At 64.4% G+C, this 115343-nt stretch carries 107 protein-coding genes and 3 tRNA genes (1 of these 110 running past the window's edge); 52 read left to right on the plus strand and 58 right to left on the minus strand.

The features are described from left to right. The 13 genes from VGN72_01070 to VGN72_01130 all read left to right on the plus strand — a co-directional run. Nucleotides 1–267, plus strand: a 267-nt coding sequence (locus VGN72_01070) for a hypothetical protein (protein HEV7297926.1), incomplete at its 5' end; no start/stop codon positions are given. Between the two features lie 92 nt (nt 268–359). Beyond that, on the plus strand, nt 360–2600 hold the full coding sequence (locus tag VGN72_01075) for an SGNH/GDSL hydrolase family protein (GenBank protein HEV7297927.1): 2241 nt from the start codon (nt 360–362) through the stop codon (nt 2598–2600). Beyond that, the gene (locus VGN72_01080; GenBank protein HEV7297928.1) at nt 2600–3160 is read left to right on the plus strand and encodes a hypothetical protein; all 561 of its coding nucleotides are present in this window, start codon (nt 2600–2602) and stop codon (nt 3158–3160) included. The genes VGN72_01075 and VGN72_01080 overlap by 1 nt, the downstream gene beginning before the upstream one ends. After that, nucleotides 3160–3702 (plus strand): hypothetical protein, encoded by a 543-nt coding sequence (locus tag VGN72_01085; GenBank protein HEV7297929.1) that lies wholly within the window; start codon nt 3160–3162, stop codon nt 3700–3702. The genes VGN72_01080 and VGN72_01085 overlap by 1 nt, the downstream gene beginning before the upstream one ends. A gap of 28 nt (nt 3703–3730) precedes the next feature. Further along, complete coding sequence (locus tag VGN72_01090; GenBank protein ID HEV7297930.1) at nt 3731–4084, plus strand: hypothetical protein; 354 nt, start codon at nt 3731–3733, stop codon at nt 4082–4084. 49 nt (nt 4085–4133) lie between these two features. After that, nucleotides 4134–4577 (plus strand): hypothetical protein, encoded by a 444-nt coding sequence (locus VGN72_01095; GenBank protein HEV7297931.1) that lies wholly within the window; start codon nt 4134–4136, stop codon nt 4575–4577. 61 nt (nt 4578–4638) lie between these two features. Next, a complete protein-coding gene (locus VGN72_01100; protein HEV7297932.1) occupies nt 4639–5190 on the plus strand; it encodes a hypothetical protein in 552 nt (183 codons plus the stop codon). A 20-nt stretch (nt 5191–5210) separates the two neighbouring features. Further along, complete coding sequence (locus VGN72_01105) at nt 5211–5387, plus strand: hypothetical protein (protein HEV7297933.1); 177 nt, start codon at nt 5211–5213, stop codon at nt 5385–5387. After that, complete coding sequence (locus VGN72_01110; GenBank protein ID HEV7297934.1) at nt 5380–5784, plus strand: hypothetical protein; 405 nt, start codon at nt 5380–5382, stop codon at nt 5782–5784. Before VGN72_01105 ends, VGN72_01110 begins: the two co-directional genes overlap by 8 nt. After that, entirely contained in the window at nt 5784–9254 is a 3471-nt protein-coding gene (locus VGN72_01115; GenBank protein ID HEV7297935.1) for a hypothetical protein, read from the plus strand. The genes VGN72_01110 and VGN72_01115 overlap by 1 nt, the downstream gene beginning before the upstream one ends. Nucleotides 9255–9257: 3 nt before the next feature. Beyond that, a complete protein-coding gene (locus VGN72_01120; protein HEV7297936.1) occupies nt 9258–10118 on the plus strand; it encodes a hypothetical protein in 861 nt (286 codons plus the stop codon). 2 nt (nt 10119–10120) lie between these two features. Beyond that, nucleotides 10121–10645: a hypothetical protein gene (locus VGN72_01125; protein ID HEV7297937.1), complete on the plus strand. Its 525-nt coding sequence runs from the start codon at nt 10121–10123 to the stop codon at nt 10643–10645. Continuing rightward, nucleotides 10645–12057, plus strand: coding sequence for a hypothetical protein (locus VGN72_01130; protein HEV7297938.1), 1413 nt, complete (start codon nt 10645–10647; stop codon nt 12055–12057). Before VGN72_01125 ends, VGN72_01130 begins: the two co-directional genes overlap by 1 nt. A 2-nt stretch (nt 12058–12059) precedes the next feature. Here VGN72_01130 and VGN72_01135 read toward each other — a convergent pair whose 3' ends face one another. The 21 genes from VGN72_01135 to VGN72_01235 form a co-directional block, all read right to left on the minus strand. Continuing rightward, a complete protein-coding gene (locus VGN72_01135; protein ID HEV7297939.1) occupies nt 12060–13100 on the minus strand; it encodes a prepilin-type N-terminal cleavage/methylation domain-containing protein in 1041 nt (346 codons plus the stop codon). Continuing rightward, nucleotides 13093–13383, minus strand: coding sequence for a hypothetical protein (locus VGN72_01140; GenBank protein HEV7297940.1), 291 nt, complete (start codon nt 13381–13383; stop codon nt 13093–13095). Before VGN72_01140 ends, VGN72_01135 begins: the two co-directional genes overlap by 8 nt. 135 nt (nt 13384–13518) lie before the next feature. After that, a complete protein-coding gene (locus VGN72_01145) occupies nt 13519–13833 on the minus strand; it encodes a hypothetical protein (protein ID HEV7297941.1) in 315 nt (104 codons plus the stop codon). A 91-nt stretch (nt 13834–13924) separates the two neighbouring features. Then, nucleotides 13925–14137 (minus strand): hypothetical protein, encoded by a 213-nt coding sequence (locus tag VGN72_01150; protein HEV7297942.1) that lies wholly within the window; start codon nt 14135–14137, stop codon nt 13925–13927. After that, entirely contained in the window at nt 14134–14805 is a 672-nt protein-coding gene (locus VGN72_01155; GenBank protein HEV7297943.1) for a hypothetical protein, read from the minus strand. Before VGN72_01155 ends, VGN72_01150 begins: the two co-directional genes overlap by 4 nt. A 136-nt stretch (nt 14806–14941) precedes the next feature. After that, on the minus strand, nt 14942–15169 hold the full coding sequence (locus tag VGN72_01160) for a hypothetical protein (GenBank protein ID HEV7297944.1): 228 nt from the start codon (nt 15167–15169) through the stop codon (nt 14942–14944). 475 nt (nt 15170–15644) lie between these two features. Beyond that, nucleotides 15645–16385 (minus strand): hypothetical protein, encoded by a 741-nt coding sequence (locus tag VGN72_01165; GenBank protein HEV7297945.1) that lies wholly within the window; start codon nt 16383–16385, stop codon nt 15645–15647. Nucleotides 16386–16688: 303 nt separating this feature from the next. Then, a complete protein-coding gene (locus tag VGN72_01170) occupies nt 16689–16904 on the minus strand; it encodes a hypothetical protein (GenBank protein HEV7297946.1) in 216 nt (71 codons plus the stop codon). 19 nt (nt 16905–16923) lie between these two features. Continuing rightward, nucleotides 16924–17418, minus strand: coding sequence for a hypothetical protein (locus VGN72_01175; protein ID HEV7297947.1), 495 nt, complete (start codon nt 17416–17418; stop codon nt 16924–16926). Then, complete coding sequence (locus VGN72_01180; GenBank protein HEV7297948.1) at nt 17405–17662, minus strand: hypothetical protein; 258 nt, start codon at nt 17660–17662, stop codon at nt 17405–17407. Before VGN72_01180 ends, VGN72_01175 begins: the two co-directional genes overlap by 14 nt. Next, nucleotides 17659–17949 carry a hypothetical protein gene (locus VGN72_01185; GenBank protein ID HEV7297949.1) on the minus strand — a complete coding sequence of 97 codons (291 nt, stop codon included), beginning with the start codon at nt 17947–17949 and terminating at the stop codon, nt 17659–17661. The genes VGN72_01180 and VGN72_01185 overlap by 4 nt, the downstream gene beginning before the upstream one ends. Before the next feature lie 215 nt (nt 17950–18164). Beyond that, the gene (locus VGN72_01190; GenBank protein ID HEV7297950.1) at nt 18165–18422 is read right to left on the minus strand and encodes a hypothetical protein; all 258 of its coding nucleotides are present in this window, start codon (nt 18420–18422) and stop codon (nt 18165–18167) included. A 71-nt stretch (nt 18423–18493) separates the two neighbouring features. Then, nucleotides 18494–18718: a hypothetical protein gene (locus VGN72_01195; protein HEV7297951.1), complete on the minus strand. Its 225-nt coding sequence runs from the start codon at nt 18716–18718 to the stop codon at nt 18494–18496. A 41-nt stretch (nt 18719–18759) separates the two neighbouring features. Further along, nucleotides 18760–18951: a hypothetical protein gene (locus tag VGN72_01200; protein ID HEV7297952.1), complete on the minus strand. Its 192-nt coding sequence runs from the start codon at nt 18949–18951 to the stop codon at nt 18760–18762. Further along, entirely contained in the window at nt 18948–19439 is a 492-nt protein-coding gene (locus VGN72_01205) for a hypothetical protein (protein ID HEV7297953.1), read from the minus strand. The genes VGN72_01200 and VGN72_01205 overlap by 4 nt, the downstream gene beginning before the upstream one ends. A gap of 604 nt (nt 19440–20043) precedes the next feature. After that, the gene (locus tag VGN72_01210) at nt 20044–20265 is read right to left on the minus strand and encodes a hypothetical protein (protein HEV7297954.1); all 222 of its coding nucleotides are present in this window, start codon (nt 20263–20265) and stop codon (nt 20044–20046) included. Then, the gene (locus tag VGN72_01215) at nt 20262–20540 is read right to left on the minus strand and encodes a hypothetical protein (GenBank protein ID HEV7297955.1); all 279 of its coding nucleotides are present in this window, start codon (nt 20538–20540) and stop codon (nt 20262–20264) included. The genes VGN72_01210 and VGN72_01215 overlap by 4 nt, the downstream gene beginning before the upstream one ends. Nucleotides 20541–20586: 46 nt before the next feature. Next, the gene (locus VGN72_01220) at nt 20587–20898 is read right to left on the minus strand and encodes a hypothetical protein (GenBank protein ID HEV7297956.1); all 312 of its coding nucleotides are present in this window, start codon (nt 20896–20898) and stop codon (nt 20587–20589) included. Between the two features lie 68 nt (nt 20899–20966). Beyond that, on the minus strand, nt 20967–21347 hold the full coding sequence (locus VGN72_01225; GenBank protein ID HEV7297957.1) for a hypothetical protein: 381 nt from the start codon (nt 21345–21347) through the stop codon (nt 20967–20969). 269 nt (nt 21348–21616) lie between these two features. Further along, on the minus strand, nt 21617–21805 hold the full coding sequence (locus tag VGN72_01230; GenBank protein ID HEV7297958.1) for a hypothetical protein: 189 nt from the start codon (nt 21803–21805) through the stop codon (nt 21617–21619). A gap of 64 nt (nt 21806–21869) precedes the next feature. Next, nucleotides 21870–22547, minus strand: coding sequence for an HNH endonuclease signature motif containing protein (locus VGN72_01235; protein ID HEV7297959.1), 678 nt, complete (start codon nt 22545–22547; stop codon nt 21870–21872). Nucleotides 22548–22607: 60 nt separating this feature from the next. Here VGN72_01235 and VGN72_01240 point away from each other — a divergent pair, with 60 nt between their 5' ends. Beyond that, nucleotides 22608–22847 carry a hypothetical protein gene (locus tag VGN72_01240; GenBank protein HEV7297960.1) on the plus strand — a complete coding sequence of 80 codons (240 nt, stop codon included), beginning with the start codon at nt 22608–22610 and terminating at the stop codon, nt 22845–22847. A 20-nt stretch (nt 22848–22867) separates the two neighbouring features. Here the strand turns inward: VGN72_01240 and VGN72_01245 are convergent, their stop codons facing one another. The 11 genes from VGN72_01245 to VGN72_01295 all read right to left on the minus strand — a co-directional run bounded on the left by VGN72_01245 (nt 22868) and on the right by VGN72_01295 (nt 27439). Next, nucleotides 22868–23074 (minus strand): hypothetical protein, encoded by a 207-nt coding sequence (locus VGN72_01245; protein ID HEV7297961.1) that lies wholly within the window; start codon nt 23072–23074, stop codon nt 22868–22870. Between the two features lie 40 nt (nt 23075–23114). Then, nucleotides 23115–23504, minus strand: coding sequence for a hypothetical protein (locus tag VGN72_01250; protein ID HEV7297962.1), 390 nt, complete (start codon nt 23502–23504; stop codon nt 23115–23117). Nucleotides 23505–23584: 80 nt separating this feature from the next. Beyond that, nucleotides 23585–24034, minus strand: coding sequence for a RusA family crossover junction endodeoxyribonuclease (locus VGN72_01255; protein HEV7297963.1), 450 nt, complete (start codon nt 24032–24034; stop codon nt 23585–23587). Continuing rightward, nucleotides 24035–24517, minus strand: a complete 483-nt coding sequence (locus tag VGN72_01260) for a hypothetical protein (protein HEV7297964.1) — start codon at nt 24515–24517, stop codon at nt 24035–24037. A 64-nt stretch (nt 24518–24581) separates the two neighbouring features. Then, nucleotides 24582–25478, minus strand: a complete 897-nt coding sequence (locus tag VGN72_01265) for a hypothetical protein (GenBank protein HEV7297965.1) — start codon at nt 25476–25478, stop codon at nt 24582–24584. Next, nucleotides 25471–25953 (minus strand): hypothetical protein, encoded by a 483-nt coding sequence (locus VGN72_01270; protein ID HEV7297966.1) that lies wholly within the window; start codon nt 25951–25953, stop codon nt 25471–25473. The genes VGN72_01265 and VGN72_01270 overlap by 8 nt, the downstream gene beginning before the upstream one ends. Before the next feature lie 34 nt (nt 25954–25987). Beyond that, complete coding sequence (locus tag VGN72_01275; GenBank protein HEV7297967.1) at nt 25988–26254, minus strand: hypothetical protein; 267 nt, start codon at nt 26252–26254, stop codon at nt 25988–25990. Beyond that, nucleotides 26251–26406, minus strand: coding sequence for a hypothetical protein (locus VGN72_01280; GenBank protein ID HEV7297968.1), 156 nt, complete (start codon nt 26404–26406; stop codon nt 26251–26253). The genes VGN72_01275 and VGN72_01280 overlap by 4 nt, the downstream gene beginning before the upstream one ends. A gap of 27 nt (nt 26407–26433) precedes the next feature. Beyond that, the gene (locus VGN72_01285; protein ID HEV7297969.1) at nt 26434–26703 is read right to left on the minus strand and encodes a hypothetical protein; all 270 of its coding nucleotides are present in this window, start codon (nt 26701–26703) and stop codon (nt 26434–26436) included. Between the two features lie 59 nt (nt 26704–26762). Continuing rightward, nucleotides 26763–27197, minus strand: a complete 435-nt coding sequence (locus tag VGN72_01290; GenBank protein HEV7297970.1) for a helix-turn-helix transcriptional regulator — start codon at nt 27195–27197, stop codon at nt 26763–26765. Between the two features lie 167 nt (nt 27198–27364). Beyond that, nucleotides 27365–27439: transfer RNA gene (locus VGN72_01295), tRNA-Ile, on the minus strand. 129 nt (nt 27440–27568) lie between these two features. On the opposite strand from VGN72_01295, the gene pgm reads away from it, so the two are divergent. Further along, the gene (gene pgm, locus VGN72_01300; GenBank protein HEV7297971.1) at nt 27569–29212 is read left to right on the plus strand and encodes a phosphoglucomutase (alpha-D-glucose-1,6-bisphosphate-dependent); all 1644 of its coding nucleotides are present in this window, start codon (nt 27569–27571) and stop codon (nt 29210–29212) included. A gap of 123 nt (nt 29213–29335) precedes the next feature. On the opposite strand, the gene VGN72_01305 is transcribed toward pgm, so the two are convergent. Further along, nucleotides 29336–30244 carry a TIM barrel protein gene (locus VGN72_01305; GenBank protein HEV7297972.1) on the minus strand — a complete coding sequence of 303 codons (909 nt, stop codon included), beginning with the start codon at nt 30242–30244 and terminating at the stop codon, nt 29336–29338. A 120-nt stretch (nt 30245–30364) separates the two neighbouring features. Here VGN72_01305 and VGN72_01310 point away from each other — a divergent pair. Then, a tRNA-Tyr gene (locus VGN72_01310) sits at nt 30365–30447 on the plus strand. 204 nt (nt 30448–30651) lie between these two features. Here the strand turns inward: VGN72_01310 and VGN72_01315 are convergent. The 5 genes from VGN72_01315 to gndA form a co-directional block, all read right to left on the minus strand. Continuing rightward, on the minus strand, nt 30652–31746 hold the full coding sequence (locus VGN72_01315) for an alpha/beta hydrolase (protein ID HEV7297973.1): 1095 nt from the start codon (nt 31744–31746) through the stop codon (nt 30652–30654). 493 nt (nt 31747–32239) lie between these two features. Continuing rightward, nucleotides 32240–35449, minus strand: coding sequence for an efflux RND transporter permease subunit (locus VGN72_01320; GenBank protein HEV7297974.1), 3210 nt, complete (start codon nt 35447–35449; stop codon nt 32240–32242). Between the two features lie 154 nt (nt 35450–35603). After that, nucleotides 35604–36902, minus strand: a complete 1299-nt coding sequence (locus VGN72_01325; GenBank protein ID HEV7297975.1) for an FGGY family carbohydrate kinase — start codon at nt 36900–36902, stop codon at nt 35604–35606. Between the two features lie 120 nt (nt 36903–37022). Next, nucleotides 37023–37337: a hypothetical protein gene (locus VGN72_01330; protein HEV7297976.1), complete on the minus strand. Its 315-nt coding sequence runs from the start codon at nt 37335–37337 to the stop codon at nt 37023–37025. 163 nt (nt 37338–37500) lie between these two features. Continuing rightward, the gene (gndA, locus tag VGN72_01335) at nt 37501–39012 is read right to left on the minus strand and encodes an NADP-dependent phosphogluconate dehydrogenase (protein HEV7297977.1); all 1512 of its coding nucleotides are present in this window, start codon (nt 39010–39012) and stop codon (nt 37501–37503) included. A gap of 112 nt (nt 39013–39124) precedes the next feature. Here gndA and VGN72_01340 point away from each other — a divergent pair, with 112 nt between their 5' ends. Further along, a complete protein-coding gene (locus VGN72_01340; GenBank protein HEV7297978.1) occupies nt 39125–39631 on the plus strand; it encodes a gamma carbonic anhydrase family protein in 507 nt (168 codons plus the stop codon). Nucleotides 39632–39822: 191 nt separating this feature from the next. Then, nucleotides 39823–40428 (plus strand): recombination mediator RecR, encoded by a 606-nt coding sequence (gene recR / locus VGN72_01345; GenBank protein HEV7297979.1) that lies wholly within the window; start codon nt 39823–39825, stop codon nt 40426–40428. A gap of 252 nt (nt 40429–40680) precedes the next feature. On the opposite strand, the gene VGN72_01350 is transcribed toward recR, so the two are convergent. Both VGN72_01350 and VGN72_01355 read right to left on the minus strand, forming a co-directional pair. Then, nucleotides 40681–41679, minus strand: coding sequence for a polysaccharide deacetylase family protein (locus tag VGN72_01350; GenBank protein ID HEV7297980.1), 999 nt, complete (start codon nt 41677–41679; stop codon nt 40681–40683). Further along, nucleotides 41676–42332: a methyltransferase domain-containing protein gene (locus VGN72_01355; protein ID HEV7297981.1), complete on the minus strand. Its 657-nt coding sequence runs from the start codon at nt 42330–42332 to the stop codon at nt 41676–41678. Before VGN72_01355 ends, VGN72_01350 begins: the two co-directional genes overlap by 4 nt. A 57-nt stretch (nt 42333–42389) precedes the next feature. Between VGN72_01355 and VGN72_01360 the strand changes: the two genes are divergently transcribed. From VGN72_01360 to VGN72_01370, 3 genes are read left to right on the plus strand one after another with little or no spacing between them, the layout of a single operon-like run. Further along, on the plus strand, nt 42390–44096 hold the full coding sequence (locus VGN72_01360) for a glycosyltransferase family 4 protein (protein HEV7297982.1): 1707 nt from the start codon (nt 42390–42392) through the stop codon (nt 44094–44096). Beyond that, nucleotides 44093–44872 (plus strand): glycosyltransferase, encoded by a 780-nt coding sequence (locus tag VGN72_01365; protein HEV7297983.1) that lies wholly within the window; start codon nt 44093–44095, stop codon nt 44870–44872. Before VGN72_01360 ends, VGN72_01365 begins: the two co-directional genes overlap by 4 nt. A 12-nt stretch (nt 44873–44884) precedes the next feature. Next, nucleotides 44885–46066, plus strand: coding sequence for a glycosyltransferase (locus VGN72_01370; GenBank protein HEV7297984.1), 1182 nt, complete (start codon nt 44885–44887; stop codon nt 46064–46066). Nucleotides 46067–46072: 6 nt separating this feature from the next. On the opposite strand, the gene VGN72_01375 is transcribed toward VGN72_01370, so the two are convergent. Both VGN72_01375 and VGN72_01380 read right to left on the minus strand, forming a co-directional pair. After that, complete coding sequence (locus VGN72_01375; protein ID HEV7297985.1) at nt 46073–47854, minus strand: PAS domain S-box protein; 1782 nt, start codon at nt 47852–47854, stop codon at nt 46073–46075. Between the two features lie 94 nt (nt 47855–47948). Further along, on the minus strand, nt 47949–48980 hold the full coding sequence (locus tag VGN72_01380; GenBank protein ID HEV7297986.1) for an acetyl-CoA carboxylase carboxyltransferase subunit alpha: 1032 nt from the start codon (nt 48978–48980) through the stop codon (nt 47949–47951). A gap of 270 nt (nt 48981–49250) precedes the next feature. On the opposite strand from VGN72_01380, the gene VGN72_01385 reads away from it, so the two are divergent. From VGN72_01385 to VGN72_01420, 8 genes are all read left to right on the plus strand, one after another. Next, a complete protein-coding gene (locus VGN72_01385; protein ID HEV7297987.1) occupies nt 49251–50102 on the plus strand; it encodes a prephenate dehydrogenase in 852 nt (283 codons plus the stop codon). Between the two features lie 280 nt (nt 50103–50382). Next, nucleotides 50383–51165 (plus strand): inositol monophosphatase family protein, encoded by a 783-nt coding sequence (locus VGN72_01390; GenBank protein ID HEV7297988.1) that lies wholly within the window; start codon nt 50383–50385, stop codon nt 51163–51165. A 346-nt stretch (nt 51166–51511) separates the two neighbouring features. Continuing rightward, entirely contained in the window at nt 51512–53488 is a 1977-nt protein-coding gene (locus tag VGN72_01395) for a hypothetical protein (GenBank protein ID HEV7297989.1), read from the plus strand. Nucleotides 53489–53631: 143 nt separating this feature from the next. Then, on the plus strand, nt 53632–54735 hold the full coding sequence (locus VGN72_01400) for a GntR family transcriptional regulator (protein HEV7297990.1): 1104 nt from the start codon (nt 53632–53634) through the stop codon (nt 54733–54735). 56 nt (nt 54736–54791) lie between these two features. Next, nucleotides 54792–55607, plus strand: coding sequence for a DUF1559 domain-containing protein (locus VGN72_01405; protein ID HEV7297991.1), 816 nt, complete (start codon nt 54792–54794; stop codon nt 55605–55607). A 35-nt stretch (nt 55608–55642) separates the two neighbouring features. Next, on the plus strand, nt 55643–57298 hold the full coding sequence (locus VGN72_01410) for a glycoside hydrolase family 5 protein (GenBank protein HEV7297992.1): 1656 nt from the start codon (nt 55643–55645) through the stop codon (nt 57296–57298). Between the two features lie 112 nt (nt 57299–57410). Beyond that, nucleotides 57411–60335 carry an autotransporter-associated beta strand repeat-containing protein gene (locus tag VGN72_01415; GenBank protein ID HEV7297993.1) on the plus strand — a complete coding sequence of 975 codons (2925 nt, stop codon included), beginning with the start codon at nt 57411–57413 and terminating at the stop codon, nt 60333–60335. Nucleotides 60336–60518: 183 nt separating this feature from the next. After that, nucleotides 60519–61391, plus strand: coding sequence for a DUF1559 domain-containing protein (locus VGN72_01420; GenBank protein ID HEV7297994.1), 873 nt, complete (start codon nt 60519–60521; stop codon nt 61389–61391). A gap of 92 nt (nt 61392–61483) precedes the next feature. On the opposite strand, the gene VGN72_01425 is transcribed toward VGN72_01420, so the two are convergent. Both VGN72_01425 and msrP read right to left on the minus strand, forming a co-directional pair. Then, the gene (locus tag VGN72_01425) at nt 61484–63235 is read right to left on the minus strand and encodes a ferric reductase-like transmembrane domain-containing protein (GenBank protein ID HEV7297995.1); all 1752 of its coding nucleotides are present in this window, start codon (nt 63233–63235) and stop codon (nt 61484–61486) included. A 134-nt stretch (nt 63236–63369) separates the two neighbouring features. Then, entirely contained in the window at nt 63370–64359 is a 990-nt protein-coding gene (gene msrP / locus VGN72_01430) for a protein-methionine-sulfoxide reductase catalytic subunit MsrP (GenBank protein ID HEV7297996.1), read from the minus strand. 558 nt (nt 64360–64917) lie between these two features. Here msrP and VGN72_01435 point away from each other — a divergent pair. Next, nucleotides 64918–69177, plus strand: a complete 4260-nt coding sequence (locus tag VGN72_01435; GenBank protein HEV7297997.1) for a chemotaxis protein CheB — start codon at nt 64918–64920, stop codon at nt 69175–69177. A gap of 304 nt (nt 69178–69481) precedes the next feature. Here the strand turns inward: VGN72_01435 and VGN72_01440 are convergent, their stop codons facing one another. Continuing rightward, entirely contained in the window at nt 69482–69736 is a 255-nt protein-coding gene (locus VGN72_01440; GenBank protein ID HEV7297998.1) for a hypothetical protein, read from the minus strand. 165 nt (nt 69737–69901) lie between these two features. Here VGN72_01440 and VGN72_01445 point away from each other — a divergent pair, with 165 nt between their 5' ends. The 3 genes from VGN72_01445 (at nt 69902) to glgB (ending at nt 77646) form a co-directional block, all read left to right on the plus strand. Beyond that, nucleotides 69902–71959: an alpha-1,4-glucan--maltose-1-phosphate maltosyltransferase gene (locus tag VGN72_01445; protein HEV7297999.1), complete on the plus strand. Its 2058-nt coding sequence runs from the start codon at nt 69902–69904 to the stop codon at nt 71957–71959. 54 nt (nt 71960–72013) lie between these two features. After that, on the plus strand, nt 72014–75487 hold the full coding sequence (gene treS / locus VGN72_01450) for a maltose alpha-D-glucosyltransferase (protein ID HEV7298000.1): 3474 nt from the start codon (nt 72014–72016) through the stop codon (nt 75485–75487). Between the two features lie 185 nt (nt 75488–75672). Next, entirely contained in the window at nt 75673–77646 is a 1974-nt protein-coding gene (gene glgB, locus VGN72_01455) for a 1,4-alpha-glucan branching protein GlgB (GenBank protein HEV7298001.1), read from the plus strand. A 90-nt stretch (nt 77647–77736) separates the two neighbouring features. On the opposite strand, the gene ilvD is transcribed toward glgB, so the two are convergent. Then, entirely contained in the window at nt 77737–79449 is a 1713-nt protein-coding gene (gene ilvD, locus VGN72_01460) for a dihydroxy-acid dehydratase (protein ID HEV7298002.1), read from the minus strand. A gap of 202 nt (nt 79450–79651) precedes the next feature. Between ilvD and VGN72_01465 the strand changes: the two genes are divergently transcribed. Beyond that, complete coding sequence (locus VGN72_01465) at nt 79652–80137, plus strand: hypothetical protein (protein HEV7298003.1); 486 nt, start codon at nt 79652–79654, stop codon at nt 80135–80137. Nucleotides 80138–80358: 221 nt separating this feature from the next. Here VGN72_01465 and VGN72_01470 read toward each other — a convergent pair whose 3' ends face one another. Next, entirely contained in the window at nt 80359–81171 is an 813-nt protein-coding gene (locus VGN72_01470) for a TIM barrel protein (GenBank protein ID HEV7298004.1), read from the minus strand. A gap of 130 nt (nt 81172–81301) precedes the next feature. On the opposite strand from VGN72_01470, the gene VGN72_01475 reads away from it, so the two are divergent. From VGN72_01475 to VGN72_01525, 11 genes are all read left to right on the plus strand, one after another. Further along, a complete protein-coding gene (locus tag VGN72_01475; GenBank protein HEV7298005.1) occupies nt 81302–83581 on the plus strand; it encodes a nitrite/sulfite reductase in 2280 nt (759 codons plus the stop codon). A gap of 225 nt (nt 83582–83806) precedes the next feature. Next, nucleotides 83807–84397 (plus strand): hypothetical protein, encoded by a 591-nt coding sequence (locus VGN72_01480; GenBank protein ID HEV7298006.1) that lies wholly within the window; start codon nt 83807–83809, stop codon nt 84395–84397. Between the two features lie 475 nt (nt 84398–84872). Then, the gene (gene ispH, locus VGN72_01485; GenBank protein HEV7298007.1) at nt 84873–85811 is read left to right on the plus strand and encodes a 4-hydroxy-3-methylbut-2-enyl diphosphate reductase; all 939 of its coding nucleotides are present in this window, start codon (nt 84873–84875) and stop codon (nt 85809–85811) included. 327 nt (nt 85812–86138) lie between these two features. After that, complete coding sequence (locus tag VGN72_01490) at nt 86139–86495, plus strand: VOC family protein (protein ID HEV7298008.1); 357 nt, start codon at nt 86139–86141, stop codon at nt 86493–86495. A 287-nt stretch (nt 86496–86782) separates the two neighbouring features. Then, nucleotides 86783–87190 carry a VOC family protein gene (locus VGN72_01495; GenBank protein HEV7298009.1) on the plus strand — a complete coding sequence of 136 codons (408 nt, stop codon included), beginning with the start codon at nt 86783–86785 and terminating at the stop codon, nt 87188–87190. 494 nt (nt 87191–87684) lie between these two features. Continuing rightward, nucleotides 87685–88566 (plus strand): tetratricopeptide repeat protein, encoded by an 882-nt coding sequence (locus VGN72_01500; protein ID HEV7298010.1) that lies wholly within the window; start codon nt 87685–87687, stop codon nt 88564–88566. A gap of 45 nt (nt 88567–88611) precedes the next feature. Continuing rightward, the gene (locus tag VGN72_01505; GenBank protein ID HEV7298011.1) at nt 88612–89430 is read left to right on the plus strand and encodes a hypothetical protein; all 819 of its coding nucleotides are present in this window, start codon (nt 88612–88614) and stop codon (nt 89428–89430) included. 23 nt (nt 89431–89453) lie between these two features. Further along, nucleotides 89454–89756, plus strand: a complete 303-nt coding sequence (locus VGN72_01510; GenBank protein HEV7298012.1) for a hypothetical protein — start codon at nt 89454–89456, stop codon at nt 89754–89756. A 67-nt stretch (nt 89757–89823) separates the two neighbouring features. After that, nucleotides 89824–92322, plus strand: coding sequence for a hypothetical protein (locus tag VGN72_01515; GenBank protein ID HEV7298013.1), 2499 nt, complete (start codon nt 89824–89826; stop codon nt 92320–92322). A 205-nt stretch (nt 92323–92527) separates the two neighbouring features. Then, nucleotides 92528–94159 (plus strand): hypothetical protein, encoded by a 1632-nt coding sequence (locus tag VGN72_01520; protein ID HEV7298014.1) that lies wholly within the window; start codon nt 92528–92530, stop codon nt 94157–94159. 291 nt (nt 94160–94450) lie between these two features. Further along, nucleotides 94451–95548 carry a DUF4056 domain-containing protein gene (locus tag VGN72_01525; protein ID HEV7298015.1) on the plus strand — a complete coding sequence of 366 codons (1098 nt, stop codon included), beginning with the start codon at nt 94451–94453 and terminating at the stop codon, nt 95546–95548. 16 nt (nt 95549–95564) lie between these two features. Here the strand turns inward: VGN72_01525 and VGN72_01530 are convergent, their stop codons facing one another. Next, nucleotides 95565–95990: a hypothetical protein gene (locus VGN72_01530; protein HEV7298016.1), complete on the minus strand. Its 426-nt coding sequence runs from the start codon at nt 95988–95990 to the stop codon at nt 95565–95567. 196 nt (nt 95991–96186) lie between these two features. Between VGN72_01530 and VGN72_01535 the strand changes: the two genes are divergently transcribed. After that, the gene (locus VGN72_01535; GenBank protein HEV7298017.1) at nt 96187–97494 is read left to right on the plus strand and encodes a hypothetical protein; all 1308 of its coding nucleotides are present in this window, start codon (nt 96187–96189) and stop codon (nt 97492–97494) included. A 309-nt stretch (nt 97495–97803) separates the two neighbouring features. Continuing rightward, nucleotides 97804–99582 (plus strand): NAD+ synthase, encoded by a 1779-nt coding sequence (locus tag VGN72_01540; protein HEV7298018.1) that lies wholly within the window; start codon nt 97804–97806, stop codon nt 99580–99582. 293 nt (nt 99583–99875) lie between these two features. On the opposite strand, the gene VGN72_01545 is transcribed toward VGN72_01540, so the two are convergent. The 8 genes from VGN72_01545 to VGN72_01580 all read right to left on the minus strand — a co-directional run bounded on the left by VGN72_01545 (nt 99876) and on the right by VGN72_01580 (nt 109677). Beyond that, nucleotides 99876–101519, minus strand: coding sequence for an ABC transporter permease/substrate-binding protein (locus tag VGN72_01545; GenBank protein ID HEV7298019.1), 1644 nt, complete (start codon nt 101517–101519; stop codon nt 99876–99878). Then, nucleotides 101516–103159 (minus strand): ATP-binding cassette domain-containing protein, encoded by a 1644-nt coding sequence (locus tag VGN72_01550; GenBank protein HEV7298020.1) that lies wholly within the window; start codon nt 103157–103159, stop codon nt 101516–101518. The genes VGN72_01545 and VGN72_01550 overlap by 4 nt, the downstream gene beginning before the upstream one ends. Nucleotides 103160–103612: 453 nt before the next feature. Beyond that, entirely contained in the window at nt 103613–105136 is a 1524-nt protein-coding gene (locus tag VGN72_01555) for a mercuric reductase (protein ID HEV7298021.1), read from the minus strand. Next, entirely contained in the window at nt 105133–105993 is an 861-nt protein-coding gene (locus tag VGN72_01560) for a sterol desaturase family protein (protein ID HEV7298022.1), read from the minus strand. Before VGN72_01560 ends, VGN72_01555 begins: the two co-directional genes overlap by 4 nt. Beyond that, on the minus strand, nt 105965–106723 hold the full coding sequence (locus VGN72_01565) for a TIGR04283 family arsenosugar biosynthesis glycosyltransferase (GenBank protein ID HEV7298023.1): 759 nt from the start codon (nt 106721–106723) through the stop codon (nt 105965–105967). Before VGN72_01565 ends, VGN72_01560 begins: the two co-directional genes overlap by 29 nt. Further along, on the minus strand, nt 106720–108396 hold the full coding sequence (locus tag VGN72_01570) for a TIGR04282 family arsenosugar biosynthesis glycosyltransferase (protein HEV7298024.1): 1677 nt from the start codon (nt 108394–108396) through the stop codon (nt 106720–106722). Before VGN72_01570 ends, VGN72_01565 begins: the two co-directional genes overlap by 4 nt. Continuing rightward, nucleotides 108393–109376, minus strand: coding sequence for an arsenosugar biosynthesis radical SAM (seleno)protein ArsS (gene arsS / locus VGN72_01575; GenBank protein HEV7298025.1), 984 nt, complete (start codon nt 109374–109376; stop codon nt 108393–108395). Before arsS ends, VGN72_01570 begins: the two co-directional genes overlap by 4 nt. A gap of 211 nt (nt 109377–109587) precedes the next feature. Next, a tRNA-Ser gene (locus VGN72_01580) sits at nt 109588–109677 on the minus strand. Nucleotides 109678–109800: 123 nt separating this feature from the next. On the opposite strand from VGN72_01580, the gene VGN72_01585 reads away from it, so the two are divergent. The 5 genes from VGN72_01585 to VGN72_01605 all read left to right on the plus strand — a co-directional run bounded on the left by VGN72_01585 (nt 109801) and on the right by VGN72_01605 (nt 113829). Continuing rightward, entirely contained in the window at nt 109801–111009 is a 1209-nt protein-coding gene (locus VGN72_01585) for a Gfo/Idh/MocA family oxidoreductase (GenBank protein HEV7298026.1), read from the plus strand. Nucleotides 111010–111123: 114 nt separating this feature from the next. Beyond that, on the plus strand, nt 111124–112137 hold the full coding sequence (locus VGN72_01590; GenBank protein ID HEV7298027.1) for a Gfo/Idh/MocA family oxidoreductase: 1014 nt from the start codon (nt 111124–111126) through the stop codon (nt 112135–112137). A gap of 234 nt (nt 112138–112371) precedes the next feature. Beyond that, the gene (locus VGN72_01595; protein ID HEV7298028.1) at nt 112372–112950 is read left to right on the plus strand and encodes a HEAT repeat domain-containing protein; all 579 of its coding nucleotides are present in this window, start codon (nt 112372–112374) and stop codon (nt 112948–112950) included. 49 nt (nt 112951–112999) lie between these two features. After that, nucleotides 113000–113194 carry a hypothetical protein gene (locus tag VGN72_01600; protein ID HEV7298029.1) on the plus strand — a complete coding sequence of 65 codons (195 nt, stop codon included), beginning with the start codon at nt 113000–113002 and terminating at the stop codon, nt 113192–113194. A 131-nt stretch (nt 113195–113325) separates the two neighbouring features. Beyond that, a complete protein-coding gene (locus VGN72_01605) occupies nt 113326–113829 on the plus strand; it encodes a hypothetical protein (protein HEV7298030.1) in 504 nt (167 codons plus the stop codon). Between the two features lie 588 nt (nt 113830–114417). On the opposite strand, the gene VGN72_01610 is transcribed toward VGN72_01605, so the two are convergent. Together VGN72_01610 and VGN72_01615 are read right to left on the minus strand one after the other, a co-directional pair. Beyond that, the gene (locus VGN72_01610; protein ID HEV7298031.1) at nt 114418–114939 is read right to left on the minus strand and encodes a hypothetical protein; all 522 of its coding nucleotides are present in this window, start codon (nt 114937–114939) and stop codon (nt 114418–114420) included. Nucleotides 114940–115206: 267 nt separating this feature from the next. After that, on the minus strand, nt 115207–115343 hold the 3' portion of the coding sequence (locus VGN72_01615; GenBank protein ID HEV7298032.1) for a hypothetical protein. Its footprint extends 466 nt past the window's final position; the window shows 137 of its 603 coding nt (coding positions 467–603); the start codon falls outside the window, past its right edge — the gene reads right to left on this strand; its stop codon occupies nt 115207–115209.

Below are 115343 nucleotides of genomic sequence, written 5' to 3' on the forward strand. Positions count from 1 at the left end.
ACGAACAATCACGAGACCGGCGTCACCTACCCGATCGACGTGCGGCGCATCACGATCCTGCGCAACAACATCATCGGCGGTCGCATCTACACGACGGGCCGCAACTGGGGCGAGCCCGGCGCGCAGGTCAGCCGGCAGATCGCCAGCGACTACAACCGGTTCAAGCCGGATGCCAGCGGCGTCTGCTGGCGGTTCTTCCGCACCGACATGCGGACGTTGCCGCAGATGCGGGCGTTCGGGTTCGAGGTCAACGGGGCGATCGTTTAGGGATCGACCCCAAGGCGACGGTCGTCAAGTGGGGGCGTCGGGACGGGGGAAGTGGGCGGCGTTTAAGCAGCACGACGGAGCAATGACGATCCATGCCAGCCATCCACAACAACGCAACCCGCCCTGCCTTCAACGCCATGCGCGCCAATCGCGTGGATGTCGTGATGCTATCCGACAGCAACGGGCTGTTCGGCGGGCACGGCTGGGACCACGGCTGGCAGCACGCGCTGAACCTGAAGTACAGCCTCTACGCCACCGGCTCCATGTACCAGAACGAAAACATGAGCAGCGGGTCGGGCGTGGGCTTCAACGCCCAAGTCATGCAGACCGGCAACTCGCTGCTCAGCCTGCCGTCGACCGCACTGACGGGCACCGGCTCAATCACGGCCAACGGCTTCACGCTGGCCGGCAGCGGCACGATGTTCACCACCGAACTGTCGGTCGGGCAGATCGTACGTGTCGGCAGTGGTTCGTTCGGTCGCATCGTCTCGATCACGAACGACACGACGGCAACGGTGGCACTGGCGTGGGGCGGGTCGCTCAGCGGTCAAGCGCTTTTGAAGTATGCCAAGCCGCCGGCCGAGCTGTATCAGTACATCGACTTGGGCAACGTGTCGGACGTTGGGCTGCACCCGATCAATTACTTCTACGTTGAGGCAGGAACGACCTTCAGCGCCGGCCAGAACGGCGTCATCCTCGCGTCCACCTCCCCCTTGGACGTGTCGGGGCCGCTCATCGCCCGCTGGCGCTACGGGACGTTCAACGGTGGTGCCGGATCGTTCCGGCCCGGCTTCCGCCTCGAATCGTCGCCGTTCACTGTGCTGGCGGTCCACGGCAGCGGGGCGATCTCGACCAACACCGGCGCCGTCGGCATGGCGACGGCCGAGGTGTCGCTCGCGGCGGCGAACCGAGAGGGCTTAAACCTCGGGGTGCGGTGGCGTCTCGACGGGCAGGCCCACGCGGTCGGCCCGTTCTTTGGCCTGTCCACGCGCGTCTACCGTTCCGACCGCACGGCGGGGGCCAGCCTCCATACGCTCGACTTCAAGGGCGGCAAGAGTACCCGCACGCTGGCGCTGGACGTCCAATCGGCGTCGGACGCGATGCTGACGGAGTACTTCGGCGAGGTGCGGGCGCTGCAGGCGTCGCAGTCCAAGCGACACGTCGTCATCGTCATCAACTCCGGCGTCAACGACCGCAACGAGACGGGTGCGAGCGTGGGGCCGACGCCGAACGCGACCGGCGACAGTCCCGCGGCCTACGCCGACAACCTCCAGGCGATCATCAACCGCGTGCGGGCGATCTGGACGCTGAACGGCTGGCCACTGTCGGAGCTTTACACCCTCGTGATGCCGTCGCACGCGATCAGTGCTCCCGACGATGCCGAGGTCATCACGTACCGCACCGCCGCGCAGGGCGTGGCCGACGCCAACCCGCAGACCGACGTGGTGGACCTGTCGCAACTGGCTGACTTCACCGTCATGCGAGCGAACGGCTGGTACGCGGGCACGGGCGACCGCAACCACCTGACGCAGATCGGCTACGAGGGGCTGAGCGTGCGGATCATCGACGCGCTGTCGGCGGACCTGACGTACGCTGATCTGGCGGTTCAGTCGGACCTGGACACGTTGCTGACCCGCATCCCTGGCGTCGTGCAGCCGCAGACCGGCGACGCCTACGCCAAGGCGGTAGAGGCCAAGGACAGCGCCGACGCGGCTGCACGACCCGGTGACGCGATGACGCTGACGGCCGCGGCATGGCATACGGGTGGCGAGATCATCGAAGGTCACCTGCTCGACGAGGGCGACGGCCAGATGCTGGTCAACATGCTCGTCGGCGCCATCGGCAACAGCAACGTGGACGAACTGTCGCTCGTCGCCGCCATCCGCGCCGACATCGAACGCACGGGCGGCACGCTGGCGCTGACGTACACGGCCGCGGAAGGTGCGCGAACCATCGCCTCCAACACGTTCGACGCGGTGGGGGAGATCGACCTTACCGGCCTCGCGATGGAAACGACCGCTGAGGCCGCGCGCGTCGCAGCGGTGGATGCGAAGGCGGCGGCGGATGGGATCGATGCTGCCCCCGACCTGCGCGGGCCTGGCGCATCGTTGGTGACCATTCCCCTGACCGTGGACGGCGCACCCCTGGCCGACGCCGACGTCTGGATTACGAGCGATGCGGCGGGCGCCAACGTCATCGCCGGCACGCTGCAGACCGACAGTGCGGGCGAGGCGACGTTCCTGCTGGACGCGGGGTTGACGTACTACGTTTGGGCGCAACGCGATGGCGTGAACGCGATTCGGGGTCACTCGTTTGTTGCGGTGGAGGACTAATGGCGATTGAACCGATCGACACGACGGCGGCGGAGGGGATTGAGGATACCGACTGGCACTACGGCACGCTCGCGAGCGTCGCCGACTTCGTGCGGCAGCAGAACCTGTCGATCATCAGCCCGAACGGCGATGGGACGATAGACGCGACCCGCGTGCGCCGTGACGGGCTCGACAGCGACGCCTACTTCAACGTGTCGATGCGCGGCGGCGTCTACGTGGTGCCGATCACGGTCGATGACGTGGCGCTGCCGGACCTTCCCGACACGCACGAGACGAAACGCTACTTCAACTCGTTATCCGATTGGGACGTGGCGGCTAGGCTCAACGATCATCGCATGGTGTTCGGCGGCGGCAACCCGGCGGATATCGACAAGATGATGGGCGTGCTACGCGAACGCGTGGGGGCGGAGCTGGCGTTGGTGAAGTCGGGTGCCCGCGTGCTGGTGGCCGACCGGGTGCCGGTGGTCGCGAGCACAGTGGGGGTGTTTCAGTTCCCCGAAATCGATCGGCGTGGCGGGTGCCGTTCTCGCGGTGGCGAATTCAGCAGCGGAGGTTGGTGATGCCCCGCACGTACCGTAGCGAACTTGTACAGGCCATTTACGCTGCCGTCGGCGATAGCGCGCCCCTCGTGGCGACGCTGGCCAGCGTGCTGCCTGGCGCGCAGGTCCGCGTGCTGAAGGACAATCGCACGTCGCGGATCATCCGCCTCACGCTCGGCCCGCCCGGCGGGTTCCCCGTCATTCAAGTGCGCACGGGCAACAGCGACAGCGGCGACATCTTCCCGACGCCGGAGACGTATCAGGCCGAGGCGGATGTCGAACTGACTGATGACGTGCGCCGCCAGGCCGAGGTCAACGTCGAACTGCTCTACGACGCCAACGCGCAGTCGCCGATCGACGACGCAATCCGCGACCAAATCGAGACGCACGCGATGGCCGCGGTCGCGGGCCTTGGCCCGAAGGTCATCGACGGCCTGGGCCGCATGACCTACCGTCGCACGCAACGAATCAAAGAGACGATGAACGGCGTCGCGGTCGAACTGACCCGCATCGTCATCACTGCCAACTTCATCATCGAAGGCAGCGCGACGCTGCCCGATTAACTGCCCCTCTCACAACCAGGAGTCCACTATGCCCCGGAATACCCGATGGGCCGCCATCGTCACGTTGCCAGCCGGCGGCCAACGCCGCGTCGGTTTCATGTACAGCAAGCCCGACGCCACCGAAGAGGAAGTGCGTCATCACACGACGTTCATCGCGCCGCTGCCGTTGTTCCGCGGCCAGACGGACGAGAACGTGAAGTTCTACGGCCCGTTCGCCAGCACGGCCGAAGAGGTTGCCGCGACGACCGCCGCCCTCAAGACGTCGTCCCTCAACGCCAAGGTCAAGACGCCCAAGGCTCGGAAGCTTGAGGGCGTCCCCGACATCGACCCCAACGCGCAGCCGGTGGCCGACGCGACCAAGGGCGACACAGCCGCCGAGTAGTCCACCATCCCCGTTCGACGACCCAGTAACAAATTAGAGGAGCATCACCATGGCACTTACCCCCATTCGCGCCACGACCGGCGAGGCCGACTTCACCTTGACCGAGGAGGGCGGCGGCGGCACGCCCGTGTCGTACGCCAACATCGTCCGCGGCGTCACATTCCGCCAGGAGGCGAGCGAGGAGAACGAGAACGTCTACGCGAACGAAGCATCGGGCGGCGATTTCTCGCTCGGTACGCCGATCACCCGCGCGACCGTCCGGTATCAGTTGAAGTACGGGGCGGCCGCCACTGCTCCGTTTTATCCGATCGAGGACTTCCAGAACCGCGGGTTCGTGAAGACCTTCGCCGTCGGGTGTTCGATCAGCGGGACGATCACCTTTACCAGTAGTCAGATCAGCGACGATTCCGGCGTCTCGCGCCGTGAGGGTAACGAGGCCACCGCCCGCCTCAACGGCGCGCAGGTGTTCGCGTGGGACGAAGGCACGCCGTAATCCGGTCTGACTTGATTCCCCCGCCTCACCTCCCCCTCCCTCCCCCTTCGGAGCTTCCCCTATGTACGACTTCACGTCCGGCGCTTCGGCGCCGGTGCCGGTCCGCGTTGATGGCGCGCGGACCTACCAGGTCCAACGGTTCCTGCTGCCCGAGTTCGAGGCGCGCGTCGCGTCGTCGCGCCAACGGCAGATCGACGAGTTCACCGAGGGCATGAGCAAGCACGAGCGTGCTCAGTTCCTCGCGTTGACCCCGCCCGTTCCGGTGGACATCTACGCCGTGTGGAAGGAACTCGTCACGCCCGAGGGCATCCGTCACGTCATCCAGACGTGCATGGCCAAGTCGGGCGTTCCACAGGCGGACATCGACATCGCCCTGCGGAACGACCCGATGATCCTCCGCCGGCTGGCTGACGACCTGTCGTCGGCCGACGCCACGATCGCCGAACTGGAAGGCCAAGCCGAACGGGGATTTGAACCGGAGGCGGGGGACAGCGCCCCAAAACCGCCTTCCGGCGGGCCTACTACCGCCGGCTCCACTCCCTCGCCCGAGACTGGGGCGCAGACCTCGACCGGTTCTACGCCGCCCAGTACGGCACAGATCCAAGCCGCCTGACCTTCCTTCAGTTCCTACGCATGGCCAGCGGTGCCGAACGGGTGCTGAGCCTGCGAGCGCTGTTGGCGACGGGAACCAAGCAACGGCTCGACAAGATGGACGATGAGGCGACGGCTAAACGCGACGAGGCGATCGCCGCCATCGAACGGGCGTGCGGTGAGATCCCACCGGAAGACGAGGACGACGACGATGAATGAGGATTTCGTCGAGAACATCATGGCGGACGTCAACGCGGCGGCGGAACGGGCAATCCGTCCCGCCGTCGCTGACGTTTATGAGGGCGTGCGCGAGGCCGTCTCGGTGCCGGTCGGATACGCGCAGGGACCGCGTGGTGGCGTGATGGTGGTAAGGAGTCTCCCCGGCGAGGCTCCAAGGAAGGAACGCGGGGTCTACCGGGATTCGTGGCAGCAAGAGGTGGCGGTCGACGGTGACCGCGTAGAGGGCACCGTGTTCACCGACGACATCCGGGGGCTCTGGTTCGCGGAAGGCACGAAGGTGGGCGGCGTGACGCGCATGGCCCCCCGTCCCCACGGCGAGCAGCAGTTCAATGAGGTCGCCCCGTCCCTCCCGGCCCGCGTGGCGGAGAACCTGTAATGGCAGAACAGCAACACGTCTACGAACTCAAGTTCGTCTCCGACTCCGCCGACGTCCGGTCGGACCTGGCGGAGCTGCGCGAGGATGCCGCCAAGGGCGTCAACGTGCCGCTGCGGACCGGTTCCGAGGCGGGCGAGAACGGCGGCCGTCGACCGCCCCGCGATGGCCGTAACACGCCAGCCACGCCCGACGATGGCCCGCCACCGCGGCGGTCGGACCCGCCCCGGCAGAACGCGCCCCAGCAGTTCAACGCCGACTTCGCGCAGCGGTTCGACCGTTCGCTGCGCGCCACGTTCAACACGTTCTCCGTGATGCTGGCGACCCTTGAGACGATCCAGCAGGGTACGGGTGGCGTCGACCTCAACACGTTGAAACAGCGGGTCGAGGTCGCCAAGGGCCGCGTCGCGGCACGGTTGGGCGGCGAGCCCATCACCCGTGCCAGCGTGGCCCGCGAGATCGTCGAACGCGTAGCCGAGGTGGTCGAACCCGTCCGGTCGCGCCGTACCCAGATGCCGGACGTGCGCCGGGCGGTCGAGTATGCCCGCCAGAGCGATGACCCGGCCCTCCGACGTTTGGCGACCCAGTACGACGACCCGCGCGAGTTGGGCATCGCCAATGCCGAGCGACGGAGGACTGCGACAGTTGAACCAACGGCAGTGCCGCGTCGGCGCCGTCGGCAGCCCGTGGTGGAGGCAGAGGCGTTGCCGGAAGACGTGCCCCCGGCCCCGTCCGCGCGCCCTGCGCGTCGCCGCCAGCGAGCTGCGATTGAACCGGACAGGGCCGACCGCCCACAGCGCGCCACCGAGGCGTTGCCCGAAGACGTGCCGCCTGCGCCACGCCCGGTGGCCGCACCGCCGCGCCGCGCAGAACGCGAGCCCGCCCGGCGCGATCCGGCCACCGGGCGATTCGTTGCCCGCCCGCAAAGGGCGCGTGACGCGCAGGGACGGTTCCTGCCGGTCGAACGGATGCTGGGCCCGGAGAATCGCCCACCCGAATGGAATCCGCCGTCCCCCCCGTGGGACGGCGACGCATGGCGACGGGAAACGGCCCAGCGCGCTGCACAGTTCGGCATGGACCCGGACACGCTGCGGGCCAGGGAGAGCATCGGCGGGCGGATGACGCCCGAATTGGCGTCGCGGTACATCCGTCCTGTGGATCCCCGGCAGTCCGAATGGTTGCGCGGCCCGCAGCGGCCGCAGGAGCCGGCGGAACTGGCTGACCCGCGGGGGCTACCCGCCTTCACCGGTCGACGCCGGGAGTTCGGACCGCAGCCGCGACCCATCCCCGTGGCGGTGGATGCCGGGCAGGCACGCGCCGAGTTGTCGAAGGTCGAGGCCCAGGTAACCCGCGTCCAGAACGCGCGACCGACGGTGAGAGTGGGGGCAGACGGTGCGCCCACGCGACGGAGCGCAGGTCCGGACCTGGCGGGCAACCCGGCTGCGTTGTTCGATCGCCGCGACATCCGGCGCAACGCGCAGTTCTTTGATGCCACGATTGCCGATCTATCCCCGCGCCAGCAGCTAAAGCGGGTGCGAGAGCGGTTAGAGCAGGTGGGCCCGGGCGGGCAGCCGCCGGCGCCGAACGATCCACTGTTGCCAGAGTTCACGCGGTTGAAGCGGCGGGAGGATGCGCTGCAGGCGCAGCGGGGATTCGGGCGTTTCCTGACGCAGGAGAACTTGGGCAGGGTCGCCGCCGTTGGGGCGGGTGCTCAGATCGCCGAGACGCTTTTCGCGTCTAGCAACGTCCTGTTTGACACCGGCCGCGGCGCCGATCGGTTTAGCATTCAAGGCCAGTTGGCGGCCCGCCGGTCTGGCGAGCAGGTGCTGCGCGGCATTCCGCTGATCGGTGGGGCGCTGGCGGAAGGTCGCGGGTTCCTCGACCGTCTGACGGGGCAGGCGACCGAGCAGCAGATTCAGGATCGACTCGCTTCGGCGCAGGCGGGGGATGAGTTGACGGCCCTGCGTCGTTCGCGTGGCGAGGCCGCCGAGCGTCGGGCCACGTTCGACCTCGGTGACACGGCACGCCGACGGCTCGAGATCGAACAACGACGCCGGGCCGTGGTGAACACGGCTGGCGACCAACTGTCGGAAGTCTCGATCCAACTGAATGAGATCACGCCACCGGGCCGGCAGGTGCTGCTGTCGCGCGAGCAGGCACAGAAGCGCGACGACCTGCTCGCGCGGCGGAGCGAACTTCAGCGACAGGCCGCCGAAGGCAATGACCAAGCCGCGTTTGAGATCCGACAGCTGGCCATCGAGCGGGGCGACCGTAACTTCGCTCTCGACGCATCGTCGCGCGGCCAATCCACGTACAGCGTGCAACGCGAACTGCTGGAACGCAGGCGGCCCCGTGGCGATCAAGACGCGCCGCTCGAGATGCAGGCGTTGGACCGTACCGAACGGCGATCCAACAATGCCATCGCCCGACGGTTCGACCAGGGCACCGACGCATCGGCCTTGCAACGGACCGGCTTCACGCGCCAGGCTGCAGAGGCTCGAGTTAATCAGCAGTTCGATGAACAGGTGCGCGAGGCGGCGAAGAACCGCACGGCGCCGGGCGGGGAGGGTGCGCTGGACGCAATCCGGAAGGCCCGCGAGGAGGCCATCAAGGTGGCAGTGGGGGAGGTGGATAGGGCGGCGATGCAATTCTACGGGCGGGTCGACGCCTCCCGACTGACCCGCCGGGGCTTTGGTGCCGCCGCGGCGCTGTTGGACGTCAGTACGCAGTTCCAAGCCACGACCCGCGGCATGGACCGCAACAGCGACGCCTATCGGCAGGCCGTGGCCGCGCGCAACGAAGGATTCTCCCTCGTCAACGAGCAGCAGCGCCGGCAGAACACGTTGGGCCGCGCCGACTACGAGGCGGGGGCGCTCCGGCTCAACCGCAACCCGCTGGCGGCCCAGCTACGTGAGAACCAGGGGCAGATCGACGCCGAGGTGGGTAATCGTCCGTGGTACTCGCCCGACGCCATGCGTGCCCGCATGTTCGGCGAGCAACGACGGCGGATGATCCTGCAGCAGGACGCCGACCAAACCCAATCGCTGGGGATTAACCTGACGGGGCGAGAACGCCAGCAGGCGGCGATACGCAACCGCGACCCGCTCGGGGCGCAGGCCGCGGGGATCGTGGCGTCGACGCGGGAAGAAGAATTGGGGTTGAGGCGCGCGGGAAGGGGGGCGGAGGCGGAGCGGGTGAGGGAGCTGGGCATCGGCCAACTCGACCAGACGCGCGACGACTACCTGCGCGGCTTCCGTGGCGAACAACGTGACCTGCGTCTGTTCGACACCAGCAACGCCCACGACGTGGAAGATCCGGCCAGCGTGCTGCGGACGATCGCCGACGCGAAGAACGAACTCGGCACGGCAGCCAAGCCTGCGGGCGATGCGGTCACCGTCCAACTTTCGGACGAGGCGATTTCCTCGCTGGTCACCGGCATCGGCAATTACCTCACCAACCTTGTGAAGAACTAAACCATGCCCACACTGAAGATAGACACGGTCCGAGGGTCCAGTCTGGAAGCGGTCGACGGCGTGGGCACGCGCCTGATTCGCACGGCCATCGTTGACGACATCGACCTTGCCAGCGGCAACGATCCCGAAGCCCTGATCAAGGTGCTCTCTGTGACCGGGATGCCGCAGTTGAAGGACGCGTTGCCCGGCCAGCCATCGATGTTCCTGCGCCGAACGATCGTGCGGCCGTCACTGACGCGATGGCGACGGGCATATGTGGACCTCGAGTACAGCAACGAGTTCGGGCTGATCCCCACGGCCTACATCGTCCGCGACGACGCCTTTCTTCAGCAGGTGGAAACGAACCTCATCCCCGGCACGTTCGTGCCGATCCGGGTCAACTGGCAGAACCCATCCGAGGCCACCGAAAAGGTACCGGCCGACAACATCACCTTCAGCTTCGGCATTCCCATTCGTGCCATTTCGATTTCCGGCCTCGCCTACGGTTCCCCCAACACGTACCAGGGGAGCGTCGGCATGGTGAACGCGGGGACGTGGGCGGGCAAGGCGGCGGGGCACTGGCGCCTGGACCGGTACGCCAGCGAAATCAACAAGCAAGAGGGCACCTATACGTACAACGCGATGGCCGTCTCGCGCGCGTACGGGGACTGGTCCGAGTGGGGCGTGCTCAGGAATCAACAGACCGGCCGTTACATCCCCATCGCATCTGCAGACCGGACGGCTGCCCTTGCGCTCGCCTACAGCTACGGCATCATCTACCCGACCGCGACCCCCGACACGAGCAACAAGGGATTCGTCCGCGTCGGCCCGTACCAGACGACGAACTTCGAGACGATCTTCGGGTTCACCGACCCCTACGCATAGCCATGTACAAACAAGCCAACATCGCCAAACGCGGCCCCGGGCTCGCGTCGACCCACATCACGAACGAACTGGCCGAACATGCCAACGGCAACGGGCCGCCGTTCCACGTCGGACAGGTGGCGGGGGACGATCCCTTTCCGCGGCGCGACATCGTGCTGGTGAAACTCACGTCTGCGGCAACCGGCGTGGGCCGCTACAACGGTCGCATGAGTGACATGGTCATCAACCTTGAGGCCACCGGCGCCCTTGCCGAAGCGAACCTCGGCACGTTCGCCACCGCCGACGATACGATCGTCTGGCTCATGAGCGACGCGGCGCAGTCGTCCAACAGCGTGACGACGTTCAGCCCCGCGCCGTACGTGCTCGGCTGGCTCGTCGACACGAACGATGCGGGGAAGAAGATCGTGATTGTTCCGAGGGGGGGCGGGGGCAGCCTGCCTTCCGGCACGGGCCGTTACAAGGTAGTTCAAGTCATCGACACTCTTAGCCCGGGCACGCTGGGCATCGACTACCTGAGGTTCCCGTAATGCCAATCCCCGACTGGAATCACGTTTGGACTGAGGATGACGCGCATCTCGCGGTACAGGATCAGCAGGTTGCGCAGATGTTCGCCGACGCCGCCGCCGAACGGATGCGGTACAGCGGTGGCAACAATAGCCCATACGAGCGCGCTCTTAGCCTCACCCCGTGGGCACCAGTTGACCCGCTCTACCCGGCGTCCGGCGCTGACACCATGGCATGGTGGAAGGCGCTACAGATTCGCATTAACAACATGAAGGCGTATTGGGTCATTGCCCACGACGACGAAGGGGAGGAAATCGACTACACCGGGCGCACCGGCATCGACACATGGGATAGCCAGATGGTCGACCCGTTTAACTGGGTTGGACCCCACGACGTCGGCCAGCCTCGTACCAGTTCGCTCCCCGGTGGCACGAGTAGACCGTTTCCGCCGACGCCAGGGGCGAGCAGTCCGATAGGCTGGCGGCGAGTCTATGCCCGCACGATTCAATCGCTTTCCGACACCGGCTCGGAAGGGTGGGTCGCACGATTTGAGGCGACCGGTTCAACACTGCTGGCGGAACGACCACTATCGGGGAAATACTACACCCGCATCGGCGGCGTGTGGGTTGAAACACCAGAGGCGATCGATCCGGACCACATCGAAGGATTCGGCCTCATCCAGACGGGCGACTACTGGGGCGCGCACATCCTTAACGATCTGCGTACCGCTCTAAATGTGATGGTGTGGACGTTCGGCGTAGTCGATTGGACGCTGCCGGTATCGCCGCCGTCGCGTAGCGGTCGCAGAGGATCGCCGCCGCTTGCCAGCGGGCCGACAGGCGACTTTGTCGACAGTGACTTTACGGCAGTGAGGTCGAGCGCTACGAGTCTCTTCAATAGTACGGCAGACTTCCCGAGCGACCGACCGATCAAAGTTGGGCGACTCACCTGCCTGCCTAAGACGTCATTCAACTCCGCGAGGGTAGGCGCAAGCACGATATCCACGTTCAAGTATCCGTTCATGAAGGCGTTGAAGCCGCCACACATCGCCGGGCATGGTTCATTTGAGGCGCAGATCTACTCCTCCAACTCTCGGATAGGAGAGATCGATTCAGTCGGTAACATCAGTAACACAGTTTACGATAACTACGGCATGTATGACGCGGAAGTGCTGCCTGGATTCTGGTTTGCTTTGGGCGACCATATCGATGAGGGCGACATAGTATCTAAGCCGTCAACGCTGAACTACAACGGATACCTAGGGCCCGTGTACGGCGACACGTCGATGACGCAGCCCGCGTGGCCGTCACCGCCGTTCCCGACACCCAACACGCTCAATGCTAACAATTACGACTACAGCTACGGTATCCAAGCTGGCGACCCGTTAGCGGTGATAAAGTTCAATGTGGCCGGCGGCTTCCTCTATCAAGAGTAATGCTACTCGCTGCGCGTCAGCGTGCCGTTGTAGCGGTTGACGAGCAGCAGCAGGCCGTTGTCGGATAGCCAGTTCTCCTCAGTCAGTTCATCGGCGGCGGGCGTGGCAGCGTATGGGCCGATCGGATAGCGCGTGTCTTCCTCTGTGCCGGGTGCGTTTAAGAACGGCTCACGCTCGTACATCATGACGGCCGTGTGACCTTGCAGCCGTGGGCTCTGGACGCCGGGGAACACGGGATCGGGATTGCGAGGAATGCGTTGTCCGGTAGACAAGCCGATCAGGTCGCCAAGGGGCGTACCGGCCTGGATCGCGTAGCTGTCCGTCGATAGCTGGCCGTTGGTGTTGAACAGGACGATTCCGGTTCTCAGGAACCGATCGTTGTTCGTCACCACGCCCTGCGGATCGTTGACCAGCTGAAGTCCGATGCCCGGCTGAAGGTACTCAATATCCGCGTCAAACAGTTCAAGCGTGAGGGGCGGGGCTTCCTCCCAAAACGTGTTCTGGACCGCCGGCGGGTTCGGCGGGGCGTTTCCTGTCGTGCTGCTGGGAATATCCACTCGCGCGATGTAGCGGCGCGTGACGAACTTGCGATCGACGGGGCGTGCCGCACCTGTCGCGGAGTCAGGCGCATTGCCCACGCTCGCCTCATCAGCATCATTGCCCATCGCGCCGCCCGCGTTGCCCGTGTCCCATCCTGCGTAGTAGACCATTTGCCCGGCGGCATAACTGACGGTCTGACCGGCCGCGGCAGTCGTCGTCCACTGGTGGTAGTCTGATTCGCCACTTGTCGCGTCACCTGAGACGATCGCCATTGCCGTGCGTTCGTTGTCGCGGTCGAAGTAGAACGCAACGCCCATCGTCCGTTGCTGGTTAATCGCCTCGCTGCGGGCGCGACCGAGCAAGGCGCCGACGATGTTCTGCCCGGCATCCACGCTGCGGTTGCCCGTGATGAAGTTGAACGCCGGCAGGGCCAGCGCGATCAGAATCACGATCAGGCTGATAACGACAAGCAACTCGGTGAGGGTGAAGCCGCGCCTACGCATCTTTGCCTTTCGTTTCGACCGCGAAGCCGTGGCTACGCCGCTCGGAAATGGATTGCCACAGGCGACGCTCGTTGATCCAGCTCAGGATGACAAGGGCGACGGCCCCGGCAACGAACACGTACATCATGTGCAGGCTGATGGCGAACTTATACCACGACACGAAGGCCGCAATTCCAATCCCGCCCGCCACCAGACACAGCAGCAGGTTTACCCGCCGCTGGCCCGCCACTTCCCGAATATTCTTGTCAACGTCCATCCGGGGGGAATAATACGCGATGTCCATCAACTAATGGTAGCACAACGCCAAGAGGCCAAGAGGCGACCCCTTATAAGGTCGCCTCTTTCGCGTAATAGGTGGCGTGGCAGTGACTTAACTCGCAATCCTCAGCAGCGGCTGCCCCTTCGGGCGTGGTAGGGGTTAAAGGGCAGCGTTCACTCTTGCTTCGTACGCCAGCAACACCTTCTTCAGCTTTGCGCCGCCGAGCGTGCCCGAGTACTCACAGGTAACCAGTTTCTCATTGGCGATCGGCAGGAACCACCGCGGGATCGCCGAGCAGGGCCGGGGCAATCCCGTTGAGCACTGCGGCTCAGTGGACCTGTTCGGCATCGGAACGCTATCGGCCTCGCGCGGGCCAGCCGTGGCAGAGCACGCGATGACGATCGAGGTTCCGTCCGCCTCAGGATCGGGATCGACGACGATGATCGGCCGGCGCTTGTCGGTGTCGCCGTCCAAGGGCGGACAATCGTCCCACCAGACAATTAGCCCATGCCTGGGTTTGATGGCGATTGGTTTGGGTGGTGTGTTCCCCCGCAACGCTGCTGGCTCAAATTTGGGCGCGGTTGATCAGCTTTGCGGCGTTGGCCTGGGCCTTGCGCATCGCGTCGGCACGGTTGGCCTTCAACCGGTCCTTCACCTGCCGCAGGGTCGGCTCTTTAGTCCGCTCTTGGCGGTGCGCAGTAAACTCGGTCTCAACGAGGATCACGGCATCCTCCGAGAAAGTTTCACACGCGGCGTTGTGTAGGAGCATTGTGTTCATGGCAGTTCCCCAACTTTAGGCCCTTTGATCACAATAGTCGTCTGGGCAAACGGCGATCCGCCGTGCTCGGCACTGAAAAGGTACCTTCCGGGGGTCGTGATTTCAAATGGGGGAATTCTGATGATCAGCGTGTGCGTCTCAAGCGGATCACTCTTGGCGGGTGATTTTGCCTCCATTCCAAAGATAACATCGTCATCCTCGTTGCGGAAGTTTAGCTTGATCTTTTGACCCCCGTACACATTCGACCACCGTATATACGCTACATACGGACCAATGATCGCTGGCAGCTGCAATAATTGTACGCCCCCGATGACGCCCTGAAGGATGTGCTTGCCCCGTATCGTGCTCCGCAACACGTCGTCACAGAGCAAGAGACAGCTGTTCATCGGTGCTTCAAGCGAACTCTTCCCCACCTTGCGCCGCTTAGCCATGGTGCGATTCTGCGCGAGGAAGTGGTTCTCGTCCAGCGTCCCCCGCAATCCCAGCCCCATCCGACCCGCCCGGAACCCCTTGAACCAGTAATCGCCCCGCGTCGTGCGAGCCACGGGCGCCGGGCGCCGTTTGTCATCCCACCTCAAATCCGTAACCGTTACGTTTTTGACGCCGGCGCCCTCAGCCTCCCCCTCTGCCTCCCCCTTACCGGCACCTCCACCGGGCACTCCCGACACCTGCGCCGCTTGTAGTGCCCGCCAGCCGGGTTGTACGGCCTCTCTAGCGGCCATGGCGCGTGATGCCCGCACGCCAGCACGTCGTAGGCGGTGCGGCCCTGGGGGACGGTGCGGAGGACGGCGCGGAGGGGGTGGGTCATGGGGCGACCAGCAATATCCGGCGTGGATAGGACGGGTGGAAAGTCGTACCTGGGAAGGTCACAAGTAGCCCGCCATCATAAAGCGGCGCGCCGGCGAGAAGGGATCGAAGGTAGGCATCGCGGGTTTCGTCCGACCCGAACTCCAGCCACAGCCGGGGCCGCATGTAGGTCTGTGTCGGTTCTTCCTCAACTAAGTCAAACGGCGCGGGATAGTCAATCGCCATAATCGTCATCCTACCCTTCCCGCCCGGCGATGCCCGGCCGCTTTACGCTACGCCGTAGGGTCAAGTACGCGATACACAAGTCACCAGTCGCACCACAGCACGTCCTCCACCCTTACCCCGTCCCGGTGCCACACGTAGCAACGGACGTAGCGCCACGGCTCGCGGCGGGGGCGGAAGAGGAAGAGGAGGCGGGCGATCATCGGTGCCCCATCAGGCTAGGCGTGACGACCTCGGACAGATACCATTTCCGCATACATGGCAGAACGCGGCTCAATGGCGGGAACCGGCCAGGCTCGCCCGTGTGAGCCGCCATTTCGACCGCGCCAGCATCTAGGCATTCTTGGCACCGATGCTCTAGCCGTTCGTCTACGGTGCCGCAGTCGCCACAGAATTCCGTGTTGCACCGTTCGCAGCAGATGAACTGTATCGCGCCATCCTCGCCGCATCGCTTGCAATAGCGTTCGCTAATCATGGTTCACGCTCCCTTCTCTTCCGTGGTGGGCGTGGCTGGGGCAAGGGCGGCGCGGGCGCGAGCGCCGGGCATTCCCGTTGCGTCGTACCCGTCCACACTGCACAGGTTAGCGTAGGAGTCGGTGGACGTGTCTGGCGCAGCAGGCAGGTAGTTGCGGGGCTCCGCGTACCATTCCACCGCCCCCCTCAACCTCTGCGCCACCATGTGCGCCGGTTCCGTCTGTTCCTCCGAGCGTCGGACGCCAAGGGCGAACTTCACGTTTTCCAACTGGTGCGCGGCCCCGGCCTGCGTCGTACGGATGCGCAGCAGTTCGGCGTCGCGGACTCGGACTGACTCCCTCAACCGTTCCACCTCTGCCCGTGCCACGTCCCGTTCGGCCTCGGCACGGGTGGCGCGGGCGTCCCGGTGCGCCAGTTCGGCGGCGATGTCGCCCTTGGCGTGTAGCCCTTCGCGCGTCATGGCATGGACGTGTGCCACGTACAGTTCGCCCAACTCTTCGATGTCGCGACGGGCGTAGAGGTTGCCCGCTGGCGAGGATGGAGCGGCATCGGCCTTCTGGTCGTAGAAGTGTTCTTCTTTGGACTTGCCGCACCTCGCACAGGTTCCGCGATCGCCGCGCGACGAACGCCTCTCTGCATAAAAGCTGTGTTCAATCGGGCAGTGAAGAACTTTCACCGGCGGCACGGACTCCCCCGCCGCCCCGTGCCGCACCTCGTGTCCGGTCGTATCGCGTTCGTCAGACACAACCGGCGTTGGTTCGGCTGGGGCAGACACAAGGGGTGCGGGCCGATGTTCTTCCGGCCCGTAGTCCGATCCCGCCTGCCCTGGTTCATTGCTCCCGGTGCAGGCCAGCCAGTGCGCCGTCGCGCGGGGACACCGCTTGTTGCCGCATGTGGGGCAGACCAACATCCGGGGCGGCATCGCGAGCGAGGCATTGCGTTCCACCTCTACGCAACGGGCACAGTCACAGCCCAGCACACGTTCGGCGGGCGTCGTCTCATCGGGCATCGGGGTTCTCCGGTAGGGGGCTGTCGGGCGCAGGGCGAACTACTCCGAGTTGTCCTGATCCATCACGTCGTCAATCTGTTCTCTCGCCAAGCTTTCGACGCCTTGGCGGGTGGCACCGTGGAACTCGCCACCGACGCTGACGTTTGCGACCCACCAGTTCGGGTCGTTCTGCCATAGGAGGTACTCGACACCGCGATAGTCGAACACTTCCGGCTCGGTCGGGTACACGTCGCTCTTGTTCTCATTCGCGGGCATCGGTGCCTCTGTTGGGTTGTTAGGGGATGTTCCCATTTTCAACCTCGCGTTCGTAGTAGGCGACGGTGTCGGCGTCGGGTTCGTGGCCGTCGGGTAGTCGCGGGGGCTTCGGCGCGTGGCTGGCAATGATCGACGCAATGCGGTCCCGGCTCTGTACCGGCGTTCTCGCCTTGCCCTTCCACGCCGCGTCGTACGCTGCGGAGATGCGGTCGCCCACAATCTCGTCTGCCGCCTCTACGGCCCACGCGGGCACGTCGTTAGGGTTGCTCGCCTCTTTCTTAGTCGCTCTTTGCAACCGCAGGTATTCATCGAACACGTTGCCGCCGTCCGGATCCGCGTGGAACTTGGCGAGGTTGTTGTCGTACGCGCCGCCCCTCTGCCCCGTGACGGCATCGCGGAACGTCCAGTGATTCGAGATGCAGCCGTTGTCGCCCTTGTATGATCCGCTCACGATGAACACGCGACGGCCGTCGTGGATCCAGAAATCGCCGATGCGGGGACTAGGGTTGCTCATGGTTCGCTCCGGGTTGGACGGTCTGGAACATCTCTTCGCATCCGCACCGACGACACCTGCGTCCCACGCGGTCACAGGTGGCGGTGTAGCCGATCTTGATCCAGTGCTCGTCATGGTTGATCGTGCTGCGCCGTTCGACCACGCGATAGTTATCGACCAGGCTAGTCCAACGGTGGCCGAACCAACGGCACCAGCGGTTGCCCACCTCCACGCCCGCCGGGTTGTCAGGGGTCGCGTTGCTCATCGGGGGGACTCCGTAGGGGTGGCAAGGTCGTGGGCAACAAGGGCGGCGGTGATGACAGAGTACGGGACGCGACCGATCATTTGCGAAGCGTGGTCATAACGCTCACGCGCATGATCGTTATCAATCACCCGCTGCACGTTTCCCCTTGTGGCGGCATCTTTAGCGGCTTGCTCTGCCTCGGTGGCTGCGTCATCCCAATGCGTCTTGATGGCACGTATAACAAGGGCAGCAAACCGTTCCTGTTCGCGCCTCGGCATCGCCCGGTACCTTTCGATCAGGTCTCGCATCACGTTCCTTTCGTGGGTCGCTTCGCACGCGGGGCGGGGAGCGAGTCACTGCGCCTCACGGGGCGCGACCGGCTAACGCCGTTAAGGATCAGGTCCATCCAGCCCCGCGTCTATGCTGCCACCCGCTCGCGTTCTCTCTGGCGGGCCACCTGTTTTGCCGTCGTCTGCTTTGCCATCGTCTTCGTCCTTCCTCTCCGGGGTCTGGCCGGGCGGGGTTAGCCTTGGGGCTTGGCGAGTGCCGACAGCATTTCAGGGCTTGGCACCATCACTTCGTCCGGCGTGCCGTGGTACTCCCCGGCGGTCCACCTGCGCGGGTTCATTGGTGGCCCATCACAGATTTGGCGGGCCTCTGCCAACCCGTATCGCCCGGCGTCGCGGACCTGCTGCGTGTAGCCCTTCCATTCCGGCCGCCACCACGCGTTATGTTCATTCGACCAGACCAGCCATGGGCCGTCGTTTGGGTTTACCGGCATTGCGTTCGTGTCCTCTGCCATCCTCGTTCCTCTCTCTGTCGCCCCGCCTGCTACGGCGGGGCGGTTGGGGGTCACCTAAAAAATCCAATGACCTTCACGTACCGGGACTCGATGTCGTCAATGCGGCTGATACACCACCGCAACTGCTGTGCATCCCCTTCGTTCATCTTGTCCCGCGTGCGCCGTGCCATCGCCTCCGCGTCATCCTCGCACTTCTGCCACACCTCTTCGGTGCAAGTCACGTCGGGTAGTTTGATGTGGCCGACGAACGCGATGCGGCTATCTGTCTGTCCCATCTCTCTCCTACTCCTCTCCCCGCGTCCGGGGGTGCCGGGGGTTAGCGGGGCTTGTTGGCGGCGATCAGCGACCGCGTGTGACGACAGCGGGGACAACGCAGCACCACACCCGCGTCTGCGTCGCCGCCGAAACATTGGGCCGCACTCCACTCCATCATTTCCCCGCCGCATGGGCAGCGGTGGATGCGGATAACTTCGATCGTCTCCGCCGCTTCGTTCGCGTCCTTCTTCATGGTTGCTCTGTAGGGGTAATGGCTGATCCCGGCAATGGCGAATAGGCCAGCTTCGTTGCCCGCTTCGCCCTGATCTTTTCCACCTTCGTCCAGATGCGAGCCAACTCGACCTCGCCACATTCGTGCATGTCCACGTCGTGCGCGAGACAGAGCGCCGCGAGCGTCACCATCACGCCGCCAACCTCCTGCCGCAGTTCGCCGATGGGTCGCCCGTAAACGTAATCCACCAGCAACAGCACTTCCTCGCGCGTCACACCACCGGCCTGTACCAGTTCCAACGCCTCTTCGATGAACCGATGGCCACGCTCCTGGCGGTTGCTGGATATCTCTGCGCCAAAGCAGGCGAGCATCCACGGCCAGACGCGAGGCTGTAGCGCCTCCCCATCAATCCTCCCCGCCAGCCACCGTTGCTCGGCGTCGGACAGGTGGCGCTTGTTGGCCGAAAAGTCGGCGGCGATACGCTCGCCGGGGGTCGGGGTGTGTGGCATGGTCGGGGGCTCCGTGCTTGGGCGCAGTTCAAATCGCGGAACGAATTTCTGCCCACCGTTCCGCATCTGTCAAAGATTCCCACCGGTCAAAGCGTGCGTTATGTAAGTCAAGTTCGTACTGTCGCGACTCAAGGCATTCGGGGCAGTACCCTTCACGCAGTTCCGGCGTCGGCTCGCCACATCCAGGGCAATCGAAATCGCATCGTGTCGTCGTCTCTGCCATCATCGTCTCCCTTGGTCATCGCCCGCGCGTGGGGGCGGGTGGGGCGATCGCTGCGCGCCCTTCGTTGGTGATTCGGTACTCGCCCCATTGCGTACAACCACGTGCGTCGCGAGGATGATTGATTAGGCCACGATCCTGCATCCGCGAGATGAAGTTCAAGGGCAACTTGGCTTCGTAGTCGGGGCTAAGAATCCACCAGCCGTCATCCATCCTGCCGACGCGCGCACGATCAGACGATTGCAGTACGCCCAGCACTGACTTCTCTCGCCTCGTCAGCCTCATCTCCATCTCCCTTCACGTCCCACCCCCACCGACGCCCGCCACGCAGCGGGGCAAAGTTAAACCGCCATCCGACGTTCTCCATCGAAAGGCGGGGCACGGTCACTTGCTGCCATCCAGAGCTGTTACCTGCGTGGCGTTTTTCACCTCCGCATAGCCCACCAATTCGTAAACGCCAACCTTCAGTGTTTCCCCGTTCTCCACTAGGCATTCGGGGCATTCGTCGGTACGCAGGAACTGGTCACTCGTGCCCTCTTCGTGCCAGTGACCGTAAATCTTCTGCGGCAATTTATTGGTCTGCCGCGACTTCTTGGACTTCTTCATTGCTGCTCCTTTTGAGTGATTGCCGGGATGATGGTGACGATCGTTTCTTCGGCCTTGTCCACGTTCATCGCGCGTAACGTCACGAAGCCTTCCGGCGTCAGCTTTGGTTGTATCTCCGAGATCATCTCCATGTGTTCGTCAAGCTGCCTCTGGACCTCCTCTAACCTCCTTTCCGTCTTGATAAGCCTGTCGACCAGCGCGATGACGAAATCGTCGGCCTTCAAAGCCTCGCCTCTCGCGCCCGTTGTTTTTGTGACCAGTTTTCTACGCATCATTTTTCTTCCTCTCTCGCACTCGTCCCAACGCCCCACGACCGGTGACCTAGCGGCCTTCCGCCTTGGCGTCGTCATCGAAGAACACGCTTGACGGGTAGAACTCTCGGTAAGCGTTTTCCGGCACCGGGCGAAAGCGAGTCGATGTAGCCTGCATTCTTCCGCCGGCGTTGTGCCCCGTCAGCACGCGGCCAACGATCAGGCATACGAGTGATGTGTCGGCTGCCCCGTTAGGGGTCAGGTGGAACGCCTCAACGCGGACCCGTCGCCCGTCTTCGTCCAAGACTTCATCGCCGACACCAATGCCGATTAGGCATGTGCTACTTGCGATCCTCGTTTTGCCATCGGCCATCTCGCTCATCCCATCCACCTTCCTCAGTTAATGCCCCAACGGCGGGGCGTGCGGTCAATGCAGGGGGATCGCGGGTGCTAACGAACCTGCCACGTCCGCAACACGACAGACCCAGCCAGCTGCTCGACACCGACGATTGCAGTTGTTGCCGCCTCATCGTGATTCGACACCCAGACCGCCGTATCGCGCCACATCGTGTACTCGCCGCCCTTGTAACCATCGAACACGCCACCGTCCGCTGCTCGCAGCACGGCGAGCAGTTCGCCCACAGTGACGATTTCGCGGCCGGGCTTGAGTTCACTGGTGTAGCCGATGGCCAGTTCGGAGTAGATGCCGCGCCAGCTGTGGACGCCATCGGGGCGGAAGTACGCGAAGTCAAAGTAGACACTATCGGTGCCATCCTCGCCCGCCAGCGCATCGATCAACTCGCCAAGGTTCATTTGCTTCATGCTGTCCATGTTCCATCCTCTCTGGCCCATCCCACGCCGCCGACGCGGGCTACTTCAATGCAGGGGTGGGAGTCGAACCCACACCGACTTGTGCGTGACGGGCGTCTATAGCCACCCCTTCACGAACCCGCTCTGCCGATTGAGCTACCGCTGCACACGACTTACGGCAGTCGTCGCCATCAATCCCGATCCACTCACAACAGCACTGTGGCTTCACAGGATTCCACGGGCCTTCCGGCCCATCCCACCCGCCGACGCGTCTGGCCAGTGGGCGGGGGTTAATCCTCGTCGTCGTAGTACGTCGGCTCATCCGGTTCACAGCCGCATTCGATGCCGTACTCGTCGCTGAAGGTCTTCCCGCACATCACGCATTTATCGAGCATGCTTTCGCCGGTCCGAATGCAGTCCCCACTGCCACGGCACAGGTCGTCAATGCACGGCTTGCAGTCCTTGGGGCATATTTGCATCCGCTCATCCTCGCTTTCCTTTTAAAGCCCGACGCCCGACCGGTGGGCCAAAAATAGCAGCGTGTTAGTGCAGAATTCGCAGCGTGTTTAGCGCAGTTCGGGCGCTCCGGATCATGGTGTACGTGACATCTGCCAGAGGCGCATTATCGTCCTCGCCATCTTTGGGTGGCGCAAACCGTTGCTCGCAAGCCGAAATCAGGGCGTCGATACAATCCATCGATAACGCCTTGTTCTCATCCCCGGTCCTCCGCGTGCAACCCTGATGAATTTTCCAAACCGTGTAAGTTGTGACGCAATACTTGGCGGCAATCGCCGAGACGGAACCGCCGTTGAGCATTTCCTTTCGAATTAAACCCACGGTCTCTTGGTCAAACTTCGTTCGCCGGTCCTGCCTGTGCCAACTAGTGCCATGCATTTCTCGGTGCAGTTGGTTTTCTGAAGGTGTCACCCATCTCAGGTTTTGCAAACGGTTGTCGCCTGGGCAACCGTTGAGATGCGCTACCTGCATATCTGGTCCGGCGTCCCCGAGAAACGTCAATGCCACAAGACGATGAACCACGTAGTTCTTGGGGCAAGCAAGTCCCTTTTGGACCGTGATGCGAGCGTACCCCTTTCTAGTTGTCCAGCTGCGCAGAACCCGATGGCTTTTTGCATCGCGAACCCGGCCCCCATCAGAAACCTCGTAGCAGGGCACCACCACACAGGTCTTCCATTGCTCTCGCGTAATCTGCAATGTTTCCATACGCCTAATATACGCCAATTATCGTTTGCGTCAAGGGGATAATTGGCGTATTGTTTACGCATGGATACGATCAACCGCATGGGACGACGGAAGCTGAATCGCGAGAAGGCCAACCTCACGCTGCCAAAGGAACTGAAGCGCAAGGCGGGCGAGTTGGCCGACGCTACGGGCAAAGACCTGTCTCGCATCGTGGAAGACCTATTGCAGCCGTACGTCGATAAGCATTGGACGCCCGACATGCACAAAGACGAAGACGCCAAAACCCCGAAGCCCTCCCCCGCCCCCCGCAAGCCCCGGTGAAGGGGCGTCAACGGGGGCGGTCATGACTTGGGAAGGTACTGTTTGAGTTCTTCCTTCAGCACTTGGCCGACTTTGTGACTGACCACCGCGGCGTCGAACCGATCAAAGTTCAGTTCGGGGTTCTTCACTAACTCGACCAGCGCTTCGAGGATGGCCGACTCGCCGCCTGAGTCCCACCGGAAGATGTAGTGATGCTCGCCCTTCACTAATGCCGCGTCGCGTGCCATCACCCACCATCCTTCCCGCCCGCGTGGGGCGTGCTGACCGTCACCGTGCGAACCCGTAGAACAGCGGATCGCCATAATGGTTGTTGCGCTTGGCCGAGAGCATCGGGCGGATTGGAAATTCGTCATCCTTCGGGACCGGCAAGGGCGCCAACAGGCGCAGCGTCTCCGCACCCCGCCTCATGCGGTCGACCGCCTCTCGATGCTTGGCCTCGCGCACGCGCTGCTCCCACCGCAACCGCCGTGGCGACTTCCGCCGCTCGAATCGTGGGAGCCATGGCGCAACGACGACGGTGAGGCCGGATAGGTCCCACGGCGCGACACTCTCGCGCGGGGATGGCGGTGGCAATCGCTTCAGCCGCTTCAGCCGCTCCAGCGCGTCGGCGGTCATGTAGCAGACGTTGCCGCGAACCTCGATGTCCACACGCTCCATGCGTAACTGATCGGCGCGACGGCATTGCTCCGCAGACCGTCGTGCGTCACCCGTAAGGATTGGCCTAAAACCGTGCTTCATCACTCGCTCGCTTTCCCGCCCGTAGGCGTGCTGACCGTTATCTCCACCCGTGGTCGATCCTTATCCTCGAACCGCCGCGCGTGAATCACCGACACCTGCGCGTCGTCGTCCCACGCCACGCCCTTCAATGAATCGAGCGTGCTCTTTAGCGCGTTGTCCAAATCCCCGGCGCGGCGCGGGCGGTACACGTCGATGCTCACTGTCACGTCCTGCCCCTTGGGGATGGGACGCAGGCCCGCCGCTCGTGCCATTGCTGCCGCCTGCGCCTTGAACTGGCGACCGTCTGCCGTCAATACGCGACGGCCCCGCACGGTGGCGTACAGGTTGTTTGTCGATGGCGGGTACGGCAGGACCACCGGACCCACCGGGCATCGCGGGGCCGCTGGCGTCACGTCCCGGCCCATGCGGGCCATGTGGGCGCGGTAGTCGGCGCTGGTGATGTTGCCCATTTAGGTGCCTGCCTTCCGGTAGTGGGCCTTGAGGGCGGCGCGGGCGATAGCAGTCGATTCCAGCGCGTGCCACGCCTCTACGCGGTCGCCGTTACTCCAATCGAACTTGGCGACCCATGTGTTCGTGTAGGGGTTCAGGTGGATCGCAAAGGAAGTCATGCCGCCCGCATGCGGGTTGCGCACGGTCGCGACAGTGTGCTTTGCAGCCTCCCACGCCGCCGCGATGCTGGTGGCGAACCGGGGCACCTTCGGCGTTCCATCCATCGCCATTGATACGCCCTCCGTTCCCGCAATGCGTTCGTGCGGTATCGTTACCGACCCATCGGAGTCGTAGGTCCAGTTTCGGCGCAGCACCTCCGGCGTCGGATAGTTCGGCGGAGCCAGACATTTCCACGCGTCATTCCAGACCCAGCCGAACACGTGCGCGGCTACGGCTACACTGAGTTCGTCATTCGTCAGCTTGTCGATTTCCTCATCCGTCATAACGTCTCCTCCCGTCCGTCCCCCTTGTCCAACCTCGTTACGCTCACCCCGGCGGATGGGGGCGTCAGGCGGCGGTCTTAGCCAGTGACGGTCCGTTAAGGATCAACACGTCAGCCGCCTCGTCGTTCGCCTGATCTCGCCCGCCCAATTCCAGCCAGGTCCATCGGCTCTGTGGGTACAGTTCCCGAATCAGCGGGTGGTCGCCGTAACGCACGACGACGCGCGATTGCTTAAATTGCGAAAGCCGTTCGACGATGCGCGCGTGGAACTTCCGGTCGTCCACCGCGTGCGTGTAGACCTTGCCCGCTTTCGGCCACGGCGGGTCGAGGTAGACGCCCAGCCGCGGGCTATCGTGCTGTCTGGCGAGGAAGTCGAAGGCGTCCTGCGTCGTGAACTCGCACCGTCGCAGCACGTTTCGCCATTGCGGGATCGACGCCACCCAATTCTGAAACCGCTGCGCTGATCCGCCACCGTTGGGGCTGTATCGAATGGGCAGCGCGCCGGTGAACTCGCTCCGCGTGCCGCTCTTGCCGCCACGGTTCATCCATGTGGCCACGGCGTAATCTTCGGCCCACTTCAGGCACGGGCCATCATCGTTTGCTGGCGGGGCTTCGTTGCCGCCAAACAGCATCGCGCCGGGCTCGCTCGCTCGCTCCATCGACTTGCACCCGACCTGCGCGGCATCCAGTTCGTCCTGCGTGAAAGCCTTGCGACGCAGCGCGCGGTACAACTGCGGCCCCAGCGTGCGATCGGCCATCACCCGCGCGAGGTTGATGACGTGCCGGTGCAGGTCGTTCACGAGGATCTTCGCCGCGCCGATGTGGGGCAGTTCGCTCATGCCACCGGCGAACGGGACGGCGACCAGCGCGCAGCCCGCCAATTCCTGCCCCACGCGGTGCGCCAGCATCCGATTGCCGCCAAACCAATTAGCGACGGCCGTTACCTTCATCTCGTTACTCATCCCCCACCTCCCGGCTCGCCCCGGCGGCGGGGTGGGACGCAGTTTCGGTGGTGCCGACTTTGCGCCACTTGCCGTCTTCCATCGCCACCCATCGCGGATCAGCAGCGCACGACAGCACGAGATCAGCAGCAACTGCCGCGACACCGGTGAGGTCAAAGCTCTCGTTGATCGCTTTCCGCACAGCGCGTTGCCACGCCCACAGTTCCGCCAGTTCCTTCACCAGGACGGGGGCACGGTTGCGGATGTAGACCAGCCCGTCGATGTTGGCTTGGTCCTCAGCCGACCATTTCTCTGGCTTGATGTCCGTAACACCGTCGCCGGGGATGATTCGCAGGAATCCGTGGATGCGGTTGGTGCCGATACAGCCGCACTTCCGACAGCCGCACCGCTGCCAGTCGCCGCCATCGTCTTTGCCAGAGGTGGGCGTCATCCGCGCCAGCACGTCCGCGTCTCGTTTCAGGTCGTCGTCGTTCATCGCGTTCCTCGTTGGGGGTGAAGGGGGCGGAAGGTCAGGCCGCTGGATCGCACACCGCGCACTTGTGGCCCGCGGCGATCATCTTCCGCAGGCACTTCTCCAATTGGTCTGCCGGGAATCCGGTCATCAGGTGCTCGCCGTCGTCATCCTTCCGGGTGACGGGGACGCAGCCGATCACCCGCACGGCAACGCCCGCGTCGTCGCCGTAGAGCTGGATGAAGTCGCCCACCCGGAAGAAATGAACGAACTCCGGGTGAGCGGCCTTCAACTTCTCGTGCTGTTTTTGGGCTGGCGACTTCACGCTGCCACCGCTTCGGCCCTCGGAGCTTCTTTGGGGTTGCCGGTCAGGTCGATCTCGTGCGACCGCAACGCCTGATAGGCACTGGTCGGATTCATCGACACGCCCGAACGCCGCATCCGCCGCGCCACGCTGGCGACCGTATCGAGGTTCAAGTCGATCTCGCCCTTGTGCTTATTGACCTAGCCCAAGGCGCGGTCCCACTTACGGCCGTTATGAGAGGTGGCGGTCGGGACGCGAGTGGCCCCCTTGTACTCCCGGCTGAAGTAGAATTGGCACGCCTCACGAGCCACGCGGCCAAGCGAGATGCCTTCCGGGTTGATGCCCGCCTCGGCAAGCCGCCTCTTCAGCGAGGGGATGCTCAGGGCCAATCCGTAATACTCGCGGTCGTGGAACTTTAGATGTTCCTTGATCCGCACGATGCTCGCCTCGCGTTCTGCTTTCTTGGACATAACTGACTCCCGTAAAAGTTCGTTTTCATTCGTCCCCCTCGCCGCTGGGCAGCGCCGGGCTAGGCGGCGTCGACCGTCACCAGAGACGCCGCCGCTCCCCTCTGCCCGACCGGTCGTTCCCGCCGTTCTTGGGAGGGAGGGGCGGCCAGGTCCGCGGGCGACACGCCCAGATATGCGCACGCCCGCGCCAACAGGTCCGGGGCCGGCTCGTACCGACCATTCTCCCAGCTTGAGACCGCGTCCCTCGATTGGCCGACGACGGCGCCCAACTCCCGCTGCGTCACCCGGCGAACCTCGCGGGCGGCCTTCAGCCGCTTACCCAGATTCGCCCGCTGCGGAATGACCAGCTGCGGCGCCGGCTTACGTTCGTGAGCGCGTCGGCGGTCGCGCCGGGCCACCCGTTCGGCCTGCCGGACCATCGCGTTGATCCGCGCCGCGTGCTCGGCCGACAGGTTGACGCCCGTACGCTCGGGGATTCCGTCGTCGTATCGCATGGGGTGGCTCCGGGTGGGGGAGGTCGGGACGTGGGATCGCACACCCGTCCGCACTCCCTGTTTGGTGTGCGTTCGGTGCTTATTGGTGCGTTTTGCTTGTTTGGCTAGGTGGGGCGGGAAAACAAAAAACCCCTCAAAACCTAATGGTTTTTGAGGGGTTTTCCAAATGGGCCCGAATGGATTCGAACCATCGACCTCGTCCTTATCAGGGACGCGCTCTAAACCAACTGAGCTACGAGCCCGCCGATTTGGGAGGGACGATTGTATTTGCATCGGCCCGTCTGTCAACGCCTCTGCACGGGGCACTTCTGTGGTTGGAAGGCCGGCAGGCGGTCGGTATGGTGTCGGGGCACTAACTGGAGCAAACTTTTATGGCCAAAAGCCCCCTGGCCGGCAAACCGGCGCCGAAGGAACTGCTGATTGACGTCGCCAAGCTGATCCGTCAGTACTACGAACAGACGCCCGACGTCGGCAACCCGCAGCAACTGGTCAGCTTCGGCACGAGCGGTCACCGTGGCACGTCGGCGGACGGGACGTTCACCGAAGCGCATATCCTCGCGATCACGCAAGCGATCTGCGAGTACCGCGCGAGCCAGGGCATCACCGGGCCGTTGTTCATGGGCATGGACACCCACGCCCTGTCCGACGCCGCCCAGCGCACCGCGGTCGAAGTACTGGCGGCAAACGATGTCGAGACTTACGTGCAGGCCGACAACGGCTACACGCCGACGCCCGTCATCTCGCACGCGATCCTGACCTACAACAAAGGTCGCGCGAGTGGCTTGGCCGACGGCATCGTCATCACGCCGTCGCACAACCCACCGACCGACGGCGGCTTCAAGTACAACCCGACCAACGGTGGCCCGGCCGACACGGACGTGACGTCGTGGATTCAGGATCGCGCAAATGCCCTGTTGCGCGAGAAGAACGTTCCGGTGCGCCGCATGCCGTACGACTACGCGATGAAGCGTGCCGGCACGCACGCGCACGACTACGTCACGCCGTACGTGAACGATCTGGCCAACGTGATCGACATGGCCGCCATCAAGGGCGCGAACCTGAAACTAGGCGCCGACCCGCTAGGCGGCGCGTCGGTCGGCTACTGGGGCCCGATCGCTGAGAAATACGGCCTGAATCTGACAGTGGTAAACAAGTCCGTCGACCCGACGTTCGCATTCATGTCGGTCGACCACGATGGCAAGATTCGCATGGATTGCAGCAGCCCGTACGCGATGGCGTCGCTGGTTCGGCTGAAGGACGACTACGCCGTCGCATTCGGCAATGATCCCGACAGCGACCGCCATGGCATCGTCACGCCGTCGGTTGGGCTGCTCAACCCGAACCATTACCTCGCCGTCGCGATCAACTATCTGTTGCAGAACCGCCCGAACTGGCCGAAGACGGCAGCGGTCGGCAAGACGCTGGTCAGCAGCAACATGATCGACCACGTCGTGAAAAGCCTTGGCCGCCCGCTGAGCGAGGTGCCCGTGGGCTTCAAGTGGTTCGCGGATGGATTGTTCAAGTCAACATACTGCTTCGGTGGTGAAGAGAGCGCGGGGGCCAGCTTCCTGCGGCTGGATGGCACCGTATGGTCGACCGACAAAGACGGCATCATCCTCAACCTGCTAGCCGCCGAAATCACCGCGCGCACCGGCAAAGACCCCGGCCAACACTATCAGGAACTGGCCAAGAAGTTCGGCACGCCGTTCTACACGCGCATTGATGCCCCTGCATCACCGCAGCAGAAGGCAGCCTTTAAGAAGCTGACACCAGAGGCTGTCACCGACAGCACGCTCGCCGGCGACGCGATCACCGCGAAGCTGACGAAAGCACCCGGCAACGGCGCGTCCATCGGCGGCCTGAAGGTCACCACCGACCACGGTTGGTTCGCCGCCCGACCGTCGGGCACGGAGAACATCTACAAAATCTACGCGGAAAGTTTCAAGGGCGAAGGGCACTTGAAACAGATCGTCGACGAGGCGCAAACGATCGTGACGAAGGCGCTCGGCGGCTAATCAATTCGTCTGCCAAACTCAGCGTGCCACTGGCGGCTTGCCCGCCCCTGTCTTCGTTCATTTGGAAAAGAAAAACACGCGCGGTTAAGCCGCCGGTGGCACGCATCGCAACTGTCTGCCGATCTAAAGCCCCTTCGTTCTCAAATACGCCAGCCCGGCAGATGCCCCCGCCAGCCGGTCCGTCAGTTCAAGCGGATCGACCGTCAACACGCCGCCGTACCCCGCGGCCTCGAGGTTGGCGAGCAGCTCGTCCCACTTCGTGTCGCCACGTCCGATCGGCAACGGCTTCGTCCGTCGATCCGAACCCACCGCGGCGTCACGCGCCCGCACATGGCGGATGAGCGGAGCGATCTGCGAGAACACTTCATCGGCCGACCATGCGTCGCGCAGCAACGCCACCGGATCAAGATCGATCGCGAACCACGGGCACCGCGGCCCCTGCACCGCGCGTAGCAGCGCCGCAAACGACGACAGCTCTGACCGAAACGCCAGCGTCACACCCGCCTGATCGCACCGTTGCGCGAGCGCCGCCATGGCCGTGTCCACCGACGCCTGATGCGCCAACTCCGCGGGCGTTGCCTCGGCCGGTTGGGGTGGGGGCGCTTCGACGGTCGGTGGCAGGATCAGCAGCCCCGCCAGATCCGGATTCACCTTCGGCCGTGGTGCCACCTTCGCCGGTGGCTCGGGTAACGGCCCAACTTCGACACAAACCAGCGGCGCCCGCAGCCCCGCCGCCGCGGCCATCACCTTGGACATCTGCCACAGCAACCGGTCGACATCCACCCCCGGCCGCAACCCATGCTGGCCCACGTCGTACCGCAACCCCACCAACTGCTGCCCCTGCGACGACAGGATGTGCGAGAACTCGCGCAGTCCCGATTGTGATAAATCTGTGGCGTCAAACGCTTTTGAGACGGCGTCGAACTGCAGCCCACCAAATCCCGCCTCCCGCGCCATCCGCGCCGCCGTCCGTACGTCCGCGCTCAGCGCCGCCGCGACAACTGAAATTCGCTTGCTCGGTTCGATGACCATCCCCTGATTGTACGCTGCCACTCACCGCGATAAGAATCCCCCAGCCACCTCCACCTTGCGTAGCACGTCCGCCATCTTGCAAACCCGCGCACGGTCCCTATACTTCACCACCCCAAAGCCGGGCGTGTTCCGGAGCGGCCAAACGGGTCAGATTGTAAATCTGATGGCTTACGCCTTCGTGGGTTCGAATCCCTCCGCGCCCACTAACCTCAAGAACCTCCGCAATTTGCGGAGGTTCTTGTGTTTGCCGACCCCGCGTTATTCGTCCTAAGCGGGTGCTGAATAAGGCGTAAGGCTTAAAAGTGGCGCGAATGGTGCGCTGTTCAACGCGTGGTACGCCCTAATTCGCACCCTATTTCGTTAGGGGACGGTTCGATCCGGATGCGGGCTGTTACTTCCGGTTTGGCTTACCGGTTGAACGCCGTGTTCAAGCGTTCGGCCGCGAACTTTTGAGCGGCTTTGGCCTCGTCGATGACAGCGCCCATACCGAAGAACTCGTGCGTCACGCCATTGAAGTTGCGGTTGGTAATCTCCACGCCGGCGGCCCTCAGCTTCTCGGCGTACTGTTGTCCGTCGCTCATCAAGGGGTCGATTTCGGCCGTGATAACGGTGGCCGGTGGCAACCCGCTCAGTTCGCCTTGGCTGGCTTTCAGGGGCGACACGTACTTGTTCTGCGCATCGCTCGCGTTGGCAGCAAGGTAGTGCTTGAAGAACCACTGCATCATCGCCTTGTTCAGCGGCTTGGCCTCGGCGTTGGCTTGATACGACGGGGTACTGAAATCGTTGTTCGTGATTGGGTAGACCAGCAGTTGGTGGACGGGCATTGCGCCGCCGCGATCCTTGGCTATCAGGCAGGCGACGGTCGCGAGGTTGCCACCCGCGCTCTCGCCGCCAATGGCGATGCGCTTGGGGTCACCGTTGATCTCGCTGGCGTTCTTGCTCGCCCACTGCAACACGCCGTACACGTCTTCGGGGGCGGCAGGGAATTTGTTTTCGGGCGCTTGCCGGTAATCGACGGAGACGACCACGCAGTCGGCCATCTTGGCTAGCGCGCGGCACGACGCGTCGTAGGTGTCGAGCGTGGCAATCACCCAGCCACCGCCATGCGCATAGACGAGCACCGGCAGCGGACCCTGCCGTTGGGTCTTGGGCGTGTAGACGCGGACGGGCACGTTGCGGCCGTCGGCCGTGGTGACGTTGCGGTTGTTCACGCTGGCCATCGGCTCCGGCGACGTGTCCATGCCCCGTTCCTGCATCAACTGCTTGACCGCCTGCGTCGGGGTCGGCTGCTGGCGGGCCTGTTGCGGGCTGAGGTTTTCGACCGGCTTGGGGTTGAGTTCCTTCAACTCGTCCAGCACGGCCGTCATCTGCGGGTTCGCCTTGCTCAGCGCCGCCTGCGTGCCCGACTTCATCGGCTTCTCCGCGTCGTTCGCACATCCGACCATGAGGGCTGCCGCAGTGCTGATCGAGGCGACGATGACGAGGTTTCTTCCGAAGCGCATTTGTTGACTCCGCTATATTGCGTCGATCCCGCTGCTGCGCACGTGGAAGCAACTCGCCGACAATTCGCCCGAATGCAACAACTGTGCCTTGGCGGGAGATCAGGTGCCACGGGTCGGCGTACTCGAAGACCTGCGAATTCTCATGAGGCGATCGACGACAAAGGTCTCGGCGTCCGGCGACCCGTGGCACCCACCTCAACGGGGCCCACGTCTTCACCATGATCCGAACGACCTGATTGCGGAAACTAAAGCATCTCACTTCACTCGTAGCGGGCGCAGGACTCGTTGTCATGCCGAATGTAGCGCTAGCGACCTGACCCATCTCGACAGGGCGAGCACGGATGCTCGGACCGATCCCTCAGGTCGCTACCGCTCCCGTCGGGATGACAGTGCCGCGGCCCGCAACGAAGTGAAAGTGCTACATATAGGCGGCGAAAAGCGGAAGGCAGACTTGGATCGAAACGATTTCTCGCCTCCGATCGTAACCGACGCATCAGGCCATGCCCGCGGGCTCGCGGTGGGGGGCGGGCAGGGGAACGACATCAGCGTCGGTCGCATTAGCCTTACGACGGGATTTGACCCACGCGCCAGCATCATCCAGCAGCGAGTACACCACCGGTGTCACCAACAGTGTCAGCAAAAGCGACATTGTCTGCCCACCAATAACCACCACCGCTACGGCGCGGCGTTCTTCTGCGCCGGGGCCCGTGCCGAGCCACAGGGGCAGCATGCCGCCGACGAGGGCGAGCGTCGTCATCAGGATGGGGCGCAGGCGGTCGCGGTTGCCCTGAATGATGGCATCGAACCGGTTGTAGCCTTCGTGCCGCAGGTGGTTCATGTGGTCGATCTGGAGGATCGAGTTCTTCTTCACCACGCCGAACAGCACGAGGATGCCGAGCGCCGAATACAGGTTCAGCGTGTTGCCGGTCAGCCAGAGCGCAAAGAGCGCGAACGGGATCGACAGCGGCAGCGCCAGCAGGATGGTGACCGGGTGCACCAGGCTCTCGTAATTGCTAGCCAGAATCATGTACATGAAGACGACCGACAGGCTGAACGCGATCAGGAACTCGACGAACGTGCGTTCCAACTCGCGGCCACGGCCACCGATGCTGGTGGTGTAGGCGGGGCCCATGTTCAGCTTGTCGGCGGCGGCCTGAATGGCGACCAGGCGGTCGGCCAGCGCGTAACCCGGCGCGACGCCGCCGCGCACGTTGGCGGCGCGTTGGCGGTCGTAGCGATCGATTCGGCTGGGGGCGGTGCCCGGTTCCAGCTCGGCTAAGTTGCGCAGTTCGGTCGTGCCGCCACCGCGCCGGGGCAGCAGCAGGGTGGGGAGGTCCTCGGGGTTCTGCCGGTATTCCTCTTCGAGCCGCAGTTGGACGTCGTAGTCCTCGTTCGTCTGCGGGTCGAGGAAGCGCGTGATCTCGGTGTCGCCGCCCACCAGCAGGCGCAGCGCGGTGCCGACGTCGGCGCCGGTCACTCCCAGGTCGGCGGCGCGGTCGCGGTCGATGTTCACGCGGACCTCAGGCTTGGTCAGCTTCAGCGTGGTATCGATGCCCTGAAGGCCCAGTTCGTCCTGCTGGTCACGCAGGGCCTCGGTGTACTCCGAGAGCTTTTCGAGTTCGGGCCCGCGAATGATGAAGTCGACCTCGAAGTTGCCACCACCGATGTTGAACGACGCGAAGTTGCGCACGCTGGCCCGCAGGTCCGGGTACTTGCGGCGCAGCGTGCCCCCGATCTCGCGCATGACGTCCGATTGCTTGTAATTATTCTTGAACGCGTTCAGCGGGTTGCCGTTCAGCGTCTCGCGCCACAGGCGCGAGAACGACAGGTAGCGTTCATCGTGCGGCGCGATGCCGACGTAGACGTCGCCACCGTTGGTGCTGCCGAGGAAGCCACCCCCCGCGGTGGCCAGCACGGTGCGCACGCCGCGTACGTTGCGGATGTCCTCCTCGATCGACAGCATGGCGTCGTTCATCGCGGCGAAGCTGGTGCCCTCAGGGGCGCTGATGCGCACCTGGAACTCGGCCTCATCGACGTCGGTGGGTGTGTACTCCTGCTGCACCAGACCGTAGATCGGAATCGCCGACGCGATGACGAGCAGCGCGACACCGGTGGTGATGAATCGGTGCCGCATCACCAGGCGCAGCAGGTATTCGTAGCCGCGGTCGATGTGCCGGTAAAAGCCACCGCGGCTGTCGGCGCCGTGGCCGTCACCACCGGCGTCGCTCCTCTTCAGCAGGCGCGCCGACATCATCGGCGTCAGCGTAAAGCTGACGAGCAGGCTCACCAGCACCGCGACTGCCGCCGTGATGCCGAACTGGTAAAGGAAGCGCCCGCTGATGCTCGACATGAACGAAACGGGGATGAAGATGACGACTAGGCTCAGCGTAGTCGCCAGCACGGCCAGCGCGATCTCGCCGGTGCCTTGGCGCGCGGCCTCGAAGGGGGTCATCTTCTTTTCTTCGATGAAGCGGAAGATGTTTTCCAGCACGACGATCGCGTCGTCGATCACGATGCCGACCATCAGCACCAGCGCGAGCATCGTGACGCTGTTGAGCGTGAAGTCCAGCGCCCACATCATGCCGAAGGTGCTGATGACCGATGCCGGGATCGCGATGCCCGCGATGAGCGTGGCGCGGAGGTTGCGCATGAACGCGTAGACCACCAGGCAGGCCAGGAACGAGCCGAGCACGAGGTGGATGTTGATCTCGTGCAACGCGGTGTTGATGTAGCGCGACTGGTCGCGAATGATCAACATCTCGACACCCGCCGGCAGCTGCGGGCGAATGCGATCGAGGTTGGCCTTGGCGGCATCGATCGTCTCGATCGTGTTGGCGCCGCTTTGGCGCAGCAGCTCCAAAGTCACGGACGGCCGACCGTTCAGCCGGGCGACCTCGCGTTGCTCCTTGGTGCCATCCTCGGCCCGGCCGACGTCCTTCACCTTGATCGGCGTGCCGTTGACGGTCGCGATCACGATTTCGTTGAACAGGCGGGGATCGCGGATGCGGCCCATCGGGCGCAGCGCCGACTCGCGCTGCTCGTTGGTGACGTTGCCGGCCGGCACGTCGATGTTGTTGGCGACGACGGCGTCGCGGACGGCGGTGATGGGCAGGCCCAGCGCCGCCAGGCGGTCGGCATCCACCCAGACGTTGATCGCGCGCTCGAGGTCGCCGACGATGCGGATCTCGCCCACGCCCTTGCCGCGCTCCATCTGGACCTTCACGACCTTATCGGCCAGTTCGGTCAGCTCGCGCACGCTGCGGTCGCCGGAGAGCGCGACTGTGAGGATCGGTTCACCCTCGTTGTTGTTCTTCGTAACGATCGGTGGGTCGACATCCTCCGGCAGCCGGCGGATGGCGGTCGCGACCTTGTCGCGCACGTCCTGGGCGGCCACGTCGATGTCGCGGTCGAGGTTGAAGGTGGCGATGATGTAGCTGCTGCCCGACCCGCTGATGCTGCGGAGCTCGTCAATGCCCTCGACGGTGTTCACGACCTCTTCCAGCACCTGCGAAACCTGGGATTCGATCTCTTCGGGGCTTGCGCCCGGCAGGCTGGTGCGGACCGAGACGGTGGGGAGGTCGACCGAGGGCAGGCGGTCGACACCGAGGTTCGTGTAGGCCGCGGCGCCGACGACGACGAGCGCGAGGATAATCATCGCCGCGAAGATCGGGCGGCGGATACAAATGTCGGCCAGGGTACGCATCAAGTCTCCATCGGGCGCGGGTCGTCGGCTTTCGGCTCGTTAAGCAGTCAAGGTGACAAGGTGAGGGAGTGACCGGGTGAAGCGGTCGAACGCAGCTGCGTTCACCTTGTCACCCCGTCACGTTGTCACTTTGTCTCAATCAACAATCGGCATCTCAAATCTTCAACATCCCCAACCCCCGCAGCGTCGCCTCTTCCGGCGGGATGACGAACTCCCACCGGCCGGGCCAATCGCGGTGCAGCACGTGCGACAGGCGGCGACCGACGCCACCGGCGACCATCACGCGGCGCCGGAATGATACGCCCGGTTGACGCAACAATTCCAAGCGCGCTGCGCTGTCGCGGGCAAGGCTGTCGACGATCGCCGATAGCATTTCCTCGCGGGTGGTGGCGAGCGTAATCCCGGTGAAGCAGCCCGTCCGCTGGTCGATCTGCGTTCGATCACCGGCCAGGTGGTTCTCAAACGCCACGCGCGAGCCGGGCGATCGTTTCGCGGATGAAACGAGCTTCCAGAATTTTTGTTCGGGCAGATCGGCAAAAAACTGATCGCGCGCCCAGTTCAGCGCCGTTCCCACGGCGGCAATCGTGCTGACGGAGACCCACTTTTGATCGACGCCGAGCGCGCGGGTCAGGAGTCGATCGTGCGGCTGTGGCCGGTCGACGCACAGGGCCAGTACGTCCGTGGAGCCGGACACGTTGAACAGCTGGCCTGCCTTCGCGCCCGCCAACAGCATGCCGCAACTACCGTCGACGATTCCCGCCAATACGGGTAATCCCTCAGGCAGGCCGAATCTCCGGGCACCTTCTTTCGAGACATTGCCACCGACCGCATTGCTGGGCAGGACCTGCGGCAGCAGCGCCTTGGGCATGCGTGAGGCGTCGCACAGTTCGTCGCTCCAGCCGGTGAGGGCGACGGTTTCGTAGAATCCGGTGAAGCTGGCGTTCGATGGGTCGATCACCCGCTTGCCTGTCATGTGGCGATGCAGGTACGTATTCAGGTGGCCGACGAGGTCGGCATTCTTCAGCCGCTCGGCTTCGTGCTGGCGATACCATGCCCAGGTGGTGGAACTGATGCCGCCGGGGAACGGACGGTTGCCCGCGAGCTTGAGGTGGCGGGCCTTGCCGACCCGCTGTTCAATTGCGTGTGCCTCGGCAACGCTACGGCGATCCTGGTGGGTGACGAGCGGCGTGAGCGCTTTGCCGCGACTGTCCATCGCGACCCACGCCGGTGACATCACCGAGATCGCGACCGCATCGACCTTCTTCACCGCGGCGCCGAGCTGCCCGATCGCGCCGCGGACGGCCTTCAGGACCTCGTCGGGCGAGACTTCCGATCGCGCGCCGTCGTAGCGTGTCTTGAACCGCTGGGTGGCGACCTCACCGACGATCTTCGTCTCGCGCAGGACGGCCGTTTTGACCGAGGAAGAGCCGATGTCGAGACCGAGGATTGGCATTACGGCTTAACGTGTGTGGGGAAAAGATGAAACCCACGAATGGGCACGAAACAACGCGAATTAGGGAAAAAATAGCTTCCCATTCGTGTCGATTCGTGCCCATTCGTGGGGGGAGAATCCTCAATCCGTTTCGCGCCAGTTGTACGGCCACTGGTCGGAACTGCGCACGTTCAGCGACCGCGCCAGCTCCTGATGGGCGCGGTAGGTGGTGGTGACGGTCGCGACGCGGTCCTTGCCAAGCTGTGCCTCGGCGGTCGTGCCGTACTTGTCCTGTTCGTTCTGCAGCACTTCCTGCACGAACGTGTAATCGCTGGGGCTGCGCATGTCGTACATGCGCGTGTACTGCTTCGTGGGCGAGCTGCACCCCGCCGACACCGCCACGCCGAGCGCGACGAGCGACAGTGATGGGAACGCACGTTTCAGTTGGCGGATCATAATCCTCCGGATGGCCGTGGGCCCGTGGCGGTTGACGGTGGCGTTACAACACAGTTCAAGCAACGCCGGACCACGCCGATTATTCTGCAAACGGGCGTGCGGATCGCGGAATGGCCAAAGTCGCCAGTTCCGCGATCCGCACGCCGTAGTTCCGCGATTGCTGCTACAGCGTCTTCTGAGGCTGGCCCTCTTCGCTCAGGTCCGACCCCGGCTTGTGGGCCGGTTGCTCGGCCGACCACTCGGTGTGGATGAACGTGCCGGGGTTGTCCAGCCGTTCGTACGTATGGGCGCCGAAGTAGTCGCGCTGGGCCTGAATCAGATTGCCCGGCAGGCGGTCGCGGCGGTAGGTGTCGTAGTAGGCCAGCGAGCCACCGAACGCCGGCAGACCAATGCCGTTGGTGATGCCGATGCCCACGATTCGCCGCCACGCGTCCTGCTTGGCGTTGATCATCGCGGTGAAGGTCGGGTCGATCAGTAGGTTCGGCAGGTTCGGGTTGCTCTTGAACGCCTTGGTGATCTCTTCGAGGAAGACGGCTCGAATGATGCAGCCGGCGCGCCAGATCATCGGCAGATCGGGCAGGTTCATCTTGAAGTCGTACCCACCGTCCTTCACGGTCTTGTTGGCCGCGGCCAGCATGGCCATGCCCTGGGCGTAGCTGCAGATCTTGCTGCAGTAGAGCGCGTCCTTCACGTCGTTGATGAATGCCTTGATGTCCCCGTTGAACTTCTTCGGGCTGGGGCCACCCAGCACCTTGCTGGCGGCCACGCGTTCGTCCTTGGCCATGCTCAGCTCGCGCGCGTCCACCGCAGCGGCGATCGTCGGGATGGGCGTCAGCAGGTTCAGCGCGGCCTGAATGGTCCAGGTGCCCGTGCCCTTCATGCCGACGACGTCGCGGATCTGCTCGACAAGGGCACCCCCATTTGCGCCACCGCCCTGTGGGTCCTTGTAGTTGATCACCTTCTCGGTGATGTCGATCAGGAAGCTCTGAAGCTCGCCCTTGTTCCACTCGGCGAACACGTCGCGCAGCTGCTGGTTGTCGAGGCCGCCCACGTTCTTCAACAAATCGTACGCCTCGGCAATCAACTGCATGTCGCCGTACTCGATGCCGTTGTGGACCATCTTCACGAAGTGGCCCGCGCCACCGTCGCCGCAGTAGGTGACGCAGGGTACGCCATCGCTGGGCGCCTTGGCGGCGATCTTCTCCAGGATGGGGCGCAAATGCTCGTAGCTCTCGCGGTCGCCGCCCGGCATGATGCTGGGGCCCCACAGCGCGCCTTCCTCACCACCGCTGACGCCCATACCGAAGAACTTGATGCCGGTGCCCTTCAGGGCCGCCGAGCGACGTTCGGTGTCGGTGAAGAGGGAGTTGCCACCATCCATGACGATGTCGCCGGGCTCGAGGAAGGGCTTGAGCTCGTCGATGACCATGTCGACCGGCTTGCCGGCCTTCACCATGATCAAAATGCGCCGCGGGCGCTCGAGCGACGCGACGAACTCCTTGATCGTGTGCGGGCCGACGGCGTTCCTGCCTTTGGCCAGCTCGGCGATGAAGTGCTCCGTCTTGCTGGTGGTGCGGTTGTAGACCGAAATGGGGAACCCGTTCCGCTCGATGTTGAGCGCGATGTTGCGACCCATGACTTCCAAACCGATGACGCCGAAAGCTTGCCCTGGCATTGCTGAATCCTTCTTGTTGTAAGCCGCGGCCCATTGTGGGGGAGCGCGGCGGTTGTGGCAACAGGGGTGGCCGTTCTTGGCTGTTCCCATTTCCCCGTGTTACCCTGCGCCCATGTCGCTCATCACCAAACATGCCGACGGCAGCTATCGGGCGTGCAACAGCATTGTTACGGGCGACGTCGCGATCGGTGATCTGGCCAGCATCTGGTTCGGCGCCGTCATCCGCGGGGACGTGGCAAAGGTGTCGATCGGTCGGCGGGCGAACGTGCAGGACAACGCGGTCGTCCACTGCGACAGTGGCGTGCCGAACGTGATCGAGGACGACGTGGTGATCGGCCACGGCGCGATCGTCCATGGCATGTTCGTCGGGCAGGGATCGTTGATCGGCATGGGCGCCACCGTGCTCGGCCGTAGCAAGATCGGCCGGGGTTGCCTGATCGCCGCCGGCGCCTTGGTGCCACCGGGGCTGGAGGTGCCGGATGGCATGACCGTCATGGGTGTTCCGGGCAAAATCGTGCGGCCAGTGAAGCCGGACGAACAACAGTACATGCAGTGGCTACGCGATCATTACGTGCAGCTGGCCCAGAAGTACGTTGATGGCGCATTCGAGAATGCGTGATCCTGTCCCTCTCCCGCATGCGTCGGGAGAGGTCAGGTGAGGGTCCCTTTCCGTCCCGCTGTCTGCGCGCCCGTTGTGGGAATCACCCCACCCAGCCTCCCCCGGAGTACCGAGGGAGGGGGCAGACGCGCCGGTTTGTTCCGTTGTCATCAGACGACTTTCTCTCCGATCCGCCCTACAATCATCCCTCTATGGCCGGTTACACCCAAAGCATCCAAACCCTGATGAACGAGTTCGCGCGCCTGCCCGGCATTGGCATGCGCAGCGCCGAGCGGATCGCCTTTCACCTGCTGAAGGAAAGCCCGGAAGACGCCATGCGGCTGGCGGATGCGATTCGCGACGTGAAGACGCGCATCAAGCACTGCAACATCTGCTACAACCTGACCGAACAAGACCCGTGCAACATCTGCGCCGACGGTAACCGCGATCAGGGGCTGGTCTGCATTGTCGAACAGCCGAAGGATCTGCTCGCGCTGGAGGCGGCCAGCCTGTACCGCGGGGTATATCACGTGCTGCTGGGACGCATCTCGCCGTTGGAGGGGATTGATCCGGAAGATCTGACCATCGAGCCGCTCATGGAGCGTTTGGCCAGCGGCACGATTCGTGAACTCATCATGGGCACGAACCCCACGATGGAAGGGGACGGCACCGCGATGCACATTCAGAACCTGGTGGGCAACCAGTTCCCCAACGTGCAGGTGACTCGCCTGGCTCGCGGCCTGCCCGCGGGCAGCAATATCGAATACGCCAACCGCAACATCCTCGCCGACGCCATCAGTGGGCGCCAGCGTATGTGATCGAGTGCGCAACACACCTCGCCGGACTTGCCGCTTGAGCGGTAAGTTCTTCCGCCCCATCTCTTCAGCGCCCTAAAGGCTAGCGGAAAAAGCCCCTTCGTTGTTCAGAGACGTGTCATCCCGATGGGAGGCTTGCCGACCTGAGGGATCGCTCAAGGCCGAGAACCGTCCGTGGTTCGAGATCCCTCAGGTCGCCTTAGGCCCATCGCGATGGCATTCGCACGCGATGCGACAGGGCGTTGTCCCCTAGCCTTAAGCGTTCTCGCGCGACCGGTTGTCGATGCGTCCCGTGCGTGGTTGCCACGCGAAGAACGCCTCCAATTGCTGCTCGAACGCCAGCCCGTCCCAGTTCCGCACCAGAAAGCGCGGCAATTGAAATGGATCCGTCTCGCGTGTCACCTGACCGTTGAAGTTGGAACATGCGTACGCGTAGCCCGCCGTCTTCAGGAGGTCGACCGTTTCCCGCGTGTAGTCGTGCCGCGTGCCGAACGGATAGGAGAACCCGCGCCGGCCACTGCCGATTTCCAGCTGCTGCGCGACGGGAGATTCGTTGGACAGCCGCGGATGCGCGATCGTGTGCCCACCAAACTCCAGAAGCGGATCAGCCTCCGCCTCGGCCAGTTCAGGGGCGGTCATCATGCGGTGTGATTCGCGGCCAGCCGATCCCAATCCCGACCAATCGTGAAGCGCTGCCATCGCCGCGGCGCGGTCGGCGACGGTTGCCCGGTGCAACAGGCCGCACAGTTCGCGGTAAACCTTCTGCCGTGGCGAGGGCGCGGTTGGCATCGTCACGTCCCAATGGCAATCCTGCGCAAACGCGTCGGGCGAATACGTCGCGGTGCTTTGCAAATCGATTGCATATCGCTCGCGGCCGACCGCCACAATTAACTTCTGGGGCAGCGTGTTCGGACGCAGGAAAATTCGTTCCAAATCGTCCCAGAAGAACTCGCGTTGGGTGTCGGTTAAGCCAGATGTCGCGAAGATCGTCGCCGGGACGTTCGCGGCCCGCAGCAGTGGCAGGGCGTGGCGGAGGTTGTCCCAGTAGCCGTCGTCGAACGTGATCGCCACCGCACGCTCGGGCAGACGCCCGGCGGCCGCCAGTTCGAGCATTACCGCGAGCGACATCGGCGCCGCCACCCGCTTCAGCGTGCGCAGGTGCTCGGCGAAGTTGGCCCGCGAGACGCACAGCAGTTGCGGATCGGTCGGCAGCTCGATCACGCGGTGATAAAGGAGGATCGTTCCACCGATCATGGGCTTGCCTTCGTTGCGCGCACCGTCACGATGACCTCGTAGTCGGCGTCGCGGAAATCCAGTTCTTGGCGCGTCACCTCGTGCAGCGCCATCCCCTGAAGAAACGCGTTGGCAATCAAAACATTGCCGAACGTTTCGACGGCCAAATCGCCTGGCCGAAACGCCTCTTCGAACAGTCGCCGTGCCGATAGGCTGGTGAAGCGCCAAAAGTCGCCCCAGCGGTCCATGTCGTACCGGCTGATTTGGCTGATGCCGGCCATCGTCGCCAGCACCGTGCCACCCGGGGCCAGCGCCGCGTATGCGGATCGGACCGCGCCGCGCACGTCGTACAGGAACGGTAGTACCTGCGTCAGCACGATACAATCGAATGCGCCCGCTGGAATCCCCGCGCCCGTCTCCAAGTTGCCGACGAACGTCGCCTTGCGGTTACCGGGCACTGCATGCAGCACGTCGCTCTGCGTCACGCGGTCGCCACCAAACTGCCGGGTGTACGTCGGGTCGCCCACCTCCATCACCCGGCCGCGAATCGACTGTTGATTGGCCTGCAGGAAACCTTCGATGTAATACCGGTCGATCGGCGTGCCGCGATCGGTGCCGAACAGGCGGCTGACGGGCTGGGTGCTTCGCTGAGGGGGCAATGGGTCCTGCAACACGAAATAGTCCTCCACAACTTCTATCGGTTTGCCGCCCGTTCGTCCGATAATCAATCCATGCGTATCGCGTTCCTTTCGCACCAATGGCCCGGCGCCCGAATGGGTGGCATTGGCTCGTACGTGCGGAACGCCACCGCGGCGCTGGCGCAGGCAGGGCACGACGTGCACGTCTTCACGTTCGCACTGCCCGCCGACGTGCGGGCGAACGTGCCGCCGGAGATTAAGCTGCACGAGACGCCCGACCTGGCGTCGCGCGTGATGTCGGGCGCTGTGCCCGCGCCCATGGCGGCGGTGTTGAACGCGGGGGGTGAGGGAATTTATCGCCTGGCGATTGCGCACCTGCTGACGGCAGCCTTTCAAGCTGAACATGCGATTAAGCCGTTCGATGTTGTGGAAGTGCCCGAGGTGGAAGCGCTCGGCCTGCCATTGCTGTTGAACCATTCGCGCACGCTGCCCGTGGTGACGCACCTGCACTGTGCGACCTCGATCGCTTACGCGGGCAACGGGGTTGAGGTGGGGCCGTCGCAACGACTGATCACCGAACTGGAGTTTGCTGCGATTCATCTCTCCGACAGCATTTGCGCCCCAACGCGTGCCGTGGTCGATCTGACCGAGCGGCACATGAACGCGACGGTCTCCGCTGCCGAGATCCCGCACGCCATGATGCGCGACTCGACGGCGTTCGAACCACCGCCGGCGGACGGTTCGGTGCTGTTCGTGGGACGGCTTGAGCGCCTGAAGGGCGTTGAGGTGCTGGCCGCGGCACTGCGACAGTTCTTGGCCGACAATGCCGCTGCGACCTTTCGGTTCTTGGCACCCGACACGAACACCGGGCCCAAAGGTGATTCGATGCAGCGGCACATCGAAAGCATCATCGGGCCAGACTTACTCGGCCGCGTGACGTTCCTGGGTGAAGTGTCGCGCGCGGTGGTTGATCGGGAACTGGCGGCCGCGTCGTTCTGCGTGATGCCGAGCCTGCTTGAGAATTTCTCGATGGCATTATGCGAATCCATGGCTGCGGGGCGTGCGGTGGTCGTCGCGGGGGGAACAGGGTCGGTCGAGGTGGTCTGTGATGACGCGCTGGTGGCAGAGCGCGGCTCGGCCGATGATCTGGCACGACTCATGACACGTCTGTGGCGCGATCGTGGTGAACTCGCATTGCGCTCACGCGCCGCACAGGAACGCGTCCGTCACCTTTGCGGTCCTGCCCGCGTGTCGCAACAACGGGCAGAATTCTATCGCGATGCGATGAACCAATTCCGATTGGAGACCGTCACCGATCGCGCCGCGCGGCTTTCAGCACTGCCCGCATCTACCGCAGCGACGTTGCTGCCGGCGGTGGTGACGCTGACGGGTGGGTTGTGTGGTGTGCGGTCCGCCGGTGAGCAGTCGCCGGGCGCACGGCTCTCAACCATCTTCAGCAGATTGTCCGCAGTGCAAGGCGGCCGCGCGCAGGTCACGCTGTACGCCGCCGGCAAGCACACGACGCGATTGCTTTCGGAGCGTCACCTGTGGGAATCGGCCGGCCACGACATTGCAGGCATCATCGACGACCACCCGCGGTTCGCCGAGGGCGGCGAGTACCTCGGCCTGCCCGTGCAGTCGATGGAGAGGGCGGTGGCGGCGGTGCGGGCGGGGCGGGCGTTGCCGCCGGTCGTGCTTAGCACCGATACGTACGAGGACCAGTTTTGGAATCAGACGGCGCCGCTGCGCGAATTGGGCGTCGCCGTCTATCGACTTTACGGCCAAGGGAGCGCCACGTGATCGAGCTTTCCATCGTCATCCCGACCTGCAATCGTGCACCTCTGCTGGCGCGCTGCCTGACCAGCGTTCGCCGAAGCATCTCCTGCAACTACGAGGCGATCGTCGTCAACGGCGCCAGCACCGACGAGACGTCCGACGTCTTGGCCGCCGCCAAGGACATGATGGGCGACCGGCTGCGGGTCATCAACGAACCGCAGCGCGAAGGCTTCGTGCGCGCTGCCAATAAAGGCTTTGCCGCCGCCCGCGGGCGCTGCGTGACCTGGGTGAACGACGATGCAAGACCACTGCCCGGCGCGCTCGACAACGCGGCGCTGCAGTTGCTGCAAGCTCCAGCAAACGTTGGTTTGATCGCGATGTTCCACGACTTCCACGGCCAGCGCAACATCGCCTACGAGGCCGACCACGGTGCCCGGCGATACAAGTTGCTGCACGTGCGCGGCACGCTCTACGCGAACTTCGGCCTGGGGCGGCTCAGCACCTTCCGCGATCTGGGCTTCTTCGACGAGCGCTACTTCCTGAACGCCGCCGACCCCGACTTTTCGCTGAAGGTATGGCACGCGGGCCTGGAGGTCGTGCCCGCCGCCGACAGCTTCATCGACCACGACGAGCACGACGACGACCGCCGGGCGCAGGACGGCGACCGCGCGCAGGCGGACAACGTGAAGCTGTTCGAAAAGTGGGACCTGCCACCGAAGAATTTGGAGCAGAACGACTTCGATCCACAGCGTCCGTGCACCCTCCGCGGCCTTCGACCGACGACCGCTGTGGCGGCTTAGGAAGTTCCGATCATGCTCGACGTCACGTTCCTCATCTCCACGTACAACCGCGGGCAGGTGTTGCTCAGTACCCTCGCGCAAATCGGCAACTGCGGTCTGGCGGCGGGGCGATTCGAGATCATCGTCGTCGACAACGCCAGCACCGACGGCACCGCCGACCTTGTCGCGCACTGGTTTCGGGAAGTGAAGCTCGTCCGGCTGGCCACAAACCGCGGCCCGTGCGCCAAAAATGAGGGGCTGCCGCTGGCGCGTGGACGGTTCGTCCTGTTTCTTGATGACGATTCGTTCCCGCAACCCGGTGCGGTCGCTGCCATGATCGAGAAGTTTGATCGCGACCCCGAACTCGGCGCCGCGACGTTCACGATCACGCTGCCGAACGGCCGGCGAGAGTGCAGCGCGTATCCGAACGTCTTCATCGGCTGTGGCACCGGGTTCCGAACCGACGCGCTCAAGCTGGTGGGCGGGCTGCCGACGGATTTCTTCATGCAGGCGGAAGAGTACGACCTTTCGCTGCGCCTGATGGACGCGGGCTGGCACGTGCGCTCGTTCGCCGATCTGCACGTCACGCATCTCAAGACGCCGGCGGCGCGGTATCCGGAGCGTGTGGCATCGCTGGACGTGCGGAACAATCTGCTGCTCGTCGCTCGACACTTCCCGCTGCGCTGGGTGGCGCCATTCGCGTGGGATTGGACGAAACGGTACCGATTCATCGCCGGTGCCAACGGACGCAAGGCCGCCTTCTGGCGCGGTGTGGTGGCGGGCCTGTGGGCTATTGTTAAGGGGGCCCACCGCAAGCCCGTGAGCACGGAGACGTTCGAGACGTTCGCGCGATTAAATGCGATTGAAGCCGCTATGCGCGACTGGGCCGCGCGCTCGGGTGTAAAGCAAGTGTTGTTCGTCGATCTCGGCAAGAACAGCCTTGCCTACCATCGTGCGGCACGGCGGTGCGGTTTAACTGTCGTCGCAGTGGCGGACGCGAATCTCGGCCAACATGGTTATACGTATCGCGGCGTACCGATCGTTACCGACGATGTCGCCCTCCGCCTCTCGTACGACGCGGTGGTCGTGAGCAACCTGTCGCCGGTGCATGCACAATCCCGAACGGCTCATTGGCAAACGTTGACCGATCGACCGGTAGTCGATTTGATGGCGCCGGCGGTGGAACGATCACGCGGCGTCGCAGTCGCGGCTTGATCAAAATCAAACGGATTTCACGAGCGGCAGTTCCACCCAAAATTGGCTACCCGCCCCTTCGGTTGATCGCACGCCCACACGGCCGCCCATCCGCTCGACGGCTCGCTTGGCAATCGCCAGGCCGATCCCCGCACCCTGGTATTTGCCGTTCTCGTTCAGCGACTCGAACGGAGTGAAGATGCGCTCGAAGTTCTCCGGCGAGATGCCGATCCCGCGGTCCTCGATCCAGATGCGCGCCACGTCCGTGCGTTCCTCTGCCCAAATGTTCACCTTCGCCCGCTCGCCCGGCTGCACGAACTTGATCGCGTTGCCGATGAGGTTCGCGAAGACGTGCTGCAGCGTCAGGCGATGGCCCAGCACCCAGGGCAACGGTTCCTGAAAGTGAATGGCTGCGTTGGCCATCTCCGGTTCGCGCTGGAGTTGGCCGATCAGCTCGTGCACGATCGTGACCGTGCTGACCGGCGACAGCGCAAGGTCGGCGCGTGCCAGCCGGCTGTACTCCAACAGGTCGGTGATCAGCCGATCCATGCGCGCCGACGACGCGATGACCCGCCGAAGCGATTCCAACCCCTGCTCGTCGAGCTTATCGCCCTGGCGGGCCAGCAACGTGGTCGCGAATCCCTGCAACGTGTGCAGCGGGGCCCGCAGGTCGTGCGATACGGTGTACGAGAACGCGTCCAGTTCCTCGTTCACCGCCTGCAGTTCCCGCGTGCGGTCTACGACGCGCTGCTCGAGCGTGGCGTTGAGCTGTTCGATCTCGTCGGCGGCGCGCTTCTGGGCGTGAATGTCGGTGATCGTGCCGAACCACTTGACCACGTTGCCCGCCTCGTCCCGCGCGGGCAGCGCACGGCTGAGGTGCCAGTGGTACTCGTCGCTGCCGTTGGCGGGGCGAATGCGATATTCGATGCTGTGCGGCTCATCGGCCGCGATCGACGCGAACCAGCTCGTCGACACGCGGTGGAAGTCGTCGGGGTGGATGATGTTGCGCCACTGCGTCTCCCGCGCCTCGGCGACCGTCATGCCGACGTAACGCTGCCACTGTAGATTAAAGTAATCGGCGACGCCGTCCGGGCCGGCGGTGAAGACCATCTGCGGCATGGCGTCGGCCAGCTCGCGGAAGCGCGACTCGCTGCTGCGCAGCGCCGACTCGGCGGCCCGCTGCTGCGTCACGTCCTGCATGCTGACCACGCAGCGCAACGACGCGCCGGCGGCGTCGTGCACCAGCGTGCCCTGCATCAGAACGCAAATGCCGGCGCCGTCCTTTCGCTGGCAGCGCGATTCCGACGCGTACTCCTGCGACCGGCCCTGGGCCATCGCCAGGTATGCCGACCAGTCCCGCTCGCGCGCATCGGCCATGCAGAGGTCGAACAGAGACATGCCGAGCAGTTCGCCCTCGGTGTAACCCGTGATCTCGCACATCTTCCGGTTCACGCGCAACAGTTTGCCGGCTGCCAGGTCGGCCTGAGCCATACCGATCGGGGCCAGGTCGAACGAGCCGCGCAGTTCTTCCTCGCTGGCGCGTAGCGCGTTCTCGTCGCGCTGTTGGCGAACGGTGGCGGTGTAGATGATCGCATACACCAGCCCGCTGGAGACGGCCACGAACACGAGCCCTTTAAACGACTGGGCCCACAGGTGGAAGGCTTCCGTCGACGATAGCAGGTGCAGTGCCCGGTCGCTCAGGATGATCCAGAGCGACGCGATGATGAAGTACATGGCGCTGGCGCGCAACGCCATCCGGGCGGCGGTGGTTTGCGGGGGTGGCGGTTGGCTCGGTAAGTGGGAATCCAAAACGCTCTCGCCGGGCGTGCGTGTATCGATACGTGACGGTAAGCGCCGGTCGATCGCGTCGTTGACTGCGACCGACCGGCGGCCCCCGAAGCCGCTAGACCGCCTTGGCGGCGCGGCGCGGTGTCGGCTCGGCGACGGCGCCCAGGTTGCGGAAGCGCTCGTAGCGCCGTTCGAGCAGGTTATCGAGCTTCACGCGCTTCAGGTCGCGGATCGTCTTGGCCAGGTACTGCTCGAGGTTGTGGGCCGCGGTGTGCGGATCGCGATGAGCGCCACCCAATGGCTCGGGCACCACGGCGTCGATCACGCCGTGCTTGATCAGGTGCTTGCTGGTCAGCTTCAGCGCGTCGGCGGCGTCGGCGGCGTTGGTGGCGCCCTTCCACAGGATGCCGCTGCAGCCCTCGGGGCTGATCACCGAGTACCACGCGAACTCCATCATCGCCACGCGGTCGGCCACGGCGATGCCGAGCGCGCCACCGCTGCCACCCTCACCCGTGATGACCGTGACGATCGGCGTCTTCAGGCGGCTCATTTCCATCATGTTGCGGGCGATGCTCTCCGCTTGCCCGCGCTCTTCCGCGCCAATGCCCGGGTACGCACCGGCCGTGTCGACCAGCGTCACCACCGGCAGGCCGAACTTCTCGGCCAGCTTCATGCAGCGCAGCGCCTTGCGGTAGCCTTCCGGATGAGCACAGCCGAAGTAGCACTGGATCTTCTCTTTGGTGTCCTTGCCCTTGTGATGCCCGATCAGCATCACCTTATGGCCACCGATGCGCGCCAATCCGCACTTAATGGCCGGATCGTCACCGAAGTGACGGTCGCCGTGCAGTTCGCGGAACTCACGGCACAGCACCTCGACGTAATCCTTAAACAAGGGCCGCTGCGGGTGACGGGCGACCTGAACGGTTTCCCAGGCGGATAGGCTATCGTAGGTCTTGCGCACCATCGCGGTGTAGTTCGACCGCAGCTGCCGCAGTTCCTTGCTGTAGTCGATCTGCTTCGATGCCTGCAGGCCTTCCAACTCGTGGATCTGTTCCTCAAGCTTGGCCAGCGGCTTCTCGAATTCCAGCACGTGCCGCAGGGGAACCTTGCTGGCGACGGCGGAACTTGTGGGTTCGGGTGCAGCCAAAGTGTGGGCCATCTTTCGTTGTTCGACCGACCGTACACGCGGTCGACCGCCTTGTATGTTTTTACGGACGTCAGAACTTGATCGAGTCCCGACGTTTCACTTGCGGACTTGCATGGAACCTGGTTGCCAAAGCGGCAATGCCAGAGCGTTCCGATTTCTCCCAGCTTGCCAACGGGAATACGGTAAAGCGATGCCCGAACGAACGCAAGGGAGACGCCGCCGGCGCGCCTCGGTTGGGGTTATCTCACTGGCGCGATTATGATCGGCCGTATGACCTTCGAACGCGTGTGCATTCTAGGCGTGGGGCTGTTGGGCGGCTCGCTGGCGCTGGCCTTGCGTAACGTCGTAACCGACTGCCGAGTCGTCGGATACGGCCACCGCCAGTCGACGCTGGACACGGCGTTGTCGCGCGACGTCATCCATGAATCGTCCACCGACCCGGCCGAAGCCGTCCGCGACGCCGATCTGGTCGTCCTCTGCACACCGGTCGGCACGTTCAGCGACCTCATCCATCGGATCGGCCCGGCGTTGCGCGCCGACGCCATCGTGACCGACGTCGGCAGCACCAAGCGATCGATTGTGGTCGCGTCAAAGGCACTGCCGTCGCCCGGCCTGTTCGTCGGATCCCACCCTATGGCCGGCAGTGAAAAGCGGGGCGTGGAGTACGCCGACGGCAACCTGTTCCAGAGCGCCAACTGCGTTCTCACACCCACCGCCGAGACCGACGCCACCGCGCTGGAAAGGGTCGACACGATGTGGCGTTCGATCGGCATGCGAACGCTGCGGATGACGCCCGAGGAGCACGACGCCCGCGTCGCCACCGCCAGCCACGTCCCCCACGCCGTCGCCGCGGCGCTAATGTTGCTGCAGGACGAGGGCTCGCTCGCGATCGCCGGCAAAGGCTTGGCCGACACCACCCGCATCGCCGCCGGCGACGCCGGGCTGTGGCGCGACATCTTTCTCGACAACGGGGACAACCTGACCGCGGGACTGGAACAGATGAAATCCCGGATCGACCGGCTGCTTGGTTATGTTCGCGATAACGATGCCGCCGCCGTGGCGAATTGGTTGAACGAGGCGAGCGACCGGCGCGCCGAGTTCGCGTGCCGTCTCAAACCATAATAGGTTGCCTCTCCGGCGCCTCCCATGGGCGGTCAGAGGCGAGGCTCGAAATGCGTTTGGCCCACGAATGGGCACGAACGAATACGAATGAAAGAAGCCACCTGATCGTGCTCTTATTCGTGTTGATTCGTGCTCATTCGTGGGCGGTCCCACTTCGGCTCCCCGGAACGAGCAAACTCACGACCTTGAGCGCACGCCCGCCAGCACGTACAAATCCGCACCCGCCGATGAAGGGCGGTGCGTCCCTCGTCCACTTAACCACGACTGGAAGTTGCCAAGTATGAGCATCCCCATCCGCGACTTGATGAACACCGCGATCGACGCCGCCTACGCCGGTGGTCGGCGGGCGATGGCACACTACAACAACCGGGTTGAGGTCGAGATTAAGGATGACGGCACACCGGTCACGCGCGCCGATCGCGAGTCGGAAGAGGTCATCCTGAACATCATCCGCTCGCGCTACCCGCAGTCGGCGATCGTGGCCGAGGAAAGCGGGCGGTCCGGGACCGAGGGCGCGAGCTTGCGGTGGATCATCGACCCGATCGACGGCACCAAGACGTTCATCGCCGGCGCGCCGATGTGGGGCGTGATGATCGGTGTGGAGCAGGCGGGTAAGACGGTCGCTGGCGTCGTCTACTTCCCCGCGCTCGACGACATGGTGGCGGCCGGCAATGGGCTGGGGTGCCACTGGAACGGGCGCATCGCGCGCGTGTCGGACGTGGCGGACTTCTCGCAGGCCATGGTGCTGACGACCGACTGGCAGCGGGCTACCCGCCGATCGAAGGCATTTGAGTCGATCGCATCGCAGGCGCGCGTCGCCCGCACGTGGGGCGACTGCTACGGTCACATTCTCGTCGCCACCGGCCGGGCGGACGTGATGCTCGACCCCATCCTGAACCCCTGGGACTGCGGCCCACTGCTGCCGATCATGCAGGAAGCCGGCGGGCACTTCACGACGTGGAAGGGCGAACCGACCGTATGGGGACCGGATGGCATTTCCGTGAACGCAAAGCTGTTCCAACCGACGTTGGACGCGATTCGCGCGATCGAGGGTGCGAAGTAGCAGCCGCCGACGACCGGTGACGCGTTCTCTGAAGTCTCGAAGAGCACGTCGGCGTCCGCTCCGGCCGTGGCATGGGCGTCTCGCCCATGCTCGCAGTGGGCCGGAAGATCAGATTTGATGCAGCGGCTCGGTCAGCGCGGCACCCCACAAATCGAATCTCCCCTTCCGATCGACGCGCATGGGCGAGACGCCCATGCCACGGTAAGGCGGCCGGCAGCCCATTGAACACCGCCTTGTCACGAACGATGACGGACTCCTCGCTCCTCCTCGCCCCCACCAATTCCCGCAACAGTTTCCAACGCCTCGCGGTCGCGGCGGTAGCATCAGTAGTTCACCAGGAGCGTGAGTGGCCGATGCACAACCCGTAGCGACCGTACCCACCCCGAGCCGCCGTCAGCGGCAGCGTCGGGCGATCATTCGCCACGTCACGCTGTTGAGTGTCCTGGTGGTTACGGTCTTGATCTCGCTGAAGCTCGGGCTGGACCTGCGGCGCTGGACGTACGAGCACACGGGCTCGATTCGCCATACATACGACGTGCACCACAACCTGCTTTTCGGCACGCGCGCGATGAACGAGGGCGTGCTGGACCTGTACGGCAACGTGATCGAGGCGACGCCGTCGGGCAATTATCGGTTGGATTACGTGCCGCTGCGCCTGCTGACGATGCGCCTCTGGGCGGGATGGGTGAACCACAACTACGGCTACACAGCCTGGCGGCCCGAATACGAGTTCACGCGACCGCTGTTGCAGTTCAACGCGATGATGGAGGGGGCGTCGGCGCTGGCGATCTTCCTGCTGGTGCGGCTATGGGTTCGACGGTCGGACCGCGCGATGCTTCCGCCACTGTCACCCGAACCGAAACGCCCGCTCGACCCCTGGCGGGGCTGCTTCCTTGGCTTGGCCGGGGCGCTCTTGATGTGGTTCAACCCCGCGTCGCACGTCAGTTCGCAGACGTGGCCATCGTGGGACATCTGGATCGTGCCGTTCTACCTGTACACCGTGCTGCTGGCGAGCCTGAACTGGTGGTTCACCGCCGGCGTCGTGCTGGGCATCGGCACGATGTTCAAAGGGCAGCATCTGATGGTGGTGGCTCTGTTCCTGCTGTGGCCGTTATTCATGGGACAGGCGGGCGCCGCGCTGCGCTGGGCGGCTGGGTATTTGTTCGCAGCGGCGCTGATCGTGGCGCCTTGGCTGCTGCGCGACGAGACGACGCGAGAGCCGATTCACGCGGCGTGGATCTGGATCGCCTCGGCAATCGCGGCGTGCGGTGTGATGGCAGGGGCGCAACGCTTCCTACGCGACAAGTGGTGGGGCTGGGCGGCGGCCGGGCCGGTCGCGGTGCTGCTGTTGACGTGGCCTTGGATGAGCGAAGCCACCCGTGGGAACTGGTTATATGCGTTTCTGGTCGCGTGCGGCGTCGTCCTGCTGGGTTGGCGCGTTCCGCTGGCAAAGTACGCGTACCTCGTCGCGGGCATCATAGGGCTGTCATTGGCGGCCTGCCCGCTGTTGTTCAACAGTGACCTGACCTGGTGGGACCTGGCGTTCCGTTACGGGGCCGAGAAGTTCCCCAGCCTCGTCCAGTTCTCCGCCAACACCGTGCCGACATTACTCGGCGGGCGGTTTGGGTGGAGTTCGCTGAACGAGGTCGTTTACTCGTTCGAGGCGGGCCAGTTCCTGTTCTGGTCGTGGGATGGCTACCAACTGCGGCTGAAGCAGACGCTGGTCGCGATCTACGCGATCGGCATCGTCCTGTGCGCGTTCGCAATGGCCCGGCACACCCGCCACGGCGACCGCCGATTCCTGGCCGCCGCCGCGACGCCATGGTTGATCGCCTTCACGTTCATGCCGCAGATGCACTCGCGGTACCTGCTGTTCACGGCCTGCATCGGCATGCTCATGACCGGTGTTGGGCTGGGAATGACACTGCTGGCAGTGCTGATCAGCCTGCTATCGTGGATGATGACCCTCCACCTGATGTTCGGCAACACGCGCTTCCGCGGGCCCATGCTGCGTGGCTACCTGCCCGTGGAGTGGGCCGACCCGGTGCGGGACATCATTGTCCGCTCGCACCCGGACGCCGCCTGGGCGATCCTGCTGTTGACGCTCATCTTCCTATACACCGCGATGCGATCGTCACCCGATCGCCCGCGCCGCCCGTGGGTGGCCCGCATTTCCGATTGGCGTCGGGCGAGAGCGACCCGTCGCGGGGCCCGGAACCCCGGAAAGGGTTGCCGTGGAAGTCGCCAAAACTCGGCCGATCAAGCCCAACTGAACCCCAAACCTCGGAGTAACCGCGACGGCAATTGCAGACCGCGCAACTGATCGCAGGTGTACCAGTACCGTACTGGTATACAGAATTTCTTCGAGAAACGGGCTCAAATTTTCCTTAAGTCCTTCATTTAAGCGGCATTAAGCGATATTTACGGACCATTTGCCTCAAGGTAAAGATGGTGTAGACTAGGACAATGATCGAGAGTACCGGTATAGAGGCCCCGTCTTCCGTCTATGAAGCGCTGGCGGAACGGCTTCGAAAGTCGATTCGGCGGGGTGACTTTCAACCGGGGCAGTTGCTGGGGTCGGAGCATGAGCTCGCCCGGCAGCAGAGTATTAGCCGGATGACAGTGCGACGCGCCAGTGAGATCCTCGTGAGCGAGGGCCTCATCGAGCGCCGCCCGGGGCGTGGGTTATATGTCTGTTCCGGGTCCGTCGGCACGACGCTGGTGCAAGTGGTGGCGGGCAACCTGGAATGGGAACCGTCGTTGCAGGTGTCGCGCGGTGTTCAGCAGGTCGCCCGGCAGCGGGGCATTCAAGTTCAGTTGTACGACGCGCACGGGGATGAACTGCTGGATCTGGAAATGCTTCGCCGGTTGCCCGGTGGCATGGCGAAGGGGGCGGTGATCGTCTCGCTGCACGGGCCGAGATTCAACGAGGCCGTGTACGAGCTGCGGTCGAAGCGCTTTCCGTTCGTGCTGGCCGACCAACGGCTGCACGACATCGAGGTGCCCTCGGTGACGGCCGACAATTACGCCGGTGGTTACGATGTCGGCAAGCTGCTGCTGGGGAACGGGCATCGCCGGATCGCGTTCGTGGGCGACTTGGTCGCCAGCACGGTGCGGGATCGCCTCTCAGGCCTGCGCGACGCGATCGCCGACGCGGGCGTGGCGTTTGACCGGTCGCTGGTCGTCGACCTGTTGGCCGACAAGGATCGTCTGGGCGACTGGTCGGCCCATATCGAGAAGGCCGTCTCCGATTTGATGAGCCGCCCGACGCCACCGACCGCGGTCTTCTTCAGTTGCGACGGTGTGGCCCGACCGGGCCTGCGCGCGATGCTCCGGATGGGCATCCGCGTGCCGCACGACGTGAGCATCGTCGGGTTTGACGACGACCCGATCGCCGAGTGGCTGCAGCCCGGCCTCACGACCGTCCGCCAGCCGTTCGCCCAGATGGGCGAGGCGGCTATCGATTTACTTTGCAAGCTGATCGCCGACCCGAACGCGAAGGTCGAGCATCACACACTTCCGGTCCAATTGGTCGAACGAGGGTCCGTCGGCCCCGTCCGCAGCGCCTGATCGGCGTTGCAGGGACAGGGCACGAGCGAGAACGGCGTTTCCGAAGGCGGTTCGAGATGTTCGCACGCACGCGAAACAATTCAGCGTTCACGCTGGTTGAGCTACTGGTGGTGATTGGCATCATCGCGCTGCTGATCTCGATTCTGTTGCCCGCACTGCACAAGGCGCGGCAGTCGGCGCTGCAAGTGAAGTGTGCAGCAAACTTGCGACAGATTGGCCTCGGTTTCGCGATGTACCGCAGCGATTTCCGGAACTTCTTGGGGCCGCTCAACAGTGAGGTCCAGCGGCATGGCACTGCCGTGCCAGGATGGACCGATAAATCTTACGGAATGTGGGACACCATCGGGCCGTACTTGGGAATGAAGACCTGGGCCGGTGAGAAGACGACCATAAGCTTCTGGAGCGGAGGCATCGAGTCAAACCGATTCAGGAGATCCGCCTTCCAGTGTCCATCCGTGCCTTTTGGCATGGCGTGGGCGAATAGGAATGGGGAGGCTCCGGGGTCATCGAGTTCGTGTTACGCCGAGTCGCTCTATTTGCAGGGTCCGAACGGGTCGTTTTCAGGCCCAAATCCGAGGCCGTGGGCCAAGTCGCGACCGATGTCGCGGGTGAAGAACCCATCTGCCAAGATTCACGTTGCTGATGCGGACGATTGGCATCTGGGTGGAGTCGGAAGCGTCATCGCTTACTTGCAGCCACACGCCGCACATGCGTTCGACATTTATCGACACTCCAACGGGGCCAACATTCTGTTCCTCGATGGACACGCGGCTTACTTCAAGGCCGACTACATCATCAAGAACATCTCGCGCATCAAGAACCCGAACGGCACGTTCAACACGAGCCATTCGGACAACTTTTACCTTGAATAAGCAGCTGGGTTCTGCCGACAGAGGAAACTGCAAAAATGACTAAGTATTTTTCCATTCATCGATTGATTGGTGGCCTGCTCGTCTGTGCGACGCTCTTCACGGGTGCCAGCGTTGTTCGCGCTGCGGACGACGAACCGTCGCTCATCAAAAACGGCAACTTCGAGACCGACGAGAACGGCGACGGTCAGCCGGACGGTTGGCCTGTTAACGACAACGTGAAGTGGGAGACGGAGGACGGCAACCACTTTATCCGCCTCACGAGCCCCTCGGCCGGGGAGAACGTGATGGTGTACAAGCTGGTGCCGATCAAGGACGAGCACAAGGCGCTCGAGCTGACCTACCGCGTGCGGTACGACAACATCAAGGCGGGTGACGAACTGTGGTTCGACGGCCGGATCATGATGAACTTCAAGGATGCCGACGAGAAGGTGGTCAAGCCGTCGCCGAAACCGCCGACCTTCAAGGGCTCGACGAAGGAATGGAAGGACCGCAAGCAGCAGTTCCTGGTGCCGGAAGGCGCCAAGAACCTGGAGATAATGTTGACACTGTTCAAGCCGGCCAGCGGCACGCTGGAGTTCGACGACATGGCACTGAAGCCGATCGACCCCGCCGTTGTCGCCAAGGCCGCCGCCGCTGCGGCGCCGACGCGGTCGTTCCCGGTGCTGCCCGACGTCATCCCCGCGCCCGCGGCCGAGAAGATGCCGCCCGAGCTTCGTGTGGTCGGCAACCAGATCCAGGACGCCGCCGGCAATTCCGTCTGGCTGCAGGGCGTGTCGGTGCCCAGCATGGAATGGTCGGCGACCGGTGAGAGCATCACCCGGTCGATCGAGATCGCCATTACCGAATGGAAGTCCAACTGCATCCGCCTGCCCATCAAGGAGAGTTACTGGTTCGGCACCGACAAGTCGCAGAAGGACGGCGGCGAGCAGTATCGTCAGATCGTCGATAACGCTGTGAACCTAACCGCCAGCCACGGCGCGTACCTTGTTCTGGACCTGCACCGCTTCCGCGCCCCCAACGACGACCACGTGAAGTTCTGGAAGGACGCCGCCGAGCGTTACAAGAATAATCCGGCCGTCCTGTTCGAACTGTTCAATGAGCCGCACGGCATCTCGTGGGACGTTTGGCGCGACGGTGGCCAGGTAACCGACAAGAAGCAGGGGTCGTCCGATGCCCTGTCGGAGAACACTGAGGTGGTCAGCGGCTTCCAGTCGCCCGGCATGCAGAAGCTGGTCGATGCGGTGCGCGAGATCGGCGCGAAGAACATCGTGATCGTCGGCGGGCTCGATTGGAGCTACGACATCTCCGGCATACTCAACGGCTACGCACTGAACGACAAGGGCGGCAACGGCATCGTCTACTCGACCCACGTCTACCCGTGGAAGAGCAAGTGGCAGTCCAAGTTCCTGGACGTCGCCGCACACCACCCGATCTTCGTCGGCGAGGTGGGGGCGCCCAACGAGCGGTACGCGTTCATCCCGGCCGAACGCCACGAGGACCCGCTCACCTGGTCGCCCGACATGGTCGCGCTGATCCAGCAACATAAGCTGCACTGGACCGCTTGGGCCTTCCACCCCAAGGCCGGCCCCCCCATGTTGAACGATTGGAACTACACGCCCACGAGCTACTGGGGCGATTACGCCAAGCGGGCGCTGGCCGGTGAACAGTTCACGATGAAGCGGATGCGCTAGGCAACGGGTCGAGAGGGAGCGGGTTGGGGAGCGGCGTTCCGCGTGGGACGTCGAACGGGTTGAGCATCGAGGGATTGAGTCACGTCTAACGAAAAGCGGAGCGGAGAAACAGATGATGAATACGAAGCACAGGTCGAGCGTCGCAATTTTGAAGAAGCGGATGAATGAATCGGGTCGGCGGTCGATGCGGGTGGCGGCGATGGTCGGTGCCGCGGGCGTCTGGATCGCGCAGCCCCACGTGGCGACCGCCGCTACCATTGGGTGGAATCAGACCGGGGCAGGAACCTACGACTACAACGATCCGGCCAACTGGGTTGGTGGCAACATCAACGGCCTGTTCGACGCGTCATTATCAATTACGGGCGCCCAAGCAGTCACGTTTGGCACCGACACGACGCTGACGACCCCGATCGTCTTCAACCATAACGCTACCGGCAACTTCGACATCTTGATGCGTGCTGACGGCACCGGCGACCGCGTCCTCACGCTCGGTGGTGACGTAACGCTTAACAGCGCCCTCAACCGCACGACCCTCGTCGGCTCGTCCACTAACGGCCAGCGGTTGACCGTCGACCTCGGCGGCGCCACCCGCACGTTCGACGTCACGAACAGTGGCAACAAGGTTCTGAATCTTCGTAACGGCATCACCGGAGGATCCGAAGGCGTCATCAAGGCCGGCAGCGGCACCCTCCAGATCGAGTCGTCCAGCACCTATTCTGGCGCAACGACCATCAACGGCGGCACGTTCTGGTACGGCGCCGGTGGTCGCACGGTCAATTCGGACGTCATCGTAAATACGGGCGGCACGCTCCGGTTCGACAGCTCGGGCAGTGGCAACACCAGCTTGGCCCGCACGAAGAGCGTCACCCTCAACGGCGGCAGCCTCACCGGCTCGGCCGCGTCCAGCACAAGCGTCAACACGAACGACCTCATGGGCGCCCTGTCGCTCGGCGCCGGCGGGTCGACCGTCATGCTCGCCCCGATCGGCACTCGCCACATGCGGATGACCGCCGACAGCTTCACCCGCGAAGCCGGGGGCACCGTTCTGTTCCGCGGCACCGGTTTTGGCGTAAACACGCTCGCGTCCAATACCGTCAACGCCACCAACTTCGTATTCACCACCGCCCCGACGCTCACCGGCACTCCCGGGGGCAGTGGCACCACCGTCGGCATCATTAAGGGCGCCTACGCCGGCACGACCAATAGCAGTAACGGTGAAGGGCTCGTCACCTACGATTCGACCTACGGCGTGCGGCTGCTGTCCGGTTCGGAATACGCGACTTCGATCATTGACGGCCAGACCACGCTCGACAACGTCCGCCTGTCCAACGCGTCTGGCGTCGTGTCCAACGTCACGGTCGACGCCGCGACCACGATCAACTCCCTTTCGCTGAACGTCTCCGGGGTCACCTCGCCGATCAACGTCGGTGGCACCGGCACGATCACGCTCGGCAGCGGCACGATCTTCGCGCAGTCCGTCTCACCGGCCACGACCGGCGCGGAGATGACCGTCAACAACACCATCAACCTCAACGGCCAGCAGGGCGTGATTTTCTACAACACGGTCGGCAGCTCCAACGGGAGCAATGGAGCCAAGCTATTCCTCAACGGGCCGATCACCAACAGCGGTGGCAACGGCGTCGTCGTCGCGGGGTCGGGCGTCGTCGAGTTCAGTGGCGCGGGCGTCAACACGTTCACCGGCCCGACCGTCATGAATAGCGGCCTGCTGCGGCTCACGAAGTCGGTCGACAACTCCGCGGTCGTCGGTGACCTCGTCATCAACGGCGGCACCGTCCAGAACACCGGCAACGAGATCGCCGACACCAGTGACATCATCATCAACGGTGGCTCCCTTCTCCAGAAAGGCGGCGCCACCAACTCCGGCAGCGGGGCCTCGGAGACTTTCCGTGACCTCACCGTCAATGGTGGCTCCGTCACCTCGGGCGCCAGTGGTAGTGGCAGCACGACCAACATGCGTAACGCCAGCATTGCTGGTGGCAGCTGGACCCCCACGCGCGCACACACGGTCAACATGAGCGGTTCGCTCTCCGTATCCGGTGGCACGATCAACGTGGCGGGCACGTCCGACGGCAGCAGCGGCGCGAACATCAACCTCGCCGGTGACTTGAACATCACGAACACCGCCTCTGGCGTGTACGCCCCGATCACGCTCGGCAGTTCGACGGGCGCGGGCAACCCCGGACGCATCACGCTGTCGGGCGACCTGACGTTCACGGGCAACGGCACCAACGCCAACACCGTCGCGATCACGACCACCGCCGCCCCGAAGCTCGGCGCGCTCATCCTGAACGGCACGCGGACGTTGAACGTCGGCGACGGCGCGGCCACCCACGACCTCGAACTCGCCGTCGCACTGACGAACGGCACCTCGGCCGGTGGCCTGACCAAGACCGGCCTTGGCACGCTCGATCTGACCGGTGCCAGCACCTACACCGGTCCTACGAACGTGTCGGCCGGCACGTTGCTGGTGAACGGGTCGCTGGCCGCTGATAGCACGATGAACGTGAACGCGGGTGGCACGCTCGGCGGCAACGGCACCGTCGGGGGCGCGACCTCCATCACCGGCACGCTCGCCCCGGGCGCGTCGGCGGGCCTGCTGTCGTTCGGCAGCTCGCTGGGCCTCGGTGGCACGTCGATCTTCGAGGTCGACGGCCTCGCCCGCGGCGTGGTGGGCGGCTACGACGCGACGAACGTCGCTGGCGAACTGACCTACGGCGGGGTGCTGAACGTCGTCTTCTCCGACACGTTCGCGATCGGCTCTACGTTCGACTTGTTTGACTTTGCGACCCAAGCCAGCGACTTCGCAGCCATCAGCCTGACCGGTGACTACGTCGGCACCTTGCTCAGCCTGGGCAATGGCAACTGGTACGGTTCGACCGGATCGCAGGCCTTTACCTTCGATGGTTCCAGCGGCGTGCTGCAGATCGTCGATAACGTCGCCGTCCCCGAGCCGACCGCCATCGGCCTGCTCGTCGGAGCGGCTGGCATGATGCTGCGTCGTCGGCGCGCGGTGTAAGGATCTGGAGAGAGAGAGGCGGCATCGGGGTGTGCAATGCCCCATTGCCCCGAGACATGTCGGGCGGCCGTTAATCGCGGCTGCCCGGCAATAAGACAGTCGAACGCCACCATTTCCCAGCCTCGTCCCAGTGCTGCATGCGCGTGGGCCAAGGCGTGGCACAACATCTCACGCGGAGCGTCTATGTTCATTCGAAATTCACGTCGTGCGTTCACTTTGGTTGAACTCCTCGTCGTCATCGGCATCATCGCGTTGCTGATCTCGATCCTGCTCCCAGCGCTGAACAAGGCCCGCTCAGCGGCCCGCACCACGGCTTGTCTGTCGAACTTGCGACAGATGGGGTTTGGGCTTGCGCTTTACGCGTCGAACAACAATGACTGGCTGCCACCGGGCAGTCTGTCGCATGGCGGAGATAGCACTACCTGGGCCATATCGATTTCGCCGTATTTGGGCGGCAAGGGGCACACGCGGAACACAGCCGTATTCCCGTTACCCCCGGTTTTTCAGGATCCGAGTGCGACCATCCTGGAGGGAATGGTTCATTACTCTTCCAATCCCCTCGTTTTGCCAGACATGAACTACAGGGTCGGGTGGAACCCAGCCGACCGGGTCTATCTACGACAGTACAAGATGTCGCGCGCCCGACCGGCGGCCGAGCTGTTCGCATTGGCGGACGGTGTACAGATCGGGAGCATCATGCTCGGTGGCAGCCGCTACAACGCTGCGGCGGTCGCGCGGTGGATCAACGCATCGATTTACGATCAGGAGTACAGGACTTACTCGCGCGAAGCGTTCTTCAACGGCCGTCCGGACTCGAAGATCGCGCTCAGCCGGAATAACAATCGCGACGCCGCATCGGGTACGCCGCCCGCCGGAGATATTCGCTATCGCGAACGACAAAACACGGCCGCGAACTTCCTGTTCTTTGACGGCCATGCTGAGACCATCATCCGTGGAACGGATACCCCTGCAGGGCCTAACCCCGGATCGATCAAGCAGAGCAACCTGCGGCCGGCTGCGTTCAATAATCAACGACCGACCCCACCTTTCGAGTGATGCTCTGGGATCGCAGCCTGGAAGGATAGCGGTCGAAGCTGTAACGGTCGCGTTGGCAATTACGGCGTTGCGTTTGAACAGATGTAGCGCGTTCACGCGTCGATGGTGACGGGTCCCACGCAGTGCGCTTGGCACGCGAGCACGTACCCCTTAGCGCGATCGCTGGCGCTGAGCGCGTCTTGCGTTGTCATCTCGACCTGGCCGCCGATCAGGTTCACCTTGCACTGGCCGCAGATGCCGGAGCGGCAGTCGAAGTCGATGTTCACGCCGGTCGCCTCGGCGACCTCCAGCACGCTTTGGTTCGTTGAAGCGACGCCGACGCGACCCGATCGTGCAAAAGTGACGGCGGCGCCGTCGGTGCTTGCCGCTGGGCTGATTATCGACGGTTCGGCCGTTCCAGCGATCAGCGGCGAAGCGTCTGCCACCTCTTCCATTCCCGCAACGTCACGGCCCGGTGACGTGAACGACTCGAAGTGAATTCGATCTTCCGGCACGCCTAATTCGCGCAGCAGCTGGCGGGTGGGTTCCAGCATGGCATCGGGGCCGCAAATGTGGACGACGCTCTCGCGGATGTGCGGCGCATGGGCGATCACCTGCTGGGCCGTCAGCCGGCCACGCGGGCCGGGGGTGGTTTGGGCATCGGCGCCGGTGAGGGTCGTCAGCACGTGCAGGTTTGAATGGCGGCGCTGCAGGTAGTCGAGCTCGTCACGGTAGATCACGTCCGCAGCGGTGCGGGCGGCGTAGCAGAGGTGAATGTCGCCGGGCCAGCAGATGTCGGTGAGGTAGCGGATCTTCGACATCAGCGGCGTGATGCCGACGCCGCCGGCGATCATCACGATGTGCGGCGATTCCGTCCCTGCGAACGTGAATCGGCCGGCGGGTGCGGAGACGGTCAGCACGTCGCCCCTTTGCACGGCCCGATGCAGGAACTGCGACGCCACGCCGTCGCGCTTCACGGTGATCTCGCAGTACGCCGTCCGGCTTGGCGAAGACGCGATGGTGTACGAACGGTTAACCGTCTGGCCGTCGATGTTCAACACGATGTTTAGGTACTGGCCGGGCAGGAACGTGAACGGCAGCGTGAGCCCGTCCAACGCCGTCAGACGAAACGTGCGAACGTTGGGCGTTTCGTCGAACGTGCCTGCAACGCGCAACTGGCCGCGCCAGAACTTCGGCAAAAGGCGCGGCGCGATTGCAGTGGCCATGCCAGTCGGCTGCACGGAAACGTGAGCGATGGCCGGCGTCTTCTCCCGCATGCGCGATAGGCGGACGAGCGAGTAGACCGGGCGGAAGCCCAGCAGCACGCCGAGCGCCACCGCGAAACTCGCGGGGCGCGTGACGTCCGCCTTCACCAGCATGTAATAGTGGACCACCCCAAGGATCGCCGACACGTACGCCAGCCGATGCAGCAGTTTCCATCGCTTCGGCCCAAGCCGGCGGATCATGCCGTCGGTCGAGGTGACGGCCAGCGGCACCATCAGCAGCAACGCGGCGCTGCCGACGATCAGGTAGGGTCGCAGCACCATTTCCGACAGCGTGCTGCGCACGTTCATCGCACGGTCGCCGACGAAGAAGATGCCCAGGTGCAGCATCGCGTGGAAGAACGCGTACAGGCCGATCGTCCGCCGGAAGAGCACCAGCCAGTTCCAGCCGGTCAATCGAGCCAGCGGGGTGATGAACAGCGAGCCGACCAGGAAGGTCAGCGCCAGCATGCCCGTCGTGCGGATCGCGAAGTTGACCGGGTTGGCGCCGAGTTGCCCGCGCAACGCGTCGTACCCCAGCAACGCCGCGGGCACGGCGCAGTTCAGCGCGACTATAAGCTTTTCAACGCGGGTGATCTTCATAGGGCGGTTTCGTGCGTGATATCTAAGCGCGTCATCCTGAGGTACGTCAAAGGATCTCTTCAATTTGGCGGGTGCCAAGAGATCCTTCGGAGTACCTCAGGATGACGATGGTTGCATCGTGAAGCACTTAGCATTTAGTACTGCTGTCGCAGGTCCATGCCACTGTACAGGCTTGCCACCTGCTCACCGTACCCGTTGAACATCAGCGTCGGTCGGCGGCCGGGCAGGCCGATGCGCTGTTCGGTGGCTTGGCTCCAGCGCGGGTGGGCGACCTCGGGGTTCACATTGGCGTAGAAGCCGTACTCGTTCGGAGCCGACTTGTTCCACGTGGTCGGCGGCTCGGCCTCGGTCAACGTGATGCGCACGATCGACTTGATCCCCTTGAACCCGTACTTCCACGGCACCACCAACCGCAGCGGCGCGCCGTTCTGCGCCGGCATCTCGCGGCCATACAGACCACTGGCGAGCAACGTCAGGGGGTGCATCGCCTCGTCCATGCGCAGGCCTTCCACGTACGGCCAATCCAGCACGGCGCGGCGTTGACCGGGGAATCGCTGTGGATCGAACAGCGTTTGAAACGCCACGTACTTCGCGTTGCTGCGCGGCTCGACCTTATCCAGCAACTTCGACAACGAGTATCCCGCCCAGGGGATGACCATCGACCATCCCTCGACGCAGCGCATGCGGTAGACGCGCTCTTCCGGTGCCGCGACGGTCAGCAGATCGTCAAGGTCGAACTGCGTGGGCCTGGCGACGTTGCCATCCACCATCACGGTCCACGGCCGCGATACGAAACCGGCCGCCAGTGGGGCGACGCCTTCCTTGTCGGTCGTGAACTCGTAGAAGTTGTTGTAGTTCGTCACGCTCACCAGCGGCGTCAGCGGTTCATCAACGAAGAACCCGCTCGCGGCGCTGGGCTGGGTGGCGGGCGCGGTGGTCAGGCCGGCAAGCCTGGGCGTCTCGGGCACGGCGACACTGGAGCCGGCGCGGTTCAACTGGCGGTAGATCAACCCCGTCGCCGCGAGCGTCGCGACGGCGACGCCGGCCTGCATGAAGGCGCGCCGGCTCTTGTAGGTCGCCTCGGGCGTCACCTCGCTCGACGGTATGCGATCGGGTGTCTGCATCGTGTCGGACTCGTTCGATATCGGGACGGCCGTGTGAAACCCAACGCCACCCCGGCGACCCCGCGGCGGTCGCAAGGGCAGGTCGCCTGACGTGATATTAGCACGCCAGGCGACGGATCGTCGGCGAAAGTCGCCGGTATTTCATCATCGAACCGCCACCCTGCACCAAGCTCATGTCATCGTGGCGGCGGTCAGCATACGATTGTTAACGGACTTCGACAAAATTGAACTCAAGCGACCGCATGGGCTGCAAAGAACCATTTTCGGCTTGCCGACAGTTCGTCGGCGGGGGAGTGTGATGATCGGTGCGCCATCATCCTGTCGATTGTTGATTTTGTCGTGCCGAAGAAGCTCTAAGCCGCCGCCGCCGGCGCACTGCGGAGACGGCGGTATCGTCTCCGCGGAGCGCCGGACACTGCTATTTTCCTTAGAGAAGGGCCGTTCTGCCGCTCGTCATCACACATTATAACGGTGGATCGTGGCGGCAAGTCGAGTAAGATTGACATATTGATGGCGCGAAGTAGGCCGGATCGACAAACGGCAAATGCAAGGAACGTAGTGCCCGCACGTAAAAGTAACCAACAGAATCAACATGAGCAGGGGGATGGCTCGCACGGTGGTCCGCCGCCCGGTGGTTCCTCGGAGCGCGATCAGCTTGATCGCGCGGCACAACCCGTCGACGACGAGGCGCCGCCGCGCTTGCCGTTCCCGGTGATTGGAATCGGCGCATCCGCCGGTGGGTTGGAAGCGTTCCTGGAGTTCTTCAAGGTCCTGCGGGCCGATACGGGCATGGCGTTCGTGCTCGTGCAGCACCTGCCCCCCGACCGCGAGAGCATGGTTGCCGACATCCTGTCCAAGCGTACCGCGATGCCGGTGCTGCAGGTGGAAGACGGCATGCCGGTGCAGCCCAACCACGTCTACGTCATTCGCCCCGGCCGGACGATGACGATCCAGGACGGCCTTCTGCGCCTGGGCGAACCGTTGGAGAAGGCCGGTCATCGACGGCCCGTGGACGACTTTTTCCGGTCGCTGGCCGAGGAACAGCGCGAGCGCGCGATCGGTGTGATCCTGTCTGGCATGGGCAGCAACGGGTCGGCCGGCGCGCAGGTGATCAAGGCGGTGGGGGGCGTCTGCATCGCGCAGGACCCCGACTCGGCCAAGTTCCCGTCCATGCCGCGCAGCCTGATCGACGCGCAGCTGGCTGACTTCATCCTGCGTCCCGATCAGATTCCCGAGGTGCTGCAGCAGTACGCCGCCCACCCCTACGCGCAGGGCCGCAGTGCGACCGAACTGTCGATCAAGCAGGATCGCAACGCGATCACCGAGATCCTGACGCTGCTGCGGACGCGCTCGCGGCGCAATTTCGAGGGATACAAGCAGCCGACGGTCCTTCGCCGCATTCAGCGACGCATGGGGCTGCACCAGTTAACCGAGCTCAACGGTTACGCGAAGCTGCTGCGGCAGAACCCGTCGGAGGCTACGGCGCTGGCGGACGATCTGGTCATCCACGTCACCGGCTTCTTCCGCGACCGCGAGGCGTGGGAATCGCTGCGCACGCGCGTCATCGAGCCCCTGGTGGCCGAGCGGGAAGAACACAGCTCGATCCGCGTCTGGGTGACCGCCTGTTCCAGTGGCGAGGAGGCCTACACGCTCGGCATGCTGCTGTTGGAGGCGGCCGAGGCCAAACAGAAGACGTTCGACATCAAGATTTTCGCGACCGACCTCGCCGATCGCATGTTGGCGCAGGCGCGGATGGGCGTCTACCCGCAGGGCATCGAAGGGGAGATAACGTCGGAACGGCTGGAGCGTTTCTTTGAAAAGGTGGACGCGGTCTACCGGGTGCGCAAGGAGCTGCGCGAGCTGATCGTCTTCTCGGCACAGAATATCCTGCAGGATCCCCCGTTCTCGCGGTTGGACATCTGCACCTGCCGCAACCTGCTGATCTACCTCGAGCCGGCGGTGCAGCGCCGCGTGATGTCGCTGTTGCACTTCGGTCTGCGCGAGGGGGGAACGCTGTTCCTAGGCAATTCCGAGACCGTCAACGGCGCCGACGACCTGTTCGACCCGGTGGACAAGAAGTGGCGCATCTTCCGGCGCATCGGCATTACGCGTCCGGGGGAATTTGCCTTTCCACCCGTCACCACCGGGCGTCGCCAGCTTGCCGCAAACGAGGTCGAGCACGGCGGCACCGGCGGATCCGTGCGCAGCGTCCCGCGCGCCTCGTTGGCCCACGTCGCGCAGCGCACGCTCCTCGAACGCTTCACGCCCGCCGCCGTCGTGGTCGATTCGCAGCACCGGGTGGCCTACTTCCACGGCGACACCAGCCCGTACCTCTCGCAGCCCGCCGGTGAGCCGACGCGCGAGGTGCTGCAGATGGCCCGCGAGGGCGTCCGCGGGGCGTTGCGCATCGCGCTGCACAAGTCGATGGCGGAGCAGACGAGCTCCGAAGTGCGCGACGGCTACATCGAGACGACCAGCGGGCGCGTCCGCGTCGCCGTCACCGTGGCGCCGTTGGACGACAATTCGTTGCCCGGCTTCTTCCTCGTCAGCTTCGCGCAGTGGGTCGCGCCCCAAGCGCTGGTCGGGGCCAACGGCAACGGGAACGGCAGCGGCGCAGATGGTAACGGTGACGGCGAGCGCCAGCTGATGCTCGAACTGCATCGCGTGCGCGACGAACTGCAGAGCACGGTCGAGGAACTGCAGACCAGCAACGAGGAGTTGAAGGCCTCCAACGAGGAGGTGACGAGCGTCAACGAGGAACTGCAGTCGACCAACGAGGAACTGGAGACGAGCAAGGAAGAGCTCCAGTCGATGAACGAGGAGCTGACGACCGTCAACGCCCAGCTGCAGGCGAAGATGGAGGAGCTGGAGGCCACGACCAACGACCTCAGCAGCCTGTTGAGCAGCACGGACATCGCGGTGGTCTTCCTCGACACGCGCTTCCGCATCCGCCGGTTCACGCCGATCGTGCGCGACCTGTTCGAGTTGATCCCATCGGACATGGGGCGTCCGCTCAGCGACCTGTCCCCGAAGTTCTCCGATCCTGACCTGCTGCGCGATGCCGAGGCGGTGCTTGCGCGACTGGTGCCGATCGAGCGCGAGGTGCAGAGCACGAGCGGCCAGTGGTACATGCGCCGCGTGCTGCCGTACCGCACGACCGACAATCGGATCGAGGGCGTCGTGGTGACGTTCGTGGACATCACCCGTCGCCGGGAGGCCGAACAGCGGCAGCGGGAGGGGGAGGAACGGTACCGCCTGATCGTGCAGAGCGTGAAGGAGTACGCGATCTTCCTGATGGACCCGGATGGCCGCATCACGATGTGGAGCGCCGGCGCCGAGCACGTGCTGGGCTTCACGGAAGCCGAAGCGATGGGCCAAGCCGGGGCGTTCATCTTCACGCCCGAGGACCGCGCCGCCGGCGCGCCCAAGGACGAGCTCGCTGGGGCCGCATTGCATGGGCAATCGCTCGATGAGCGATGGCACCTGCGCAAGGGTGGCGAGCGCTTCTGGGGCAGCGGGGCGGTGACGGCGCTGTACAACGACCGCCGCGAGTTGACCGGCTTCGTGAAGGTGATGCGCGACAACACCGACCGCAAGCGGGCCGAGCAGACGCTACAGCAGGCCCACGCCACCGCCGAGGCGGCCAACGAGGCCAAGGATCAGTTCCTGGCCACCGCGTCGCACGAGCTGCGCACGCCGCTGAGCGCGATCCTGCTTTGGACGCAGATGATCAAGAATGGCACGATCACGCCCGAGTCGTTCCAGGAGGGCATCGCGGCCATCGAGCACAGCGCGCTGGCGCAGAAGCAGTTGATCGACGATCTGCTCGACACGTCGCGCATCTCGTCGGGCAAGCTGCGGCTAAACATACGCCCGACCGACTTGGCCAGCGTGGCGCGCCTGGCCGTGGAAGCCATCCGCCCGAGCGCGGCGGCGTCGGGCGTGACGGTGAACCTGTCGGTGCCGGACGACGCCGGGTTCGTGCTGGCCGACCCGGACCGGTTGCAGCAGGTCATCTGGAACGTGCTGACCAACGCGGTGAAGTTCACACCGCAAGGCGGGCGGGTCGACGTGCGACTGCACACGGGCGATCGCGCGCACGAGATCCGCGTGACCGACACCGGCCGTGGAATTGAGCCCGAATTTCTGCCGAAGGTCTTCAACCGCTTCCAGCAGGCCGACGCCGTCCATACCCGCTCGCAGGGTGGCCTCGGCCTGGGCCTGGCGATCACGAAGCAGCTCGTCGAACTGCACGGCGGCACGATTCGCGCCGAGAGCGCGGGCCTCGGCAAGGGCGCGACGTTCATCATCGAACTGACGCTGTCCCAAATGCCGCGCGACAGGGCCCCCAAGGCGCCACCCAAGCCCGCCCCAAAGGCCAAGACCAAGGGCAAGGCGAGCGACGTCGTGTCCAAGGCCGACAAGCGGCAACCGTTGAACGGGACGAAGGTGTTGCTGGTCGAGGACAACCCCGACTCGTCGGCAGCCCTGATCACGCTGCTGACCGCCGCCGGCGCCACGGTGCGCGCCACCCATTCCGCCACCGCCGCGATGCAGGCGCTGGCCGAGGCGCTGCCGGACGTGATCGTCAGCGACATCGCGATGCCCGGCGTCGACGGCTACGCCTTCATGCGCCAGGTCCGCACCGACGAGGCCCACCAGCGCCGCCCGCAGATCCCCGCGATCGCGCTGTCGGCCTTCTCGCGCGAGGTCGACCAGGTGCGCGCCAAAGACGCCGGCTTCCAACGGCACGTGTCCAAGCCGGTCGACACGAACCAGCTGATCTCCACGCTCGTGGAATTGGTTGGGGTGCGTTGAGGTGAGAACGCTTTCGGGCGGCGCGAGCACGCACTACAGATAGACGCGGCGAGAATGATTCCCGTGGACGCAAGCGCCTACACCCGACGTGTCATCCAGAAGGGTTGCCTATCGGTTTGAGCGTGCTCGCTCCGGCCCCTCTCCCGGTACTCCGGGGGAGGCTGGGAGGGGGTCTTACCCATCTCGACGGAACGATCGCTTATCCTCAGACCGATCCCTCAGGTCGCTACCGCTGGGGTTCAGGATGACAGTGCCTTGACGCGCTACAAATGAAGTGAAACCGCTTCTAGCGCTCCGGCAACACCTACCGCGACTCGCGGGCGAGCGCTTTGGCCAGTTCGCGTCCCTCGCTCGTCAGGATGACCCGTCCGATCTTGTCGCGCTCGGCCAGCGCGGTCAGCACGAACTGTTCCTCGGCGGCCCGCGACGCATCCATGTTCAGCCCGGCGGCGCCGGCGATGGACGCCGAGTCGGTGTAGCTAGCCCCCTCGCTTCCAAGGCTCCAGAACCCGATGGCCCACTTCACCTGCTCAGGCGTGAACTCGTCGCGCAGTTTCATGACGTGCAACATAACTGCTCGGCCGCGTTCGAGATAGCGGGAAACGGCCGAGATAATACGCGGTCGACGACCGGTTCAGTTCCCGGTGAGCCATGTTCGTTGCAGAGCAAAAAAGATCGAGAAATGTCCCCTCTCAAGCGAGCGGTGCGTTCCTATACTGCGCGCATGATTGAGACGGCTGCAACCCCATCGGAACGCGCGGGCAACGCCGCGGCCACGCGGGCCGGCGCATCGCAGGTCCAGGCGCCAGCCGCGGGGCGATCGCGCGTGATCGTCGAGAACATCGTGCCGCTCGTGGACGGCGGGCGGTTTCCGGTCAAACGATCGGTCGGTGAACTCGTGCGCGTGGAGGCCGACGCGTTCGTCGACGGTCACGACAAGATCGGCGTCGCCATCCGCCATCGCTCGGGCAACGCCAGCGAATGGCGCGAGGCGGAGATGGCCCCGCTGGTGAACGACCGCTGGGCCGGTGAGTTTCCGGTGCACGCGGTGGGCTGGCACGAATTTACCGTCGTCGCGTGGGTCGACCGGTTCGCCACGTGGCGCTACGACCTGCAGAAGCGCGTGGGGGCGGGGCAGAACGTCAGCGTCGACCTGCTGATCGGCGCCGAACTGGTTGAAGAGGCCGCCCGGGCGACGGAAGGCGACGTATCACGATCGCTTAGCGAGTTTGGGCGCTTCCTGCGGTCCGATTCGCGTGGTGAGGCGACGGAGATCGCGCTGGGGCCGTCGCTGCAAACGCTGATGCGCCAGCACGGGCCACGGCTGTTCGTCACGGAATATCCGACGCCGGTGAAGATGTGGGTCGACCGCACGCGGGCCCGGTTCAGTTCGTGGTACGAGTTTTTCCCACGATCAGCGTCGGCCGAGCCGGGCAAGCACGGCACGCTGCGCGACGTGGCGGGGCGGATGGATTACGTCGCCAAAATGGGCTTCGACGTCGTCTACCTGCCGCCGATCCACCCCATCGGTCGCGCGTTCCGCAAGGGCCGCAACAACTCACCCGTGGCCGAGCCCGGCGACGTCGGCAGCCCTTGGGCGATCGGCGGACCGGAAGGCGGCCACGACGCGATCCACCCGCAGCTTGGCACGATCGGCGACTTCGACCATCTGATCGCCAGTGCCAATGACCGCGGGATTGAAATCGCGCTGGATCTGGCGTTTCAGTGCTCGCCGGACCACCCGTACGTGAAGGAGCATCCGCAATGGTTCCGCCATCGGCCAGATGGCACGATCCAGTACGCCGAGAACCCACCGAAGAAGTATCAGGACATTTACCCGTTCGACTTCGAGTGCGACGACTGGCAGAACCTGTGGAACGAGCTGCTGCGCGTAACGATGCACTGGGTGCAGCATGGCGTGCGCATCTTCCGCGTCGACAACCCGCACACGAAGCCCTTCCCCTTCTGGGAATGGCTGATCGCCGAGGTGAAGCGGCGCGAGCCGGCGGTGCTATTTCTGGCTGAGGCGTTCACGCGGCCAAAGGTGATGTACCGGCTGGCGAAGCTGGGGTTCACGCAGTCGTACACCTACTTCGCGTGGCGCAACGACCCTTGGAGCATCAAGCAGTACTACACCGAACTGACGGCCGCCCCGGTGGTGGACTTCTTCCGCCCCAACGCGTGGCCGAACACGCCGGACATTTTAAACGAGTACCTGCAGACGGATGCCCGATCAGCGTACGTGGTACGTGCCGTGCTGGCCGCCACATTGTGCGCCAACTACGGCATCTACGGACCGACGTTCGAACTGATGGACGGCCGACCGGTGCGGCACGGCAGCGAGGAGTATCTGGATTCGGAGAAATACCAGATCCGCCAGTGGGACCTCGACAATCCGCACTCGCTGACCGATTTGCTTGGCCGGCTGAATCGTATTCGCAAGAGCAATCCCGCGCTGCAAACCGACCGCGGCCTGATGTTCCACAAGTGCGACAACGAGTCGGTGGTCGTGTTCAGCAAAACGCTCGGCGACAACGTGATTCTGGTGGCGGCCAATACCGACCCATACCACACGCAGTGGGCCAATCTGGACCTGAACTTGGCGGCCATGGGTTTGACGGCCGACCAGCCGTTCCAGGTGCACGATCTGCTGACCGATGCGCGGTACCGCTGGCAGGGGCATCACGCGGTGGTGGGGCTGGACCCCGGCACCACGCCCGTCCACGTCTTCGCGGTGCGACGGCGGTCGCGAACGGAACATGATTTTGAGTACTTCGTCTGATCCTGAACCTTTGCACGGAAGAGGTCGCGCGTGAGCTCGCAGCCTTCGACAACAATGCCCCCCACGACACTCGTTCCCGTTGCGCCCCCCGTTACCGTGCGCGATGACGCGTTCCCGGATGACCCCATGTGGTACCGCAACGCCGTCATCTACCAGATGCACGTGCGCTCGTTCGCCGACAGCAACGGCGACGGCATCGGCGACTTCAACGGGTTGATCTCGAAGCTCGATTACCTCGAACAGCTCGGTATCACCGCGATTTGGCTGCTGCCGTTCTACCCCAGCCCGTTGAAGGACGACGGTTACGACATCGCCGACTACACGAGCGTGAACCCCTCGTACGGCACCATCGACGAGGTCCGCCGGTTCATCGCCGAGGCGCACCGCCGGCAGATTCGGGTGATTACGGAACTGGTCATCAACCACACGTCTGACCAGCACGCGTGGTTCCAGCGCGCCCGAAAGGCGCCCAAGGGCAGTCCCGAGCGCGACTTCTACGTCTGGAGCGATTCGCCGGAAAAGTACAGCGGCGTGCGGATCATCTTTAAGGACTTCGAACCCAGCAACTGGACCTTCGACCATCAGGCCGGCCAGTACTACTGGCACCGCTTCTTCCACCACCAGCCCGACCTGAACTTCGACAACATCGCGGTGCACGAGGCCGTGCTGAAGGTGTGCGACTTCTGGATGGCCGCCGGTGTGGATGGCGTGCGACTGGACGCGGTGCCGTACCTGTACGAGCGCGAGGGCACGAGCTGCGAGAACCTGCCCGAGACGCACGATTTCCTCAAAAAACTGCGTACGCACGTCGACACGAACTGGCCCGGCCGCATGTTGCTGGCCGAGGCCAACCAGTGGCCGGAGGACGCGATCGCCTACTTCGGGCAAGGCGAGGGCGACGAGTGCCACATGAACTTCCACTTCCCCCTGATGCCGCGGCTGTTCATGTCGCTGCGCATGGAGGACCGCTATCCGATCATCGACATCCTCGAGCAGACGCCACCCATCCCCAAGACCTCGCAGTGGGCGATGTTTTTGCGCAACCACGATGAACTGACGCTGGAAATGGTGACCGATGAGGAGCGCGACTACATGTGGCGCGTCTACGCCAGCGACCCCGCCGCCCGTATCAACATGGGCATCCGCCGCCGCCTGGCGCCACTGCTGGACAACAGCCGGCGGAAGATCGAACTGATGAACGCGCTATTGTTTTCCATGCCCGGCACGCCCGTCATCTACTACGGTGACGAGGTGGGCATGGGGGACAACATCTTCCTGGGCGATCGCAACGGTGTGCGCACGCCGATGCAGTGGAGCCCCGACCGCAACGCCGGCTTCAGCCGCGCCAACCCGCAGCGGCTGTTCCTGCCGATCATCATCGATCCGGAATACCATTACGAATCGATCAACGTCGAAGCGCAGAGCAGCAACCCCTCGTCGCTAATGTGGTGGATGAAGCGCCTCATCGCGCTGCGCAAGCGCAACCCCGTCCTCGGCCATGGCGAGATCAAATTCCTGTCGCCGGCCAACCCGAAGGTGCTGGCGTTCCTGCGGACCGATGGCGAATCGCAGGTGCTGGTGATCGCCAACCTGTCGCGCTTCGCGCAACCGGTCGAGCTGGATTTGCCCGAATACATCGGCGCGACGCCGGTCGAGATGTTCGGCAACGTGCGCTTCCCCACCATCGCGGGCGAGGGCAAGTACACGCTGTCGGTCGGCCCGCACGGGTTCTTCTGGTTCACGATCGAACCGGCCGTCACCGTCACCGCGACGGCGCAGCCTGTGCTGGCCGACGTGCGCGTGCAGGCGATGGGCGAGATCCTGATGCAAGGCGCGGCGTTCGCCCGCATGCTCGAACTGCAGTTGCCACGCCTGCTGCCGACGCGGCGATGGTTCGTGTCGAAGGCGCGCAGCGTGCGCGGCGCACGCGTCGCGGCACAGCTTCCGGTGCGCCCGACAGAAGGTTCTTCCGCAGCGTCGAACCAGCAGCGATATCTGTTTGTGGTGGATGTCGAGTTCACCGAGGGGGAAGCCGAGACGTACGCCGTGCCGTTGTCGGCGACGCCCGCGAAGACGTGGCATAGCACACCGGCGGGCGAGGCGGGCGTGCTGCTTCGCGTCACCGACGCCGCGGGCGATCGCTGGATCATTCAGGACGGCATGACCGACCCCGATTTTGCCCGCCTGCTGCTGCAAGCCGCGGTGCAGGGGCAAACCATCGACGGGCCGGGCGTACGCCTGGTTGGCCGGCCGATCGGCGCCGGTGCGGCAAGGCTGGATTTGGCGACGCTGGAACCGAAGATGCCCGACCGCGAACAGAGCAATACGAACGTCGTCTTCGACGATCAGCTCATCCTGAAGCTCTACCGCCGGCTGGGCGACGGTGTGAACCCGGAACTGGAGATCGGCGAACACCTCACCGCCAAGGCGGCCTTTGCCAACACCGCGGCGCTGGCGGGCGCGATCGAGATCACCGGTCACGGCGCGCCGCGTACGCTGGCGGTCGTGCTGACGTACGTGCCGAACGAGGGGGACGCCTGGGGCACGTTCCTGGACTTTGGCCAGCGGTACTTTGAGGGACTGGAAGCGCTGCCGGCCGAGCAGTTCGACGCGCTTTGCCTGCCGGGCGATGCTGGATGCGCCAGCGATGTGGACGCGCCGCCCGCCGACGTCGTCTCGCTGATCGCCGAGCCGTTGGAACTGGCGCGGTTGCTGGGCCAGCGCACCGCGGAAATGCATGCCGCGATGGCGGTGGAGTCGGGCGACGCGGCGTTCCAGCCGGAGCCGTACAGCCCCGTCTACCAGCGCGGTTTGCTGCAATCGATGCGCAACACGACGCGCACCGCGATGACCACGATCTCCCAGCGCCTCGCCTCGCTTCCACCCGAGGCCGCCGAGGCTGCCAAGGCAGTGATGGCGCGCGAGGCGGACATCCTGAACATGTTCCGCGAGCTCACCGGCCGACCGATCCGCGCGCCGCGCATCCGCACGCATGGCGACTACCACCTCGGGCAGGTGCTCTGGACGGGCAAGGACTTCGTCATCATCGACTTCGAAGGTGAACCGCTGCGCCCGGTTGGCGAACGGCGGTTGAAGCGGTCGTCGATGCGCGACGTCGCCGGCATGGTCCGCAGCTTCGACTACGCCGCCTGGACATCGCTGCGTCGGCACTGGGAACTGCTGCCACCGGATGGCCGTGTTGCGGCGCGCGATCGCGACGTGCGTGGCGCGGTGCTGTGGGGCGCGTGGCTCAGCCGCGAGTTCGTGCGTGCGTACGCCGCGCGATTGCGCGAGGTGCGGCCCGACCTGCTGCCACCGAGCCTGGCGGACGCGGAACTGGTGCTGCGGTCGTGGGTGTTGGAGAAGGCGCTGTATGAGATCCGGTACGAGTTGAACTCACGGCCAGACTGGGTCGACATCCCGCTGCGCGCCGTGGCGACGCTGTTGAACGAAACCCACGCCGCCGTGCCGGAAGGCGCACTGGCGGCGAAGCCGGAGGACGTGGCGCCAACGGAAGGGCCGGCGTAGCCGTGCGCTTCTGGTCCCCTCTCCCTCCGGGAGAGGGTTAGGGTGAGGGCGTGTGGTTCTGCAGATGCGTACCGTCATGGAACGCACCCTCACCCCGGCCCTCTCCCGGAGGGAGAGGGAGAGTTAAGCCGTCTGCCGTATTGGCGCAGATGCGCGGCCCGAGCAAGCGAAGAAGAGGCAAGTTCATGAGCATCACAGCGAACCAGAAGCAGCGCATCAGCGCATCGGCCGATTCGCCCACCCTTGGCGATCACGACCTCTACCTGTTTAACGAGGGCACGCACAGCCGCCTGTACGGCAAGCTCGGCGCGCACTGCCAGCCCGGCGGTGGCGTCCACTTCGCCGTCTGGGCCCCCAACGCGCACAGCGTCTCGGTCATCGGCGACTTCAACGGCTGGGACAAAGGCCGCCATCCGATGACCGCTCGCGGCCAGTCGGGCCTGTGGGAAGGGGTGATCAACGAAGCGAAGGAAGGATCGTTCTACAAGTTCCACATCGTGTCGTGCATCAACGGCTACACGGTAGACAAGGTCGACCCGTTCGGCTTCATGCACGCGCCGGCGCCGCGGAAGGAATCGATCGTCCGCAAGCTGGATTACGACTGGAGCGACGCCGATTGGATGAAGGAGCGCGGCCAGCGGCAGAAGCTCGATCAGCCGATGAGCACTTACGAGATGCACCTGGGCTCGTGGATGCGCGTGCCGGAGGAGGAGAACCGCTTTCTAACGTACCGCGAGATCGCGCCGAAGCTGGCCGATTATCTCACCGATCGCGGGTTCACGCACGTCGAGTTTCTGCCGCTCATGGAGCATCCGTTTTACGGGTCGTGGGGGTATCAGACGACGGGGTACTTTGCGCCCACCAGTCGGTACGGCACGCCGCAGGACCTGATGTTTTTGGTCGACACGCTGCACCAGCGCGGCATCGGCGTCATTCTCGATTGGGTGCCGTCGCACTTCCCCAGCGACGAGCACGGCCTGGCGTTCTTCGACGGCACCAAGCTCTACGAGCACGCCGACCCGCGCAAGGGGTTTCACCCCGACTGGAAGAGCGAGATCTTCAACTACGGCCGGCACGAGGTGCGCTCGTTCCTGCTCTCGAGCGCAATCTTCTGGTTGGATAAGTTTCACGCCGACGGACTGCGCGTGGACGCCGTCGCGTCGATGCTCTACCTCGACTATGGCCGCAAGCAGGGCGAGTGGATTCCCAACGAGTACGGCGGGCGCGAAAACATCGAAGCCATGGAATTCCTGCGGCAAATGAACCGCGAAATCTACGGCCAGTTCCCCGACGTGCAGACGATCGCCGAGGAATCGACCTCGTGGCCCATGGTGTCGCGGCCGATCCACATTGGTGGGCTCGGGTTCGGCTACAAGTGGGACATGGGGTGGATGAACGACACGCTGCGCTACTTCCAGCAGGACCCGGTCTACCGCAGCTACCACCACAACAAGCTCAGCTTCCGCGGCATGTATCAGTACAGCGAGAACTACGTGCTGCCGTTGTCGCACGATGAGGTGGTTCACCTGAAGGGATCGCTGCTGAGCCGCATGCCCGGCGACCACTGGCAGCAGTTCGCCAACTTGCGGCTGCTGCTCGTCAACCAATACACCCAACCTGGTAAGAAGCTGCTGTTCATGGGCGGCGAGTTCGGCCAGTGGGGCGAGTGGAACCATGACCGCAGTTTGGATTGGGACCTGCTCGGCTGGGACTCGCACCGCGGCGCGCAGAAGATGGTCGACGACCTGAACCGCCTGTACCGCAGCGAGCCCGCGCTGCACGAGGGCGACTGCCAGCCGTTCGGCTTCGAATGGATCGACGCCAACGACAACGCCCAAAGCGTCACGACCTTCCTAAGGCGCGGCCGCGATCCGAAGGACGTGGTGCTGGTGGCGGTAAACCACACGCCCGTCGTGCGGCACAACTATCGCGTGGGCCTGCCGATCGGCGGCACCTGGCGCGAAATCTTCAACAGCGACGCGAAACTCTACTGGGGCAGCGGGCAGGGCAACCTGGGCGCGATCGAGGCGTCGCCACTGCCGCATTACCAGTGGCCAAAGTCGATCATGCTGACGCTGCCGCCACTGGGGGCGGTGATGTTGAAGCCGGATGTCGCCGAATCCGGCCCCTCTCCCGGTACTCCGGGAGAGGCTGGGTGAGGGTGATTTCGAACTGCTGACGACTCTCGTTACAGCGAAATCACCCTCACCCTAACCCTCTCCCGGCGTACCGGGAGAGGGAACCGAAATCTACTCGTCCGTCACGCAGCCTTCGCTGGCGCTTTTCACGTTCTTGATGTACTTATAAAGCGTACCGCGGTGCACCTTGTACGCCGGCCGTTGCCAGGCCTTGCGGCGCGTGGCCAGTTCGCTGTCGGCGACGAGCAAATCGATCGTGTTCTTGTCGGCATCGATGCGCACGCGGTCGCCGGTCTTGGCCAAGGCGATCGTGCCACCCTCGACGGCTTCGGGGGTCACGTGGCCGATGATGAAGCCATGGCTGCCGCCACTGAAGCGGCCGTCGGTGATAAGGGCGACGTCGTTTAGCAGGCCGTAGCCGGCCAGCGCGCTCGTGGGCGTGAGCATTTCGGGCATGCCGGGGCCGCCCTTGGGGCCTTCGTAGCGGATGATGATCACGTCGCCCTTGCCGATCTGGCCCTTTTCCAAGCCAACCAGCATGTCCTCTTCCGAATCGTAGACCTTGGCCGGGCCTTCGAACTGCGTGCCTTCCTTGCCGGTGATTTTGGCGACGGCGCCTTCAGACGCCAGGTTGCCCTTCAGGATGCGGATGTGTCCGTCGTGCTTGATCGGGTTGTCGAGCGCGTGAACGATCGGCTGGCCGGCGGACAGGCTTGGCAGTTCGTTCACGTTCTCGGCGAGCGTTTTGCCGGTGACGGTCATCTGCGAGCCGTCGATGAACTTGTTTTCGATCATCATCTTGATGACGGCCGGCACGCCACCGACGGCGTGCAGATCTTCCATCACGTACTTGCCGCTCGGGCGGAAGTCGCTGAGCAGGGGGGTGGTGTCGCTGACGCGCTGCCAGTCTTCGATGGTCAGATCAATCCCGAACGAGCGGGCCATGGCGATCGAGTGCAGGACGGCGTTCGTCGACCCGCCGAGCACGATCGTGAGGCGCATCGCGTTGATGAAGCTCTGCTTCGTCACGATGTCGCGCGGCTTCAGGTCGAGTTCCAACAGCCGCTTCACCGCGGCGCCGGCGCGAATGCACTCGTCGATCTTCTCCTGAGAGTCGGCCGGAAGGGATGAATCGTACGGCAGCGTGAGGCCGAGGCATTCGATGAACGACGCCATGGTGTTGGCGGTGTACATGCCGCCGCACGCGCCCTGGCCGGGGCAGCTACGGCTGAGGATTTCCTTGCGTTCCACTTCGGTAATGCGGCCGGCGAGGCTTTGGCCGTAGCTTTGGAACGCGCTGACCACGTCCAGCTTTTCCTCGGTGCCGCGAATCTTGGCGCAACCCGCGCGAATGCTGCCGCCGTAGACCATGATGGACGGGCGGTTGAGGCGGCCCATCGCCATCACGACGCCGGGCATGTTTTTATCGCAACCGGGCAACGCGACGAGGCCGTCGTACCACTGGGCGCCCATGATCGTCTCGATGCTGTCGGCGATCAGGTCGCGCGATTGGAGCGAGAAGCTCATGCCATCGGTGCCCATCGAGATGCCATCGGACACGCCGACCGTGTTAAATCGCATGCCGACGCAACCCGCCTCGGTGGCCCCGCGCTTCACGTGGTTGCCAAGGTCGGCCAGGTGCATGTTGCAGGGGTTGCCCTCGTACCAAACGCTGCCGATGCCGATCTGTGGCTTGTCGAGGTCCTGCCACGACAGGCCGGTGGCGATCAGCATGGCCTGCGATGCACCCTGGCTCGCGGGCTGGGTGATGCGCGAGGAAAACTTGTTCAACTTCTGGGACGCGATGGGGTTGGCGGTGGTCATAGCTCTGTCAGCAATGGGAAAACGGGTGCCGTTCGGTCGTCGCGAGGGTCGTACGACCGGTCGCGGCGGGCGATTATAATCAGAATGGCAGGCGATGTCCCTGTCGGGCGCGGTGGCGGCCACGTTATCGGTCCCGGCGCTCTGGCATAAAGTCGGGTTTCGACTACAATGGGTCGTTCGTTCACCCTCTGGAGACTTCCGTATGCGACCGCCGCTGAAGCTGAATTCGATCGATCAAGAGCACCTGCAGGAACTGTACAACGCCGCCGGTGTGGCCCGCGATGAGCTGCCGTACACGGAAAAGTTCGACGAGATCTGGGAGGGTTTCCAGGACCGCACGTTCAAGAATGCGGAAAAGGAACAGCTGTACGCCGCCATGCTGAAGTACACGCGCAGCAGCGGCAACGCCGCCGCCGAATTGCCGGCAAGCAACCTGACCGAAGAGCAGGTGAAGCAGTTGAAGATCGTGCTGTCGCGCCACGTGAAGGCGGGCAAGATCTTGCCCTTCAGCGAGGAATTCGACCACGCCCACCGCGAGTTCATCAAGGTGTCGGGCTCGAACGTGACCCAACAGGAATTCTGGCACGGCATCCTGCGTGCCCAGGGCAGCCGCCGAAAGCCCCCGACCCGCAAGAAGGTCGCCGTCGCGAAGGCGGAAGATGATGGCAGTGATGAGGATGGGGAATAGGCCGGGCGGTTCAATCGAAAAGCAACGGGAGCCGTGGGCGATCGCCCACGGCTCTTTTCTTTGCGCACTCCGGCGGTTGCCATGGGCGTACTACAACACCAACTGTCATCCCGATGGGAGGCTTGCCGACCTGAGGGATCTCGATTGGCGGACGGTGCCGGCCATGGGAGATCCCGCGCGTCCCGCCCGCTCCCCTCGGGATGACAGGGTGTTAGATAGATCTACCGCGCGTCCATAAACCGTGTCTTCTGCCGATCCGCCATCCAGTGGCAGATCTCCCACAGGTTCGCGACCGGCTGCCCGGTGTACGGCAGCGTGTGCATGTACCCGGGTGGCCCAAACTCGGGCGTCAGCGTGCTAACAGCCACCCCGCGCGACCGCTGTGATTGCCAAACCATATCCCACCACCGTTCATGGGCGGCCAGCGCACCAGCATATTCCGGCGCTCGCGGGTCGGGCACCTGCGGGCCTTCCTCGTAGCCGACGCGCGCGTGCAGGTGAATCGTCCGCTCGGCCGTCAGCTTGATGATGTCGTCGCAGTCGCCCAGCAGCCGCTCGGCAACGCAGACCCAGTGGGAAAAGTCGGCGCAGATGTTCAGCGACGGGTGCCGTTCCAGCAGGTCCCGCGCCTGCCATGGATTGAACATCTGCCGGCCGCGATGCGTCTCGTGGCCCACGGGTAGGCCGATCGACTTCTCGATCGCCAGCGCTTCCCGAAAGAATGCATCGGCCTCAGCCGGCGACCAAGCATCCCGCCCGGCGTGGCTCGTGATCTTCATCGCGCCGAACTCGCTCGCCTGCTCGACCTGCTCTCGAAACGACCTCACGTGTGCCTGCACGTCCGGCCCACCCGAAAAGGCCATCGCGATGAACCCAAAGCCGTGCTCGTTCAGCAGTTTTTTGAAACGTGGACGTTCGGCCTCGGTGGGTAGCGCGGTCTCGATCGCCGTGAAACCGGCCGCCTTAAGCTTGGGGAAGCAGGTCTCCCACGGTTCGTTGACACCCCACAAATGACGCACGAACTGCAATTTCATAAGGTTCCCTTTGTTGGCGACATTGAACCTGTACTGTGCCAGCAGGGCAAGCCGCACGGCTCCGCTTGACCCCAATCCCCCGTTCCTCTATAGGTTAGTAGGCGTATTTTCGCCGCCCAAGGAACACCCCATGCCGTCGTCCAATTGGAAAGAACAACTAGGCGATCAGATCCCGGCCGATCTGGGTCGCGAGATCGACTCGTTCGAGGCCACCGTGTCGCTGCGCAAGAACGGCAAGATCGACGAGAAGGTCTTCGCCGAGCAGCGGTTGCGCCGTGGCGCCTACGGCCAACGCTACGACAACGGTCAACGGCACGACGGCCTGGTCACGCAAAAGCTGCCGTACTCGTCGCTCACCAAAGGCCCCGACACCTACTGGGACGCGCCGGGCATGCTGCGGCTGAAGATCCCCTACGGTGGCGTCACACCCGCGCAGTTCCGCGTGCTGGCCGACCTCGCCGAGGAGTACAGCGATTACATCCTGCACGTCACCACCCGGCAGGATTTCCAGTTGCACTTCATCCACATTGAAGACACCCCCGAAATCTTCCGCCGCCTCGCCGCCGTCGGCATTACGACGCGCGAGGCGTGCGGCAACAGCGTACGCAATGTCACCGCCTGCCCACTGGCGGGCGTGTGCAACACCGAAGCGTTCGACGTCACGCCTTACGCCAAAGCGCTGGCGATGTACCTGCTGGGCCACCCCGACACACAGGACTTCGGCCGTAAGTTCAAGATCGCCTTCAGCGGGTGCGAGGACGAGGCGTGCGCGCTGGTGAACATCCACGACCTCGGTGGCATCGCCGCCGTTCGCGAGGTGGATGGCAAGACGGTGCGCGGCTTCAAACTGTTCGTCGCCGGCGGCCTTGGCGCGGTGCCGCACCAGGCGAAGCTGTTCGACGAGTTCGTCTCCGAAGAAGATGTTTTCCACCTCGCCCGCGCCATGGGCCGTGTGTTCGCTCGCCTGGGCGAGAAGAAGAACCGCAACCGCGCCCGCCTGAAGTTCCTGGTGCAGAAGCTCGGCATCGAAGAGTTCAAGCGGCTCGTGCTCGAAGAGCTCAAGATCATGCCGGCCGACCCCACGCTGGCAAAGCATCTCGAGACGATCCCCACCTGGGAAGAGGTCGGCGAGCCACTGAAGACCGTCCAACTCACGGTCGGCAAGAAGTCGCCCGAGTTCGACGCCTGGTGCGACACGAACGTCTACTACCAGCGCCAGCCCGGTTACGCCGTCGTCACCGTCACGCTGCCGCTGGGCGACTTCACGCCAGACCAATCGCGCGCCTTGGCCGACTTGGCCGAGCGCTACGCCAACGGTAACGCCCGCACGACGGTCGAGCAGAACATCGTGCTGCGCTGGGTGCCGCGCGAGAAGATTCCGGCCCTCTACGAAGAGCTGAAGGCCGTCGGCCTGGCCCAGCCGGGCGCGGGCACGATCGTCGACGCCACCAGTTGCCCCGGCACCGATACCTGCAAGCTCGGCATCGCCAGCTCGCGCGGGTTGGCAGGTGAACTGCGCAGCCGGTTGGCCGAGACCGCGATGACGATGGAAAAGCCGGTGAAGAACCTGCGCATCAAGGTCAGCGGCTGCTTTAACAGCTGCGGTCAGCATCACGTGGCCGACCTTGGTTTTTACGGCAACAGCCGCAACGTCGGTGGCTTCACCGTGCCGCACTTCCAGGTCATGCTCGGTGGGCAGTGGAGCCGCAACGGCGGCAGCTACGCGCTGGCCATGGGCAGCGTGCCGAGCAAGGCCATCCCCAGCCTCGTCACCGCGCTCACCAGCCGTTACACGCAGGAGCGCCAGGGCGAAGAGAGCTTCCAGGGCTGGTGCGGTCGCATCGGCAAGAAGGAACTGAAGACGATCGTCGAGCAGTTCGTGAAGGTGCCGCCGTTCGCCGAGAACCCCGACTTCTACACCGACTGGGGCGACCCGCGTTCGTACAGCATCGGTGACATCGGCGTCGGCGAGTGCGCCGGTGAGGTTGTCTCCTTGGCCGACTTCGGCTTCGCCGCCGCCGAGAGCGAGGCGTTCGAGGCGCAGCTGCAGCTGGACGCCGGCAACCACAAGGCCGCCGACGACATGGCCTACGGCGCCATGATCACCGCCGCCAAGACGCTGGTGCAGGAGCAGTGGCTGGACGTGCCGACCGACCCGGACACGATCGTGCGCGAGTTCAAGACGCGCTTCGTCGACACGGGCCTGTTCCGCGACCGGTTCCACCTGGACCAGTTCAGCAACTACTTCCTGAACCGCCACGCCGGCGCCGACACCCGTTACACGAGCGACACCGCCCACAAGCTCGTCGAAGAGACGAACCTCTTCATCGACGCCGCCCACAAGTGCCACGCGAAGGTGCGGGCGGAGTTGGCGGTCAACCTTGCGCCGGCGGTGGCGGCGAAGGTGTAGGGGTTAGAAATGACCGAGGACCAAATCCGAATGACCAATCAAGCCCCAATGACCAATGACCGGTGACCCTGCAGTTTTTGGTCATTGGTGCTTGGGCATTCATTGGTCATTCGGGTTTGGTGATTGGTCATTTAAATGCACCCTCATCCAGCCTCTCCCGGCGTACTTGGAGAGGAACAAGGAGCACGGGCGGGCCGCCCGTGGTACGAAAAAGCAAAGCTTCCCATGAACGCACACAAAATTTCCGTCAAACTCTTCGCCACCACCAACGATGTCCCGGAAGCCGCGTTCATTCCGGTCTTCCACCGCTGGATCCAGGGTCAGGCCGTCGCCGATCATCTGCTGATCGACGTGACCGACTACGCCCACGTCCCCAGCGGCCCCGGCACCGTGCTGGTGTCGCACGAGGCGAACCTCTACTCCGACCGCACCGCCGGCCGACTGGGTTTGCTGTACTCGCGCAAGCAACCCTTCCCCGGCTCGTTCCGCGACCGCGCCCGCCAGGCCGTGTCGGCGACGCTCACGCTCGCGGCGATGCTGGAAAGCGACCCCGAGTTCGCCGGCAAGCTGCAGTTCCGCACCGATGAGATCCTGATCCGCATCCACGACCGCCTGCTTGCCCCCAACACGCCCGAAACGTTTGCGGCGGTCCAGCCCGACCTGCAGGCGATCGCCAGCGACCTGTACGCCGGCACGATCCCGCAGCTGATCCACACGCCGTCCTCGGTGGAGCTGTTCGGCGTGACGATCAAGTCCGACGTCAACCCCGGCGTCAGCGGCCTGCTGGAACGCATGAGCGCCATCGCCGCCGTCTAACCGTCGCCGCGCGCGGTCTCTCTTCTCTTCTGTAGGACAGGCATTCCTGCCTGTCTCTCCCTCCGTCTTGTGTGGGACTGTCTCTCTTCTGCGATGGAGAAGAGACGCGAAGGCGCGAAGACGCGAAGGGGACGCGAAGAAGAGGGTTGAACCATAGAGGACACAAAGAGCACAGAGGCAGACACAGCGGGGGAGAGCCCGAACTGTTTGGTGCGCGTATTGCGCATTCGTCATCCTGAGGTACTCCGAAGGATCTCCCCCCGTATTCCGCTTCAGAGAAGAGATCCTTCGGAGTACCTCAGGATGACGAGTCGTCGGGTGCGCAGCTCCGATTGGGATTTGGTCATTGGTCATTTGTTGGTCATTGGGGCTTGGGATTTTGGACTTGACTAGCGAGCACACCTTCAGCCACGGTTCATCCGTTCGCCTCACCCCCGAAGGATTTTTCCCCCTTTCCCCGATACAATCTCCCACGATGAAGGTCATCTTAGCCAACCCCCGCGGCTTCTGTGCCGGTGTGAACATGGCGATCGACGTGGTCGACCAGGTGCTGGCGCTGCAGGGCGCGCCGGTGTACGTCTACCACGAGATCGTCCACAACCGCCACGTCGTCGAAGACTTCAAGAGCCGCGGCGTGAAGTTTGTAGATTCCGTGGACGACGTGCCGCCGGGCGCGACGCTGGTCTACAGCGCCCACGGCATCTCGCCGGTGGTGCGGCAGGCGGCCAAGGCGCGCAAGCTGATCGAGGTCGACGCGACCTGTCCGCTGGTCAGCAAGGTGCACGTGGAGGTGCTGCGCTACGCCCGCGAGGGGTACACGATCATTTTCGTCGGCCACCGCAACCACGACGAGGCGATCGGCACCGTCGGCGAAGCGCCCGATCACATCATCGTCGTCGAGTCGGCCGAGGAGGTGGAACACCTGACCGTGCCGGACGAGACGAAGCTGGCCTTCGTCACCCAGACCACGCTCAGCGTCTCCGACTGCAACCGCGTGGTGGCGGCGCTGAAGAAGCGGTTCCCCACCATCCGCCATCCCGCCAAGGACGATATCTGCTACGCCACCACGAATCGCCAGACCGCCGTCACGCAGATAGCCCCGGAGGTGGACGTGGTGCTGGTGATCGGCAGCCAGAACAGCAGCAATTCCCAGCGGCTGGTCGACCGCGCTATCGAGGCCGGCAAGGATGGTCACCTGATCGACGACGCCAGCGAACTGCAGCCCGAATGGGTCGCCGGGAAGTCGGCGGTGATGGTGACCGCCGGCGCATCTGCCCCGGAACGACTGGTCAACGCGCTGCTGGACCGCCTGCGCGACGAGTTCGGCGGCGTGGTGGAGACGCGCACGCTGATCGAGGAAGACGTTTCGTTCGAAGCGCCCAAGTCGCTGCGGAGCCTGGCGGTGGTGCGGTAGCTCGGTCCGGTCCCTCTCCCGGTACGCCGGGGGAGGCTAGGAGGGGGTGATTTCGAGCTGCTGGCGACTGAAGGCTGGCGGACAAAACCCCTTCGTTAATCAGGGACGTGTCATCCCCATGGGAGCCTAAGGCGAGCAGAGGGATCTCCCAAGGCCATGAATCGTCCGTAATTCGAGATCCCTCAGGTCGGCAAGCCTCCCATCGAGATGACAACTGTGTTGGTAGACTCGCCTTCTAAGTGGTCTCCAGTTAGCGAAATCCCGTCATCCTTCGGAGTACCTAAGGATGACGACCTATAACAGGTCAACGTCCAACTGTTTCACCCCATGATCATCAACCTCCACCACACCCAGGTCGGCATTCCCGCGGGCGGCGTCGAGCGGTGCCGTGCGTTCTACTGCGGCGTGCTCGGTCTGACGGAAGTTCATCGCCCGTTCGGCCCCAACGGCCTCTGGGTGCAGGTGGGCGACCGCACGGTCCACTTCGGCATCGATTCGCTGCCGGATCGCACCGCCAGCAACGCCCACGTCGCCTACGAGGTGGACGACCTGGCCGAGATGCGGCAACGCCTGATCGCAGCGGGCCTTGAGATCGAGGACCCGCCGGTGATGCCGGGGCACGAGCGATTTCAGGTACGCGACCCGTTCGGCAACCAGGTGGAGTTCGTCCGCCGAATCGGGTAGTTAGTGGCAAAACTACCTGCCGGCCGGGTGACGGTGGCGGGTGGTGTTCAACGCAGAGGCGCAGAGGTAACGCAGAGCTTCGCAGAGAAGATTCAGATGATGGTTTGTACCCTTGAGCCTCGAACAGAATGGTCGTCATCCTGAGGTACGCCGAAGGATCTCCCCCCGTATTTCTGCCGGGCGTGGAATGAGGTGATAGAGATTCTCTGCGTTCCTCCGCGTATCCTCCGCGACTCTGCGTTGAACTCTTGATACTTTTTGGACGTTTCTTCGAAAGCACGCGCATCATGATTCTCGGTCTGCATCACGCACAGTTCACCATTCCCCCCGAAGGCGAGGCCGAGGCCCGCACGTATTACCTCGAGCTGCTGGGCCTGAAGGAAATCCCCAAGCCCGACAACCTGCGCCGCGGCGGGTTCTGGATGCTCGTGGGCGCACGCGAGGTGCACGTGGGCACGCAGGAGGGGGGCAACCGCTTCCAGCTGCGCTCGCACTTCGCGTACGAGGTGGACGACCTGGCCAACTGGCGCCGCAAGATTGCCGGCGCTGGCTTCGGCATTGAGGAACCACCGCCGTTCGACGGGCACATTCGCTTCCACACGCGCGACCCGTTCGGCAACCTGGTCGAATTCATCCAGCGCGTCGGATCGAACGCCACCTCGGCGTCCGGCATCGAATGGGACATGCGGGAGTGAAGACGCGGCAGGGGCTAAACCGACGGACGAATACCGGTCGACCTTGGCACTGCTTAGCAGATCATTCTAAGTCGCCCAGACCTCAACGTTGTCATCCCGAAGGGAGCGGTAGCGACCTGAGGGATCGGCACGCGGACGGTTCTCGCCACTTAAGATCCCTCGAGTCGCTACCGCTCCGCTCGGGATGACAGTTAGTTCCGGACACGCGCGAACCGGTAAACACTGCCTAGAGCGTGTTATGCACTTTCCAGCTCAGAAACTGGCTTGGGTGCCACGGTTTGGTACTCCAAGCCGTGCCGGTACACGCAGACACGGCTTGGAATACCAAACCGTGGCACCCAGCGTCGTCACGCCTGCGTTACTGGCCCCCAAAGTGCATAACACGCTCTAAGTCCACTGCCGTCGGTAGACATCGTCATCCCGTAGCGATACCACAAAGTCCGCCCCCGCACTTGCTTCCAATCAGGGGCGTCCCGCTTACAATCGGACGGACGATGTCCGCGCCGCCCACCCCGTTTCTGGATGTGCCCACGCTGCTCGAACGCAGCAGTGAACGGCCGCGCGCGCCGCTGGTCGGCTACTTCGTCGCGGGCATGCTGCTGGTCATCCTGCTCATGGGCTACTTCTCGGCCACGGGCAGCACGGTGGGCGAGAGCGTCAGCGCGCTGCTGCCGTTGATCGTGCTCCTGCTGGTGGGTGGGGCGGCGGCCAGCTCGTTCAGCAACGTGCGCCGGCACCGTGCGGAACAACGGCAGCTGGAGGCGATCGAGGAGTTCGTGCAACTGCGGAACTGGCCCGCCGCCGGGATGGCGCTGGATGGCCTGCTGCTCGCGCCACCGCGCAGCGCGGGGATTCGCGTGCAGGGGCTGATCTACCTCGCCAGCGTGCTCGCCCGCTATGGCCGATACGAGGACGCGATCAGCGTGCACAGCTACCTGCTGGAACACGTGCCGCTGGACCCCGGCACGCACTACGGCCTGGGCGTGGGGCGCACGATGGCGATGCTGCACGAGGATCACCTGTTCGACGCCGACCGCGCGATTGGCGAACTTCGCCGCCTGGGTGACCGTGAGGACTCGGCGGGCCTGGCGCTGATTGAGATCTACCGCGACGTGAAGACCGGTCATCCCGCCGAGGCGATCGCGCTCTTCGAGCAGCGGTCGGCGATGCTGCGCGACAAGCTTGGGCATCGGGTGGGCGACGCGTACGCGCTGGTCGCGCGCGCGTACGACCAGATGGGCAACGACGAGCAGGCGCGCCTCGCGTGGCGCCGCGCGACACTTTTGGCGCCCGCGATCGAGCTGACCCGCCGTTATCCCAATGTTGCGCCAACGGCGGCGAAATACGAACCGGCCCCCGCGCCGCAGGGAATGTAGGCTGGTGGCGGATAGCCGACAATTCGCAGAATTACGACGAAACGCATGGAAACGACCGTAGAATCGAGCTATCCACCCCTTAGCGCACGCAGCGCAATCGCGCGGTTGCGCCGCGACCTCGCGCTTGGCGCAGCGCTTAAGGCAGTATTGGGGACGGTGCTGATCGTCGCGATGCTGTTCGGCGACGACGCCGTCCGCACCGCCGCGTTCTTCGCCGTGGGCGCCGCCTGGGTCGCCCTCACCCTCGGCAGCCGCCGCGGCACCGCGCTGGCCGCCGGCTCGTCCTCCTTGATCGCCGCCGGCATGTACGACGCCGCCGAGGTGCAGCTGTCACAGGCGCTGCGGGGCTTCAGCCTGTTCCGATCGACCAAGCTGCTCGGCCTGCACCACCTGGCCCTCCTGCGCCACGCCCAGCGCCGCTGGGACGAGTCGGCCGACCTGTCGCGCGCACTGCTCGGGCATCGCCTCGGGCCGCTAAAGGGGCTGGCCCGCTCGGCCCAGCTGATGCTGGCGGGCGCATCGGTGAACGTCGGCGACCTGCCGACCGCCTACCGCACGCTGTCGCAGCTCTACGCAGAGCGGCTGTCGCTCGGCGAGTCCCTGCATCTGCTACGGACGCAAACCGAATACGAAGCACGCATTGGCGCGTGGCCGTCGCTAATGCAGAACATCCCGGTAAAGGTGCAGCTGGCCGAGCTGATGCCCGCTAACGACGCCGCGATGGTGCAGGCCCTGTGGGCGCTGGCTGCACGCAAGACGGGGCAGAACGAATGGGAACAATGGCTCTGCAGCCGGGCCGCCCTCGTGGGCGACGTGCAGGAGATGACCGCACGGCAACCGATGCTGCGCGAGCTGTGGGCGTGACGATTTTTCGAACGGAGCAGACGATGCGATCATGGACGATCGTCCTCGGGGCAATGGCGACGGTGGGGCTGATGATGACGGCCCTGTGGGGCTGGCAGAACGCGTCGGTGCTGGTCAGCGAATGGTCGCGCCCCGACATCGCCACGTACGCCGTGCGATGTGCCGCGGTCGCGCTGGCGGCGGCGGCGCAGTTGGTCGTCCTGCTCTGCGTCGTCGGTCGGGCGTTTTCGCCCGGTCGGGCCGACACGGTCGCCGGCGTGCTGGCGGCGGCGGTGTGTGGGGTCTCCGGCGTCAGCGCTGTCGCCCTGACGCTCGTTGGCCGATAACAGAGGAACGGGGGCCAACCGCTGGCCCGCGCGAAACGAAGTTCCGCATCACGCAAGAAGGAAGCTCATGCCAAGAATCGGTCCCGTGCTCACCCCCGTGATGGCACTTCTGCTCGCGACGTCCCCCCTGGCGATGGCGCAGGACGCCGTTACTGACACCGCCACCGAAACGTCGTCGGCCGCGCCCACCGCATCACCGGCCGCCATCGACCCCGCCCAAGCCGCGGCCGACGCGCTGCTGGCCCAGCGCATCGCCGGCCTCGGGTACGACTTGCTCCGGTCCACCACACCCACGCCGGCCGTGTGGCGTCAGGCCGCTGCGCTGCAGGCGGCGGCACACAAGCTCGACCCGCGCGACCCGCAACATCCGAAGCTGCAGGCGGAGGCGCTAATTCACGCCGGTGACATGGAAGGCGCGATCGCTGCATTGCGGGCCTACCGGCAGCTCGTGCCCGGCGACCAGTTCGCGCAGGTACGGTTGATCGATTTGTACACCACGCGCTTCCAGGTCGCCGAGAAGCGGCTGGCCTACCTCGTCTCGATCCTGGACAACCCGACGATCCCGCCCGAGGTGCGCTCGTACGCCGCCCACAACGCCGGGCTGCTGCACCGCGAGCGATCGCAGATGGCGCAGGCCAAGGCGATGTTCGAGCAGGCGCTGCGATTGAACCCGCTCAACAGCGCCGCGCTGCGCGACAACTACGCGATGACGAGCGACACCGCCACGCCCGCCGAGCGCGTCGGCATGCTATTGCGGATGATGCGCGCCAACCCGGTGGATTCCGCCGGTGCGACCGAGCTGGCCGGCGTGCTTGCCGATGCGGGCCTCGTTCGGCCGTCGCTCGACTGGTACGGGTTCGCGGTGCGGGTGTTGAACCGGCAGGAGATGTCACCGTCGCAGGCGTTCGTCGCCGCGTACGCCGCCCAGTTCCTGCTCGCCGATCGCCCGGACGACGCTGACGGTCTGGCGCGGCAGCTGCTGAGCGTTGATCCCGCCGACGTCAACGCGCTGTTGGTCCGGCTGCTCGCAAATCGCAACGGTGACGCCGACGAGTACACCACGCTCGTGAACGAGACCGGCGCGCTGCTGCGCGGCCGCGTGCTGACGACGCGACAGACCGATGCGACCACGCGCCCGACCGTCGCGCCGTTGGACGGGCCACTGCCCGATTTGTCGGAAGACATCTCCGCCGCCGCCGAACCCGAGAATGCCGATCGTCGGCGGGCCCTCATCAGTGCGCTGGGCGACCTGGCGTGGTTCCAGCTGTACTTCGCCAACCGCCCGGACGACGCCGCCAAAACGATCGATGCTTTGTCCAAGCTGGCGTCGGAAGACAGCGTGACGCTGGCCCGGCTGCAGGGTTGGCTGTTGCTGGTGCAGAAGCGCCCGCAGGAGGCAACCGTGAAGCTCAGCGCCGTCGCCGACCGCGACCCGATCGCGGCGCTCGGGCTGGCACGCATTAAGCTGGCCGATCCCGCGACCAAGGCCGAGGGCCTGACTGCCGGGCGCGACGCGGTCGCGCGGGCCAGCTCGGGGCTGCTCGGCGCGATCGTGTGGGACGGCGTGAAAGAGTTCGGCGTGAAGCGCCCCAGCGACAACGGCGCTGAGATGATCATGTCGCAGCTGGACAAGTTCCCCCGGCAATGGCTGTCGATCATCGACGAACCGCAGACCTTCTACACGCTGCGCGGCGAACCGCTGCGCGGCACGCACGCGTATGGCGAACCGATGTTCGCGCGCATCACGCTCGTCAACCAGAGCGAGTTCGACATCGCGGTCGGTCCGGACGGCGTGCTGAAGCCGGACCTTTGGTTCAACGCGCAGCTGCGCGGCATGGTGCAGGAACAACTGACGGGCGTCACCTACGACCGGCTGTCGGACGTAATGGTGCTGCGCGCCAAGCAGAGCGTGACCCAGGACGTGCGCATCGACCGCGGGCCGCTGGCGACCCTGCTGGCGTCGAACCCGACGCCGTCGGTGCAGGCGTTCGTCTCGGTCGTCACTAACCCGGTCGCCACAGAGCGCGGCATCGAACCCGGGGCCGCTGGCACACGCGTGTCGTTCCCGCGCATCTTTGCCCGCAGCCCGTTCCCCATCAACAACGAGCAGTCGCGCGGCCAGTTGGTCGCGTCGCTGAACGGGTCGTCGCCCACCGACAAGTTCAACGCGCTGGAACTGATCGGCGGCATCGTCTCGTCCGTCCGCAAGGCAAGCGTTCCAGAGGGCGATCAGGCCCAGGCCAACGCGATGCTGCAGCAATGGACCAACCTGATCGGTCAGATCCGCAACGACTCGACCAACGCCATCGCCAGTTGGGCTTGGTATCTCTCGACCGCAGCCGAGAAGGACGATGAGCAGGCCCGCAGCATGCGCGCGATGCTGTCGAGTGAAATCTGGACCACGCGACTGCTAGGCGCCATGTCGACCGATCCGTTGGGCGATGCCCGATCCGCCGCCCTACAGAAGATGGCGGCCGAGGACCCGGAGCCGATCCTGCAACGCCTGGCCGCCGCTATGCTGGCGGCGAACGCCAGCACGACCCAACCGGCCGCGGCCGGGGAATAGGCAGTATTTTGGCCCCTATGCCGCCACGCCGGCAGGGGGATCAGGCTGCGGGCTCGCGACGGACCTATAGTTCTCGGACCGTCGTCAAGACCGACCCAATTTGACACGCGCCCAAGGCGTCGTCACAATCGTCAACTGGCGGATCATCCAGCCCTTGCGACGGGGCGCAACTCCCTGTCGTCACACGCAATTGGAGAAGACATCAATGCGGAAACTGCAGGTTCGACTGGCGGCGCTCGTGGGTCTGCTTCCCCTGGCGGGAATGATCGGCGGTTGCGATTCGGCGACCGGTCAGGCCGATGCCGATGTCGCGCAGTTGATCGCCGAAGCTGAAAAGGCCAATCAGCCCGGCCGCATTCCGGCGCTCGTGAAGGCGTCGCAGGTCGACGGCGCCAGCGCCGCGGCGAAGGTGAACGTGCACGATCTGCTGGGCGACGAGGAACTCGCCGCTGCCCGCATCGCCAGCGCCGAGGCCGGCGGTAACGCCGCCACGATCGCGCAGCTCGTCGCCGATATCAACCGCATGAACGCCAGCGTTGCCGACGCCCAGCGCACGCTGGAAAACCTGCAGAAGATGGAACCGGTCGAGCCAAAGCAGTCGATCGCGACGAAGGTGCAGGAGATGCGCGAGGGTGAGGATGGCGTGTGGGTGCCGCCCCTGCGAGCGCTGACGGCCGTCAAGTCGAGCGCCACCGAACTGCAGCAGAAGATCGGCGACGCCGAGGGTCAGATCAGCCAGCTGAACGAGCAGCGCACCGCGGCCCTAACCGAGGCCGAGCAGTTGCAGCAGCAGTCGACGGCCGCCACCGGCCGCGAGGCGGTCGACCTGTACAAGCGTGCCAGCACGAAGCGCAAGGAAGCGATGGACCTCGTCGCCCAGGCGGACGTCCTCAGCGCCAGCCTGATCCCGCTTCGCCAGGATCTGGCGATCGCCCAGGCCCAGGAAAAGCTGCGGGCCGAGTCGGTGCAGCACTTCGAACAGCAAGGCAGCACGATCGATCAAGGTTGGACCGAGGTGCAGGCCGCTGGGACGCAGTTGAAGGACGCAACGCAGCAGATCGTCTCGGGGGACGGTACCGGGGCTGGTTCGATTGAGAAGACGTCGTCGGCGCTGGCCACAGAGGTGGATGAATTCGAGAAGAACCTGCGGATCGCCAACGACCATTATGACAACGCCGTCAACCATTACGGTCTAGCCGCGCAGAACGCGCAGACGGTCAACAGCGATCTGACGTCGCGCATCACCGCGGCCCAGGACGCGCCCGAGGTGACGGCCCTCAAGGCGCAGCAGAACACGTTCACACCGGCCGGCTTCAACCTGCAGAAGGGCATTGCCCAACAGGAACTGGCGATATTGCTCAGCCGACAGGCGCAGCTGGCAACCGCGCGTGCGACGGCGCTAACCGAGCTTGCTCCCGTACTGACCAAAGGGGGTTACGAGGTGCCCGCCGGCGCCCGTGCTGATGGCCTGGCAGACGCCGCCAAGGCCGCCGTCGAGAAGGCCAACACGGAGTTCGGAAGTGCCGTCGAGACGCTGACGACGGTCTCGCAAGCGGGAGGATCAACCCCCGGTGCCCGCAGCGCCAAGACGGCTGCGGGCGTGAGCCTGATGCTGACCGAGTACGCCTGGAGCCAGTTCGCCGCCGCGGTTGGCGATACCGCCGCCGCCCAATCGCACCTTGCCGCGGCCCGCGCGGCCCGCACGGAAGTGACGCAGGAGGGCAGCGTCGCGCTGCCTGCCTTGCCCCCGGACCTCGCCATTCCCACCGCTGCCCCCGCGGCGCCCGGTGCCCCGGGCGCCCCTGCGACGCCACCGGCCACGCCACCGGCGAGCTAGAGGGTGTTGCGGACTTCGATTGTCGACGGAAAGACCGGATGCCACGGATGGAGTACCACCCGTGGCATCCGGTTTGCGCGCGACCGCTTGTACGCGCGGTTCAGGAATCGCATTTTCGCGGCAGGAGCGCAGCTCCGCATTCCTCTTAAGTTTGGAAAAAGCAAAGGCGCAGAACTGGAATCCTGCGCGAAGTGTGACCAATTTGAGTCACTGTTCGTTTGTCTGCATCAGTCAAAAGCAGGCCTCGGCCGCGCGACTGAGCGAACGCGCACGACGCCGGAGATCGTGCGCTTGGGCTGTCGTCAATCGTCGCTCGCCTTCGTCATGTTGCTCGCGTTGCTGGTCACTGCCGGTGGGGCGGGCGGGTGCGCGGTGCCACGATCGCGACTTGGGGCGCTGCCGTTCCACGGCATCTTCACGCTCTACTCCACCACCGACGCCAGCGACCTCGGCCGACATCGCCATGGCCGCTGGCCGCGAATGTTTCAGACTGACGAGCGCGAGCGCGGCATCATCTACACGAAACGCGCCGGCTTCCTGGACGTCGCCCACCTCCGCATCACGATCGACTGGACGCGGTATTACGTCCTGCAGGTGCGCGACGCGATGAACGCGGGCGATGCGCAGCTCACGCTGCCCGGCATGAACAACGCAAGGCTGCACGTCGCGCTGCACTATCCGCAGACGTGGGACCAGCAGACGCCCGAGGCCCGGGCGGCGCTGGTTCAGGAAGTTTCGATCCGCACCGGCCAGCGCTTGGCGTACCTGATGCTAACGTGGCACGAGGCCATTTCTTGGTTCGGCAATCGCACCGTTTTCTTCGTCGACGAACGCCCGTCGGCATTCACCTACGACGATACGATGTCGCACGTCATCGGCATCCGCGTCGCCGCCCGCGCGCTGGCGGACGAATCGCGATCGTTCGACGACGCCGTGACGCTGGCGCTGTCGGACGAGCTGTGGGCACTGGGCGCCGTTTCGCCTCGGCAGACGGACGAAGCGGTGCGGGCCGTGCAGGGCCATTGGTGGGCGAATGGCCGTCCGCTTAAGCGTCACTACGATGTGGGATTGACGTCGGACGTGGTCTATCCGTGGCTGGCGCGTGATATATCGTTCGCTTCAGATCGCAAGCCAGAGCCATTCCATCTGCCGCGATTGGATGATGTTTACGGGCAGGATTGGTCGGGCTTCTACTCGGCCGAGATTGAGCCCCGCATCTCTACGGCCAGCCGAATGCGTCAGAGCGTGGCCGGGCACCCCGAGCGGTTCTCGCACGACGAAGCGATGCCGCAATTGATGGACGTCATTCGCTCGGAGATGGACTCGCAGTTCGGCGCAGAGGTCAACGAGCCGTGGCCGGCTGGGATGACAGAGTCGGCCAAGCGTTGAGGAAGAGGGCGTGCGTTCATCCCGCCATGTCGAACGGCCAAGCGTCGTCGGCGTCGGCAGATTGGGGCACGAGCAGGGGGGCACCAAGGTAAAGGCGCCACTTCGAAACGAGGTCGGGATAGCGCTCCATGAAGCTCAGCCACGCCGCGTGGTGGGCGCGCAGGAAGAACGTGCGCTCGGCGACGCCGGCGGCCTCCTTCTTCAGGCTAACCAGTTCCACGTCGGTCGCCGCGAGCTTCGCTTCCAATTCTTTCAGTTTTACTGTTAGCTTTTCGTTTTCCTGGGACAGTTCATTGCGGCGGTCCTGCACCGACTTCAGCTGGGCCAGCGCGTCGTCGTACATCTTGCGCAACTGGTCGGGCTTGCGGTCGTCCTGAGCCAGTGCGGGGCACGCGATGCTCAGGAGGATCAGGAGGGACAACAGACCACGGGAACGCATCATTCAGCCTCGTCGGGGAAAGGGTCGCCGCTATTCTAAACGGCGCGGCTCGCGCGGACAACGCGGCGGCACCGTCAACATCGGTCGAAGTGGCGAGGCAGTTGATGTCCACCGCACGGCTTGCCCATCGCCCTATCGTGCGCAAAAGCATCGCCGGACCCGCGGCGGCGGTATAATCGATACGAGAGGACGCGGTTTCATGATCGAATTTCCCTGCCGATGCGGACATAAGTTTCAGGTCGAAATCGACCAGGCAGGCAGCGATCTGCAATGTCCGAACTGCGGCTTGCTGAACACGGTGCCCACGCTCAGCGAACTTCGCCAGGTCGAGTCGGACGGCACGTACCACCTGGATGACGACGGCCCGGGCCACGTGTCGTCAGAAGACCGGCTGCGCACGCTGCACCGCGCGTTCACGCGCAATACGACCTCGTCCGACGGCAGCGAGATCGACAACCGCATCACCCCCGACGAACTGAACCTCGCCGGTGACATTCCACTGGCCGACGAAGTGCCACAGCGTCCAAAGTACGACCCGGTGACCGGCGAGCTCATCCGCCCGTTGGAGATCAAGGTCGATCGGAACGTGCCGCGCGATGAGGACATTCCGATGGCGCAGGCCGCCATCACCTACGCCGCCGCCACGCCGCGATCGACCAACGTGGCCAGCGCCGCTTACCTGCTGACCTCGCCGGGCAACCTGGCGGTGCTGGGCATCATGTTCGTGATGCACGTGATCATGCTGGTGATCGCGCTCGTGTCGATGATGTTCATCTTCGTCGCGTTCTTCGGCATCTTCTTCGTGTTCGGCGTGATCGGGCACTTCGCGAACACCATCGATGAAATCGGCCCGCGCGACATGGACGAACTGCCGCGCCCGATGCGCGACTTTCAGCTTGGCGAAGACCTGTGGATGCCGTTCGTGCACGTCGTGACGGCCGTCGGACTTTGCTTTGGACCGACATATTTCCTGTTGTTGAAATTGAACCTGCCACCGGTCGCGATGCTGACATTCATGGCGCTCGGCCTGCTGGCCGGCATCGCGGCGTTCCCGGCAGTGCTGATCACCACCACCACCAGCGGCTCGGTGCTTAACCTTCGCCCGGATCGGGTGATGTCCGTCGTTCGCACCGGCGGCGCGGGATCGTACATCGTGCTGGTGGTGATGGGCGTCGTGTCGTTCGCGATCTACGCGGTGGGACTGATCGGGTCGTTCCTGTGGCTAGCTGGCCAGGACACGAAGATCTCATGGGTGAGCGAGTTTGTGGCGTTCCCCATGCTCTGCCTGGGCATCTTCCTGATGCACTTGTTCTGCTGGCGCTGCGGCCTGTATTACCGCGAGAACCACTTCGGCTTCGACTGGGTCTACCAGCGGCACGTGCCGGAACGGCAGCGCAAGATAGCCGAATCCGCCGACGACCGTGCCGCCCGCCGCCGGGCGCGCCAAGAGGCGACTGCCGCCCAACGCGAGCTTCGCCGCGCCACTGGGAATAGGCACATGCGGTGAGATGGCGTCCTGCTCCTCTCCCGGTACTCCGGGAGAGGCTGGGTGAGGGTGATTCGAATCAACGCCGGAATCAGATCAGGGGCGAATCGCTGACCGTCATCCCGATGGGAGGCTTGCCGACCTGACTCATCTCCCAAAGCCGAGAACTGTCGTAGTTCGAGATCTCTCAGGTCGCCAAGCCTCCCATCGGGATGACAGATTGCGGCTATCCGCCGCTCCAGTCGTTTTGGGGCGTCGCGATTGCCTGTCGCCCGTCCCACCGGTTTTCCAAGGTGCGATGAGCCCGCCGCCCGCATACAATTCCGCGCGATGCGTATAGCACTGGCCCAGATCAATCCCACCGTCGGCGACATCGCTGGCAACGTCCGCAAGATCCTTAGCTTTGTCGACAACGCCAAAGCGCAGGGAGCGCAGGTCGTCATTTTCCCCGAACTTGCGATCGTCGGTTATCCGCCTAAGGATCTGCTGCTGAAACCGCAGTTCGTCAGCGATAACCTGCGGGCGCTGAAGCTCATCGCGTCGCACGTGCACGGGATGGACGTGCTGGTCGGTTACGTTGAGCCGAACCGCGCCCCGGTCGGTCGGCCGCTGTACAACGCGCTGGCGGTGCTGCGCGACGGCAAGATCGTCAGCAAGCATTTCAAGACGCTGCTGCCGACCTATGACGTGTTCGACGAAAGCCGGTACTTCGAACCGGGCCCGAAGGAACAGGCCGTGAACGTCGTGGCGGTGGGTGGGCAGCAGCTTGGCATCAGCATTTGCGAAGACCTTTGGAACGACGAGCGCATGGTCCCGCGCCGCCTGTACCACGATAATCCGCTGGCCGTGCTGGCGAGCGCCGGGGCAGACGTAATCATCAACGCCAGCGCCAGCCCGTTCGTGGTCCACAAGAACGCGTTCCGCCATGGCTTGTTTGCCAGCCAGGTGCGACAGTTCAACAAGCCGCTGATCTACGTGAACCAGGTCGGCGGCAACGACGAGCTGATCTTCGACGGCAACAGCGTGGTGGTCGGCGCCGACGGCACCATACTCGCGCAGGCGAAGGCGTTCGAGGAGGACCTCGTGGTGGTCGATCTCGACCTGTCCGCCCCGGCGCCAACACCCAAGGCGAAGCCGAAGCACGCGATGCCCGATGAACCGGCACGCGAATCGAGCGACGCCAGCCTGGAACAGATCTACAACGCGCTGGTCCTCGGCCTGCGCGACTACGTGCGCAAGTGCGGTTTCAAGTCGGTGATGCTCGGCCTGTCGGGCGGCATCGACAGTGCGCTCGTCGCTGCGCTCTCGGTGCACGCGTTGGGCAAGGAAAAGGTGCTCGGCATCGCGCTGCCCAGCCGTTACAGCTCGGACCATTCGGTTACCGATGCCCGCGCGCTGGCGGAGAACCTGGGCATTCCGTTCGACGTCATCGCGATCAAGGATGCGCACGACGTGTTCGAGCGCACGCTCGCCGGGCAGTTCACCGGCACCGAGCCCGGGCTGGCCGAGGAAAACATGCAGGCGCGCATCCGGGGCGCGCTGCTGATGGCGATCAGCAACAAGTTCAACCACCTGCTGCTCACCACCGGCAACAAGAGCGAGGTGGCCACGGGCTACTGCACTTTGTACGGCGATATGAACGGCGGGCTGGCCGTCATCAGCGATGTGCCGAAGACGGTCGTCTACGAACTGTGCAACTGGATCAACGCGCGCGCCGGTTATGACGTCATCCCGCGCAACACGATCAACAAGCCCCCGTCGGCGGAGCTGCGCCCGGATCAGAAGGATCAGGATTCGCTGCCGGAGTACGCGATCCTGGACGCCATTCTCTACCGGTACATCGAAGAGGAAAAAGGCGCCGCTCGCATCGTTTCTGAAGGGTTCGATCCCGCCACCGTGCTGCGCGTCATCAAGCTCGTTGACCGCAGCGAATACAAGCGCCGCCAGATGGCGACCGGCCTGAAGGTCACCAGCCGCGCGTTCGGCATCGGCCGGCGGATGCCGATTGCCCAGAACTACCAGCAACAGCTTCCCGAGCCGTCCGACCATGACAAGCACGTTCAGGACGGCACCACTCACGGCTGGGGCTATGAGCCAGAACTGGATTGAGTCGCGCGACCTTGCTTCATGCGACCTGCAAAGCTGTTGGTAGTTCAGGTCGGTCGAGTAGTCGCGCCTGTTCACGCGGCGGATCGTTTCGCGCTTTTGCGCGATAAGGGGCGGGAAGGCCGTCCAGATGAAACGGGCGCAGTCCCATCGGAATCGGCCGTGTTCGGATTGTTTAAGCCAACGGTGTGGGGCAAGCGTCGGTGCCTGCCCATAGCGCCCGCGAAAAACAAAATAGGGCAGGCACTGAGGCCTGCCCTAAGAATCGTCTGCACAGAAGGGGATCGACAACAGTCCTAACTCGCCTGCACCGTCAGCTGCGCCTCCTCAGGCTGACCACCGGGGACGGCTTCCACCGGCGCGGTGAGAGGGGCGGTGTCGGGCTTCACCTCTTCGGGAGTGGCCACCGGGGCAACCGCCTGCGAGCTGTCGGCCATGAGGTTTTCCGACAGGTATTGCGCGGCCTGGAAGGGCGAGCGGCCCGTGACGTCGACCATCATGTTCGTGCGGCGCATCAGGTCGTCGTCGATCGTCATCACCAGCGACTGCATCGACGACACGACCTCCGGCCGGCGCGAGGCGTTGGCCGACAGCAGGATGAGCGCGTCGTACGCCGGGAACGAGTCGCGGTCGTCCTTCAGCATCGCCAGGTCGAACTTGGGAATGCGACCGTCGCTGCTGAAGGTCGCGAGCACGTCCACCTGCCCGTTGCGAAGGGCCTCAAACATGGTCGACGTTTCCAAGCCGACGATCTGGCCGAACTCCAGCGAGTACGCTTCGCGGGCCCGCGCCCATTCCGGCCGGCTGAAAAACTCGACGTCGCCGCCCAGCCTGAGGCGCATCGACTGTGCCCGAAGGTCGCTGATCGACGTGACGCCCAGTTCCAGCGCGCGGGCCTTGGGCATCGTCAGCGTGTAGGTGTTCTCGAAGCCCAGTCGGCCGGCGACGGTGATGCCGTGGTGGTTGGCGAGCCAGCGCTTCATCGCCACGTGCATCTGGCGCGTGCCGGGCATGTCCTGGCGCTTCATCACGTCGGTCCAGATCGTGCCGCTGTAGTCGACGTAGCAGTCGATCGAGCCCTTGGCCAGCGCGTCGAACAGCAGGTGCGAGCCCATGCTCGACTGCGTGATCGGCAGGAAGCCGGACCGCTCGACACGGTCGGCGATCAGCGAGGCGAGGATCTGTTGTTCAGTGAAGGTCTTGGCGCCAACCACCAGCGTCGGCCGTCCGTCGCGCGGCATGGTTGACGAGGCCAGCGGGCTCAGGCCGACCAGCAGCAGCACGGCAAAGCTCCCAATGCCGGCCAACTGCAGGCGACGGCTGTGTTTTCCGGCGCCGTGTTCAACCAGGCGAATGACGCCGTCCAATGCCAGTGCCATCACACCGGCCGCCACGCAACCCAGCAGCACGGCCACGCTGTTCTGCGTCTGCAGGCCGGTGAAGATGTAGTTGCCCAGCGTCGTCTGGCCCACCGGGGTCGCCAGCGTCGCCATGCCCACCACGCCCACCGCAGCGGTGCGCAGGCCGGCGATGATCGTCGGCGCGGCCAAGGGCAGTTGCACCTTGCGCAGCGTCTGCCACTCGGTCATGCCCACGCCGCGTGCAGCTTCGATGAGCACGGGCGAGACGCCGATGAGACCGGTCAGCGTGTTGCGCAGCACCGGCAGCATCGAGAACAGCGCCAGCGCGATTGCCGCGGGGACAAAGCCGATCATGCCGAGCAGCGGCACCATCAGCGCCAGCAGCGCCAAGCTCGGCACCGTCTGGACGACGTTCGCCAGACCCAGCACGGGCGTGCGAAGGCGCGGCACGCGCATCGCCAGCAGCGCCAGCGGAAGGCTCATGCACAACCCGATGCACAGCGCGACGACGCTCAACAGCAGGTGCTGCGCGAAGAAGCCGGGCATGAGGCGTAACAACTCGTGGAAGGATTGGCTCACAGATTCACCTTGTCAACGGCACTGTCGACGTCGGGTACAACGGAAAGGCGTTCGAGACGCTCGGCTTGCCGGCGCGGGGTCGCGATCAGGGTGGCAACGTAGTCGTCGGCCGGCTCGGTCATCAGTTCGTGCGGCGCGCCGACCTGCACCAACCGCCCGTGCCGCATGACGGCGATCCGGTCGGCGATCAGCAGGGCCTCGGCCATATCGTGGGTCACCATCACGCTTGTTAGCCGTAATTGGCGATGCAGGACGGCGAACTCGCGCTGCAGCGCGTCGCGGGTGACGGCGTCCAACCCGCTGAACGGTTCGTCCAGCAGCAGGACGCGCGGCTTGGCCGCCAGCGCTCGCGCGAACGCCACGCGCTGTTGTTGACCGCCCGACAGTTCGCTCGGCCGGCGCAACCGATACTCGGCCGGGGGCAGGCCCACGAGGTTCAACAGTTCGTCCACCCGCTCGGCGATCTCGCGCGACTTCCACCCCAGCAGCGATGGCGTGGTCGCGATGTTCTCGGCGACCGTCATGTGCGGAAACAGCCCACCACCCTGGCAGACGTAGCCAATGCGCCTGCGAAGCGCGACTGCGTCGTCGGCGCGAACGTTGGCGTCGTTCATGTGAACGCTGCCGCTGGTGGGGTCGAGCAGCCGATTCACGAGCTTCAAGAGCGTGGTCTTGCCAGCACCGGACTCACCCACAACCGCGAGCAGCTCACCTTCGCTTGCCCGCAGGTTCACGTCCTGCAAGGCCGGCATAGCGCGGTCGGAATGATGCTTGGTGATTTCCCGCCATTCAATGACCGCAGGCCCGGCATCGGCACTACGGGCAGCCTTTCGCACGGGCGACGTGTCGGCAAGCAGGTCATCGGGCAGGTCCTTGAGCTTGCGCGCGACGATCGCGACGAATTCGATCTTGCGGCCGTGCGTGTCGTGGCGATGCAGGTAGCGCTTCGAGGCGTCGATCTGGATGATCTGCCGATCGGTCATCTCGCGGATCAACCGCGCGAAGCTGCTGTCGTCCCGCTTGTTCAGGAACGGCTCGTGGATGTTGAAGACCAACCAGCCGGGCGAGCGAATCGCGTTGAACGCGCTGGCGAAAGCGCGCGTGGGCACCTCATCGAACCCCAGCGTGGAAACGGCGACCATGACGTTTGGATCGCCAGCCACCATGCGGTCGTAATCGTCCTGCGACAGGTTCGACAGGTCGGCGGTGACGTAGTCGTCGTAAATGCCCCAACGGTAACGGTCTGCGGCGTCCTTCGCTGACGGCAGGGCGTCGATTCCCACAAGGCTCGCCACGCCAAGCCGGCGGAACTCTTCACCCACCATGCCACTGCCGGCGCCCACTTCAAGCACGCTCAGATTTGTTCCTGGAATGTTGCGTTCCTGCAGCACCGCATCGAATAACGACGCGACCTGCTTGGGCGACTTGCACCGCAAGACATCGAAGAACAACTGCTCGTAAAGCCCCGGTTGGTGGAAGATTTCGTCGTAGTTGCCGAGGTTCAGGCGCACCCAACGGCCATCGAGGCGAACTTCGACGCACTCGGCGTGCGGGCTCGCGACCGGCGCATCATCCGGAAAACGGATGGCGTACGGCTGCGGAATAACCGCAAACGAAGTTGTATCTTCACCTTCAACCATCGCGCCGACCCATCACCCGAACTGCAGCGAGAACCCGAAGCAAAGTTTGAACATCCACCCGATGTGCATATAGACGCCGTCGTATGACACAGCTTACGGACCGCTATGGTATGGGGTGTCGGGCTACTGACAACACAATTTACGGGAACGAAATGAATTTTTTCATTTATGAAATAAAGGTCACGCGATGGCAGCGGACTCGGCAATGTTAGCTTTGATTTAGGGTGTTCTGGCAACATCGAAAACGCGCTCCCCGGCTCTAGGCAGGTAAGAGAAGCCAAGCGTCTCCAAAAACGAGCCATTCCGCACGATCGTTACCGAGCACCGATCTTACACCGACCGCCCCCGTCGACCGGTCTCGTCCATAACAGATTGCATGGCGTGGCCCACCACATTCCTATGGTGTGACTGGGAACGCCCGTTTGCTAACGGACGAATTTCGGTGGCTTCAATCTACCCACGGCTTCGGCCGACCCATCGCCGCACCAGGCGCATCTTCCATCCCGCCAGCCAATCCTGAACCGCGGCGTCGGCGGCCTTCTTGATCGTGTCGGCGTGCGTGGGGTAGGGAAAGATGACGTCCGCCAGCGCGGCCAACCGCTGCCCCTTCGTCATGGCTGCGGTCAACATTGCGATCAACTCGCCCGCTCGCGTGCCGACGCAGGTGGCGCTAATGATGCGCCCGTTGCCCTGATCGACCGTGACAGCGAGAAAACCTTCTTCATCGCCGTCGGTCTGCGCTCGGTCGATCTCGCTCATCGGCACCGTATACGTCTTGCGGCCCGGCGACCCGGTTGGCGGTTCGACCGGGCCGACTTGGGCCAGTTCTGGCTCGGTATACGTGACGTGCGGCACGACTTGGCGGCTCCATCGCTTCAGCCGTAGCAACAGCGCGTTCTGCACCGCCAGCCGTGCGGATGCGTCGGCGGTGTGGGTGAACTTTTCCTTCAGGCAGATGTCACCGGCGGCGTAGATGTGCGGGTTGGTGGTGCGCAGGAAGTCGTTGACGGTCACGCCATGCTCGTCATGTTCGACGCCGGCAATGTCCAGGCCCAGACCGTCCACGTTCGGTGAACGTCCAATGCCGATTAGCACCGCATCGACATCAATCGATTCCGCTTTGCCCGCCGACCGCAGGTGTACGTGCGTCGTAGAGCCGTCGCGATTGACACGTTCAACTTGCGTGCCGGCTCGAACGTCGACGCCATCCCGTCGAAGGGCCTGCATCAGCACCTCCGCAGCCCGGCGATGTTCGTGCGGCAGGAAGCGATCGTTGCGCTCGATCAGCGTGACCGTCGACCCCAGCCGCGCGAACGCCTGCGCCATCTCGCAGCCGAGCGGCCCGCCTCCAACGATAGCCAGGCGGTCCGGCCGTCGGGTGAGGTTGAAGATCGTCTCGTTCGTGTAGAACCCTGCCTTGGCCAGTCCCGGAATGTCAGGCACCTTCGGGCTGCTACCGGTCGCGATGATCGCCTTACGAAAGCGCAGCGGCACGCCATCCACCTGCACGGTATCGGCGGCGCTGAAGCGGGCGTTGCCGAACATGACGTCGACTCCGTACTTGTCGCTGAACGCGTGGGCGGCGTCGGCGCGGCTGATCTGGCTGCGCTTTGACCGCACCCAGTCCATGGCTTTAGCGAAGTCGATCATCGCGTCGCCAGCCTGCAGCCCGAACCGTTCGGCGTCGCGCACCTCCGCAGCGGCGCGGGCGCAGCGCAGCAGGGCCTTCGACGGTACGCAGCCCGTGATCAGGCAATCGCCACCGGTGTAAGCGCGCTCGATCAGCGCGACGCGCGCGCCCAGCAGTGAACCGACACCTGCGCTTACCAGCCCCGCGGTGCCGCCGCCAACTACAACCAGGTCGTACCGATCGGCAGGCGCAGGATTGCGCCAGCCAGCCGGGTGCGTGTTGGCCGCCGTAACGCGGTCGTGTAGGTCATCCGGCAGAAGTTGGTCGTGTGGCGCGTCCGGCGTCATCTTGCGTCGTCCCGTTCGACCGCCTGCGGTGGTAGCGCCCGATTATCCGCCACCGGCAGCGTGATGAGCTTGCCGAGCGTGACCTGTCGTGGCTCGCGCAGTTCCGGCACGCCGATGTCCAGCAGCGCGTCGTCCAGCTTGGGGTGCCGGCGGAACGTGCCGTGCAGCCAATCCCAGATCGTCAGGCCGCTGGACCAGTTCGAGTTCACCTCGTCTGGCTCCAGCGAATGGTGAATGCCGTGCAACCGCGGTGTGACGATCAGCTTTGACAGCCAGCGTTCGGTTGCGCGCGGCAGGCCAATGTTGGAATGGTGGAACATCACTTCGATGAGCAACAGCGTGCCCCAGATGGAGAGCGCTCGTCTGGAGATGCCGAAGACGAGCACTTGGGCAGCGCGGAACAGCACCGAGATCAGGATCTCGCCAAAGTGAAACCGCAGGCCGGTCGAGGCGTTCATGTCCAGGTCGGCGTGGTGCACGCGATGGAACCGCCACAGCAATGGCACCTTGTGGGCCAGGTAGTGCCAATGATAGAGCGTGACGTCGAGCAGTAGGCACCCCAGCACGGTGTCGACCGCCGACGGTAGCCGCAGCGCCGGCAGCAGGCCGATGCTGCGTTCTCGCACGAGCAGTGTGAGGCGGTTCGTGATCGGCCGTTCCGCCAGTTGCATCACCGCGCCGGCCATGCCGGCGATGGCGATGTTGCGCGCATCGTGCGTGGCGGTGGGTTCGTGCGTCTTGCGGCGAAGGGGGTAGCGCCGTTCCAGCCACGCCAGCGCAACGAAGCCGCCGAGCACCGCGGCACCGGTGATCCAGAGCGGCAGATCTTTATCGCGGGTTGGCCGATAGGTCGGCATGATGCGTTCCCTTCGCCTTGTCGGTCGTCCAACTGCGCCATGCGCGCCCGGGCACACGAATGTGTTCGTAGAACCGGCCGAGCCAGATCGGCGACGCGCCGAGCCAGTACAGCACCTGCATGAACGTCCACCGTGCGAACACGAGCGCAAACGACCGCCCCGCGAATCGACGAGAAGACGTGATAACCGTCGCCGGCACGCGCACAAAGCGGCCGCGACGGCGCAAACGGCGCAGCAGGTCGAGGTCTTCGAAGATCGGGTACGGTCGAAAGCCACCGACGGCGTCGTAGGCATCTCGCCGCACGAAATAACCCGAATCACCATACCGCAGGCCGATCCACGACAGGTGGCGATACACCCACGTCAGGAACTTCGCCGACGCGAAGTCGCCGTCGAAGTGGATGTCGAAGTTCCCGCCAATCGCCTGCGGATCGCGCAGCGCTTGTTCGATCTGCGTCGCACCGTCCGGCGGGGGCAGGGTGTCGGCGTGCAGGAACCAGAGGGCATCCCCGGTCGCTGCGCTTGCGCCAACGTGCATCTGGCTGCCACGCCCGCGCGGGCCGTTGATCACGCGTACGCCCGGCCGCTCGGCGACGGCAACGGTGCCGTCGGTGCTGCCGCCATCCACCACGATCACCTCGAGTGGTGCGACGCGTGCCATCACCGCTCGCAGTGTATCGTCGATCGTCACGGCCTCGTTCAGCACCGGTATGACGACGCTCAGCTTCATCGGACCCCCGCGTGCATCGCAATGGGCGGCGTCGTCGACTGCTCAAGCCGCCGGCGATAGCGCAGCACGGCCAGCGGGTCAAGCTCGGGCAGCCGGGCGAGATCAGGGGCGGCGGCCTCAAAATGCGAGCGGTCGAACTGCACGTCGGCGATCAGGTAGGGGACGAACGGCGCTAGCGCCCGGTCGAGCAGGCGCGATGTCAACGGCAACTCGCGCGGCGACAGGGCGGGGTCCAACACCACGCTCCAAGACGATTGCTCGGCAGCGCAAAGCTCGGCGATGTCGGCGACGCGTAACGGTCGCCGCGCGGTCAGGTGATACGTGTGATGGTCGACGGTCGGTCGCGCCGCCAGCGTCGTCATCGCCTCATACAGCCAGTCGGCGTGGACGGCGTTAATTCCCGCATCGCGCGGCAATCGCAGCACGAGCGGCTCGCCCGTTCGTGACGCCGTCAGCACAGCGGCGCCGACCAGGTCGATGATCTTGAACGCCGACTCTGCCGCCGGGGCGTCCTCCACGACCACGCTGGGCCGCAGGATGCACCCGCGCAGCCCGGCCGACAAGGCGGCCCGCACGTGATGCTCAGCCGCGAACTTCGACGCCTCATAGCTGTTGCGAAAGTCGCGCGGCGAGCCATCGTCTTCACATACGGTGCCGATGTTCTCACCGCACACGTACGCCGTGCTGATGTGGAACAACCGCGGCGGTCGCGGCAGCGACATGAGCGCGTCGACGACGGTCCGCGTGCCTCCGTCGTTCACGCGCCACGCGACCTCCTGACTGTCGCGGCCGTGCATGTTAGTGCTGCCTGCGAAGTGCCAGAAGTCGTCCGCTTCTGCAAGCGACTGTCGCTGCGAAGGCGTGAGGTCGAACGCTGTCAGGTCGCACGGCAATTCGGTGATCTGCTCGCGAAACTGTGTGAGCAACTGCTGGTACGCGACCGATCGCACGCCCGGCCGCACGAGCGCGATTGCGCGCGTCGCAGGCGATTGGTGCAACAGGCGACTTAGGAAGTGCGTGCCAAGCGCCCCGGTGGCGCCGGTGAGTGCGACACAGGTCGCCGCATAAGTCGCAGTCGTTAGCGGCAGGTCTTCAGGCAGATCAACATCACCCAGCGGTGGCAGCTCCGCGATGTCCAACCCAACCGCGGCCGCTGCGGTGCGTGTTTGGGCAGCGACTCGGGACGTGCTCCAGTCGATGCCATAAAACAGGTTGGCGTTGAACCGCCGCATGCCGATCAGGTAGTAGCCTCCATCGGTCGCCGGGCCGATCGCTACGTCGGCGTCTCGCATCGCGCTGAACGCGCCAGCGAGATGTTCGCACGTAAGGCCCGGGCAGTCGGTGCCGATGATGACGACCGGTCCACCTGCCTCAAATGCCTTCGTCCCAGCGGCGATCAATCGTGCGCCCAGGTCCGCGTGATGCTGTGGCACGAGGGCCCACGGTCCGTTGCCGTAGAGTTCTGTGACTGCGGAAAGATCACCGCTCACGTGCAGTTGGATCGCCACCTGGTGCGACGCCGCCAATCGCCGCGCGACGGCCAGCGTGTGCAACGTCATGCGGTGCTGCAGGATCGCGGCACCATGAGTGCCGAGCGCTGGGATCAACCGCGTCTTTGCCAGTCCCGGTTGCGGATGGCGGATGAAGACGACTAGCGTCGGGCCGCTCATCATGCCAGCGCCCCGCCACAGCTGGACCCGCTGCCAGCGGTACAGCCGAAGCAGTGTTCACCCGTCGCCACCAGCCGCTTCAGGTGTGTCGCAGGATCAAAGTCGTTGATGTGCCGACACGTGGTCGAGTTCACCGGCAGGTTCAGCGCGAAGTTGAAGTCGCAGTCGTAGAGCGTGCCGTCCCACCCCACGTGCAGCTGGTGCCGGCACATCAGGCCGTCGACCGTTTGCGGGTTGAAGCTGTTGCGCAGCAGCTCGACGTACGGCGCATCTTTGCCCTCGCGCGCCAGGTCGTGCAGGAATCGCCCGATCGGCAGGTTGGTGATCGTCAGCAACCGCGTGAACTCGATGTCAAACCGCGCGCGCAGTTCCCGGCGATAATCCGCCTCCAGCGACTGCTGGGCCGGGGGTAGTTTCGCCCCTAACGGGTTATAGACGAGGTCCAACGGCAGTTGCGGCTCGACGCCAAAGCCCGCTGCGTTCAGTCGGCGGATCGCTTCCACGCTTCCGTTGTACGTGCCGTGTCCGCGCTGGCGGTCGACGTTGGATTCGAGATAGCAGGGCAGCGACGCGATCAGATGGACCGCTTGATCCCGCATGAACGCGACGAGCTCCGCGTACGCTGGCTCCAGTAGTATCGTAAGGTTCGTGCGTACGATGACGGCCAGATCCTGCCGGCGGGCGGCGCTTACGAACTGGCGGAAATGCGGGTGCATCTCGGGCGCGCCCCCGGTAATGTCCAACGTGGTCGCCCCCGCGCTACGTGCCGCTGCCAGCACCGCGAGCATGGTGGGCCAGCTCATCTCTTCCGTCCGCTTCGGCGACGATTCGACATGACAATGCCGGCACGCCAGATTGCATCGCAGTCCGATGTTCACCTGCACCGTACCAATGCCCGCAGCATCCAACGGCGCGCCCCATTGCGCCCGCACCGCCTGATCGAAGGCATTGTCCATCTGCAACAACGGAAGTGACAGCGACATCGGCGACATCCACAAGCGGTTCCGGTTGCGCATCTCACAGACGCGCTCGCCCATTCTAGCCCGCCCGGTTTTGCCGGGGCCACCAGTAAACGCCGTAAAATTGCTGTCGGGGGCACTGGCACCTGGGGCCACTGGTACCGAGATTCAAACGTCGCGCCCCAACGAAAAAGCCCTTCAACGCACGCGTTGAAGGGCTCATCGTCTCGGACAGCGGAGAGGGGGGGATTCGAACCCCCGGTACAGGTTTACCCCGTACAACAGTTTAGCAAACTGTCGCCTTAAGCCGCTCGGCCACCTCTCCGGACGCGTTGCAGTTTATTCGAGGCGGCCAGAAAGGCAAGGGGTAACGTAGTGGCCGCGTTGCGCCTTGCATCGGGTGGGCGGGGCGCGTTCAATGGTGGGTGGTATGGGCAATACTTTTCGGATGGCGGTCGTTGGTTTGGGTGGGTACGCGGGCTCGATGGCGGAACTGTTGACGGCGTACACGAAGCAGGCGGGCGCGACCGTTTCCTTCGTCGCCGCGTGCGACCCCAACCTGGCCCAGCACGCCGAGCGCGTCCAGCGACTACGTGATCAGGGCGTGAAGGTGCTGGACCGCTTCGAAGATGTGCTGAACGAGCCGATCGACGCCGTCTGGCTACCGCTGCCCATCCAACTGCATCGCCCGTTCACCGAGCAGGCCCTGGCCGCCGGCAAGGCGGTGCTGTGCGAGAAGCCGGCCGCCGGCAGTTTGCAGGACGTCGACGCGATGATCGCCGCCAGCGAGCGGGCGAACCGCCCCGTGGCAATCGGTTTCCAGGACGTCTACGACCCCACGATGCTCCAGTTGAAGCGGCGCCTGCTCGACGGGCTGATCGGCGACATCACCGCGACGCGCCTCATGGCCTGCTGGCCGCGCGACAACAGCTATTACGCGCGCAGCGGCTGGGCGGGGCGCGTGAAGGTGGAGGACGCTTGGGTGCTCGATAGCCCGGCGAATAACGCGCTGGCGCACCCCGTGAACCTGGCGCTCTACCTGCTGGGCGACGAGTCGCACCGCTGGGCGGAACTGCGATCGGTCGAGGCCGAGTTGTACCGCGCCTATCCTATTGAAAACTTCGACACCTGCAGCATCCGCGTCGCCACCGGCAAGGGCCCGCTGTTGACGCAGTTCACGCACGCCTGCCGGCGGCAGATCCACCCGGTCATCCACATCGAAGGCACCGCCGGTCGGGTGGCGGTCGAGCTGTTCGGGGCCGTGCACATCACCACGGCCAATGGCACCGAGACGGTCCCGCGTTCATCGAACAACCGGTTCGACATGGTGCGCAACTTCGCCAATTGGGTGCAGGGCCGCCCCTGCGATTGCACGGTGACGAGCGTGCGCGACGCGCGGGCGCACGCGATGGTCATCAACGGCGCCGCCGAGGCGACTGCCGTCCGCGACGTGGCGGGGCCCTACGTGGAACACGGGCAGATGCCGACCGCGGGCGTCGGCCGATGGATCACCGGCATCGAAGACGCCATCACGCATGCCAACGAACATGGCCAGATGCTGCACGAATCGAAGCAGGCGCCGTGGACCGCAGCGCCGGGCACACTGTCGCTGCAGGGTTATTCATCGTTCACAGGCCCGCCGCCGACTATGCGATAAGCGCACTCACGCGCACTGTTGCTCGCGCAACGGAACGCGAAGGCTTTATCGATAGTCACTACGGCCGCGTTCTGGCGATTCGGCACCCGTTCCCGTATCGTTTTTTGATTCAACATGACGAACACCGACACAACGTCCTCACCGCTCCCCGTCGCCGTCATCGGTTGCGGGCGAATGGGCCGGCTGCACGCGCGCGTCTACTCGCAGATCCCGCAGGTGAAGCTCGTCGGCGTCTACGATGCCAACCTCGAATCCGCCAAGGCCACCGCCAGCGAGTATGGCGGTGAAGGGTTCGACTCGATCGACCGCCTGCTCGACCGCGCCCGCGCCGTCACCATCGCCACGCCCACCACCACGCACCTGGCCCTCGCCACCGCCTGCATCACGCGCGGCGTCGCCTGTCTGGTTGAAAAGCCCCTCGCCAAAGATGTCGCCGAGGCCAGGCAGATCGCCGACCTCGCGCGGCAGCACAACGTCACCGTGCAGGTGGGGCACATCGAGCGCTTCAACCCCGCCGTGCGCGCGATGGCGCGGCTGAACGTGGCCCCGCGCTTCATGGAGGTCATCCGCATCTCCCCGCTCACGTTCCGCAGCATCGACGTCGGCGTGGTGCTGGACATGATGATCCACGACATCGACATCATCCTGAACCTCGCCGGCTCACCGGTCAAAACCGTCGACGCCGTCGGCGTCGCCGTCATCGGTGAACACGAGGACGTCTGCAACGCCCGCCTCACGTTCGACAACGGCTGCGTCGCCAACCTCACCGCCTCCCGCCTCGCCCTCAAGACCGAGCGCAAGCTGCGCGTCTTCAGCCCCGAGGCGTACGTCTCCATCGACTACCAGAAGCGCCACGGCATGCTCGTGCGCAAGGGCCCCAACATGGCCGCCGTGCGGGACGCCGTCGCCGCCATGAAGCGGGGCGAGACGCACGACCTCTCCGGCCTGAACCCCGACGGCCTCGTCGAGATGGAAGAACTCGCCATCGACGACGTCGAACCCCTGCGTGCCGAGCTCGACGCCTTCATCGAATCCGTCACCACCGGCCAGCGCCCCCACGTCAACGCCGACGACGGCCTCGCCGCCGTCGAGACGGCGACGCGCATCGTGCAGGCGATCACGCGCTGACCGGCGGGTGGCACAGGTTGTGTACTCACAACCTGTAGTGCCGTGCGGCCCGCACTGTCGACGCTGCGGGGTGGCAGGATCAGTCTTGTAGGGTCCGCTCGTACCCCTGCGGACCGCCTCTCGTCCGGGGGAGAAGAACGGTCCGCAGGCGTACCAGCGGACCCTACGTTACTAGACTGGTAACGTGCGATGGTCGGTATCGCCTTACGCAGCTGATTCGTAGCACGAGTGGCAATGCGAAAAGACATTACTGTGTTAATAGGCATCGCGACAGCAGGGTTATTCATCGCTGCAGCGCCGTACTTCGATCTGTACAAACGACGCAGCGTGCTCGACCGCCTCACGGAGCAGCGACAGAAACTGACGTCAGATCCGCATGATCGTTATGCGATGAACGAGTTGATTGATTCGTTGAAGTCACATAACAGCCATGAACGATCAACTGCAGCTGCCTGTCTGAGGCAGCTTGGTAGCGTCGCCGAACCTGCGGTGCCGGCGCTAATCGAGGTGGCCAGAAGTAACGATCCGTATGCCGCACGCGAATCGGTGATCGCGCTAGGTGAAGTAGGTGGGCCAGCGGCAAGTTCGCTTCCGACTTTGATCGAGCTGATAAAGACAAAGCCCGACAGTTTGGGAGCCTACGCCGCAGACGCGATAGGGAAGATCGCAGACGTTTCGGACGACGAAGCAAGGTTGGTGCTTGAGCATGCTACTAAGGGTGAAAGTAGCTTGTTAAGGGACAGTGCTACTGCCAGCTTACAAAAGCTACAACTTAAGCACAGGGCGGGAACGCTGGGGCCGCCCACCAACTAGTCTTGTAGGGTCCGCAGGAGTACCAGCAGACCCTACGAAGCTGATCGTCGTGCTCGACGACCGCGCGCTGCCGAAGGTCGGCGGCGCCACGATGATCGGGTTCTGGATCGGCGTCGCCGTCGTGATGTTTCGCCGCCCGCACGATCCCAGCCCCCGCGACCTGCTCTACATCCGCTGGGGCTACCCCGCGATGCTGATCCTCGTGCTCGTCTGCCTTCCCCTCACCGGCGTGCTGCGGGGGTAGTCGAAACTCAGTGAAGTAGGGTGTGCTTCAGCACACGTCTTGGTGACGCCGACAGATCGTGTGCTAAAGCACACCCTCCTCCACTGACCGACGGTATGCTGGTCGGGGTGAGACGCGTTCTGATCAATGGCGTGGCCGTCCTGTCGGCGGTGCTCTTCGTGGCGGCGGGGGGGATGTGGGTGCGGAGCCAACTCGTGGCCGAGGGAGTTACCCGCGGGTTCGGCTGGTTCTCTCTCATGGCCGCGTCGAGGTTTGGGCGGCTTTCGATTGAGCTGAACTATTCTGCTCACAACCAGCCGTTTCTTTACGAAGCGCGATGGGGTGTCTCCGAAGAAGCCTACTTCGATATGAGTACGCATACGCTCGGCTTCGGTTTCCATCACAATCCTAGCACAGTCTTCGGGCCAACGGTTTTCCTCTCCGTTCCCTACTGGTACCTGCTCATCCTCTTCGCCATCCTGCCCCTCATCCGCTGGGGGATGCAGCAGCGCGTTGTGGTGGGCGGGGTGTGCCGTCAATGCGGCTACGACCTGCGCGCCACGCCCGACCGCTGTCCGGAATGCGGGGCGGTGGCGGGCGGGACGACGGAGCGGGCGGGGCGCGGCGGGGCGCGGCCCGGGGCGGGTGACCCTTGAGTCTTGTAGGGTCCGCTGGTACGCCCGCGGACGACCATTCCCTCGGCTAACGAAAGCGGTCCGCAGGGGTACCTGCGGACCCTACGAGACTGCATCGGCAGGTTATCTGCCCGTGTTACCGCCACTGGTACGCAGCCGCGTTAGCCACAACATCAGCGGCATCACGCTCCAAGAAAGCGAACTGCTGTTGGAGCGCGGAGGAGGCCTCGCGAGCGGACGCCGCAAGATCGCTCTGCCGCCAATGCCGATCCGCGACAGCCTCCACCCAAATCTCGTGGAACAGTTGTGCGTTTACGGCATCGAGCGACGCAGCGATCGAATCCCGAAACAACCAGGGTGACCTCATGTCGAAGCGCCGGATAGCAGCCACGATGGTCCCGTTCGATTCCATGTGCCGAGGGCAGAGAACTACTATTACATCGTCCCCGTAGACGTATTATCCGCCGCCCCGAGCAGCGTCATCTCCGGCAGGTTATAGCGGCGAATCTCCGACCGCAATCAAATGGTTGTGGGAGATAAGGGCTCGGGAGTTGAATCACGATTTGACTCCCGACCCCTTATCTCCCGCCGCCCGCCGTACCTCCGCCGTCAGACCTTCGGAACGCGGCTGCGCTCAAGGTCGAGATATTCCCAGCGAGCACCGGGATACAACTCCGCGCGGAGCCGCGCGAGCGTCTCGGCATCGTTGAACAACTCCGCGTACGCGAAGAACGGCACGCCCGGCCCCTCCGTGTAGTCCATGACGCTCAGGACGATCCGCGGATCGGTGATGATGTTCTGCCGGACGTGCAGCATCGCGCGGACGAAGATGCGTGCGATCTCCTCTTCCTGCCCGCGGCCTTCTAGCGGCGCGAGGAGGTCGTTGGGTTCGTCGAACAGGTCTTCCCGGTAGAAGTAGTACCCGCAGTCGGCCGGGCTCCACCTCTCCTCCTTGTGCCTTGACCGTGCTCGCTGTGCTTCGGTGAGCACGGCCGCACGGCAACTCTGGAAGATGTCGTGCATCAGGAAGAAGCCGTAGATCCGCTCCGAGGCGAGTTCTGACAGCGCCTCCTTAGCTGCCGCTTCCATCGATCGGCGTACCGCCTCGTCCAGCTTCTGGAGCGTCGTCATTGGACCCCCGGCGGAGCATAACTAGTGATTGATCCGACCGGCGCGCGCCGATCAGCGTGCCGCCGGTGGACATTAGGCGCAAGCGGCAACTGGCGGTCAAGCGGGAAGTTACGGGCGGTGGCGGGGCGGGGCGGGGCGGGGCGGGCGGGATGATATCGCGCCGGGGGGGCTGCTGGGGCGAGGAAGGATAACGGGACAGGTCCAATTACTCATTTCACTGGACCTGTCCCGTTATCTGTTCCCGCCGCTACACCGATTCGATGTGCGTCACCTTTTCCGTCCTTTATCGATCCCGTGGATGTCTCCTTTTTCGTGCGTGTCCAGTGGAAGTTCCTCAAAGGTCACCCTGCCGTCCACCGTCCGACGTATGAACCTGCCATCGAATCGACCGGCCACGATCTTCA

This window comes from Tepidisphaeraceae bacterium (assembly GCA_035998445.1).
In the GTDB taxonomy this organism is placed as follows: Bacteria; Planctomycetota; Phycisphaerae; order Tepidisphaerales; family Tepidisphaeraceae; genus DASYHQ01.

Bases quoted from the DNA above. Each gene is read 5' to 3' on its own strand.
- VGN72_01075 (HEV7297927.1), top strand. From the start codon at position 360: ATGCCAGCCATCCACAACAACGCAACCCGCCCTGCCTTCAACGCCATG.
- VGN72_01080 (HEV7297928.1), top strand. From the start codon at position 2,600: ATGGCGATTGAACCGATCGACACGACGGCGGCGGAGGGGATTGAGGAT.
- VGN72_01085 (HEV7297929.1), top strand. From the start codon at position 3,160: ATGCCCCGCACGTACCGTAGCGAACTTGTACAGGCCATTTACGCTGCC.
- VGN72_01090 (HEV7297930.1), top strand. From the start codon at position 3,731: ATGCCCCGGAATACCCGATGGGCCGCCATCGTCACGTTGCCAGCCGGC.
- VGN72_01095 (HEV7297931.1), top strand. From the start codon at position 4,134: ATGGCACTTACCCCCATTCGCGCCACGACCGGCGAGGCCGACTTCACC.
- VGN72_01100 (HEV7297932.1), top strand. From the start codon at position 4,639: ATGTACGACTTCACGTCCGGCGCTTCGGCGCCGGTGCCGGTCCGCGTT.
- VGN72_01105 (HEV7297933.1), top strand. From the start codon at position 5,211: ATGGCCAGCGGTGCCGAACGGGTGCTGAGCCTGCGAGCGCTGTTGGCG.
- VGN72_01110 (HEV7297934.1), top strand. From the start codon at position 5,380: ATGAATGAGGATTTCGTCGAGAACATCATGGCGGACGTCAACGCGGCG.
- VGN72_01115 (HEV7297935.1), top strand. From the start codon at position 5,784: ATGGCAGAACAGCAACACGTCTACGAACTCAAGTTCGTCTCCGACTCC.
- VGN72_01120 (HEV7297936.1), top strand. From the start codon at position 9,258: ATGCCCACACTGAAGATAGACACGGTCCGAGGGTCCAGTCTGGAAGCG.
- VGN72_01125 (HEV7297937.1), top strand. From the start codon at position 10,121: ATGTACAAACAAGCCAACATCGCCAAACGCGGCCCCGGGCTCGCGTCG.
- VGN72_01130 (HEV7297938.1), top strand. From the start codon at position 10,645: ATGCCAATCCCCGACTGGAATCACGTTTGGACTGAGGATGACGCGCAT.
- VGN72_01135 (HEV7297939.1), bottom strand. From the start codon at position 13,100: ATGCGTAGGCGCGGCTTCACCCTCACCGAGTTGCTTGTCGTTATCAGC.
- VGN72_01140 (HEV7297940.1), bottom strand. From the start codon at position 13,383: ATGGACATCGCGTATTATTCCCCCCGGATGGACGTTGACAAGAATATT.
- VGN72_01150 (HEV7297942.1), bottom strand. From the start codon at position 14,137: ATGAACACAATGCTCCTACACAACGCCGCGTGTGAAACTTTCTCGGAG.
- VGN72_01160 (HEV7297944.1), bottom strand. From the start codon at position 15,169: ATGGCGATTGACTATCCCGCGCCGTTTGACTTAGTTGAGGAAGAACCG.
- VGN72_01170 (HEV7297946.1), bottom strand. From the start codon at position 16,904: ATGCCCGCGAATGAGAACAAGAGCGACGTGTACCCGACCGAGCCGGAA.
- VGN72_01175 (HEV7297947.1), bottom strand. From the start codon at position 17,418: ATGAGCAACCCTAGTCCCCGCATCGGCGATTTCTGGATCCACGACGGC.
- VGN72_01180 (HEV7297948.1), bottom strand. From the start codon at position 17,662: ATGAGCAACGCGACCCCTGACAACCCGGCGGGCGTGGAGGTGGGCAAC.
- VGN72_01185 (HEV7297949.1), bottom strand. From the start codon at position 17,949: ATGCGAGACCTGATCGAAAGGTACCGGGCGATGCCGAGGCGCGAACAG.
- VGN72_01190 (HEV7297950.1), bottom strand. From the start codon at position 18,422: ATGCCGGTAAACCCAAACGACGGCCCATGGCTGGTCTGGTCGAATGAA.
- VGN72_01195 (HEV7297951.1), bottom strand. From the start codon at position 18,718: ATGGGACAGACAGATAGCCGCATCGCGTTCGTCGGCCACATCAAACTA.
- VGN72_01200 (HEV7297952.1), bottom strand. From the start codon at position 18,951: ATGAAGAAGGACGCGAACGAAGCGGCGGAGACGATCGAAGTTATCCGC.
- VGN72_01205 (HEV7297953.1), bottom strand. From the start codon at position 19,439: ATGCCACACACCCCGACCCCCGGCGAGCGTATCGCCGCCGACTTTTCG.
- VGN72_01210 (HEV7297954.1), bottom strand. From the start codon at position 20,265: ATGAAGAAGTCCAAGAAGTCGCGGCAGACCAATAAATTGCCGCAGAAG.
- VGN72_01215 (HEV7297955.1), bottom strand. From the start codon at position 20,540: ATGATGCGTAGAAAACTGGTCACAAAAACAACGGGCGCGAGAGGCGAG.
- VGN72_01220 (HEV7297956.1), bottom strand. From the start codon at position 20,898: ATGAGCGAGATGGCCGATGGCAAAACGAGGATCGCAAGTAGCACATGC.
- VGN72_01225 (HEV7297957.1), bottom strand. From the start codon at position 21,347: ATGGACAGCATGAAGCAAATGAACCTTGGCGAGTTGATCGATGCGCTG.
- VGN72_01230 (HEV7297958.1), bottom strand. From the start codon at position 21,805: ATGCAAATATGCCCCAAGGACTGCAAGCCGTGCATTGACGACCTGTGC.
- VGN72_01235 (HEV7297959.1), bottom strand. From the start codon at position 22,547: ATGGAAACATTGCAGATTACGCGAGAGCAATGGAAGACCTGTGTGGTG.
- VGN72_01240 (HEV7297960.1), top strand. From the start codon at position 22,608: ATGGATACGATCAACCGCATGGGACGACGGAAGCTGAATCGCGAGAAG.
- VGN72_01245 (HEV7297961.1), bottom strand. From the start codon at position 23,074: ATGGCACGCGACGCGGCATTAGTGAAGGGCGAGCATCACTACATCTTC.
- VGN72_01250 (HEV7297962.1), bottom strand. From the start codon at position 23,504: ATGGAGCGTGTGGACATCGAGGTTCGCGGCAACGTCTGCTACATGACC.
- VGN72_01255 (HEV7297963.1), bottom strand. From the start codon at position 24,034: ATGGGCAACATCACCAGCGCCGACTACCGCGCCCACATGGCCCGCATG.
- VGN72_01260 (HEV7297964.1), bottom strand. From the start codon at position 24,517: ATGACGGATGAGGAAATCGACAAGCTGACGAATGACGAACTCAGTGTA.
- VGN72_01265 (HEV7297965.1), bottom strand. From the start codon at position 25,478: ATGAGTAACGAGATGAAGGTAACGGCCGTCGCTAATTGGTTTGGCGGC.
- VGN72_01270 (HEV7297966.1), bottom strand. From the start codon at position 25,953: ATGAACGACGACGACCTGAAACGAGACGCGGACGTGCTGGCGCGGATG.
- VGN72_01285 (HEV7297969.1), bottom strand. From the start codon at position 26,703: ATGTCCAAGAAAGCAGAACGCGAGGCGAGCATCGTGCGGATCAAGGAA.
- VGN72_01290 (HEV7297970.1), bottom strand. From the start codon at position 27,197: ATGCGATACGACGACGGAATCCCCGAGCGTACGGGCGTCAACCTGTCG.
- pgm (HEV7297971.1), top strand. From the start codon at position 27,569: ATGGCCAAAAGCCCCCTGGCCGGCAAACCGGCGCCGAAGGAACTGCTG.
- VGN72_01305 (HEV7297972.1), bottom strand. From the start codon at position 30,244: ATGGTCATCGAACCGAGCAAGCGAATTTCAGTTGTCGCGGCGGCGCTG.
- VGN72_01315 (HEV7297973.1), bottom strand. From the start codon at position 31,746: ATGCGCTTCGGAAGAAACCTCGTCATCGTCGCCTCGATCAGCACTGCG.
- VGN72_01320 (HEV7297974.1), bottom strand. From the start codon at position 35,449: ATGCGTACCCTGGCCGACATTTGTATCCGCCGCCCGATCTTCGCGGCG.
- VGN72_01325 (HEV7297975.1), bottom strand. From the start codon at position 36,902: ATGCCAATCCTCGGTCTCGACATCGGCTCTTCCTCGGTCAAAACGGCC.
- VGN72_01330 (HEV7297976.1), bottom strand. From the start codon at position 37,337: ATGATCCGCCAACTGAAACGTGCGTTCCCATCACTGTCGCTCGTCGCG.
- gndA (HEV7297977.1), bottom strand. From the start codon at position 39,012: ATGCCAGGGCAAGCTTTCGGCGTCATCGGTTTGGAAGTCATGGGTCGC.
- VGN72_01340 (HEV7297978.1), top strand. From the start codon at position 39,125: ATGTCGCTCATCACCAAACATGCCGACGGCAGCTATCGGGCGTGCAAC.
- recR (HEV7297979.1), top strand. From the start codon at position 39,823: ATGGCCGGTTACACCCAAAGCATCCAAACCCTGATGAACGAGTTCGCG.
- VGN72_01350 (HEV7297980.1), bottom strand. From the start codon at position 41,679: ATGATCGGTGGAACGATCCTCCTTTATCACCGCGTGATCGAGCTGCCG.
- VGN72_01360 (HEV7297982.1), top strand. From the start codon at position 42,390: ATGCGTATCGCGTTCCTTTCGCACCAATGGCCCGGCGCCCGAATGGGT.
- VGN72_01370 (HEV7297984.1), top strand. From the start codon at position 44,885: ATGCTCGACGTCACGTTCCTCATCTCCACGTACAACCGCGGGCAGGTG.
- VGN72_01385 (HEV7297987.1), top strand. From the start codon at position 49,251: ATGACCTTCGAACGCGTGTGCATTCTAGGCGTGGGGCTGTTGGGCGGC.
- VGN72_01390 (HEV7297988.1), top strand. From the start codon at position 50,383: ATGAGCATCCCCATCCGCGACTTGATGAACACCGCGATCGACGCCGCC.
- VGN72_01400 (HEV7297990.1), top strand. From the start codon at position 53,632: ATGATCGAGAGTACCGGTATAGAGGCCCCGTCTTCCGTCTATGAAGCG.
- VGN72_01405 (HEV7297991.1), top strand. From the start codon at position 54,792: ATGTTCGCACGCACGCGAAACAATTCAGCGTTCACGCTGGTTGAGCTA.
- VGN72_01410 (HEV7297992.1), top strand. From the start codon at position 55,643: ATGACTAAGTATTTTTCCATTCATCGATTGATTGGTGGCCTGCTCGTC.
- VGN72_01415 (HEV7297993.1), top strand. From the start codon at position 57,411: ATGATGAATACGAAGCACAGGTCGAGCGTCGCAATTTTGAAGAAGCGG.
- VGN72_01420 (HEV7297994.1), top strand. From the start codon at position 60,519: ATGTTCATTCGAAATTCACGTCGTGCGTTCACTTTGGTTGAACTCCTC.
- VGN72_01425 (HEV7297995.1), bottom strand. From the start codon at position 63,235: ATGAAGATCACCCGCGTTGAAAAGCTTATAGTCGCGCTGAACTGCGCC.
- msrP (HEV7297996.1), bottom strand. From the start codon at position 64,359: ATGCAGACACCCGATCGCATACCGTCGAGCGAGGTGACGCCCGAGGCG.
- VGN72_01440 (HEV7297998.1), bottom strand. From the start codon at position 69,736: ATGAAACTGCGCGACGAGTTCACGCCTGAGCAGGTGAAGTGGGCCATC.
- VGN72_01445 (HEV7297999.1), top strand. From the start codon at position 69,902: ATGATTGAGACGGCTGCAACCCCATCGGAACGCGCGGGCAACGCCGCG.
- treS (HEV7298000.1), top strand. From the start codon at position 72,014: ATGCCCCCCACGACACTCGTTCCCGTTGCGCCCCCCGTTACCGTGCGC.
- glgB (HEV7298001.1), top strand. From the start codon at position 75,673: ATGAGCATCACAGCGAACCAGAAGCAGCGCATCAGCGCATCGGCCGAT.
- ilvD (HEV7298002.1), bottom strand. From the start codon at position 79,449: ATGACCACCGCCAACCCCATCGCGTCCCAGAAGTTGAACAAGTTTTCC.
- VGN72_01465 (HEV7298003.1), top strand. From the start codon at position 79,652: ATGCGACCGCCGCTGAAGCTGAATTCGATCGATCAAGAGCACCTGCAG.
- VGN72_01470 (HEV7298004.1), bottom strand. From the start codon at position 81,171: ATGAAATTGCAGTTCGTGCGTCATTTGTGGGGTGTCAACGAACCGTGG.
- VGN72_01475 (HEV7298005.1), top strand. From the start codon at position 81,302: ATGCCGTCGTCCAATTGGAAAGAACAACTAGGCGATCAGATCCCGGCC.
- VGN72_01480 (HEV7298006.1), top strand. From the start codon at position 83,807: ATGAACGCACACAAAATTTCCGTCAAACTCTTCGCCACCACCAACGAT.
- ispH (HEV7298007.1), top strand. From the start codon at position 84,873: ATGAAGGTCATCTTAGCCAACCCCCGCGGCTTCTGTGCCGGTGTGAAC.
- VGN72_01490 (HEV7298008.1), top strand. From the start codon at position 86,139: ATGATCATCAACCTCCACCACACCCAGGTCGGCATTCCCGCGGGCGGC.
- VGN72_01495 (HEV7298009.1), top strand. From the start codon at position 86,783: ATGATTCTCGGTCTGCATCACGCACAGTTCACCATTCCCCCCGAAGGC.
- VGN72_01500 (HEV7298010.1), top strand. From the start codon at position 87,685: ATGTCCGCGCCGCCCACCCCGTTTCTGGATGTGCCCACGCTGCTCGAA.
- VGN72_01505 (HEV7298011.1), top strand. From the start codon at position 88,612: ATGGAAACGACCGTAGAATCGAGCTATCCACCCCTTAGCGCACGCAGC.
- VGN72_01510 (HEV7298012.1), top strand. From the start codon at position 89,454: ATGCGATCATGGACGATCGTCCTCGGGGCAATGGCGACGGTGGGGCTG.
- VGN72_01515 (HEV7298013.1), top strand. From the start codon at position 89,824: ATGCCAAGAATCGGTCCCGTGCTCACCCCCGTGATGGCACTTCTGCTC.
- VGN72_01520 (HEV7298014.1), top strand. From the start codon at position 92,528: ATGCGGAAACTGCAGGTTCGACTGGCGGCGCTCGTGGGTCTGCTTCCC.
- VGN72_01530 (HEV7298016.1), bottom strand. From the start codon at position 95,990: ATGATGCGTTCCCGTGGTCTGTTGTCCCTCCTGATCCTCCTGAGCATC.
- VGN72_01535 (HEV7298017.1), top strand. From the start codon at position 96,187: ATGATCGAATTTCCCTGCCGATGCGGACATAAGTTTCAGGTCGAAATC.
- VGN72_01540 (HEV7298018.1), top strand. From the start codon at position 97,804: ATGCGTATAGCACTGGCCCAGATCAATCCCACCGTCGGCGACATCGCT.
- VGN72_01550 (HEV7298020.1), bottom strand. From the start codon at position 103,159: ATGGTTGAAGGTGAAGATACAACTTCGTTTGCGGTTATTCCGCAGCCG.
- VGN72_01555 (HEV7298021.1), bottom strand. From the start codon at position 105,136: ATGACGCCGGACGCGCCACACGACCAACTTCTGCCGGATGACCTACAC.
- VGN72_01560 (HEV7298022.1), bottom strand. From the start codon at position 105,993: ATGCCGACCTATCGGCCAACCCGCGATAAAGATCTGCCGCTCTGGATC.
- VGN72_01565 (HEV7298023.1), bottom strand. From the start codon at position 106,723: ATGAAGCTGAGCGTCGTCATACCGGTGCTGAACGAGGCCGTGACGATC.
- VGN72_01570 (HEV7298024.1), bottom strand. From the start codon at position 108,396: ATGATGAGCGGCCCGACGCTAGTCGTCTTCATCCGCCATCCGCAACCG.
- arsS (HEV7298025.1), bottom strand. From the start codon at position 109,376: ATGTCGCTGTCACTTCCGTTGTTGCAGATGGACAATGCCTTCGATCAG.
- VGN72_01585 (HEV7298026.1), top strand. From the start codon at position 109,801: ATGGCGGTCGTTGGTTTGGGTGGGTACGCGGGCTCGATGGCGGAACTG.
- VGN72_01590 (HEV7298027.1), top strand. From the start codon at position 111,124: ATGACGAACACCGACACAACGTCCTCACCGCTCCCCGTCGCCGTCATC.
- VGN72_01595 (HEV7298028.1), top strand. From the start codon at position 112,372: ATGCGAAAAGACATTACTGTGTTAATAGGCATCGCGACAGCAGGGTTA.
- VGN72_01610 (HEV7298031.1), bottom strand. From the start codon at position 114,939: ATGACGACGCTCCAGAAGCTGGACGAGGCGGTACGCCGATCGATGGAA.